Raw genomic sequence first — 114,519 nt, 5'->3', positions numbered from 1 at the left:
GCGAACTGTCGGGGACGTCAGACCGCCGGCACGAGTCTGCGTTTGTACGCGCGGGTGAGCAGCACCAGCGCCGGAAGCGTGAGCACCCAGACCACGACGATGACCGACAGAGCCGGTGGGATCGCGACGCGCACGTCGCGGCCTTCCACCCGCACCAGGTCGGGATCACTGCGGTTGTACTCCACGCGGATGCGCTCACCCGCGGTGAGGTTGGTCGGATACAGGACGCCGACCTTGGGATTATGTGTCTCGCCGTCGGGTGTGACGTACATGACCGCCGAGCGCAGCCGGCCCGCCGACAGCACCTCGGCGGTGGTGCTGCCTTTGTCGGAGCTGATCAGATAGTCGTTGCGCCACGCGGCCAGCACCAGCAGTCCGACCAGCACGCTGACCACCGTCGCTGCGGTCAGCACCCCGATCCTGGCCCGCCGCAGACGGATCGACCGCCGCGTGGACTCGCTGGTTTCCGACACCGCCACAGGCTACCGGCTGGACTACGGTGGCGGCCATGTCCCGAAAATTCCGCTTCACCGTGCCTTATACCGTCCCGGTCGAAGAGCTCCACCGGGCAATCACCACCGACGACGCTTGGCAGACGCGCTTCGCCGTGGCCGAGACGGCGACCCTCGATCTGTCGCATCCCGACGGCGCCGACTCCATTCGCATCCACATGACCGAAAAGGCCCCGGACGACAAGATTCCGGGCCTCGTGCGCAAGGTGCTCACGAGCGAGCTGACCTTCTCCCGCGTCGACAACTGGCAGCCGCTCGACGGCGCCGTGGCCAAGGGCACCTTCGAGATCACCACCGGCGGAATCAACACCGAGATGTCCGGGACCTACGAGATGCGTCCCACCGCAGAAGGTTCCGAGATCGAGGTGATCGGCAGCGTGCGGGTCAAAGTTGCTCTGGTCGGTAAAGCCATAGAGCCACTCGCCGAGAAACTGCACCGGAGGGTGCTGGCGGGCGAGTGCCACTCCATCGAGGAGTGGTTGGCCGCCCGGCCCGACGCCTGAGCGGCCCGAGACGCACCAGTCGCCCGCAACGGCCCGTCGGCGAAGCCGTACCGGATGCCTGCCACGCAGATCAGGCGAAGTCCCCCGGGGAGAACTCCTTCGGCTCCACCAGCACCAGCCAGTTCCCGGAGTTGTCCCGAATGATCGCCTCGATCCCGTAGGGCCGATCGGCGGGCGGCTGGATGAACTCCACTCCTTTGGCGGTGAGTTCCTCGAAGGTCTTCTGGCAGTTCTCGGTCCGCAGGCCGAGTGAGCCGTGCGTGCCGCTGGCCAGCGCGCGCCGAACCGCATCGGCGTAGTTCTCGTCCAGCGGCGGGCCGGGGAGCATCAGCGTGATCTCCAGCTCCGGGTGCGCGGGATGCGCGACGGCGACCCAGCGGAAGCCGTTGTCGCCCATCATGACATCGGCGGTCTCGACGAATCCGAGCTTGTCGATATACCACTGTTTGGCTGCGTTCTGATCCGTGACATACACCGTGACCAGGGAGACATTCGTAATTGTCGTCATGCGACCAGGCTAGGGCGGGCGCCGAAGCGCGGGCTTCTCCGAAATTGCGGTGTTGTGCCTCAGGCGGGGCGGTGCTGGCTCAGGTGGGGCGCTTGCGATCCGACAAGCCGTGCATGAACACGAAGCAGCCGGGAATCCGAGGGGCGCCGTCGGCGAACTTCGCCTGGTACTGCGAGGGAGTAACCCCGACCAGCTGCCGAAACTTGCTGCTGAATGAGCCGAGGCTGCTGTACCCGACCACCATGCACACTTCGGTGACGGTCAGGTTGGTCGCCCGCAGCAGATCCTGTGCGCGCTCGATGCGTCGCTCGGCCAGATACGCGGCGGGGGTCGATCCGTAGACCGCGGCGAAGGCGCGCAGGAAGTGGTATTTGGACACGCCGGCGGCCGCGGCCAGCTCGGTCAGGTTCAGTGGTTGCGCGTAATGGCGGTCGGCGAGGTCCTTGGCGCGGCGCAGGTGTGGAAGCAGCGACAGCGCCGGTCGGCCCGGCATCGATTGTCCGTCCGTCACACCCACCGCAACTCCTAGGCGAATGGCTGCAGTTCGTCGAAGCGCATGGACCCGCGTCCCGCGGTGCGCCAGGCCCGCGCGGTCAGGTCCACGTCCTCGTCGGTCACCAGGTTGCCCATCACGCGCACCGCCGTACGTTGCAGATACTTCGAGCGCATCACGGGGGGACCGGCCAGCGGAACAACCCGGGGGTGGGTGGCCAGGCCCGCGATTCTGCGGGCGACGGAGAAGCTGCGCCCGTAACGCGCCCGCAGCAACTGCGGCCAGATACTCGTGAAATCCGGCTCGTCCAGCAGTTCGGCCAGCATATGGCCACCTTCGAGGCCGTAATCGATGCCTTCACCGTTGAGCGGGTTCACGCAGCCCGCGGCGTCGCCGACCAGCACCCAGTTACGTCCGGCGACATGCGACACCGCGCCGCCCATGGGCAGCAGCGCCGACGCCACCGCACGCAGCGAGCCTTCGAAGTGCCACTCCGCTCGGCGCAGCGAGGTGTAGTGCTCGAGCAGCGGTTTCAGCGCGATGTGCGACGGTCGCTGCTCGGTCGCCAGCGACCCGACACCGATATTGACCTCGCCGTTGCCGAGTGGAAAGACCCAGCCGTATCCGGGGACCAGTCGACCGGCGGCGTCGCGCAATTCCAGATGCGAGCTGATCCACGGGTCGTCGCTGCGGCCGGACTTGATGTAGGCCCTGGCCGCGGTGCCGTAGGCGTACTGCCGGTGCCACGTCCGGCCGAGTAGCCGCCCGACCGGTGAGCGCACGCCATCGGCGACCACCAACATCCGACACGCGATCGTTCGCGCGCCGTCGGCCGTGCGTACCGTCACCCCGGTGACCCGGTCGTCCGCGCGGGTGACATCGACCACCTTTGTGCCGTCGAGCATCCGTGCGCCGGACTTCACCGCGGTCTCGCGTAGCTTGTCATCGAGTTCGGTTCGCGGAATGGCACTTCCGTACGTCGGAAAGGAACCGCCCGGCCAACGCAGCAGGGCCTCGCGGCCGAAACCGGTCATCCGCAGGCCGTGGTTGACGGTGTGTGCGCGCACCCAGTCGCCGAGGTCGAGATGCTCCAGTTCGGCGGTCGCGCGCGGGGTCAGGCCATCACCACAGGTCTTGTCCCTCGGGAAGACAGCCGAGTCGATGAGCAGTACGTCCCGACCCGCTCGAGCGGCCCAGGCTGCCGAGGCCGAACCGGCCGGGCCCGCACCGACGACCAGCACTTCGGCCCGGGTGGGCAACGCGCCCCGGTTGCCGCCTGCGGGAGTGACTTCCGGTGAACCCATGGGCTCAATACTCGCAGGGCAGTCTCGGCGGTGTCGACGGCGGTCGCACCTGGGCGATCGACGATCACGAACAACGCTGCGCGGAATCGTGGGATCGCCCGCAGAGTGACGGTGTTCATGGGCCATCGGACGGGGACACGCTAGGTTCTCTACCGTGGGGTCGGACGCATCGCTGGGAGAAGAAATGAGCACATCGGCCATGAGCGAGCGAAGCGAGCGAATCATGAACACAGCGCGCGGCAGGTACGACGGAGGCGAGCATCAGCGCGCCGGCGTCGGGAGCGACGTGAGCACGGTGGTGGCCGGGGTCGATCTAGGTGACATCGAGCTTGCCGCGACAGTGCGCGACGGCATGGGCAAAGTCGAGAAGCTCCTGGTCGACGAGCTGTCCGATGGCGAGGAGTTCCTGCAGGAAGCCGCCCTACATCTGGCCAAAGCGGGCGGCAAGCGGTTCCGGCCGCTATTCACGATCCTGACCGGACAACTCGGGCCGCGCCCCACCGATCCCGCATTGATCACGGCGGGCACCGTGGTCGAATTGGTACACCTGGCCACGCTCTACCACGACGACGTGATGGACGAGGCGTCGATGCGCCGCGGCGCATCGAGCGTGAACGCGCGCTGGGGCAATAACATTGCCATTCTGGCGGGGGATTACCTGTTCGCACACGCCTCCCGACTCACATCGACGCTCGGCCCGGACGCGGTGCGCATCATCGCCGAGACCTTCGCCGAACTGGTCACCGGTCAGATGCGTGAGACCATGGGCGCCCGCGAATCCCAGGACCCGGTCGAGCACTACCTGCGCGTGGTCTGGGAGAAGACGGGTTCGCTGATCGCCGCCGCCGGACGGTTCGGCGGCACCTTCTCCGGGGCCGACATCGAGCACATCGAGCGGCTGGCCCGCCTCGGTGACGCGGTCGGCACCGCCTTCCAGATCTCCGATGACATCATCGACATCTCCTCGGCCTCCGAGCAGTCCGGCAAGACCCCCGGCACCGACCTGCGCGAGGGCGTGCACACCCTGCCGGTGTTGTACGCGCTGCGCGACGAGGGCGGCGAGGGCGACCGCCTGCGCAAATTACTCGCCCACCCGCTGCAGACCGACGACGAGGTCGCGGAGGCGCTCGAGTTGCTCGCCCGCTCCCGCGGCATGGCGCTTGCCAAAGCCAAGCTGCAGGACTATGCCGATATCGCGTACGCCGCGCTGTCCGCGCTGCCCGCGGGACCGGCCAACACCGCGCTCGAGAAGCTGGTCCGCTACACCATCGAACGCGTCGGATAACGGCACAACTCACAGCGAACCCGCCCTGTGGTCAGGAACCTTGTTCGGTCTCCTGTCGTTGACCTGGTGTAGAGCAATTGACGAGACGCTGGCGCACAGAGAGTCGAGCCCAGGCTCGGCGCGACAACTGATTTCGTGAGCACATGGGTAACTCGTCGGGTACACGCGGAAGTCGACCAGGAATTCGACGTAGGACCTGTGACCAAGTTTCGCGGCGCCGACCTGTATGGCTGAAGACGCGGAGAGGCGGATAAGCATGCACGGGCACGCGTTGGGGAATGGACTGAAGACCTTCGGGCTGATGGTGGGGCTCTCGGCGTTGATCGTGTTCGCCGGTGCGATGTTCCGCAGCCCGACGATCCTGATCATCGCGATCCTGCTGGCTGTGGGTATGAACGCGTACGCGTACTTCAACAGCGACAAGATCGCGTTGAAGGCTATGCACGCACAGCCGGTCAGCGAGCTGGAGGCGCCGGTGATCTACCGAATCGTGCGCGAACTGGCTACCGCGGCGCGCCAGCCGATGCCGCGGCTCTACATCAGCCCGACCAACGCGCCCAACGCGTTCGCTACCGGCCGCAGCCCGCGTCACGCCGCGGTGTGCGTTACCAGCGGCATTCTGCAGATCCTCGACGAGCGAGAATTGCGCGCCGTGCTGGGCCACGAGCTCTCGCACGTCTACAACCGCGACATCCTGATCTCCTCGATCGCGGGTGCGCTCGCGGCCGTCATCTCCGGTCTGGCCAATCTGGCCTTCTTCGCGTCCATGTTCGGCGGTAACCGCAATGGCGAGGGTCCGAACATCCTGGGTGTGCTCCTGGTGTCGCTGCTCGGCCCGATTGCCGCGACCCTGATCAGGCTCGCCGTCTCCCGCTCGCGCGAGTATCAGGCCGACCGATCCGGCGCCGAACTCACCGGTGACCCGCTGGCTCTCGCCGCCGCCCTGCGCAAATTGGAGCGCGGCGTGCAGGCCGCTCCCTTGCCGCCGGAGCCACAGCTGACCGCGCAGTCGCACCTGATGATCGCCAACCCGTTTCGTGCGGGCGAGCGGGCGGCGCGGTGGTTCTCCACGCACCCGCCGATGGCCGAGCGCATCACCCGCCTGGAGGAAATGGCGGGTGGTCCGCACCGCTAGGTGAAATCCGCGGGTTCGGCGGTCAGCGGTAGTTGACGAACTGGAGCGCGATGCCGAAATCCTCGCCCTTCAGCAGTGCGATGATGGCCTGCAAATCGTCGCGCTTCTTACTGCTCACCCGCAGTTCGTCGCCTTGGATCTGTGCCTTGACGCCCTTGGGGCCTTCGTCGCGGATCTTCTTGGAGATCTTCTTCGCATGCTCGGCATCGATCCCCTGGACCAGCGAACCGGTGATCTTGTACACCTTGCCGGACGCGGCGGGGTCGCCCGCGTCGAACGCCTTCAGTGAGATGTCGCGGCGAATCAGCTTCTCTTTGAACACCTCCAGCGCGGCCTTTACGCGTTCCTCCGCCTCGGCGGTGAGCACGATCTTGTCCTCACCGGACCATTCGATCGTGGCGCCGGTGCCACGGAAGTCATAGCGGGTGTTCAGCTCCTTCTCCGCCTGATGCAGGGCGTTGTCGACCTCCTGTCGGTCGACCTTGCTCACAACATCGAAAGACGAATCAGCCACGCTGCGCTCCTGTCCTGACGGTCCGAACGGGTCACCACAACCGGATGCTTCCGGCCATCGTCAAGTTCTACCCGGAGAGCCGACGTTAGTCGCCCGGCATGGCCGATAGCCAGCCGGTTTGCATTAAGGGTGCCAGTTCGATGTATTCTGCTCAGCGCGCAGAACAAAGCGCAAAAGGCAGGTTGCCCGAGCGGCCAATGGGAGCAGACTGTAAATCTGTCGGCGAGAGCCTACGTAGGTTCGAATCCTACACCTGCCACTTCGTTCACTGGGTGAGCCCTGTACGCAGAAAGCGCGTACAGGGCTCACTTCGTCATTTCTTGTGGGGGTGCGACCCCCACGCCCCGCCCGGCGGGGCTTCGCCCCCCGGACCCCCTCCGCTGATTGCGTTGACGGCGGAAGTCAACACATGAATCGATCGGCGGGGAGTGCGAGCGGTGGCCATGGAGGTTCGTCACGCTTGTGCTCGCACTCGGGGTGGTCATCGGATGTTTGTCTGTGATCGGCACTGGTCGAGCGGTGGGATACCGGTTGCGCGCGGGATCGCCCGCTTTGCATGATCGCCCTCTTTGTGGGACCGACGCGCCTCGTGACGCAAAGTCTCACAACGCCCGCACGCCACAAACTCTCACATCGCGCGCACACCGCGAGTCTCACAACGCACACGAACACCACAACCTCGCCGAATGCACCTGCGCAACCCACCCGGCGCGAGTCTCACGGCGCGAACCCGCCGCGCCCGCGCGGCCGACCAGCACAACGCATTTGCCCTTCTGACCACGCGGTTTGGTGGTGAGACCGGTGAGTGTGTAATCTCGTCCAAGACTTCACCGCGCTGAGGTCGAGTGTTCGGGGCTCGGTGCGGATGTAGTCATGCCCCCTTAGCTCAGTCGGCAGAGCGTTTCCATGGTAAGGAAAAGGTCAACGGTTCGATTCCGTTAGGGGGCTCGCCGGATTGCCGGTGGTGACCGACTCGGCATCGCTCCCGTAGGTGCGGGGTTGGGCCGGGTTGGTCGTGGGACCACGGCAATGCGACGCCGTGGCGGTGTAGCTCAGTCGGTAGAGCAAACGACTCATAATCGTTGTGTCGCCGGTTCAAGTCCGGCCATCGCTACCACAACCGATTAAGCCCATCAGGTACCGGAAAGAAGGCATATCGTGGCCGCGAAGTCCACCGATGTCCGGCCAAAGATCACCTTGGCCTGCGAGCAGTGCAAGCACCGCAACTACATCACCAAGAAGAACCGGCGTAACGACCCGGATCGGCTGGAGCTGAAGAAGTTCTGCCCGAACTGTGGCACGCACCGGGCGCACCGCGAATCCCGCTAGTCCTCTACGCGTGAACTACCGCGTGGTGGAGTGCCGGGAGTCGCATCCCGGTTATCTCGGGCCGTGATATCGCGAGGGCCGGACATTAGTCCGGCCCTGACGCATTTTCACGGTGTGGGTGCGGTGGTGAGCGCTCCGCAGACTCCGGGCGACGGGGTCAGATAGGTACAGTCCTCCCGTGACAATCAACACCGGTACAGACGAAGCGGTCCAGACGGGCGAGGCGTTCGATCCAGCGGCCCACGCCGCGGCGATGGTCGGTCACCACTACCGCGTCGACGACTACTACGAGGTCGGCCGCGAGAAGGTGCGCGAATATGCCCGCGCCGTGCAGGACTACCACCCGGTGCACTGGGACGAGGACGTCGCGCAGGAGTACGGCTACGACAACCTGCTGGCACCGGTCACCTTCATCTCCCTGGTCGGGATTCTGGCCCAGCGCAAGCTGTTCGAACAGGTGGTCACCGGCTACGACCTCAGTCAAATTCTGCAGACCGACCAGATCCTCGAGCTGCACCGGCCGATCAAGGTCGGCGACCAGCTGACCTGTGATGTCTACCTGCACTCGTTCCGGCAGGCCTTCGGCGGCGACATCATCGTCACCAAGAACATCGTCACCGCGCAGAACGACGAACTGGTGCTCACCACCTACACCACGCTCGTCGGTCGCAGCGGCGGCGATATCGACCCCAACCTCAACGCGGCTGTCCGCAACGTACTCATGCACGGCATCGGTGAAGAGGCGCCGCAACACCACCCGCGCAGTACGCCGCCCGCCGCCGAGCCGCCCGTGCCGGTCACCACCGCCCCCGCGGTTGTGCCCACCAAGCGTGCGCTCCGCCTCGAGGACGTCTCGGTCGGCGACGAATTGCCTCCCCGGACGGTTCGTCTGACCCGCGGCGATCTGGTGAACTACGCGGGCGTCTCCGGCGACGCGAATCCGATCCACTGGAGCGATGAGGTCGTCAAGTTGGTCGACCTGGACGACGTCGTCGCACACGGCATGCTCACCATGGGGCTCGGCGGCGGTTTCGTCACCGCGTGGCTCGGCGATCCCGGTGCGGTGAAGGAATACAACGTCCGCTTCACCAGCCCGGTCTATGTGGGTGTCGACGAGGCTGCCGAGGTCGAGTACACCGGTAGGGTGAAGTCGGTTGATCCGGAGACCAAGACGGCGGTCGTCGCCATCGTGGCGAAGTCGGCCGGAAAGCGGATCTTCGGGCGCGCGACGGCGACGGTGCAACTGGCCTGACCTGGTCGGGCGACCCTGATTGGCTAATGCCGCGGCCGGTAACGTACACTCAGATTTCTGGGGTCACCAGCCGCTGCGCGCTGCTCTGTAGGGCTGGTTCCAGGCGGTCCGCGAGGATCGCCAACGGGGCCGGCAACTGCCGGAGTAGCGCGCGTGTTGTGTGACACCCGGACACAACTGAATATCGAACAGTGGTAGGACAGCAACACGGTCCGACCGAAGGGGCGTAGCTCAATTGGCAGAGCAGCGGTCTCCAAAACCGCAGGTTGCAGGTTCAAGTCCTGTCGCCCCTGCCCTGGATGCCAGCGACGAGAGAGGATCGACGTGAGCGAGCGTAGCGAGCGAGCTATTGGCACAGCGCGCATCACGCACGCCGACGACGAGCGCAGCGAGGAGAAGGCGTGAGCGACGAGCGGGACATTCGCCACGGCGCGCATGGCGCCGATGACGGCGATGGCACCGCCGCAGCGAACCGGCCGAGCGGCAAGCGGTCCGCCCGGCGGACCCGCTCTGCGTCGTCCTCACACACCGACACGGGTGTGCTCGCCACACTCGATCGTCCGTCCGGGAAAGCAACCAAGACAACCGATCGGGCCGAACGCAAGAAGTCGGGTAATCCGTTCAAGCGTTTGATCAGGTTCTTGCGTGAGGTCATCGCGGAACTGCGCAAGGTGATCTGGCCCAACCGGAAGCAGATGGTCACCTATACGAGCGTTGTTCTGGTGTTCGTGATTTTCATGGTCGCGTTCATCAGCGGGTTGGATCTGGCGTTCATCAAGGGTGTCAACTGGCTGTTCGGCTAGCTGAACGACGCCGATAGCCGATCCCGGGGCGGACACAGGCGGAAGGACTTTCGCCGCGCGCCCGGCCCGGCACGCAGAGGATGTACGTGACGACACAGGAAGCGAGTGCCCCAGTGAGCACCCCGGAGAACGACACACACGACGAGTTCCCGGTCGACGACGCGGTGGCCGAGTCCAGCGACGCCGTCGAGGAGTCTGTGGCCGACGAACCCGTGGTCGAGGAATCGGAGCCCGCTGAGCCCGTCGCCGCTCCGGTCGATGCGGAGCCGGCCGATCCCGTTGCCGAGATGAAGTCCGCGCTGCGACGCGCCCCCGGCGACTGGTACGTCATCCATTCCTACGCGGGCTACGAGAACAAGGTGAAGGCCAACCTCGAGACCCGGGTGCAGAACCTGGACCTCGAGGACTACATCTTCCAGGTCGAGGTGCCGACCGAAGAGGTCACCGAGATCAAGAACGGTCAGCGCAAGCACGTCAACCGCAAAGTGCTGCCCGGCTACATCCTGGTGCGGATGGAGCTCAACGACGAGTCATGGGGCGCGGTGCGCAACACCCCCGGCGTCACCGGATTCGTCGGCGCTACCTCGCGCCCCTCGCCGCTATCCATCGACGACGTGGTGAAGTTCCTGGTACCGGCCGCCCAGCAGCAGAAGAAGCCCGCGGTCGCCGCCGCTACCGGCGCCGAGACCGCTGGCGACATCGCGCCGAAGCCGACCATCGAGGTGGACTTCGAGGTCGGCGAGTCGGTGACCGTGATGGACGGTCCGTTCGCCACGCTGCCGGCCAGCATTTCCGAGGTCAACGCCGAGCAGCAGAAGCTCAAGGTGCTCGTATCGATCTTCGGTCGCGAGACCCCGGTCGAGCTGGCATTCACCCAGGTCGCGAAGATCTAGATCCGTTCTTTCACCGGCCGGGCGAGTCCGCCCGGTCGAAGATCGCCACACCACGACTTGCAAAGAGCAAGGACAACAAACACCTAGGAAAGAAAGATGCCCCCCAAGAAGAAGAAGCTCGCCGGGATCATCAAGCTCCAGATCCAGGCCGGCCAGGCGAACCCGGCCCCTCCGGTCGGTCCCGCGCTCGGTCAGCACGGCGTCAACATCATGGAGTTCTGCAAGGCGTACAACGCGGCGACCGAGTCGCAGCGTGGCACCGTCATCCCGGTCGAGATCTCGGTGTACGAGGACCGGTCCTTCGACTTCAAGTTGAAGACTCCGCCCGCCGCCAAGCTGCTGCTCAAGGCCGCCGGCGTGCAGAAGGGGTCGGCCGAGCCGCACCGCAACAAGGTCGCCAAGGTGACCATGGATCAGGTGCGCGAGATCGCCAAGACCAAGCAGGAAGATCTGAACGCCAACGACATCGAGCAGGCGGCCAAGATCATCGCGGGTACCGCGCGCTCGATGGGTATCACCGTCGAGGGCTGAGTTCCGCCACGGAACACGGCACGGGCCCCACAGCTCCGGTGGGAGGGTCGGCCAGACCCGATAACCACTTCTGAACCGATTGAACAGGACAGAGAATCATGGCAAAACGAAGCAAGGCGTATCTCGCCGCGGCCGAAAAGGTCGATCGCACGACGCTCTACTCCCCGCTGGCCGCCACGCGCCTGGCGAAGGAGACCGCCACCACCAAGACCGACGCGACCGTCGAGGTCGCCGTGCGTCTCGGTGTGGACCCGCGCAAGGCGGACCAGATGGTCCGCGGCACCGTGAACCTGCCGCACGGCACCGGTAAGACCGCCCGTGTGATCGTGTTCGCGGCCGGCGAGAAGGCCGCCGAGGCCGAGGCCGCCGGTGCGGACGCGGTCGGCGCCGAGGACCTGATCGAGCGGATCCAGGGTGGCTGGCTGGACTTCGACGCCGCGATCGCCACCCCGGACCAGATGGCCAAGGTCGGACGCATCGCGCGTGTCCTCGGCCCGCGTGGTCTGATGCCGAACCCGAAGACTGGCACGGTCACCAACGATGTGACCAAAGCCGTCAACGAGATCAAGGGCGGCAAGATCAACTTCCGGGTCGACAAGCAAGCCAACCTGCACTTCGTCATCGGCAAGGCGTCCTTCGACGACGCCAAACTGGTGGAGAACTATGGTGCCGCGCTGGATGAGATCCTGCGTGTCAAGCCGTCGACCGCCAAGGGCCGCTACGTCAAGAAGGTGACGGTCTCGACGAACACCGGACCGGGCATCCCGGTGGACCCGAACCGCACCCGCAACCTCCTCGACGAGGACGCGTAAGCAGCACTCGAGCATCACCGCAACGGCGGGAACGCGCATCGCGTTCCCGCCGTTGCGTGTTCGCGGACTAATCCCGCCGGCAGGTGGCAGACCTGCCTGCGGGTGGATTGCCCACCGACGCCCGGGTGCACCCGCGACGACTCCGCCAAGACCCGCGAGCTGCGCACCGGGCCCGGCCTGACCGGGGCCATCGCCCGCAAAAGCGTTTCCGCGCCGATCCAGCCCGGCATGCGATGGGTCGTCGTGCGCACGAACTCGTGGATGAACGAATTCGGCAAGTTCCGCCGCTGCACCGACCGCGACGGCGGCATCATCGACCTTTACGTTTACCTCGCCGCCGCCGCCATCATCACCGTGCGTCAACTCATCCAGCGTGCCTGCACCATCTACCGCTGGCCCACACGCCCGACCACACGCCGCCTCACATGATCCAAATGCCGGATCCTCTTACTTGGTCTGCCCTGTAGTAGCTTCGAAACCGAAAATCATGTCTGAGGGCGGAGTCGGTGCGCGGTTGACGGACACGGTTCGAATTCTCGACCACATCATCGAACGGCTGGCCACCGCGACCAAGCAGATTGGGTGGGGCCTACACCATGCCCTCACGTCGAACAAGCGCAAAATCTCCGGTGCGGCAACGGAGTTCAAGGGAGTCGACGCGGCCGGTGAACGATTGTTCGATCACAGGGAATCTGGCGGGGATTCGGCGGGCAAGCCCCGGCCCGCCGTCCCCGCAGAGCACCGCGAGCCCGACAGTTTCGGCCATCGCGAGCCGGATGACTCGATGCACCACGAACCCGGCCATGCCCGTGTCGACACCGGTGGCAGTTTGGATAAGCTCTTTGCCGACGCCCGCCGCGGCCGGCGACCACAGGAATCGGACCTGTCGTTCGCCCGAATCGCCGACGAGGTCTACCGTCCGCCGGCCCGCGACGGCGATCATGTCGTGATCGACGGTTTCCGGCGTGTCACCCCGAATGAGCTGCCCGCCGGGATAGGTGCGGAACTCGACAACCCCAAATCCGGCTTCACGTCCGCCGTCTACCGGCGTGACAACGCCGACGGCAGCCAGGATACGGTGCTTGCCTTCGCGGGCACCGCCGAGCGTAATTGGCGCGATATCTGGCGCGATGTGCAGACAAATATCACCCAAGGCATGGGTCTACGGGAACCGCAATATGAGCAGGCGGTCCGGCTTGCGAAACTGATGAAGGTGCACTCCGGCGGAAACCTTGCGGTGACCGGACATTCGCTCGGCGGCGGACTCGCCGATTTGGCCGCGCTGACCTCCGACGTGCCCGCGGTGACGTTCAATGCGGCCGGTCTCGCCGACCAGACCCTGGAACGATTCGGATTGGATCCGGCCGCGGCGCGCGCGTATGCCGATGGCGGCCTCATTCGCAGCTACGTCGTCGACGGCGAACCGGTCACAGCGTTCCATGACGACCTATCCAGACGGCGGTCCCTGATCGGCGGCGTCTTGGGCGGTGTCATGGGTTCCCCGGCGGGCGGCGCGACGGGTTGGGCGGTCGGACGGATGTTGGGGCCGTCTCGTGCCGGCTTGGGGGGACTATTGGGTGCCGGGCTGGCCGGGGTGACGACCGGGACGGCGGTCGCGCAGGGGATTGGCCGGGCGCGTCCCTCGCTCGGGTGCCGGATCGTGCTACCTGATCCGGCACCCCCGACGAATCCCGGCCTACGTACTCGCCTCGGTCACAGAATTGACCTGCACAGAATGAACGCGGTCATCGATTCTCTGGACCGGTCTCGCCCGTGGACCGCCCCGAACAGCGATCCCGGCAACTATGGACTGATGGCGTGATGCGGTGTCGGCGCAGAAGGAAGGTTCATCCAATGGCGGATTTCCCCGATTCGGCGGTCGGACGCGTCGCAGACGCGATCGCTCGCGACAGCCGCGTCGAGGTGGCGAGCCTGCTGCGCGAGGGCGCCGATCCCGGTGCGGTCGGCTCGGATGGCGCCAGCCTGCTCGAATGGGCCATATACCACCGGAGTCGGGGTTCGTTCGAGGTGCTCCTCGATGCCGGTGCCGACGTGCGGCACACCGATCACGCCGGCGACACTGTAATGCACTATGCCGCGATCGCTGACGACAGTGGGTATCTGACCGAACTCATCACCCGCGGCGCCGAGGTGGACATCGTCAATCGGAGAAACGGTCACACGCCCCTCATGGACGCGGTCATGCACCGACGGCATGCGAACATCCGCCTGCTGCTGGCGGCGGGAGTCGACCCGGACCGCACCGATCACGTCGGCGATACGCCCCTACACATGGCCGGTGAGATCAACGACTACCGCACCATCATGGACCTGCTCGACGCAGGTGCCGATCCGACCCTGAACAACCGGCAGGGCGCAACGTTCCAACGCTATATCTTCATGACCTCGGCGATGCTGCTGACCGAGCACGCCCGCGCCGAGCGCGACCAAATCATCGGCTGGCTGCGCGAGCACGACATTCCCGTGGAGTCACCGTGACCACCTGCGGCCGCAACAACCGCGCGGTTCAAGACACAATGCCGTCACTCCTGGTCGGGAAGAAATTGTCGGTTGCGCCAGTAGTCGAGAAGAGAAAGGTGATCTACGCCATAGCAGTTCGCGGGCCGAGTCGCCTCGATTTCGTTCACAGGGGGCCGTTTTGGCAGATGCGGACCGGTCCGGGTACACTGACCACCAGTTATCGACCAGTTCGATCGCTACCCAATCCGTTCTACCGAAGACCGTTGGTCGCCGTTCCCGCATGGGTTCGGTCGAAGGTCCGGCGACATTGCCGGCGGCCCACGCAGGCAGATCCGAGGCTGGGAATTGACCGGGGCAAGCCCCCGATCGGTTTTCTTTTGCGCCCCGGGACGCCTTGCGTCCGGGGCGTTTGTTTTGTCGCCGGCCACTGATCGGTAGTTCGCGTATACGAACCGACCATCAGAGAGGAGGCGAAGTATGGCAAAACCCGAGAAGATCACCGCGGTCGAGGAGATCGCGGAGCAGTTCAAGAGCTCGACGGCCACCGTCGTCACGGAATACCGTGGCCTGTCGGTCGGCAAGCTCACCGAGCTGCGGCGCGCGCTCGGCGCCGACGCCACGTACTCCGTCGCCAAGAACACCCTGGTCAAGCGTGCCGCCGCCGAGGCGGGCGTGGAAGGCCTCGACGACCTGTTCGTCGGACCGACCGCGATCACCTTCATTTCGGGTGAGCCGGTCAACGCGGCCAAGGCCCTGAAGACCTTCGCGAAGGACAACAAGGCGCTCATCATCAAGGGCGGCTACATGGACGGCGCTCCGCTGTCCGTGTCCGAGGTCGAGCGGATCGCCGACCTGGAAACCCGCGAGGTCCTGCTGGCCAAACTGGCCGGTGCGCTCAAAGGCAACCTCAGCAAGGCCGCCGGTCTGTTCAACGCTCCCGCCTCGCAGGTGGCCCGCTTGGCCGCCGCGCTGCAGGAGAAGAAGCAGGCTGAAGAAGGCGCGACGGCCGCCGAGTAATACCCGTGCGGGTGACTCGCCAGTGGCTCGCCCTCATAGACATCAACTACCGAAAGGAAAACAACAATGGCCAACGTTGACGAACTGCTCGAGACCTTCGGCAACATGACTCTGCTCGAGCTGTCGGACTTCGTGAAGAAGTTCGAGGAGAAGTTCGAGGTCACCGCGGCTGCTCCGGTCGCCGTCGCCGCTGTTGGTGGCGCCGCCGCTCCGGCTGAGGCCGCTGAGGAGCAGGACGAGTTCGACGTCGTCCTCGAGGGCGCCGGCGACAAGAAGATCCAGGTCATCAAGGTGGTCCGCGAGATCGTCTCCGGTCTGGGCCTGAAGGAAGCCAAGGACCTCGTCGAGAGCGCCCCGAAGCCGATCCTGGAGAAGGTTGCCAAGGAGGCCGCCGAGGCCGCCAAGGCGAAGCTGGAAGAGGCCGGCGCCAAGGTCTCGGTCAAGTAATTCCCGACCGAAACGCGCAAACGGGCGGTTCCCTGCGAAAGGGAGCCGCCCGTTTGCTCTTTCCGGCAACGTGGGCGGAATGGTGAATATCGAGAAGATTGCGGGGTTACTCTTCAGTCAGGTTGGCGTGTGCCCCGTCTCGCCGATGGGTTAGAGTGACCGAACCCACTGTGACGTGACGCATCGCGATGATCGGGCACGGGTGCGCCCGTGGGCAGCTCGCTGAGAAATGTGGAGGTTGGCGTGGGCGTCGAGGTCAGGACCGAAAGTGTCACCAAGTCCTTCGGTTCGCAGCGAATTTGGCAGGACGTTTCGCTGACATTGCCTTCCGGCGAGGTCAGCGCCCTGCTCGGCCCGTCGGGTACCGGTAAGTCGGTATTTCTGAAGTCGCTGATCGGCCTGCTGCGCCCGGAGCGCGGTTCGATCTTTATCGACGGCACCGATATCACGACCTGCTCCAACAAGGAGCTCTACGAAATTCGCAAGTTGTTCGGCGTGCTGTTCCAGGACGGCGCGTTGTTCGGGTCGATGAATCTGTTCGACAATGTCGCCTTCCCGCTTCGTGAGCACACGAAGAAGGGCGAGGGCGAGATCCGCAAGATCGTGATGGAGAAACTGGAGCTGACCGGTCTACTCGGAGCCGAGAACAAGCTGCCCGGCGAGATTTCCGGTGGTATGCGCAAGCGCGCCGGATTGGCTCGCGCCCTGGTGCTCGATCCGCAGATCATCCTGGTCGACGAGCCCGACTCGGGCCTCGACCCGGTGCGCACCTCCTACCTGAGCCAGCTGCTCATCGATATCAACGCCCAGATCGACGCCACGATCCTTATCGTCACGCACAACATCAACCTGGCCCGGACGGTGCCGGACAACATCGGCATGCTGTTCCGTCGCCAGTTGGTGATGTTCGGTCCGCGTGAGGTGCTGCTCACCTCGGAAGAACCGGTGGTCAAGCAGTTCCTCAACGGCCGCATGATCGGGCCGATCGGCATGTCCGAGGAGAAGGACGAGGCGCAGATGGCGCGCGAGCAGGCCCTGGTGGACGCCGGTCACCACCACGGTGGCGCCGAGGAGGTCGAAGGGATCATCCCGCAGATGCGCGCGACTCCGGGTATGCCGGTGCGGCAGGGCGTCATCCGCCGGAAGGAACGTGTTCGCGGGATCATGCACACGCTGCCGCCCGCCGCACAAGATGCGATTCGTGAATCACTTGCGGAGAACGACGACACCCAGGTAATGGCGTACAACGACCGCGACCTGGCAAAACATCACGGCGGCGGTTACGACACTAGCCTGCGACACAACACAACCAGCGGGTAACATATCCGATCGTGACTTCCTCCCCGGCGCGATTACGAGCTCCTCTGGAGTCGGGGTTTGCCCAGGCCGGCAACATCTTCGCGCTCTTCATCGACGTGATGCGCAAGACGTTCCGACGCCCGTTCGAGTGGCGGGAGTTCATCGAGCAGTCGTGGTTCATCGCCAGTGTCTCCATCCTGCCCAGCGCGCTGGTCGCGATTCCCTTCGGCGCGGTCGTCGCACTGCAGACCGGCTCGCTCATCAAGCAGCTCGGTGCGGAATCTTTCAGCGGCGCAACCAGTGTTCTCGCCACCGTCCAGCAGGCGGCTCCGGTGGTCACGGCACTGATCATCGCGGGCGCCGCCGGTTCGGCAGTGGCCGCCGATCTGGGCTCACGGACCATCCGTGAGGAGATCGACGCGCTGGAAGTGCTCGGTGTCGACCCGGTGCGAAAGCTGGTGGTACCGCGCGTGATCGGCATGATGCTGGTCGCGTTGCTGCTCAATGGCCTGGTGTCGGTCGTCGGCATCGCGGGCGGGTACTTCTTCAACGTGCTGCTGCAGGGCGGAACCCCTGGCGCCTATCTGGCCTCCTTCTCCGCCCTCGCCCAACTGCCGGACCTGTGGATCGGCGAGATCAAGGCGGCGGTGTTCGGCCTGCTCGCCGGCGTGATCGCCGCGTACAAGGGGTTGCATCCCAAAGGGGGTCCGAAAGGAGTCGGTGACGCGGTGAACCAATCCGTGGTGATCACGTTCTTGGTGCTGTTCTTCGTGAACCTCGTCCTGACCCTGGTGTATCTGCAGGTCGTCCCGGCAAAGGGCGCTTGATCCGATGGCCACCTCGTATCGAACCCCGGTCGCCAGATCAGTACGCCGGGTGGGGGACGCGCTACGCGCACCGCTGAACATCGTCGATCGCGCGGGCGATCAGATGTCGTTCTACTCGCGCACGATCGCTTGGATTCCGCGCACCGCCGTGCATTACCGCAAGGAAGTCATGCGGCTGCTCGCCGAGGTCACCTTCGGTACGGGTGCGCTCGCGGTGATCGGCGGCACCATCGGTGTCATCGTGTTCATGTCCGGCTCGGTCGGTGTCGTTGTCGGACTGCAGGGCTTCAAGGCCCTCGACGCACTGGGCAGTTCGGTGCTCACCGGCTTCCTCACCGCGTATATCAACACCCGTGAGATCGCGCCGCTGGTCGCCGCGCTCGCACTCTCGGCGACGGTCGGCTGTGGGTTCACCGCGCAGCTCGGCGCGATGCGGATTTCCGAGGAGATCGATGCGCTCGAGGTGATGGCGGTGCCTGGCGTGCCGTTTCTGGTCACCACGCGGGTGATTGCCGGATTCCTCGCGGTGATCCCGCTGTATGTCGTCGGCCTGCTCGGCACATTCTTGGCGTCCCGGATGGTCAGCATCTGGTTCAACGGACAATCCAGCGGGTCCTATGACCACTATTTCAGCCTGTTCCTGCCACCGGAGGACGTGCTGTATTCCTTCCTCAAGGTGCTGGTCTTCGCCTTCGTAATCATCATGGTGCATTGCTACTACGGTTTTCACGCCACCGGTGGCCCGGCCGGCGTCGGCGTCGCGGTCGGTCGCGCGGTCCGCGCCGCGATTGTGCTGGTGAACGTGCTCGACTTCTTTCTCAGTCTCGCGATCTGGGGCACCACGACCACGGTGCGGGTCGCCGGATGAGCGGCAGGGTGCAGGCCTGGCGTTCCACCGAGAAACTGCGGGTGCGGGTCCTGGGGATCGTGTTCTTCCTCGTGGTCGGGTTGTTCCTGTGGACGACGATCGCGATCTACAACAAGCAATTCGTGCGGACCGTCGATGTCGATCTGGTGACCGACAGTGTCGGCAACTCGCTGACTCGCAACGCGGACGTGAAGGTGCGCGGGATCCCGGTCGGCGAGGTGCGCTCCAGCCGCTCGGAGAGTGGCAAGGTGACACTGAGGCTGGCCATCGATCCGGACAAGGCGAACCAGATTCCGGTGAACGCGACCGCGCGGCTGCTGCCCAAGACGCTGTTCGGTGAGCGCTACGTTGCCCTGATGATTCCCGAGGACCGCAGTGCGCAGCACGTGACCGACGGTGTCACGCTGCATCAGGACGTCAGCGGAAACGCGATCGAGGTGAGCAAGCTGCTCGATGATGTGCTCCCGCTGCTGCAGGCGATTCCGCCGCAGGACCTCGCCGCCACCCTGGGGGCGCTGTCCCAGGCGCTGGCCGGACGGGGCTTCGAACTGGGTGCGAGCGTGGACAAGCTGGACAACATCTTCCGCCAGGTCAATGGCGTGTTGCCGGACCTGCGGGCGGATCTGCGCAGCTTCGCCCAGGTGGCCGACACCTACTCCGACGCCGCGCCGCAACTGATCCAGGCGCTGGACAACCTGCGCACCACCAACGCGACGATCGTGCAGCGACGTACCGATATCGATGCGCTCTACGCGACGCTGGCGCCGGCCTCGTTGAGCACCGCCGACTTCTTGATCGCCAACCGCGACAACATCATCGACTTGGCCGCCGACTCGCGCCCCGCGCTGGAACAGCTGGCCTACTACTCGCCGAACTACGCCTGTTCGCTGGCGAACTTCGCGAACATGAAGCCGCGCATCGACCAACTCTTCGGCAAGGGCACCGACCGACCCGGCTCGCGGGTGACACTCGAGCTGACCAACACGCGGGGCAGGTATCTCCCCAATCAGGACGAGCCGCGCTGGCTGGACACCCGCGGTCCGTGGTGCATCCCCGAGATGCCCGTCAACGTCGACCCCGGCCAGTACACCGGCGGGCCGAACAACGACGGCTCCTACGCTGTGCCCAGCCGCAACCCGGGCGACCAGGTGACCGGCAAGCTGCGACCACCGCAATTCGGCGTCTACCCGGCGAACACCGTGCCGACGATCGCCGGATCGCCGATGGAGCAGCAATCCCTCGGCGCGATCTACGGTGCGGCCAACGGCGTCGCGCCTGAGCAGGTGCCGGGTTGGGTGACCAGGGCAGGCGCGCCCGCATTCCGCGGGAGCGAGGTGAGTGTTCGATGAAGCAGTCCTTGCGCGGCCTGGGTGGGCCGCTGTCCAAGCTGATCGTCTTCATCGTCGTGACGTTGTTCGCGACCACCGTCCTCGCTTTGTCGATCGCCAACTACAGCGGCCGTGGAACGGGTTTCATGGCCCGGTTCACCGACGTCACCTCGCTCAACCCGGGTGACGAGGTGCGCATCGCCGGGGTCCGGGTCGGCAAGGTCACCGACGTATCGATCGTCGACAAACGCCTGGCCGAGGTGAAATTCGATCTCACCGACCGGAGCTGGCTCCCCGCCTCGACCACGGCCACCATCAAGTACCGCAACCTGGTCGGCCAGCGCTACATCGCGTTGGAACAGGGCACCGGGGAGCCGGGCCGCAAGCTGAACGAGGGCGGCACCATCCCGGTGGAGCACACCAGGCCCGCGCTGAACCTCACCACGCTGTTCAACGGCTTTCGCCCGCTGTTCCGCACGCTGACCGCCGACGACGTGAACCGGCTGTCCTTCGAGATCATCCAGGTCTTCCAGGGTGAACAGGGCACGATCCACGACTTGGTCGCGAGCACCGCGAATCTGACCAACAAGATTGCGGACAAGGACGCGGTGATCGGTGAGTTGACCCGCAACCTGACCGCGGTGCTGGACACGATCAACGCGCGCGACGACCAGTTCGACCAGCTCATCGTGAACACCGAGGCGCTGATCAGCGGCCTGTCCGCCGAGCGCGACACGATCGGGCGCTCGGTGACTTCGCTCGCCGATCTGACCGCGGCCACCTCCGACCTGCTCGTGCCGGTCCGGCCGACGCTGCAAGGGTCGATCGCGGGTCTGAGCCAGCTCACCGGCACCCTCGACGACCGCCGAGACGAAGTGAACGAAGCGCTGCGGAATCTCCCGATCAAGATGGAAAAGCTCGGTCGCGTCGGTAGTTACGGCTCGTGGTTCCAGTTCTATCTGTGCGGCATCGACATCGTCGTCGGCCCGGGTGCGGTCGACGCGCCGCAACTCAACCTGCCTGCCGGACTGCCGACGGTCAACCAGCCGCTATACACCAACGCCGCGCCGCGCTGCCACGGGAAGGCTCGCTGATGGACGACCGCATCCTGCTCGGCAAGCGCCACCCGGCGTTCTTGGGCGCGCTCGGCCTGGCCATGGTGCTGTTGGTGACGGTGTCGGCGTTCTTCTTCGACCGGCTGCCGATCATCGGCGCGGGGACCAAATACACCGCCGAGTTCTCCGAAGCGGCGGGCCTCAAGAAGGGCAACGAGGTCCGCGTCGCCGGCGTCAAGGTCGGCTCGGTCTCCGATGTCCGCCTCGATGGTGATCGGGTGCTCGTGGACTTCCGCACCAAGGACGCCTGGATCGGCAATGAGACCACCGCGTCCATCCAGATCAAGACGCTGCTCGGGCAGAAGTATCTCGCGCTGGATCCCAGAGGGTCGGCATCCGCCGATCCACATGACCGGATTCCGTTGTCTCGCACGGTGTCTCCGTACGACGTGGTGGACGCGTTCACCGACGCCGCGCGCAACATCGACCAGATCGACACCGCGCAGCTGGCCACCAGCATGCGCGTGCTGTCCGAAGCGTTCGCGACCACACCGCCGCAGATCCGCGGCTCCATCGACGGTGTCGCCCGGCTGTCGGAGACCCTGGCCAAGCGGGATGAGGAGCTGAAGAAGCTGTTCGCCGCGACCAGACAGACCACCCAGATCCTCGCCGACCGAAATGCCGAGTTCGAGCGGCTACTCGCCTCGGGCGGTCAGTTGCTCGCCGAGCTGAACATTCGACAGCAGTCCATCGCCAAGTTGCTGTCCGGCGCCCGAACGGTGTCGGCCGAACTGAGCGCGCTGGTGCACGACAACGAAGAGCAGATCGGACCGGCACTGCGGAACCTGCGCGCCTCCATCGACCTGCTCAATGCCAACCAGCGGAACATTTCCAAGACACTGGAGTTGGCGGCGCCCTTCTACGGTCTCTACGCGAACGTGCTCGGCACCGGCCGCTGGTTCGACGCGGTGATCGTCAACCTGTTGCCGCCCGCGTTGCCGGAGATTCCGGGCTACCGTCCGCCGGTGCGCACGCTGGGAGGTAACTGACGTGGCGTACACCTGGCGCAGAGATCTCATCGTCGCGGTGAAGTCCGCCAGCCGCGGCGCCATGGCGGGTGTCGCGCTGGTTTCGGTCGTGGCGGTGCTGGTGGCCGGGGTGCTGTGGTGGCAATACGACCGGCTGGCCACTACGAAGATCACCGCCTACTTCGATCGTTCGGTCGGTATCTACGAGGGCTCGGACGTTCGGATCCTCGGTGTGCCGGTCGGCTCGGTGGATTCGGTGCAGCCGCAGGGGGATCAGGTCAAGATCGTCATGAGCGTGGACCGTAAGTACGACATCCCCGCGAATGCCCGGGCCGCGCAGATCACGCCCTCGATCGTGTCGGACCGCTATATCCAGCTGACCCCGGTCTACATCGAAGGCCCGAAGATGGCCCGCACCGCGACCATTCCGCGCGACCGTACGGTGACGCCGGTCGAGGTCGACCAGCTGTACAAGAGCATCACCGAGTTGTCGGACGCGTTGGGCCCCAATGGAGCCAACGCCCAGGGAGCGGTGAACGAGCTGGTGCGGACCGGCGCGGCAAATCTGGCGGGCAACGGCCAAGCGCTGGCCGACAGTCTCACCCAGCTGTCCAGAGCGACGCGGTACCTGTCCGACGCGCGCGGCGACATCTTCGACACGATCAAGAACCTGCAGGCCTTCATCACCATGCTCGCCCAGAACGACCAGCAGGTGCGGCAGTTCAATGGACAGCTCGCCGACCTGTCGACCTTCCTGGCCGATGAACGGGAGAACCTCGGCGCCGCGCTGAATCTCTTGTCGGTCGCGCTCGGCGACGTGGCGCGGTTCATCGACGAGAACCGGGAACTGGTTGCCAGCAATGCCGAAGGGCTGGTCACGCTCACCAAGACACTGGCCGATCAGCGCGACGACCTGGCCGCCGCGCTGCCGGTGCTCCCGCTGGCATTGAGCAACCTGATCAATATTCACAACGCCGAATCAGGCACCCTCGACATCCGAACCAACCTCACCGATCTGCAGGATCCGTTCGGCGTCGCGTGCAGGCTGCTCGATCTGTCCAAGCTGATGCCGGGTGATCCCGAGTTCGAGGCGCTCGGCAGGCAGATGCGGCCGTTGCTGGAGCACTGCAAGGAGATCACCGATCAGATCACCGCCGGTGTACAGACCCCGACGCTGATCCTGCCGTTCGGCATTCTCAGCGGCGAGAACCAGCAGCGCGCTCCGGTCCCCGGCACGGTGCCGGGCACCCCGTCGGATCAGCTTCCGCCGTCGCAGGGAGGTGGCCGATGACCGCCCGAATCCGTTCTGCCGCACACGGTCTCGGTGCCGCGATGGTGCTGGGCCTGTCTGCCGCGCTGGTCACCTCGTGCGCCGCGGACGGTATCTACAGCATCCCGCTTCCGGGCGGCGCCGACGTCGGTGACCATCCGATACACATCGATATCCAATTCGACGACGTGCTCGATCTGGTGCCACAGTCCGCGGTCAAGGTCGAAGGCGTACCGGTGGGCCGGATCGAGGAGATCACCATAGGCAAGGACCAGTGGACGGCCACCGTGCGTGCCGTGGTGAACGCGTCGGTGGACCTGCCCGCGAATGCGCATGCCGAGGTCAGACAGTCGAATCTGCTCGGCGAGAAGTTCATCGAGCTGTCCGGGCCCGCCACGGACCCCGACTCGGCCAAGCTCGGCAACGGCTCGGTGATTCCGGTTGACCGCACCAGGCACGCCACCGAGGTCGAGCAGGTGCTCGGTGCGCTGTCGCTGCTGCTCAACGGCGGCGGTATCGCGCAATTGCAGCCGATCGTCACCGAACTGAACAATACTTTCGGCGGCCGCGAGGACCGGGTGCGCTCGCTGCTCGAGCAGGCGAACACACTGATCGACGGACTGAACAAACAGGTCGACGACATCACGCGAGCCTTGGACGGCCTCGATGTGCTCAGTAACAGAGTGAGCAGGCAGACCGAGCAGATCGGCAAGATCCTCGACGAGCTGCCGCAGGGCATCGCGATCCTCGCCGAACAGCGGCCGCAGCTGGTCGGCCTGCTCGCTCAGCTGGACCGGCTCGGGCAGGCCGGCTTGGACGTGCTGAACACCTCGAAGGACGACCTGATCCGCGACCTCACTTCGCTGCGTCCGACGCTACAGGAACTCGGCCGCTCAGCACCGGACCTGGTGACCGCGTTACCGCTGATCCCGACCTACCCGTTCCCCGACTCCGCGCTGGAGAGCACCTTCGGCGGACAGGTCAACACCTGGCTGTCGGTGGATTTGCAGATCGGCGCCACCTTGAGCAATCTCGGTGTGGGAAAACCGGATCCGGTGTACATTCCGCCGATCGGCCCGCCGGTGCCGGTGAATCCGGCCAACCCGTACTACAACGGCAACGGCCCGCGGCCGGGCTGGCCCACAGTGTCGATTCTGCCGCTGCCGCCGCTGATGGCCCCGTTACCCGCGCTCGGCGTACCGCCGAACCCGGTCGATGCGATCCTCGAGCAGCTCGGGGTCGGCGGCGGAACGCATCAGGAAACGGAGGGTGGTCCCCGATGACACGTCTGGTCAGGGGGCAACTGATCGCATTCGCGGTGATCGCGGTGCTCGGGGTGGTGTTCGTCGGCGCCAAATACATCCGGCTCGACCACATGTTCGGGTTCGGCGAATACACGGTGCATGTGCGGGCGGCGCAGACCGGCGGTCTCTACAAGGGCGCCGAGGTGACCTACCGCGGTGTTCCGGTCGGCCGGGTCGGTGAGCTAGAGCTCACCGACGACGGTGTGGTGCTGAACCTCGCTATCGACACCGGTTCACCGGCTATCCCGGCTTCGGCGAAAGCTGTGGTCGCCAACCGGTCCGCGATCGGCGAGCAGTACGTCGACCTGCAACCCGACTCGAGCGAGGGCCCTTACCTGCGGGATAACTCGGTGATCACCTCGGCGACCCTGCCGGTGCCGGTCGAGCAGCTGATCGCGAGTGTGGACGGTTTCACCCGATCGGTGGATCTGAGCGCGCTCAACACCACCGTTCGCGAACTCGGCCGGGCGCTCGACGGTAAAGGCGATGACCTGCAAGTGTTGGTCGACTCGCTGAACAAATTCACCGTGACGTTCGACGAGGCGCTGCCGCAGACGATCCAGCTGATCCGAGACAGCAGAGTCGCGCTCGGTACCCAGGCCGAGCAGTCCGACGCCATCCGCCGATTCAGCGACGGCCTGGACAAGCTCACCGCTCAACTGCGCTCCAGCGACCCGGACGTGCGCAGGCTGATCGGCACCGGGACCGACGCGGGTCTTCAGGTCGCCGCGCTGGTCCACGAAAGCGGCGGCGTGCTGACCGAGGACTTGGCCAATCTGCGGCTGGTGCTGCAGGCCATCTCGCCGAAGTTCTACGCGCTGCGACCGCTGCTGCAGATGCTTCCGCAGTTGTCCATCGGCGCCTCCTCCACCGCGCCCGGTGACGGTACCAGCCACTTCGGCGTGGTCCTGGAGACCAACAATCCGCCCGCCTGTACCGTGGGCTACGAGGGCACGTATCGAATTCTCGAGCAGATGAAGGCGCAGAACCCGGATTTCGACGACACGCGCGACGAATTCCCCTTCAACAAGGACGCGAAATGCCTCGTCCCGTTCGGTAACCCGACCGCAGTCCGCGGTGGTGAGCGTGCCGCTCTCGCCGATCCGAGCATCGTGCAGCCGTGGGACTCCAACCCCAAGACTGATCCGGACAAGCTGAACCTGAATCCGATCGCCGTACAGTTGGCCACCCTGCTGGGGGTCACGCCGAAGCGGTGACCAGGACCGACGACGTTAGGGTGTCTCGCGTGAGTGACTGGAACGAGCGAACCGTGGGCATGCGCCGCATGGGCGCGACGGAGCCGACCGACAGCCAGGCGCCGCGGTGAACCCGGATCTGCCCGAGCACGCCGACGCATCAGACACCGTGGCCTCGCCCGCTGATCCGGCCGACGCCGCCGCACCGGACGAGGATGTCGCCGGTGCGGCAGAGAGCGTCGCCGGCGCGCCGCAGCACTCCGGAGCAGCGTCGGCGTTCGGCGGATTCGCGCTGGTCGGCTCGGCCGCGCTGCTGGTGGTGGCCGTGATCGCCGCCGCGTGGTTCGGCACCGGCTGGGTTCGGACCGCGATGACCGACGGCCCGCGCGCCGATGCCCGTGACAACGCTCTGGACGCCGCCCGCCAGGCCGCACTGAATATGACCTCGATGAACCTCGACGACGTGCCCGGCTCGCTGGCCGTGGCCAGGTCGTCGATGACCGGTGCGCTGCTGGACTCGGCGACCAAGAACAAGGACCAGGCCGAGAAGCTGGCCGCGCAAACCGGTGTCGGGATGTCGTCGAAGGTACTCGGCGCCGCGCTCACCGCGCTGAATACCGAGCAGGACAAGGCGTCGGCGCTGGTCGTCCTCCAGGTGACGGAGACCGGCAAGAACAAACCGCCTGCCGAATACCGATACACCTGGAGCGTCGACGTGGCCAAGGGCGGCGACATCTGGAAGGCCGAGCAGATCTCCTCGCTCAGCCAGCCGGTGCTGTTGAGCGGTGGACCCGGCCAACCGCCGCCCGCACCATCCGCGGACCAGGCGCCTGCCGCGCCGAAGCCGGGATCGTAGGAGGACAGCCCATGACGTCGCCTCGTCGACCGGTCAATCGAGTCACGTCCAAGCGCCGTGCCGGTGCCCAGCAACCATCACGTCCGGCAACACCACGTACCGAGCGCCGTATGACGACCCGCGCCCAGCCGCGGGTGGCGGGCGCTGCCCAGCCCGGTACGACACGCGATACCGAGCGCCCCGACCAGGCTCCCGTCCGGACGCGCCTACGCAAGCTTCTCGTCCCGAGCGGTATCCGGCCACCGGGTCGCACGCGGTGGGTCCTGATCGCCGGCTGTCTGCTCGCCGCCGTAATGCTCGGCCTTTTCGCAGTGGTCGCCGCCCAGCGTCCAGGTGTCGACACCTCGAACCTAGCCTTCGTGAACAACGAGGCCACCCAGGAGGTGCGGGCGGCCGCCGACAACGCGTTGCGGACCGTCTACGCCTACGACGTGAAGAAGATCGACAGCTATCGAGATACCGCCAAGCAGGTGCTCACCGGAAAGATGCTCGCCGACCTGGACAAGTATGCCGACACCACCATCTCGGCGGTCAAGCAGGCGCAGACCAGTGCCGACGCCGAGGCAGATCCCATCGCGGTGACTTTGCTCACGGATGACCGCGCCGAGCTGCTCGTCAATCTGGTGGTGAGCGCCACCAAGGACGGTGTCGCGCAGCAGAGCGTCGCGGGTCCCGTCGTCCTGCATATGCAAAAGGTGGACGGTCGCTGGCTGGCCAGCGACATAGTCGACCAGTAAGTCCGCCGTACAAGCGGGGATAGCGCAGCGCGCCAGGCGATCTCGTCTGTGTCTCGGACGCGCCTGCCACTTGACGAGTTTCGCGCAAACCGTCACGCTATTCACAACAGCGGCAGCTGTCACAGTGGCTTCCAGCGCACCGCGGCTCACGACGCAGCCAGCGAATTCGGCCCGGCGCGCCAGCCATGCGGACGTTCGCACGGGTGGTACTTTGACACTCCCGTGTACATGGGTGTAGGTTTGGACGTTGCGCTGGCTGCCTCCTGTCCATTCCTCGATTAGCACACGTGAGTTCCACCCTTCCGGTGTTACTTCCGTTGGTGCCTGTTCGAGTTTCGTTCGGGTTGTAACCAGCGGAATTCGTAGCAGACAAGCGACGGTCGCGGACCACCACGCGACGCGCGTGAGGTGCTGGAAGGACGCATCTTGGCAGTCTCCACCCAGACCAAGGCAGTTGCCGGAATCCCCGGAGCCCCATTGAGGGTGTCTTTCGCGAAGATCCGTGAACCCTTGGAGGTGCCCGGACTTCTCGATCTACAAACGGAATCGTTCGCCTGGTTGATCGGTTCACCGGATTGGCGTGAGCGTGCCGCCGCGCGCGGCGACGTCGGCCTAGTCGGGGGACTCGAGGAGGTACTCGAAGAACTCTCTCCGATCGAGGACTTCTCCGGCTCCATGTCCCTGTCCTTCTCCGACCCACGCTTCGAAGAGGTCAAGGCCTCGATCGACGAGTGCAAAGACAAGGACATGACCTACGCGGCGCCGCTGTTCGTCACCGCGGAGTTCATCAACAACAACACCGGTGAGATCAAGAGCCAGACGGTCTTCATGGGTGACTTCCCGATGATGACCGACAAGGGCACGTTCATCATCAACGGCACCGAGCGTGTCGTCGTCTCGCAGCTGGTCCGCTCGCCGGGGGTCTATTTCGACCACTCCGTCGACAAGGGCACGGAGAAGGACCTGCACAGCGTGCGCGTCATCCCGAGCCGCGGCGCGTGGCTGGAGTTCGACGTCGACAAGCGCGACACCGTGGGTGTGCGTATCGACCGCAAGCGTCGTCAGCCGGTCACCGTGCTGCTGAAGGCGCTCGGCTGGACCACCGAGGAGATCGTCGAGCGGTTCGGCTTCTCCGAGATCATGATGTCGACCCTGGAGAAGGACAACACCGCCGGTCAGGACGAGGCGCTGCTGGACATCTACCGCAAACTGCGTCCGGGCGAGCCGCCGACCAAGGAGTCCGCGCAGACCCTGCTGGAGAACCTGTTCTTCAAGGAGAAGCGCTACGATCTGGCGCGCGTAGGCCGCTACAAGATCAACAAGAAGCTGGGTATCCACCTCGGCGAGCAGATCACCGGTTCGGTGCTCACCAAGGAAGACATCGTCACCACGATCGAGTACCTGGTGCGCCTGCACTCGGGTGACCGTGCCATGACCGCCCCCGGCGGCGAGGAGGTCCCGGTCGAGATCGACGACATCGACCACTTCGGCAACCGTCGTCTGCGTACCGTCGGCGAGCTGATCCAGAATCAGATCCGGGTCGGCCTGTCCCGGATGGAGCGCGTGGTCCGCGAGCGGATGACCACCCAGGACGTCGAGGCGATCACGCCGCAGACCCTGATCAACATCCGCCCGGTCGTGGCCGCGATCAAGGAGTTCTTCGGAACCTCACAGCTCTCGCAGTTCATGGACCAGAACAACCCGCTGTCGGGTCTGACCCACAAGCGCCGCCTCTCGGCGCTGGGCCCGGGTGGTCTGTCGCGTGAGCGCGCCGGTCTGGAAGTTCGTGACGTCCACCCGTCGCACTACGGCCGGATGTGCCCGATCGAGACTCCGGAAGGCCCGAACATCGGCCTGATCGGTTCGCTGTCGGTGTACGCGCGGGTCAACCCGTTCGGTTTCATCGAGACCCCCTACCGCAAGGTGGTCGACGGCCGGGTGACCGACGAGGTCCGCTACCTGACCGCCGACGAGGAGGACCGGCACGTCCGGGCCCAGGCGAACTCGCCGGTCGATGCCGAGGGCCGCTTCCTCGAGGACCGCGTGCTGTGCCGTCGCGGTAACGAGGAGAACGAGCTCGTCGCGGCCGCCGAGGTCGATTACATGGATGTCTCGCCGCGCCAAATGGTGTCGGTCGCGACCGCCATGATCCCGTTCCTCGAGCACGACGACGCCAACCGCGCCCTGATGGGTGCGAACATGCAGCGTCAGGCCGTGCCGCTGATCCGTTCCGAGGCGCCGATCGTCGGCACCGGTATGGAGCTGCGCGCCGCGGTGGACGCGGGCGACGTCGTGGTGAACGAGAAGGCCGGTGTGGTCGAGGAGGTCTCCGCCGACTACGTCACCGTGATGGCCGACGACGGTACGCGCAAGAGCTACCGGATGCGCAAGTTCAACCGGTCGAACCAGGGCACCTGCTCCAACCAGCGCCCGATCGTGGACGAGGGCCAGCGGGTCGAGTACGGCCAGGTCCTGGCCGACGGGCCGTGCACCGAGAACGGTGAGATGGCGCTCGGCAAGAACCTGCTCGTGGCGATCATGCCGTGGGAAGGCCACAACTACGAGGACGCGATCATCCTGTCGCAGCGCCTCGTGGAAGAGGACGTTCTCACCTCGATCCACATCGAAGAGCACGAGATCGACGCCCGCGACACCAAGCTGGGCGCCGAGGAGATCACTCGGGATATCCCGAATGTCTCCGACGAGGTGCTCGCAGACCTGGACGAGCGCGGCATCGTTCGTATCGGCGCCGAGGTCCGGGATGGCGACATCCTGGTCGGCAAGGTCACCCCGAAGGGTGAGACCGAGCTGACCCCGGAGGAGCGGCTGCTGCGGGCGATCTTCGGTGAGAAGGCGCGCGAGGTGCGCGACACCTCGCTGAAGGTGCCGCACGGCGAGTCCGGCAAGGTCATCGGCATCCGGGTGTTCTCTCGCGATGACGACGACGATCTGCCCCCTGGCGTCAACGAGCTGGTGCGCGTCTACGTCGCGCAGAAGCGCAAGATCCAGGACGGCGACAAGCTCGCCGGCCGGCACGGCAACAAGGGTGTCATCGGCAAGATCCTCCCCACCGAGGACATGCCGTTCCTCCCGGACGGCACCCCGGTCGACATCATCCTGAACACCCACGGTGTGCCACGTCGTATGAACATCGGCCAGATCCTGGAGACCCACCTGGGCTGGATCGGCAAGGCCGGCTGGAAGGTCGATGTCGCCACCGACGGCGCCCGCCCCGACTGGGCCACGGCGCTGCCGGAGGAGATGCTGGGCGCCCCGGCCGACTCCAACATCGCGACGCCGGTCTTCGACGGCGCGCGCGAGGAGGAGCTGACCGGTCTGCTGAGTTCGACGCTGCCCAACCGCGACGGCGAGCGCATGGTCAACGACGACGGCAAGGCGACACTGTTCGACGGACGTTCGGGCGAGCCTTTCCCGTACCCCGTCGCGGTCGGCTACATGTACATCCTGAAGCTGCACCACCTGGTCGACGACAAGATCCACGCCCGTTCGACCGGTCCGTACTCGATGATCACCCAGCAGCCGTTGGGTGGTAAGGCGCAGTTCGGTGGTCAGCGTTTCGGTGAGATGGAGTGCTGGGCCATGCAGGCCTACGGTGCGGCGTACACGCTGCAGGAACTGCTGACCATCAAGTCCGACGATGTGGTCGGTCGCGTGAAGGTCTACGAGGCGATCGTCAAGGGCGAGAACATCCCGGAGCCGGGCATTCCGGAGTCGTTCAAGGTGTTGCTCAAGGAGCTGCAGTCGCTGTGCCTCAATGTCGAGGTGCTGTCGTCCGATGGCGCCGCGATCGAGATGCGTGACGGCGACGATGAGGATCTGGAACGCGCGGCGGCCAACCTGGGCATCAACCTGTCGAGGAACGAAGCGGCCACCGTCGACGATTTGGCGAACTAGGCGGTCGGCCGGATGCCGCTGCTCGCGCACGGCATCCGGCCTCCCGCGCTTGACAAGAGTGCTCGGCCGAGCAAGATCTCGGCGGATATAGGGAGTGCTCGGCCGAGTGAAACCTCGGCAGACACCTACTAGTGAACTTTTGCTCGAATTCGACCCGCACAGGGGAAAGGAAGTTACGTGCTAGACGTCAACTTCTTCGATGAACTCCGGATCGGCCTTGCCACCGCCGAAGACATCCGCCAGTGGTCCTACGGTGAGGTGAAGAAGCCGGAGACCATCAACTACCGCACGCTCAAGCCGGAGAAGGACGGCTTGTTCTGCGAAAAGATCTTCGGTCCCACCCGGGACTGGGAATGCTACTGCGGCAAGTACAAGCGGGTGCGCTTCAAGGGCATCATCTGTGAGCGCTGTGGCGTCGAGGTGACTCGCGCCAAGGTGCGCCGTGAGCGGATGGGCCACATCGAACTGGCCGCTCCGGTCACCCACATCTGGTACTTCAAGGGCGTTCCGTCGCGCCTGGGCTACCTGCTCGACCTGGCGCCGAAGGATCTGGAAAAGATCATCTACTTCGCCGCCTACGTCATCGTGGCCGTCGACGACGAACTGCGGCACAACGAGCTCTCCACGCTCGAGGCCGAGATGGAGGTCGAGAAGAAGGCGGTCGCCGACCAGCGCGACGCCGATCTCGAGGCCCGCGCCCAGAAGCTCGAGGCCGACCTGGCGGAGTTGGAGGCCGAGGGCGCCAAGTCCGACGTGCGTCGCAAGGTCAAGGACGGCGGCGAGCGGGAGATGCGCCAGCTGCGTGACCGGTCCCAGCGTGAGTTGGACCGGCTGGAGGAGATCTGGACCACCTTCACCAAGCTGTCCCCCAAGCAGCTCATCGTGGACGAGGTGCTCTACCGCGAGCTGATCGACCGCTACGGCGAGTACTTCACCGGCGCCATGGGTGCGGAGTCCATCCAGAAGCTGATGGAGAACTTCGACATCGACGCCGAGGCCGAGTTGCTGCGCGAGACCATCCGCAGCGGCAAGGGCCAGAAGAAGCTGCGCGCGCTCAAGCGGCTCAAGGTCGTCGCCGCTTTCCAGGCCAACGGCAACTCGCCGATGGGCATGGTGCTCGACGCCGTTCCGGTGATCCCGCCGGAGCTGCGCCCGATGGTTCAGCTCGACGGTGGCCGCTTCGCCACCTCCGACCTGAACGACCTGTACCGGCGCGTGATCAACCGCAACAACCGCCTCAAGCGACTGATCGATCTCGGCGCGCCCGAGATCATCGTCAACAACGAGAAGCGGATGCTGCAGGAGTCCGTCGACGCGCTGTTCGACAACGGCCGTCGTGGCCGTCCGGTCACCGGACCGGGCAACCGTCCGCTCAAGTCGCTGTCCGACCTGCTCAAGGGCAAGCAGGGCCGCTTCCGTCAGAACCTGCTCGGTAAGCGTGTCGACTACTCGGGCCGTTCGGTCATTGTCGTCGGTCCGCAGCTGAAGCTGCACCAGTGCGGTCTGCCCAAGCTGATGGCGCTGGAGCTGTTCAAGCCGTTCGTGATGAAGCGCCTGGTCGACCTGAACCACGCGCAGAACATCAAGTCCGCCAAGCGCATGGTGGAGCGGCAGCGGCCGCAGGTGTGGGATGTCCTCGAAGAGGTCATCGCCGAACACCCGGTGCTGCTGAACCGCGCGCCGACCCTGCACCGCCTCGGTATCCAGGCCTTCGAGCCGCAGCTGGTGGAAGGCAAGGCCATCCAGCTGCACCCGCTGGTCTGTGAGGCGTTCAACGCCGACTTCGACGGTGACCAGATGGCCGTGCACCTGCCGCTGTCGGCGGAGGCGCAGGCCGAGGCGCGCATCCTGATGCTGTCGTCGAACAACATCCTGTCGCCCGCTTCGGGTCGGCCGCTGGCCATGCCGCGTCTGGACATGGTGACCGGCCTGTACTACCTGACCCGTCTGGAAGATGGCGCGCGGGGTTCCTACCAGCCGGCCACCAAGGACGCACCGGAGCAGGGCGTGTACTCCTCGCCGGCCGAGGCGCAGATGGCGGTCGACCGCGGTGAACTCACCGTGCGTTCGCTGATCAAGGTCCGGCTGACCGACCAGCGTCCGCCGAAGGACGTCGAGGTGGAGCGGTTCCCGGCGGGTTGGCGGCGCGGCGACGCGTGGACCACCGAGACCACGCTGGGCCGGGTGCTGTTCAACGAGTTGCTGCCCGCGGATTACGCGTTCATCAACGAGCAGATGCCGAAGAAGCGTCAGGCGACGATCATCAACGATCTCGCCGAGCGCTACCCGATGATCGTGGTCGCGCAGACCGTCGACAAGCTCAAGGACGCGGGCTTCTACTGGGCTACCCGCTCCGGTGTGACGGTCTCCATGTCCGACGTGCTGGTGCCGCCGGAGAAGGCCGAGATCATGGAGCGCTACGAGGCGCAGTCGGATCAGATCGAGAAGAAGTACCAGCGTGGTGCGCTCGATCACCAGGAGCGCAACAACGCCTTGGTCAAGATCTGGCAGGAGGCGACCGAGGAGGTCGGTAAGGCGCTGCGCGCGCACTACCCGGCCGACAACCCGATCATCACGATCGTCGACTCGGGCGCCACGGGTAACTTCACCCAGACTCGTACCCTCGCGGGTATGAAGGGCCTGGTGACGAACCCGAAGGGTGAGTTCATCCCGCGGCCGATCAAGTCCTCCTTCCGTGAGGGCCTGACGGTTCTGGAGTACTTCATCAACACCCACGGTGCCCGAAAGGGTCTGGCCGACACCGCGCTGCGCACCGCCGACTCGGGGTACCTGACCCGTCGTCTGGTGGACGTCTCGCAGGACGTCATCGTGCGCGAGCACGACTGTGGCACCGAGCGCGGCATCGTGGTGCCGATCGCGGAGAAGCAGCTCGACGGCTCGATCATCCGCGACGCGCACGTGGAGACCTCCACCTACGCCCGGACCCTCGCGTCCGACGCGGTGGACGCCGCGGGCAACGTGGTCGTCGCCAAGGGCGCCGACCTCGGCGACCCGGCCCTGGAGGCGCTGCTGGACGCCGGCATCACCGAGGTGAAGGTCCGCTCCGTGCTGACCTGCACCACCGGCACCGGTGTCTGCGCGACCTGCTACGGCCGCTCCATGGCGACCGGCAAGCTGGTCGACATCGGTGAGGCCGTCGGTATCGTCGCCGCGCAGTCCATCGGTGAGCCCGGTACCCAGCTGACCATGCGTACCTTCCACCAGGGTGGTGTCGCGGGTGATGACATCACCGGTGGTCTGCCGCGTGTGCAGGAGCTGTTCGAGGCTCGGGTGCCGAAGGGCAAGGCGCCGATCGCCGAGGTCTCCGGTCGCGTGCGACTCGAGGACGACGATCGCTTCTACAAGATCACCATCATCCCCGATGACGGTGGCGAAGAGGTTGTCTACGACAAGCTCTCGAAGCGTCAGCGTCTGCGTGTGTTCAAGCACGACGACGGCACCGAGCGTCTGCTCTCCGACGGTGACCACGTCGAGGTCGGCCAGCAGCTGCTGGAAGGCGCGGCGGATCCGCACGAGGTACTGCGCGTGATGGGCCCCCGTCAGGTGCAGGTCCACCTGGTCCACGAGGTCCAGGAGGTCTACCGCTCGCAGGGTGTGTCGATCCACGACAAACACATCGAGGTCATCGTGCGCCAGATGCTGCGTCGCGTGACGATCATCGATTCCGGTGCGACGGAGTTCCTGCCCGGCTCGCTCACCGAGCGCGCCGAGTTCGAGGCCGCCAACCGCCGCGTCGTCGCCGAAGGCGGCGAGCCCGCGTCGGGTCGCCCGGTGCTGATGGGTATCACGAAGGCGTCGCTGGCCACCGACTCGTGGCTGTCGGCGGCGTCGTTCCAGGAGACCACCCGAGTTCTGACGGACGCGGCGATCAACTGCCGCTCCGACAAGCTCATCGGCCTCAAGGAGAACGTGATCATCGGTAAGTTGATCCCGGCCGGTACCGGTATCAACCGCTACCGCAACATCCAGGTGCAGCCGACCGAAGAAGCCCGTGCCGCGGCGTACGCGGTGCCGTCCTACGACGACACCTACTACAGCCCGGACAGCTTCGGTCAGACCACGGGTGCCGCGGTGCCGCTGGACGACTACGGGTTCAGCGACTACCGGTAATTCGGTAGAGTACGACAGCATTCGGCCCCCGCTCATTCCTGAGCGGGGGCCGAATGCTGTCGCGGGCCGAGGCGGACGGGCATCCCCACTCCCGCGAGCCCCCTACCTGTGGGCGACCCGCACCGTGTGATCACAGGTCCAAATGGTGTGGTCGAGGGTGTCGTGTCGCTACGGGAGTGTCAGCAACTCAGGGCGGCACACGAGGAGCTTCGTCGCCTCCGTGGCCCGCAGGATAGGAACCACATCGCAGAGCAGTTGCGCGAAGGGAAGATGCAGTTCGCAGCCAACCCAGAGACTTCGTACTCTGACCCGTGAAGACCTGCTGAGGGAAGACATCTTTGAGCGGCGGGTCATCGCACGTTGGTCTCTACTCGACCTACTTGACGATCCATTGCTTTCTGCCAAGGGCGCCATAGAGTTTCGTGCCGGCCGGGACGAGTTACCGGATACTTGCGAGTGGGATCGCGGTGGGGCGACCATCTTCTACAACCTGCCGCGTCGTCGCCGAGGGTGACGCGCTGGCGGCGGGTCGCCTGGTGCTGTTCAGCGGTTGCGGGTTAGCGACGCCGTCCGCATGGTTATCGTCCGATCAACGCAATCCCTCACCGAAGCATTATCTTCCAGCTCATCAGCAAACCGTGGCCAGTGCTGCCGAACGCGATCGATGGTTTCCAGAGCCGTCGCCGACAGGGTCGCTGACGTGTGCAGTTTCCGGGCCAGACGATCGAACTGGTAGACGCGCATCGCATCGAAGCGCTTGTTACCCACGAACTTCAGGCCGAGGTCCTCGGGGCCATCGCCGATGCCGTAAGCCTCGGTCGACATGATGTCATAAGCCGGGGAGAGCGTTGGTACGCGCCGATCCCGGTAGATCAGCGACCAGTTCTTCAGGTGTGCGTCGCCGTTGCCGATGAGGACGAAGAACACCAGTCTGCGGACGAACTCGTGCAGGGCTGCGGTATCGCGGCCGCGGTAGGCAAGCGCGGCGACAGTCTCGAAGTTTCCCTCGTATTTGCTGATCGGATACACCGCACGAACCTGGGCGAAGTCTTCGATGTGGACCAGCCGACGATCGGTGGCGCGATCGAACCGTTTGACCGCATATGCAAACTCTTCGCCGCCGGGCCAGACGCCTGAGGGCACACCGTCGATGTCGTCGCGGTGCACCAGAGCGACCTCCGGAACATCGATTCCGACGGTACCCGCGAAACGCATCATGGTGTACTCGTTGGACGGCACGGCCGAGAATCGGGAGTCGGGCAGTTTGAGGATCCAGTCACCTCCCTCACCGGTGGCGGTACAGGTAAATCGCCTACCGTCACGCAGCGTCGAGAATTTCAGGCCGACGCCCGCGAGCGAAAACTTCCATGGTTGATGCTCGCGCGTTCGTGGATCCGGCGATACTTTCGCAGATTCCAGCACGGCCGCCACGTCGGGAACTGTGTGGAACTCCGCCGGGAGCACGCGTACCGCGCCAGGCAGATCATGGCCGACCTGTGCCAGGAGTTCCATCTCGCGCTCCGGCACTACATCGCGTTCGGCTGCGATCCACTCACGCATCACGCCTTCGGGAAGAAGATTCGAAAACCACTGTGGTAGTCGGAGATTTGCCGCAAATTTGGTGCGGGGACGCTCCTCGAACCGAAGTCCGAGGACGGGTCGATCCGGGTCGTCGAGGTAATCGTCTGTGAATTCGAACCAGGTGTAGTTGTTATGGTGGTAGAGCCAGCCGATTCGCTGGTCGTGTAACCAAACCGCGTGCCGGGCCGTCTCATTCATCGAGTTCCCAGTCTGCGTCGTCGAAGGTCCGGTCCTCGATCTCGAGGTCGTCGAGCACGAGATTGTCGAGTGATGGTGTGTCCTCGAACCCGATCTCCATTCGTTGTTGCAGAAAGTTTTTTACGACCTCGGCGAGGGTTTCCTCACGCCGTCTGACGAATTCACGTGCCTGACCATCGTTCAGCCGTGCCGGACCGTCGTTCAGCAGAGAGGCGACGTCGGGGGCGATGGCGTGCGACTCCAGAGTTCGTGCCCAGTCGGATTCGTTCACATCGATCGGCCGGTGCGCCAGGATCGCCGGGACTTCGGATGGTGCTGCCTCCAACCCAGGCACCAACAGCCACCGCGCCGCCGAGTCCTTCTTCAGAGCGGCCGCAACTCGTCGTGATACGACCGCGGTCAGAGCAGGCCTCGGCGTCTGGGCCTCGCCGAGTGCGTCGACGAGGTCGTTGCGATCGAGTCGTATTCCGTTACGTAACGACCGCGGATGCCGCTCCCACATAGCGCACGCGACAATCTTGCCGCTTGCATGGTTGGTACGGAATTGGTGCACATCGGGCCAGCTGATCCGCTCAGGGGGGATCGAATCGAGCAGCCCGGTGATCGTCGCGTCCAAGTCGTCGGGCACCACCTTCGCGCACAACGCTCGAGTAGTACCGGTCGAGCCGCCAGGAAACAGCGAGGTTCCGGCCGCGGCCGCCCGCCAATACCAGCGGCGCAATAATTGGGTCTGCCGATCGTCCAGCTCGGGGTGGTGGCCGAAGACCCTGTTCAGCACCACGAGCAGGTGTCGATACGGCAGGAACGCGAAATGCGGAGTGTCGGCGTGCCGCTGCAGGAACTCGATGGTGCGATCCAGGGCTTGTTGAGTCCTGTGGTAGGCCTCGTCGGCGTCTTCGCCGGGAAATTCCCCGGTCCGCCGGTCGTCGAACTCGGTGCGCATCTCACGCGTGACGTCCCGGCCCCGGCGGGCGAGGATCGCGCTGAATATGGTGTTGCCGTCGACGGTGCCGAAGCCGAGGTCGGTGCTGATATGTCCGATAATGTCCTCGATCGCGGTCGAGGTTTTTCGGCCGGAGTCGGCGGTAGTTGGATGCAGCGCTGTGAACACTTCGGCGCGGGTCAACCGCTTGCCGTAGCTGTTCAGGCGATCGAAGATATCGCGCAGGACGGATTCGTCTTGCGTCTCCACCACCGAGGCCGGAATCTTGAACTGGCGAATCTTCTTGGCCGCAGCGGTCGCCACATCGAAATAGTCCGTCGCTTCGGGCGAATCGCGGAACCAGCTCATCAGATGCTGCAGGTCGAACAGCGTGGGTAGCGGGATGGTGTGCGTTTTCGCGCCGGCTGTCGGAACTATCTGACCCGACATCGGGTCGAAGCTCAGTGCGAACCGGTCATCGTTCAGCGATTCCGAAGACAGTGCATTGGCCAGTGTCGCGACTCGCTGCTGACCGTCGACCACCCACAGTGCGTTATCCATCGCCGGTGCGTTTATCCGCAAGGCGCCGACAGTGATCGGGGCTTCGTCGGCGGGGCGCGACCACAAGAGCAGACTGCCGAGCGGATAGCCACGCATGATGCTGTCGAACAGCCGCCGAGCGTCCTCGATTCCCCATCGGAACGGACGCTGGAACTCCGGAATCCGGACCTTTCCATCGCGCACCATCGCGACGATATCCTCGACCTCGAACACGCGCGCCGTCGGTGTCGTGCCCAGACTGGTGCTCATCGCCAGTTTCTCCTTCGCCCCTGCAATCATTCGTCCCCGCACCTGATGTGGTGTATTCGAAGAAACTATCGGCACCGAGACAGGCACATACCAACGTATCAAGCGCGGGCCGAGAGCGTCCCGGGATAATCCGAGAGCGGAGCCGACTCGACCGCATCAGGTGTTCGGGGGTCTCTGTTCGTAGTCAGCCGCTGTGGCACCTTGCTGCGCAGAAACAGCACAGTGCAGGCCCGGTGCATCGAATTCGATGCCTGCATGATGGCGTCCGCGATCTGGTTGGACCTGGCTGCCATGCCGGTCAGCACTGCTTCGGTATGCATGCGCGGTTCCGGCAAGGTTGCCAGCAGCCTCCGCGTCATCCGGCCGCTGGATCGACCGACCGGTGCTGAGAAGCGCAATGTCCGTTTCACCAGCCGTTCCGTGATGTGGCCCTGCTCGGCCCAACGGGAGAACCCGGACATGTGTCGGCGTAAGGTTCCGCGTCGACGAAGACGTATGGAAGCAGACGGAGGCCGTAACGGTGGACCCATTGTTGGAGCGCTGTGGTGAACTCAAAGGACAGCTGGTCGATTTCGCAACCTCTGCCCGGTTCGACGTGGCACTGCGGGAACGTATCTTCGACGAGTTCCCGGACGGCGTCGTCGATGATGAGCTGACCTTCGGAACGGTTCTCGACGGCTTCGTGCACGGTCATCGACTCGTGAGCGGGACCTCGCTGATCGAGAGCTTCGTCGACAGTTGGCCCGATCTGTCCGACCGGGATCGCGCCATCGTGCTGAGCTGGCAAGACAGTGTGCAGGGCACGTTCGAAATCATGGAGATGGCCGGTGACGACGGCTTCGTAGCCTTCAATCACATCGATGAGCTGACCTACCGTGTGCGGTCGAACATGGGCGCCGACGGGATCTCGGGGTTGTCGCCCGGCGTGATCGTGGTCGGCCGTATCGTTCCGGTCTCGGACTTCTGGGTGATCAGTGGGCCGTTGGCGCGTTTCTCTGCCGACCAGGCCGACGCGGTGCTGGCGAGCGTGCCGCAGATGCAAGCGTCGAATCCGAAAGCGGTATTCCGCAATCCCGACAAACTGGCACAGGGCCGTCGAATGCAAGCAGAACAGCGTGACGATTTCATCGCGGTCCACGGCACCGACACGGTCGTCGTTCCCGGTTCGCGTGTTCGCGAGGTGCTGATGGCGGCCTACCAGCACACCTACCAGCGCAACGGCAGCGTCGACGGTCCGTGGACCGAGCCGGATCTCGACCTACCCTACTGGTGGACCGAGGCCGAGAGTATCGGATTGATCTATGACGAATTCGATGGGCTGGGGGTCTACGTCGACTACGCGTTGCTGGTCGAATTGTTCGGCAATCCCACGCTGCTCGCCCGGCGCAGATATCGCGAAACGCTGTCGGAGTATCTGCGCAACGTGGACATCGGACCGGTGCCCATCGCTCGGCTTGCCGCGGAGAACCCCGACAACGCGAGCCGATTGTTCGCGAGGCTGCTGAAGAAACCTCGATTCTCCTGGGACCGCGACGGTGCCGCGATGCTGCGCCGTCACAAGAAGGATTGGTACGACAACCCGCCGCTGCCGACGGTTGTGCCGGTGGACTCGCGAGTTGCGGCGCGCGTCGAATCGGCCGAGCAGTAACCGGCGGGCGTCGGCTTATCCACCGTCTACGCGGGCGCCCGCGCGATCACCGGCCCGCATCTGGCCAACTCTGGGCGTCGGCGGCGCTGGTCGGGTTCGTCACCAGCGTCGGCGAGGCGTTCTCGCTGGTGTTCCGGCCGCTCACCGGACCGTTGTCGGACCCCACCGGCCGGCAGTGGGCGCTGTCGATCACCGGGTACGCACTGACGGTGGTGTCGGTGCCGTTGCTGGCGTTGACCACCTGGTTACGCCGCGCCGTCCCTCGCCCGGCCGCCACCCCTTCTCATTTGTCTTTGACAGGACTCCGTGGATCGGTCCACCTGATGTGGTCCCCGGAGTTGGTCCGCTCGATGCGAGGCAGATAAGCAGGAATTACAGAAACGACGAGAGGCGACCTGTGGGAATCCACAGCGCCCCACTGTGTCTCACCAACGACGAATCCGAACGCTCGCTCGTCGGCGATGGCTGCCTTACTGCCGTAACCCTGGCGGCCGCTGGAACAGCGGCCGCCAGTGCGCCCAGTCGGAGGATCGGTCAGTCTGGATAGGCGATGTGTACGTCGTTCGGGGAGGCTGCGCCCTTGCCCTTCTCCAGCAGCGCCTTGAGGCTCATCATGTAACTGCCCCACTTGGTGGAGCAGTGGTGCATGAACTCCACTGGCTCGGCCCAGCCCGAGTGGGTGAAGAGCACGACTGTCCAGTCGCCGTCGCGGCGTAGTTGCCAGTCGACCGTCGTGCCGATCCATTCCTCGGGGCCGTCAACGACCTCCCAGGTCACCCGCTGGCCTGGCACGGCCTCGGTGACCAACATGTCGAAGCCGCCCGGCGGGAATCGGAAAGCGATGGTGCCGCCAGGGGTCGGATCGCCGGTGGTGTTCTCGGTCCACCACCCGGCAAGACCGTGGAGGGTTGTGAGCGCGTCATACACTTTCTTCGGGGCGGTGTCCTCGACCGCGATCCGGTGCAGGATGTCCACCATTTTGTCTCCTTCGATGTGTTACTTGTTCTTGGTCTGTTCGATGTGTTCGGCGAGGCGCTTGATGCGGCCGAGTCGGGCGTCCCAGGAGGCATCGACCTGCTGGAGTTGTGCGACTGCTCGGGCGAACTGCGTCTCATCGATCCGGTAGCGCCGCTCGCGCCCCCAGCTCGACGCCTCAAACGTGGCCTCGTCCCAGCCCATCTCGCGGAATCCGGTCTCGATGAACCGCAGCAGGGTCCCGCTCCCGGAAGCTGTCGGTGTGAAGGTTACGAACAGAGAGTTGCTTGCGGTCGGCTCGGTGCCGGCATCGTGGGTCCAGCGGAACGAGAAGGTCTTCGGCGGGTCGACCTTTAGGACCATCAAGGTGACGGCCTTCCCGCCGGGCGTGGGGTCGCCTCGATGTAGAGCTCCCGCTCGATGGCGCCGACGTCGGCGTTGTCCAGGTTCTTCATCTCCAACTCCTTATGCAACCATTGGTTGCGTAGGACCGTAGGCGACAAATCCTTCATCCGCAACCAGACGTTGCGTATGGAGGCCTGGCGGTCGGGCGCCTGGTGGGGCCGTTGACTGACACAGAAACACGAAGCTGGCGTAATTGCATGGTCATGCCACCAGCGAAGTCCATGACGGATGAGGCTGACGAGATAGCACACGGCCGGGTGGCGTCATATCGGTTAGTCTTCGCGTGGATTCCGAAACTCCACACCATCACCGCTGTCCGACTGGTGAAGTTCATTACCGGTGAGGCTCAGATGTGGGTGGGCGAGCATGATGCGGCGAGCGTCCACATGCGAGCCGCAATAGAGAGTTCATCGGCGTGGCCTCGGGAGCGTGCCGCGTGCAACTCAACCTTGGGCGCAACCTCGACGGTTCGGGTGATGTCGCCCAAGCGTGCTCACTGCTCGCGGACAACTGCGACATCATCAGTAGCCTCGCCTCCACCCGCCTGCATCAGCGAATCGACATGATTGCCCACACCATTCGCATTCCTGCCGTGGTAACGGAGGTGCGGGAGTTCTTGGCGAGATGCGCGGCGCGGGGCTAGCGACTCGGTACGCGGCCACTCCAAAACCAAAGCTGGGATACGCAATCTGCGCACTGCGCGAGTGCCTGATGGTTCACACCCATCCGCCGCACCGATTTCATATCGCCGACGTGGGCGGCGCCGAGCACTACCGATGACCGCGATCGGCCAGGCAGGTCAGTCTCCTGACTGACCGTGCTGGCAATTCACCATCGTGCTGCGACGGTTGAGAAGCGACGTTCACATGTCGGTGCGCTGACCCGGGATACGACATCAGGTGTCTGTGTCGGTGGTGGGTGCGATGATGCGCGGTGTACCCCGGCATCGAGGCAGAAGACGTCGAGGCTTCGCTCGTCTCCCTACCTCTTCGATCTGACCACCGGGCTCGTAGAACAATTCTGCTCCGTGAGTTCCAGCGACGAACATTTCAACGAAGTATTCGTTTTCGGCGATCGCCGATGTCACTGGAACCGTGACCTGCTGCGTGAGCCCGCGGCGCCGCAGTACCGCGCTGATGAGTCCGCGCCCGATGCGGCCCTCGGATGAAGAACTGCATCCACGCGCCTTTGGCGTCCTGCGAGCACGGTGACCTGGAGTGGTGCGGTGGACGCCGCGGTCCAGCTCGGAGAAAATGGTGTCGGGCTGAAGGCCGCTCGGTTTTCGGATCGATGTGGAGCAGACCGGAGCCCCGCGAAGAAGGCACGATCGCGATGTATCGGATCGCTCAGTGGCCAGCCCAATACAGCCCGACAAACGACGAAAACGACCCGAAGGTGCCTGCCAAAGCGACAGTCAGGCCCGTACCCACGTGGCGAGCCCGTCCGCCGATCACCATGAGTACGCCCGCTGCCAGCAATTCGCCTCCGTAGACGGAGGCAAGGGAGAATACCGTGAAGGGGACGACCAAAACCGGAAGTACGTTGATTATCAACGTCAATGCGGATGTCGCCAGCGACAATGGGCCGAACCACGCTGAGCCCGGTCGGCCTGATAAGGCGGTCTGTAGTTCTGCCAATGCCTCTCCTAGGTCGACAAGTGGTCCAGCAACGCGACAACGAACGTAGCGGCAGACCACAGAGCGCAGGCGGTGAATGCGCCGACTGCGATGGCATCGCCGACATCGGTGGACTTCCAGAGAAGAGAAGTCGCCGCGATCGCTCCGATGACACCCGTTGTGAGAAGGTATGCGCTCAAAGGGATATCGGCTGCGTCGGGGGCTATTACTCGTGTGGCAATGGCCAATACAACGACGCCGCAAACAAAGAAGGCCGAAGAACTGCAGGTTGCAATGCTCCACCGCCGGTTACGGTCGGCTTCCACACGCGGCATCAGATCGTTCCTTCAGGGAACGGCACGCGGGGTGGACTGCCGACCGAACGCCGCCGAGGGCTTAGGATACGGAGAACGCGGTACTGGAGTTCATCCATCGTCGTCGCCACCGCGCGCAGCTCTGGCGGGTCACTTTTCATTCTCGACTCCCCTCGGCAAGATCGAGAACAACATTATGGGGCTTGTGCTGCCTGTTCCAGTGCCGATTGCCTGGTTTCCGACCGTTGGTTCTCGGCCGGCAGCCTCGCTACCGGCGGCGACCTCACCGCTCGCTGTCGAGCATCGCCATTTGCGCGCTCGCGTAGCGCTCACCCGCGACCTGATCGGCGGGCGCCGCTGCCTCGATCGCCGACAACTCGTCCGCATCGAGTGAGATATTCAGGGCGCCAAGGGTTTCGGTCAAGCGTGTCCGCCGCCGCGCACCGATCACCAGCACGATGTCAGCACCCCGGGTGAGCGCCCATGCGATGGCCAATTGCGCCACCGTCGCGCCTTTATCCGCCGCAATCGCGGCGAGCGCGCGCACCAGCTCCAAATTCCGGTCGAGGTTGTCGCCTTGGAAGCGCGGGCTATGTGCGCGGAAATCATCGGCGGCGAAGTTTGTTCCGGGTTGGAATGAATCGCTGAGCAGGCCACGCGACAGCACGCCGTATGCGGTGATGCCGGTGCCGAGCTCGCGGCACACCGGAAGGATCTCCGTCTCGATGCCGCGCGAGATCAGCGAGTACTCGATCTGGAGGTCCGCGATCGGATGCACGGCCGCGGCGCGGCGAATGGTTTCGGCGCCGACTTCGGACAGGCCGACGTGGCGTACATATCCGGCTTCGATCAGTTCGGCGATGGCGCCGACGGTGTCCTCGATCGGCACGTCCGGATCGAGCCGGGCGGGCCGATAGATGTCGATGTAGTCGACGCCGAGTCGCCGCAGGCTGTAGGTGAGGAAGTTGCGCAGGGCGACCGGCCGATTGTCCACGCCGCCCCAGGCGCCGTCGGGCGCGCGCAGCCCGCCGAACTTCACGCTCAGCACCACGTCCTCGCGCGGTCGTTCGGCGATGGCCTTGCCGATCAGCAACTCATTGTGCCCTGCGCCGTAGAAGTCGCCGGTGTCGATGAGGTTCAGGCCGGAGTCCAGTGCCGCGTGCAGGGTGGCGGTCGATTCGACGTCGTCGGCCGCGCCGTACATGCCGGACATGCCCATCGCGCCGAGCCCGATGCGGCTGACTTCGGGTCCGGTTCGGCCGAGGCGCACTGTTTCGATCTTCGGAGTTGTCATAGGACCAGCCTGGCCCGTGCGGACTCATTTCGGGAGAGATCGCTGATCAGGGGAGTGGCGATCCCTGGCTGAGCCTGCCGTTTCCAGAGACAGTGGTGATATGGATCGCGCCCAGCTCGCCGACTTCCTGCGCCGCTGCCGCGAGCAGTTGACACCCGCCGATATCGGGCTGCCGCCGGGTGTCCGACGCCGCACGCCGGGACTGCGCCGCGACGAGGTCGCCATGCTCGCGGGAATGTCCACCGACTACTACACCCGCCTGGAGCAGTCGCGTGGTCCGCGACCGTCTACCACTGTGCTCGCCGCGCTGGCCCGCGCGCTGCGTTTCAGCAGTGACGAACGCGACTACCTCTACCATCTGTGTGACCACGCGCCGCCGGTCCGCGAGTTCACCGACAAGCATGTCGGCCCCGGCCTGATGCGTCTGTTGGCGAAGCTGGACGATACCGCGGCCATGGTCGTCACCGATCTCGGCGAGGAACTAGTCCAGAATCGGATGCACACTCTGCTCGTCGGCGATCACCGCGAACTGCGCGGCTGGGAGCGTTTCCATGCCTACCGCTGGTTCACCGATGTCGCCGCCCGCGCGATCTTTCCGGAGCAGGACTGGGATCGGCTGGCTCGCCAGCATGTCGCCGACCTGCGGCGACCGCCGCCCGTCGCGCGGGTGACGCCGATGTCGCCGCATTCATCACGAAATTGCGGTCGGTGAGCATGGAGTTCAATCGCCTCTGGAACGAACATGAAGTGGCGGTGCGGCTTTCGGACACCAAGCAATTCCTGCACCCGCAGGTCGGGTTGATCGACACCGTGTGCGAAACGCTGCTCACCCCTAACGCCGCGCAGCGCCTACTGGTCTTTCTGCCGCGGCCTGGTACCGACGCGGCCGAGAAGCTGGAGCTGCTGCGGGTGATCGGAACGCAGCGGCTGGCTCCCGCGGACCGTCTCGACTGAGTCGTAGCGGTCACGTCATCGAGCGCGGAGTAGCAGAGTAGCGGGCGGGTTGCCTCGCTCTGTCACCGAATCAGCCGGTGCAACCATCCCGGCGTCGGGCAGGTAATGACGTCGAGCGCCTCCCAGTAGGAATCCGCTGACCAGGCCGCGTTGATATTCCTGCCGACTGAGCGGTCGGTGCAGCCTTCGCGAGCCAGAGCCGTCAGCGCGGTCCGCGCGAGCCAGAGCGGTTGGCAGTCTCGGCCAGTCGGAGCCGTCAGCGCAGTCTCCGCGAGCCGGATTCGTCGGTGCAGTCTTCGTCGGTTGGAGCAGTCGTCTCGGCTCCGGCCCAGCGCCGCTACTACGCGCCGACCTCGCACAGTCTGCCGTTCGGCACTTGACGATCGCGCTCGCCCGCGCAATACTGAACTAGATGGTTCAGTATGACTTCCTTGATGCTTCCTTCGGGGCACTCGCGGATCCCACTCGACGCGGAATCCTGGAATGCCTCGGTCGTGCCCCGGCGACCGTCAGCGAGTTGGCCGAACGCTTCGAGATGACGCTGACCGGCGTGAAGAAGCACATCCAGTTGCTGGAGGCCGCGGGCATGGTCGTCACGGAGAAGCGCGGTCGGGTGCGCTACTGCACGCTCGGCGCGAACGTCTTCGATCGTGAAATGGCCTGGATGCAGGGCTATCGGCGGATGGTGGAAGCCCGAATGGACCGTCTCGGCGAATTCCTCGAGCGAACGGAGCAGGACACATGAGCACAACCACGAACGACGCCGTGGTCACCACAGACACCGATCGCGAGATCCATATCGAGCGGATCTTCGATGCTCCGCGTGAGCGGGTCTGGGCCGCTTACAGCCGGATCGAGTTGCTCACGCAATGGTGGGGGCGCGGCAATCGGCTCGACGTCGAGCGTTGGGAGTTCCGTGTGGGTGGGCACTGGCGGTTCGTCGAGCACGCCGACGGCGAAACCCATGGTTTCGAAGGCAGATTCCGGGAGATCACGCCGCAGGAGCGGATCGTGTACTCGTTCGAGTGGGACGGTATGCCCGCGCATGTCGCGATCGACAGTGTCAGTTTCATCGACCTCGGTGACGGCCGAACCAAAGCGGTCACCGACAGTCAGTTCCACACGCCGCAGGAGCGTGACGGCATGGTGCAGTCCGGCATGGAGATCGGGCTCAACGCGGGCTACCGAGCGTTGGACGCCTTGTTGGCCAGGAAATCCTGACCGGATACGGCCCCGTCGGCGCGGCGGGGCCGAAACATGCTGTGCCGCTCAGTCTCTGGCTGTGCCGATCCGGCGCTGACGTGGCTTGAGATGCAGTCCGGGCAGCGGCGGTGCGGGGATGCGCTGCTCGGGCGGGTGGCCCGCGATGTCCGCGAACCGTTCGACATCCCGGTTCTCCCAATCATTCCGGGCCCTGACGATCTCCTCATGGCTGCGGGCGACGAAGTTCCACCACATCACGAGTTCCTCGCCGAACGGCTCGCCGCCGATCAAGGCGAAATGCGCGCCGTTGGCGCTCGTAAGCGGCAATTCGTCGCGACCGGTGCCCAGATACAGCAGCGGTCCGGGGGCGAGTTCGGCACCCGCGACTGCCACCTCGCCGTCGATCACCAGAATCGCGTGTTCGAAGCGGGGATCGACCGGAACGGTGATGTCGGCGCCTGGCTCCATCCGCATATCGGCGCCGACCAGGGGCGTGTACGCGATCGCGGGTGAGGTGGCCCCGGCCAGCGAGCCGATCAGGACGGTAGCTCTGAGGCCGGGCGCTTCGACGACCGGAAGCTCCCGGTGCTGTTCGAAGTGCGGGTCGATGCCGGCGTGGTCGCCGGGCAACGCGATCCACAATTGCAGGCCGTGCCCCGCGGGTGCGCCCGGGACCACGTACTCGGAATGGGCGATGCCGCGGCCCGATGTCATCAGATTCAGCTGACCGGGCTCGATCCGTACGTCCGAACCGACCGAGTCGCGGTGCCGGATGCGGCCGTCGAACGGCCAGGTCACTGTTTGTAGGCCGATGTGCGGGTGCGGATCGATGTCGGGCGGCGCGCCGGTGTTGGTCACTGTCGGCGAGCCGAAGTGATCGAGAAAACACCACGCGCCGACCGTCGGGAGATCCCGTTGCGGCAGTACGCGTTCGACGTAGACGCCGCGCACGCCGCCGAGCGGCACCTCGCGCGCTGGGTACAGTTCGGCGACCGGGCCGGGACCCGGCGCGGGCTCGCAGAGCGTTTCCGCAGGCCGCGCGTCCATGTCACTCACCGGATGATGCCCTTTCCGATGACGTGCGCGTCGTGGTCGGGGTGCTTGTCCAGGTATGCCTTGATGAACGGGCACAGCGCCCGGATGACCCGCCCGCGCGTGATGGCGTCCTCGACCGCGCCTTTCGCCAGGACGGAACCGAGCCCTTTGCCGGAGAAAGCGCCGTCGATCTCGGTGTGGGTGAACACCGTCTCGTCGTCGCGCTCCTCGTACTCGGCGAAGCCGGCCAGCTCTCCGTTGTAGAGCACCTCGTAGCGCTGCTTCTCGTCGTTGCGGACGACCGTGGACGCCTGCGCCGATTCGGTCATTGCCTTCTCCTTCCGTGCGTGTACCGGGTGCTTGCTCAGGATCGACACGCGGTTGAACGCCCCGATCGTGGTCGCCACCCAGACGACGACAGCCAGCTGATCATCGGTCAAGTGGTTGCGAGCGAGCGCGTACTCACGCTCCATCGTGTCCTCGTCCGGAAGCGTCGCGGTGATCTCCGCGAGAGTGAGCACCGCCTGCTCGAACGGGGTGTACAGGGCGCTGCGTCGCCATGCGGGCAGCACCGCGATCTCCTGCTCGCGGACTCCAGCCGCGAGCGCGGCGCGGTAGTGCACGTCCAGGCAGTACGCGCAGCCATTGATCTGCGAGACGCGCAGGTTGATCAGTTCGATCATTCTGCGGTCGAGCCCGACCGCGGCGCCCGCGGCACGCACCTCACTCGCGACGCTGTTGAGCGCGCGGAATGCCGTGGGTGTCTGCTTGTCGATCCAGACACGGTCGTGTGCTGCCGAAGGCTTCATATCGATCGGATGTTAGCTGGCACGGGTTAACGCTCAGGCAATGGACTCCAAAAAACGGACTGCGGTCCGTGATGGTGTCCGTATCGCGGCGGCGGGTAAATGTTCCACTGACCTGCTCGAATGTCCGTGCTCGAACGGAGCCGTCCGGCGCCGCGTGCAGCGTCGGACGGCAACGAGTCCGCTTGCTACTCCCGGCCCGCCGAGGTGAACGTCATATCCGCATACCGGGTTCCGGCGACCTTGCCCGCGATCGGCTCCAGCGTGGCCAGCTCGTCGACGGTCAGCGCGATGGTCGCGGCGGCCACATTGTCGGCGAGCCGGACCCGGCTGCGCGTGCCGGGAATCGGGACCACCGCGAGGTCGTGGACGCGGGCCTGTGCGTGCACCCAGGCCAATGCGACCTGCGCCTGCGTGATGCCGCGGGTGTCCGCGATCGCCCGTAGCGGCGTGAGCAGCTCCGTGTTGTGGGCCACATTGTCGCCGGAGAAGCGTGGCATCGCGTCGCGGAAGTCCTCTCCGTCCGACGATTCGCCCGCACCGGTGTACGACCCGGTGAGGAAACCGCGGCCGAGCGGCGAATACGGCACGAATGTCACGCCCAGCTCCGCGGCGGCGGGCACCACGGTCTGTTCGACATCCCGAGAGAACAGCGACCATTCCGACTGCACGGCGGCGATCGGGTGCACCGCGTGCGCGGCACGAAGTTCGGCTCCGGTCACCTCGGACAGGCCCAGCGCGCGCACCTTCCCCTCCCGCACCAGTTCCGCCAGTACGCCGACGGTGTCCTCGATCGGCGTATCGGGACTCTTGCGGTGCATGTAGTACAGGTCGATGGTGTCGATCCGGAGCCTGCGCAGGCTGGCCTCCACCGCAGCGCGAATATAGGCGGGGGAATTGTCGATACCGCGGTAGGTCGGGTCGTCGGCTTTACGGACGATGCCGAACTTGGTGGCCAACACCACCCGGTCTCGATGGGCGCCGACGAAATCGCTGAGAAATTCCTCGTTGTGGCCGGAACCGTAGATGTCGGCGGTGTCGAAGAGCGTGACACCCAGTTCCAGCCCGCGGTCCAGCGTGGCCCGCGATTCGGTGAGGTCGCTCGCGCCGTAGAACTCGCTCATTCCCATGCAGCCCAGCCCCTGGGTCCCCACCTCGATGCCGTCGGCGCCCAGCGTGGTGGTGGGAAGCGCGGCGGTGGTGGGCCCACCCGTCGTCCGGCCGCCATCCTCCGTCGAATCACTGCGTGATACTGCGTTCATACCTTGACCCCTTCGCTGTCGTGCGCGATGACCACGGCCGGCCGGGACGCCTGGGCTTTGCCCTCATAGACGGCGATCTTGTAATCCAGCACGGCCAGGGTCTGACGAAGTTCATCGAGCTTGGCGAGTACCTCGGTGCGCGTGTTCTGGAACATTGCCAGGCGCTCCGGAAAGGTGGATTCTCCTTCCCGGACCAACTCGGCGTAGCGAACCATGTCCGCCACCGACATGCCGGTGGTGCGTAGGCGGCCGATCAGCGTGAGCCATTCCAGATCGCGATCACTGAACCGGCGCTTGCCGGTGTGGTCCCTACCGATGTAATCCATCAGCCCGATCCGCTCGTACCAGCGCAAGGTGTCCCGGCTCAGTCCCGACCGTTCTGCCGCGGCGCCGATCGAATGCCGCGGCAGCTCCCAGTCGCTCGCAGTGCCGTGCGATACGGTCTCGCTCATGACTGCGCCTCGCCGGCGCTCGGCTCCGTCACGCGCGCTGCGCGCTGTGCCGATGATTCGCTCACTGACTCGCCCTTCTCGTTGAACACCGACGACGCTAGTCACCTGGAGTGCACTCCAAGCAAGACCAATTCTGCCAAGCTTGCCCACAGTCCTCTCGTGTGGAGTGCGTACCGGAATGAGTGCGGGCGGCGCGGCATCGATCCGCGAGTTGTGGCGGCGAGAGGAGCTCATCCCGTGCGATCAGAGTGAGTTTGCGGCTCGTCCTCGCGAGGCGGCCAAGCGAGTGCGTGATGTGACTACCCTAGCGAGCAGGCGCTTTTGAAGGAGATGACGGACGCATGGGCACGGGGGGTACGCGATCTCGGCGAGTTCCAGTCGCAGGCCGAGGGCGTTCGTTGAGACCTCCGACACCCCGACCGAGCCGAGCCAGTCGATTGCTGCATTGGTCGGGGTGGACAAAAGTAGCGGCAATGGCAACGACAGTGGCCACGCTCGGCGCGACGCTCACTGCCGCCGGCGCCCTATGGTTCACCGCCCAGTCGCTACGCGCGACGAACAGCCAGCATTCCCTAGCGCAGCAAACCGCGGTGACCGACCGCTTTCGCCTGGCGGCAGAACAACTTGCCTCCGACAAAATCGATGTCCGCCTGTCGGGTATCTACCTACTCGAGCGTCTCGCCAAAGACTCTCCCGCCGATCACGCGACCGTCTTCGCAATGCTGTCAGCGTTCCTGCGCACCCACACGAACGCGGGCGAGTGCCGGACGCAGAGCCCGGTCCGGCCGATACCCACCGACATCCAGGCCGTTCTCACTGTTATCACACGTCGCGTCCTCGGTCCCGAGAGCCTCGCCGACAAACCGGACCTACGCTTGACCTGCCTGGCGGAGGGCGATCTCACCGACGTGATTCTCTCCCACGCGGACTTCACCCGCGCGAACCTCGCAACGGTAAATCTCACCCGCGCCTTCCTCCCGTACGCGAATCTCACCGACGCCGACCTCACCGGCGCGAACCTCACCGACACCGTTCTCGGCGCTGCGAACCTCACTGGCGCCAAACTCGTCGGGGCCGATCTCACCGGCGCGGATCTCAGGGACGCGAACCTCACCGGCGCCGCCTATGACCTCACTACGCGGTGGCCAGACGGTTTCACGCCGCCGTAGCCAGCGCCCGCATCGTGGTGTTCAGGGTTCGGACCGCGAATCGAGTGAAATTCTGCGTCGCGCGGGCACCCGACGCGCGGATGCCCGCGCCCGCGGTCAGCTGCTGTAATTCGGAAGTTGCTGGACGGCCCACTTGTTGCCGTCGGGGTCGGCGAAGAACGTGAACAGCCCCCAGCCGAGGTCCTGCACCGGAGTGGCCGCCACGCCGGCGGCGGTCAGCTGCTGGTAGGCCTCCTCGGCGCTGGCCACCACCATCTGCATGCCCTCGACGCTGCCCGGCGCCGCCTCGGTGAGGCCCTCACCGAGACAGATGGAACAGCCGGAACCGGGCGGGGTGAGCTGAACGAAGCGCAGGTTCTCGTTGACGCGGTGGTCGTGATCGGCATTGAAGCCGATCTTGGTGTAGAAGTCTTTGGCGCGGTCGACGTCGGTCACCGGAATGGCGACAAGCTCGATTTTCCAATCCATTCGGCGAGCATCCCACCGGGTACCGACAAAGTCTCGATTTCGCGCCTACGCTGGGGGCATGCCTGGAAAGGACATCGATCGGATCAGGGCTCGTTCGGCCTGGGCGACGGTCAAGGAAAGCCCGGTGATCACCGCCATCGCGGTCGCGCCGTTCGTGCTCGCGCTCGGCGTGGTGTGGTGGCTGTTCGGCGGGTTCGCCGCGTTCGTGCTGCTCGTCGTTCTCGGTGCGGTCGTTGTGGTCGGCGGCAAGTTGCTGCGCTGACCGCTCGCCGAACTGTGAGCGGTCAGCGCGGAATGTGAAAGTGTGTCAGTTCGCCGGTTCCTTGGTCGATGTCGGCCCACGGCCGGTCGAATCGCAGCACCGCCAGTGCCGAGGTGGGGAACTTCCTGCTGAGCTCGACCGCCGGTGTGCAGTCGCGGTTGTTCGCCAATTCCCATGCCGTCCATGGCATGCCGGGCGCATGCCCGATCAGCAGCAGCGTCGCCACGTCGACGTCGCTGAGTTGGATGAGTTCGATGAGCGATGCCGGGACCGCGTCGTAGATCCCGGCCTCGTAAACCACCGGCGCCGTGATTCCGGTGGCGGCGAGTGTCTGCCTGGTGCGTGTGGCGGTGGAGCACCGCACGGCGTCGATCGGTGGTTGGGTCTCGCGCAACCACTCGCCGGCCAGTCCGGCTTCACGGCGCCCCCGCGGCGCCAGTGGTCGTTCGTGATCGCCGACGCCATCCGGGTACGCCGACTTGCCGTGCCGCATGAGGATCAGAGTCCGCACCATGGGGATACCGTAAGCCCTCTGAAGGTGAGGTCTGGACCACACTCGAGGCAAACTGATAGCGGCACGACAGCAGGTTCGCCGCGAGAGTCCCTCGCGGTGGATGTGCCGGACGTCGCTTTTGTCCACCGCAACCCCATGGGTGGCCACAGCCCACGTACATTTCCGAGGATCAGCACAATATGGCCTACGTAATCACGCAGCGCTGTTGTAATGACGCCAGCTGCGTTTCCGAGTGCCCGGTCGATTGCATTCGTCCCACCCCGGATCAGCCGGAGTTCGCGACGACCGAGATGCTCTATATCGACCCCGACACGTGCATCGACTGCGGAGCCTGTGTGGACGCGTGTCCGGTGGAGGCCATCTACCCCGAGGACGACCTGATCGACTCGTTGGCCCGATTCCGTGATGTCAATGCCGCCTACTTCCAACGGCATCCGCTCGAGTCGAACTTCACTCCGATCGTCACGCCCGCGCGTCCGCCGAAAGAGCTGGGTACGCTGCGCGTCGCGATCGTCGGAGCCGGGCCGGCGGCCTGTTATGCGGCAGATGAACTGCTGCGCAGGGCCGATGTCGAGATCGAGATGTTCGACCGGCTGCCGACTCCGTGGGGTTTGGTGCGCGCGGGTGTCGCTCCGGATCATCCGGGCACCAAGACCGTCGCGAACATGTTCGAGTCGGCGTTCCGCCGCGAGACGCTGCAGTACTACCTCAACGTCGAGGTCGGCACGCATATCTCGCACGACGAACTGCTGCAGCACCACCATGCCGTGATCTACGCGGTCGGCGCCTCGACCGACCGCCGCCTCGAAGTGCCGGGCGAGGATCTACCGGGCAGCCATTCCGCCACCGAGTTCGTCGCCTGGTACAACGGCCACCCCGACTACGCGGACCGGACGTTCGACCTGTCCGGCGAGCGGGCCGTGATCGTCGGCAACGGCAACGTCGCCTTGGACGTGGCGCGGGTACTGACCGCCGACCCCGACGAACTGGCCAAGACCGACATCGCCGACTACGCGCTGGACGCGCTGCGGCAGAGCACCATTCGCGAGGTCGTCGTGCTGGGCAGGCGCGGCCCGCTGCAGGCGGCCTACACCTCGTCGGAGTTTCTCGCCCTCGCACACCTGAAAGGCGTCGATATCGTCATCGACGACGCCGACCTGGAACTCGACCAGGCGAGCCAGGCAGCGTTGGACGATCCGGAAATCGAGCCGTCACTGACGCTGAAGTACACCCTGGCCAAGGAGTACGCCGCCGGTCGCCGAGTCGACGGCAACAGGCGGATCGTGTTCCGCTACCTGGTCTCGCCGACCGTGCTCACCGGCGCCGACCGGGTCGAATCGGTCGAGTTCGTGCACAACGAGCTGGTCGACCGCGAGGGGCGGCAGGTGGCCGTGGCGACCGACCGAACCGGGAACATCGACGCCACGCTGGTGCTGCGATCTATCGGCTATCGGGGCGAACCGGTCGGCGACCTGCCGTTCGACGAGCAGCGCGGCATCGTGCCCAATGAACACGGTCGGGTGATCGGCGCCGACGGCGCCCCGGTCCCCGGCGTGTACGTCAGCGGCTGGATCAAGCGTGGTCCGCGGGGCGTCATCGGTTCGAACCGGACCGATTCCGAGGAGACCACCGAGCAGCTCATCGCCGACTTCACCATGGGCAGACTCGCTGTGCCGGAGGCCGGCCGCGCCGCACTCCAGACGCTGCTCGCGCAGCGCCGAGTCGACCTGGTCGACCGGGCGGGCTGGCGGGCGATCGATCAAGCGGAGAAAGCAGCCGGCAAGTCCGCGGGGCGTCCGCGGGTCAAGTTCACCAGTCGGGAAGACCTGCTCAAAGCCGCCCGCGGCTGACCGTGTCGGAAGCCGGTCGGGTCATCCGAGATCCGGCCGGCGCGCATGGCGGCAGCGTCCTACCAACCAGACATCTGATTCGTAAGGACATGGGTAACTCGCCGGGGCATTCTCGTAACTCGAGTGACACTCGACGCAGGGCCTGAACGCATATCCCGAGCCACCCACCAGTACGGCCTGAAACCCGGAGAGGCGGGACAGACTAAAGACCCGGAGAGGCGGGCTGCCCGGGCTGCCCGGGCAGCGGCATGATGCGGACCACGGTGGTGGTCGTCCCGCCGACGACGAACCACAACCGCAGCACTGGACTGCCGTTCCGATCGCTCGGCTCGTAGCGGCTGCGCACCGTCACATGCTGGCGCGCGAGCACCGGCGCCACGTATTCGATCACCGCGCGGTGCGGGCCCGCGAGCAACTTGGGGTACTCGACCAGGAACTGTTCGACTGCCTGCCAGTAACACGCGTTGTTGACGTGGTTGTACTGATCGATATCCGTCGCGCGCACCGGGAACGGCAGGTCGGTCTCGGACTCCGGCGGCGTGGCGTCGGTCAGGTACGGTCGCCAGCGCAGCCGGTGCTCGCTGGTCGTGCGACCCAGGTAGGCGAGGCCGTCGTCGCTGATCCGAGCGGGCATCCCGGTCGACTCACCGATATTGATCCAGAAGCCCTCCGTCTCGATCAAGCCGCCGTTGCCGCTGGTGATCCGTACGCGCATATTCGTCCATCGGGTGGACATCGCCGAGCACCAGCGCAGCAACTGCACTTCGTCCGGCCAGAGAATCGGTCGAATGACATCGATGACCGTTCGCCGGACGATCCAATTCGGGTCGCTCCGGTGAAAAAATGTCTTCTGCAGATTCTCCCAGGCAATATCCTGCAGGTAGCGGGCGACGGAATCGAACCGCAATCGGTCGTACGGATCCACATCACCAGCCCGCACGGGCCACGCCGAAGCAAAGCCCATGCCCTCCTGGGGAAGCGGGGCGAGTGGCTGATCGAGTGACACTGGTGCTCCTCGCGCTGCACGGTGTGCCGCGTTTCTTTCTGTGGTGCTTGTTGTGACACGACTTTACGGGGCGGACTTCATACCCTCGCGTCGAGCCGCCTGTACTCACCTATCATCCGCCAAGAACCGCTTGGACCAGGCAGAATGTCTTTTCTGCTCGGTTTCGGCCGGCTCGATCGGCGTCGATCGGCAACCCTGGTCGGCGCTGCCCGAGTTCGGTGCGTCATTCCGGCCCACTGCCGAGCGATCTGTAATGGTCGATTCGAGTACAGCACCTCGGTCATGATCTCGGCGGCCGCGTTCGAGATGCCACCGTTGCCCGGCGCCTGGTCAGGTGTTGAACGTGCAATCGACGATCTGCGGCGGATCTTTACACGGAGAGCTTGCCACTCGATTGCTGGTGCGTGCGTTTCGCTGCGATCGAAACACTCGCGGGCGTTCTGGACAGAAGCCCGTGGCGGCCGGTTAGGTTGGTTGTCGGCGGCGTCGGTGCCGGCGCACGCTGTCGCAAGAACAGAGAGGACAGCACATGCGTGCAGCTCAGGTCAGCAAGCTGGACGGGCCGGAGGCGATCCAGGTCGTGGATCTGCCGGAGCCCGCGTCCTACCCGGGCGGCGTCGTCATCGACGTGCACGCGGCGGGCGTCGCCTTCCCGGATGTGCTGATGACACGAGGGCTGTACCAGATGAAGCCCGAGTTGCCGTTCGTCGTCGGCAGTGAGGCCGCGGGCATCGTGCGGGAAGCGCCGGCGGAGGCGCACGTGCGGCCGGGCGATCGGGTAGTCGCGCTGACCCTGCTCGGCAATGCCATGGCAGAGGTGGCCGTCGCGCCCGCGCAGATGGTGTTCCGGCTGCCGGACAACGTCTCGCTGGCGGCGGGCGCCGGCATCGTGTTCAACGATCTGACCGTGCACTTCTGCTTGCGCAACCGCGGCAGGCTGGCCGAGGGGGAGACCGTTCTGGTGCACGGCGCCGCAGGCGGCATCGGGACCTCGACGCTGCGGATGGCCGCCGCGCTCGGCGCGGGCCGGGTGATCGCGGTGGTGAGTACCGAGGCGAAGGCCGAGGTGGCCCGCGCCAACGGCGCCACCGACGTGGTACTCGCCGACGGTTGGCTGGCGGCGGTGAAAGAGCTGACCGGTGGCCGTGGTGTGGACATCGTGCTCGACCCGGTCGGCGGCGACCGCTTCACCGACAGCATCCGATCACTCGCCTCGGCGGGCCGTTTGCTGGTGGTCGGTTTCACCGCGGGCGAGATCCCCACGGTCAAGGTGAACCGGTTGCTGTTGAAGAACGTCGAGGTGGTGGGCGCGGCCTGGGGTGAATGGGTGATGTCGCACCCGGGCTATCTCGCCGAGCAGTGGGCCGAGGTGGAGCCGCTGCTCGCTTCCGGGAAGATCGCGCCGCCGGACCCGGCGCTGTACCCGCTGGACAAGGCCGCCGACGCGGTCGCGGCACTGGACAACCGCACCGCAACGGGGAAGGTCGTGGTCACGCTGCGCTGACGCGCACCATTGCTGCGGCTCGTTGCGACTCTGTCGATCCAGGTAACCGAACCGGACCTGCTCACACCCGGTCAGCGGGAGCGTTTGCCGGTTCGGGGGGCCCGAGTTGTGCGATCGTCTCGCCGGCCTGCGGGTACGAAATTCGTCGCCGCTGTTGTCGGATCGTGCCGCCGCATAATGGATTTCGATCCGAGGATGGTTTCGGACGTGTCGACCGAGCGCGCGCTATTCGTTGGTCGACCGGTAGGCGGGCGCTTTGGTGGTACCGGCCGGACTCAGTGTGTGCAACAGCGGCAGGGTGCGCCGAGCGACCACCGTCGACAACATGATGACGCTGTGCGAGCGCGTCACCGACGAGGTCCGGTCGATACTCAGCAATACCGCCTGGAGCCCGGCGTGCGAGTCGGCCCCGATCCGGCACAGCACGTCGCTGGATCCGGTGGTGGCGTAGGCCTCGAGCACGCCGGGAATGGCGTCGAGTTCGGCCGCGACCGTCTCCAGCGCGCCCTGCGCGATCTCCAGCGTGACGAAAGCCTGCACGTCGAACCCCGCCGCGGTGACATCGATCTGCGGATCGTAGGAGGCGATCACGCCGGACTGCTCCATGCGCGCGATCCGGGATTGCACTGTCGCTCTCGCGACCCGGGTCCGGCGGGACAGCTCGAGAATGCCCGCCTTCTGGTGTTCGTGCATCGCCGTGAGGATGGCAAGATCGAGTTCGTCGAGTTTCGCCGGCGTGCGCGCCATGACTGCCTCCGTTCGGAGCACGGGCCAGGCTTCCTGCCTGTACTGCTGATGCTATTCAAATTGTCCAGCAATCCGCGACACTTCCTAGCCGAATTCGCCACACTGTCTATCGGTGATCGACGCTGTTGCCTACCAGGCGCCCCAGCGATTTCCTTGCTGCATGACCATCGAGCACCTGCCGACCGCTCCGTCCGGAGCCGTACCCAGCAACGGTGACCTGCGCACTCTCGTCGGGCTGGTCGACCATGACGACAGCCGCGATCCCTTTCCGGTGATCGGCTGGGACGCCCTCGTCTGGGTGGTGGGCAACGCCACGCAGACCGCGCATTTTCTGGAATCCGCCTTCGGGATGCGACTGGAGGCGTACGCCGGGCCGGAGACCGGAAACCGCGACCACAAGGCGTTCGTCCTACGCAGTGGCGCTGCGCGTTTCGTGATCACCGGGGCTGTCGATCCGGACAGTCCTCTGGTCGCCCATCACGATCGCCACGGCGACGGCGTGGTCGATATCGCGCTCGAGGTACCGGACGTGGATCGCTGCGTGGCGTGGGCGCGCACCCACGGCGCCACCATCCTGGTCGAACCGCACGACGACACCGACGACTGGGGCACCGTGCGCTCCGCCGCGCTGGCTACGTATGGCGAGACGCGGCACACTCTGGTCGACCGTTCCCGCTACCACGGGCCCTACCTGCCCGGTTATGTCGCCCGGCGCTCGACCTATCAGCGACGGGCCAGCGCACCCAACCGGCTTTTGCAGGCGATCGATCATGTGGTGGGCAACGTCGAACTCGGGCAGATGGACGAGTGGGTCGAGTTCTACCGGCGTGTCATGGGTTTCACGAACATGGCCGAGTTCGTCGGCGACGACATCGCCACCGAGTACTCGGCGCTGATGAGCAAGGTCGTCGCCAATGGAAACCACCGGGTGAAGTTCCCGCTCAACGAACCGGCCGTGGGCAAGAAGCGGTCGCAGATCGACGAATACCTCGATTTCTACCGCGGCCCCGGCGTGCAGCACATCGCGCTCGCCACCAACGACATCCTCACCTGCGTCGACGCACTACGCCGCGAGGGCGTCGAATTCCTCGAGACACCCGACACCTACTACGAGGATCCGGAACTGCGGGCTCGTATCGGCCAGGTCCGTGTCCCGGTCGAGGAATTACAACGCCGCGCCATCCTCGTCGACCGGGACGAAGATGGCTATCTGCTGCAGATTTTCACCAAGCCGCTCACCGACCGTCCGACCGTATTCTTCGAAATCATCGAGCGCCACGGGTCCCTCGGCTTCGGCAAGGGAAATTTCAAAGCGCTGTTTCAGGCGATCGAACGCGAACAAGCCGCCCGCGGCAATCTTTAGGCCCTCGACGGAGATTGCCCGTAGTCCGACTCGGTGCGGGAAGGATCTGTGCGCGGTCGCACCGTGCAACTGTTCGAGATATGCGCTCCAGACGGTGATTTGCGGTGTGGCCAGCGCGCGAAGCGGCGCGTGTCCGCCGCCGCACGGCGAGATCCACGGGCCGTCTCGTCGAGCCCGTTCGGTCGATGCATCGGTAGAGTCTCAAGCATGCGGATCACGTCGGCGATCGTCATGGGCACGGCCTTCGCTCTGCTGTTGGCTGCGTGCGGTTCGGGCGACGGCTCCGACGACACCGCCACCCCACTGCGTCCGCCTCCGAAGGTCGCCACGCTGGGCCCGTTTGTCGGCGAATGCGGACATGTCACCGACGATGAGGTGCGCGACCTGGCCGGTCTCGGTCAGATCTCTCAGGCCCTGAAGAATTCGGTGAGCTGCAATTGGCAGTCCGCCGGCGCCGGTTCGACCAGCGTTACCTTCGCCTCCTACCGCGGCAGCCCGATCGCCCGCGAGAAGGCATGGGTCACCACCCAGGGGCGCAATCCGGAGACGATCGACGTCGGCGGACGTGTCGGGTTCCAGGCGCTCGAGCCGACCGGCGAGGTCTGCGATCTCGCGGTGCAACTCGACGACGACTTCTTCGAGTGGTCGATGGCCTTCGATCGGTTCACGACCAGGGACAGCAACCCGTGTGACCGGGTCCGCAAACTGGCCGAGTTGACTGTCCAACGGCTGCAGTAACGGGAGGACGGCATGGATCTTCGGCGCGGCTGGACCCGTGGAATACTCTCCGCGGTCGCCTTGCTCACGATGGTGGTCGGCATCTGCGGCTGTGGGCGGACGATCAGTGGGTCGGCGTACCCGGCCGGCTCCGGCACCGGCGGCACCGTCAGTACGAACTTCGACAAGCTGCTGCGCGAGTGCGAAGTGGTCACGCTGAAGGATGTCGAGAAGGCGGTCGGTGAGGGGGCCTTCGTCCTGCCGTCGTTCTATGGCGCGGTCTGCATGTGGGATCTGGAGGGCGCGCCCGGCGGCAACGCCATGGTGACGCTCAATTGGTACGAGATCGGCTCGCTGAACAACGAGAAGACCGTCAACGACCGGCTCGGCTACACCACCACCAACATCACCGTCGAAGGTAGGCGCGCGCTGGAGACCCGTCGTCCCAACGATCCGGACTCCTGTGGCGTCAGCGCGGGCGCGGCGGACCAGGGCGTCATCGGATTCTGGGTCAACTATCGGCCCGGTTCGAGCCATCCCGATCCGTGCGGTGCGGCGAAGAAGCTGGTCGAACTGACCTTGAATTTGGCGCGATAGCGGCAATTCATCCGCACCCGCTTTGACCCTGTGTCATGGCCGCGGGTATCGTGGACCGCTGTGCCCGGAAGCATGCGGGCAAGTTCGTGCGTGACCATAGGCCAGCGAGAGCGGCTGACCCCTCCAGCGTGCCCGGAATCCGGGCCCTGCGGCGCGCGCGACACGCCCGACCTCGGGACGCGAGAAACGCGGCCGGACGTGCAAGTGAAAGCTCGAGGACAGCGACGTGAACGATGGGCCCGGAAGCGGAAGCTTGCGTGACCACGAAGGGCCCCGGGAACGTCGCCAACCGAACAGACATGAAGTCCAGACACCGCGTTAACTAATAAGGAAAGCCGGTCTATGCCAACCATCAACCAGCTGGTCCGCAAGGGTCGCCGCGACAAGGTCTCCAAGACGAAGACCGCGGCGCTGAAGGGCAGCCCGCAGCGTCGTGGCGTGTGCACCCGCGTGTACACCACGACCCCGAAGAAGCCGAACTCCGCGCTGCGTAAGGTCGCGCGTGTTCGCCTGACCAGCGCGGTCGAGGTCACGGCGTACATCCCGGGCGAGGGCCACAACCTGCAGGAGCACTCGATGGTGCTCGTGCGCGGCGGTCGTGTGAAGGACCTTCCCGGTGTCCGTTACAAGATCATCCGTGGCTCGCTCGACACCCAGGGTGTGAAGAACCGCAAGCAGGCCCGCAGCCGTTACGGCGCCAAGAAGGAGAAGAGCTGATATGCCACGCAAGGGCCCCGCACCCAAGCGTCCGCTGATCAACGACCCGGTCTACGGGTCCCCGCTGGTCACTCAGCTGGTCAACAAGATCCTGCTGGACGGCAAGAAGTCCACTGCCGAGCGCATCGTCTACGGGGCGCTGGAGCAGGCGCGCGAGAAGACCGGCACCGACCCGGTCGTCACCCTCAAGCGCGCGCTCGACAACGTCAAGCCTGCCCTCGAGGTGAAGCCCCGTCGTGTCGGTGGCGCCACCTACCAGGTGCCCGTCGAGGTGCGGCCGGGCCGCTCCAACACGCTGGCGCTGCGCTGGCTGGTCAACTACTCCCGCGCTCGTCGCGAGAAGACCATGGTCGAGCGTCTGGCCAACGAACTGCTCGATGCCAGCAACGGCCTCGGCGCCTCGGTCAAGCGTCGTGAAGACACCCACAAGATGGCCGAGTCCAACCGGGCCTTCGCGCACTACCGCTGGTGACGTCTGCCCGGCCCGTCGTCCGGGTCGGGAGGCACAGCCGGAACGCGGCACTTATCCGCCGCGTCCGGCGTTGACATAGAGGCGACCACAGGGTCGTCCCCGATAATCCCAACTAGCTACGAGCGGGGAAGATTTCCGTGGCACAGGACGTGCTCACCGACCTGAACAAGGTCCGCAACATCGGCATCATGGCCCACATTGATGCGGGCAAAACGACCACAACTGAACGCATCCTCTTCTACACCGGTATCACCTACAAGATCGGTGAGGTCCACGACGGCGCGGCCACGATGGACTGGATGGAGCAGGAGCAGGAGCGTGGTATCACCATCACCTCCGCGGCCACCACGTGCTTCTGGAAAGACAACCAGATCAACATCATCGACACCCCCGGGCACGTCGACTTCACCGTCGAGGTGGAGCGGTCGTTGCGCGTGCTCGACGGCGCCGTTGCGGTGTTCGACGGCAAGGAAGGCGTCGAGCCGCAGTCCGAGCAGGTGTGGCGTCAGGCCGACAAGTACGACGTGCCCCGGATCTGCTTCGTCAACAAGATGGACAAGCTCGGTGCGGACTTCTACTTCACCGTGAAGACCATCGTCGAGCGCCTCGGCGCCAAGCCGCTGGTCATTCAGCTGCCGATCGGCGCGGAAGACACCTTCGAAGGCATCGTCGACCTGGTCGAGAACAACGCCAAGGTGTGGCGTGGCGAGACCAAACTCGGCGAGCAGTACGAGGTCGTCGAGATCCCGGAGGACATGAAGGAGAAGGCCGAGCAGTACCGCCAGGAACTGCTGGAGACCGTCGCCGAGTCCGACGAGGCGCTGCTGGAGAAGTTCTTCGGCGGCGAGGAGCTCACGGTCGAGGAGATCAAGGGCGCCATCCGCAAGATGACGGTCAACTCCGAGCTCTACCCGATCCTGTGTGGCTCGGCGTTCAAGAACAAGGGCGTGCAGCCCATGCTCGACGCCGTGATCGACTACCTGCCGACGCCGCTGGACGACGGCGGTACGGACGGTCACGTCCCGGGCAAGGAAGAGGAGATCATCCACCGCGATGCCGCCGTCGCCGCGCCGTTCTCGGCGCTGGCGTTCAAGATCGCCGTGCACCCGTTCTTCGGCAAGCTGACCTACGTGCGCGTGTACTCGGGCAAGGTCGACTCCGGCGCCCAGGTCATCAACTCGACCAAGGGCAAGAAGGAGCGGCTGGGCAAGCTGTTCCAGATGCACTCCAACAAGGAGAACCCGGTCCCCGAGGCCCAGGCGGGCCACATCTACGCGGTGATCGGTCTGAAGGACACCACCACCGGTGACACCCTGTGCGATCCGCAGAACCAGATCGTGCTCGAGTCCATGACCTTCCCGGACCCGGTCATCGAGGTCTCCATCGAGCCGAAGACCAAGTCCGACCAGGAGAAGCTGGGCACCGCGATCCAGCGTCTCTCCGAAGAGGACCCGACCTTCTCGGTCAAGCTGGACCAGGAGACCGGCCAGACCGTCATCGGCGGTATGGGCGAACTCCACCTCGACATCCTGGTCGACCGGATGAAGCGCGAGTTCAAGGTCGAGGCGAACGTCGGCAAGCCGCAGGTGGCCTACCGCGAGACGATCACCAAGCCGGTCGAGAAGCTCGAGTTCACCCACAAGAAGCAGACGGGTGGCTCCGGCCAGTTCGCGAAGGTCATCATCGCAGTCGAACCATTCGTCGGCGAGGACGGCGCGACCTACGAGTTCGAGAACAAGGTTTCCGGCGGTCGCGTTCCGCGTGAGTACATCCCGTCGGTGGACGCCGGTGCGCAGGACGCCATGCAGTACGGTGTGCTCGCAGGCTACCCGCTGGTCAACCTGAAGGTCACCCTGCTCGACGGTGCCTACCACGACGTCGACTCGTCGGAAATGGCGTTCAAGATAGCCGGTTCGCAGGCCCTGAAGGAAGCGGCCCGCAAGGCCGGTCCGGTGATCCTCGAGCCGCTGATGGCGGTCGAGGTCATCACGCCCGAGGACTACATGGGCGAAGTGATCGGCGACCTGAACTCCCGCCGTGGTCAGATCCAGGCCATGGAGGAACGCAGTGGTGCCCGTGTCGTCAAGGCGCTGGTTCCGCTCTCGGAGATGTTCGGTTACATCGGTGACCTGCGGTCGAAGACCCAGGGCCGGGCGAACTACTCCATGGTGTTCGACTCGTACGCGGAGGTTCCGGCCAACGTGTCGAAGGAGATCATCGCCAAGGCGACCGGCGAGTAACAGCGTTCGGGGCGGATGCAACACTTGCCTCGACAGCCGGGCGTCAGTACGACCCCTTAATAACCGCACTGCTGCAACTGCACGCACCAACAAGTCCAGGAGGACAAAGAAGTGGCGAAGGCGAAGTTCGAGCGGACGAAGCCGCACGTCAACATCGGCACCATCGGTCACGTCGACCACGGCAAGACCACGCTGACCGCAGCGATCACCAAGGTGCTGTCTGACAAGTACCCGGATCTGAACGAGAGCTTCGCATTCGATCAGATCGACAAGGCGCCTGAGGAGAAGGCTCGTGGTATCACGATCAACATCTCCCACGTCGAGTACCAGACGGAAAAGCGTCACTACGCGCACGTAGACGCGCCCGGTCACGCCGACTACATCAAGAACATGATCACCGGTGCGGCGCAGATGGACGGCGCCATCCTGGTGGTTGCCGCTACCGACGGCCCGATGCCGCAGACCCGTGAGCACGTGCTGCTCGCCCGTCAGGTCGGCGTGCCCTACATCCTGGTCGCGCTGAACAAGGCCGACATGGTCGACGACGAGGAGATCCTCGAGCTCGTCGAGATGGAGGTCCGCGAGCTGCTGGGTTCGCAGGAGTTCGACGAGGACGCGCCGGTCGTGCGGGTCTCCGGTCTGAAGGCGCTCGAGGGCGACCCGAAGTGGGCCGAGTCGGTTCTGGAACTGATGGCCGCGGTCGACGAGTCCATCCCGGACCCGGTGCGCGAGACCGACAAGCCGTTCCTGATGCCGGTCGAGGACGTGTTCACGATCACCGGTCGTGGCACCGTCGTCACCGGTCGCGTCGAGCGTGGCGTGATCAACGTGAACGAGGAAGTCGAGATCGTCGGCATCCGTCCGGACAAGACCAAGACCACGGTCACCGGTATCGAGATGTTCCGCAAGCTGCTCGACCAGGGCCAGGCGGGCGACAACGTCGGTCTGCTGGTTCGTGGCATCAAGCGCGAGGACGTGGAGCGCGGCCAGGTGGTCGTGAAGCCGGGCACCACCACCCCGCACACCGAGTTCGAGGGCCAGGCGTACATCCTGTCGAAGGACGAGGGCGGCCGCCACACCCCGTTCTTCAACAACTACCGTCCGCAGTTCTACTTCCGTACGACTGACGTGACGGGCGTTGTGACCCTGCCCGAGGGCACCGAGATGGTCATGCCCGGTGACAACACCGAGATGTCCGTCAAGCTGATCCAGCCGGTCGCCATGGACGAGGGTCTGCGCTTCGCGATCCGCGAGGGTGGCCGCACCGTCGGCGCCGGTCGCGTCACGAAGATCATCAAGTGATTCGCTGAATCGCTGAGAACGGTGCCGCTCCTTCGGGAGCGGCACCGTTCGCGTTTTCGGGAGTGGCTTCGGAATCGCGGCGATCCATGTGCGTTCGGACCTATCGACAGCCGCGACGTGGCAAGTGCCCAACGCGCTCATGTGTCTGAGCTGCGCTGATCTTGCCCGCGCCTACTCCCCGAGGATCGCTTCGGTAGTCGAACCGGGTGAAAGCCCTTCGGCCTGAAGCGAAGTTGCCGCTTGGCGGACCGATATGCGCGTCCGGCGGTCGCGCTCGAATACCGGCATCACCTACCGTCTCGGTCATCCGAGGGCTGATCCCGGGCGGACTCGACTTCGCCATGTCCGCAGTTCAGGGCTGAACCAGTTCATAGGATGTGCAAGAAGGAACGCGCCGAAGCGTTCGTCCGCACCGCCGTACCGAGTCGAGCCCCTTCAGGACGGCGACTCCGCGCTCTCCCGTTCAGCAAGAAACTTGTCGAGCAGGTCGAACAAGACCTCGAGGACATGAGCTTCCTGCTCTGGAGTGAGATCCCGTCCACCGTCCCAATCCGAAAGCGCGATCTGCAAGATCTGGGCTTCCCAGACGAGGTTGCCGCCGACCTGATGGCTCGCCATCAACCATTCACGCCAACCGTCCAGGCCCGGCCCGCCAAACCGACGGGCGGCCTGGTCATAGCCCACCATGAAGGCTGTCACTCTGTCCAAGGTCGTGCGGCCGATGAACATACCGACCCGTTTCGCGAACTGCGCGAAGTACTCACGTTCACCCATGTCGGTCAGATTGGTCACGCACACATCTTGCCGTGCGTTCTGTCGTCTGTCGATCAGCGCGAAGCGACCTCTGGCCGCCCTCGAAATGCAGGTGGGGGCTCGAAAAGGTTCGCGATCTCCTGCCGCGTTGATTGCGCCGGTGGATCGAATCTATTCATAAGCGCCCTGCACCGAACTGTGTCCAAAGCCACGCAGATTGCGCCCACCGGAGGCGTTTCCATTCGAGCACAGTCACATGGTGGTCGTCAGGTGCAGAACAACGGCCATAACACTATGTTCGCCAATGCGGCGCTCAGCAGCTGTAGGCGCGGCCTACCGCGGGTTCGCGCTCGGACTCGGGGACTTCTGCCAGGCAGCCGAAGGGGACGATCCCGCTGTCGCTGATCTGTACCCCAGTGCGCTCGGTGGGATTCACGCAGGTGAGCCCGTTCGTTGCGAGGCGGCAGGTGTAGTTCTCGAAGGTCAGGGTGCTGTCGTAGGGTAAGGTTTGCCCCTTGCCGTTGATGAAAAGTCCTGGGTCGCCGCGGAATTGGCCGACGGTCAAGCGGTCGCCGGAGTAGGTGAGATAGCCGCCGAACCAGTTGCCGTAACCCTCGCCGGGCTGTGGCACCGGGTCCTTCAACTGGACCTCGCAGTCGAATCCTTCGATGCCGACGGCGACGCCGGTGATGCAACTGATCTTGCCGGTCGGGCTGACGAACGCGATGTCGGCGTGCAGATCGGTCACCGGTCCGTTGTCGATCCTGGCCGAGTGGTACGCGCCGAGATCGATGGTTTTTCCTGCCTGCACCCAGGCGATCCGATCCCGCAACGAACTCTCCCCGCCGGCCGCCGCCGAGGTCGAAGTGGCGGCTTGCGGCGAACCGTTCGCGACCCCCTGCGGCTTTCCCTCATTGGACTGCGAACAGGCGGTCAATACCAGAGCACAAACCACCAGCACCACACAACGCATCCCGCAACATTAGCCGTTTCGCTCTTCCCATTCGCCCTAGCGGCCGTTGAGTCCGACAAGCTCATGGGCGCGCTCCGCACCCGAGAGGGCCACCGCGCACCCAGCGCTATGCCCCCGGCTTGCTGCAGCCCGCCCGCACCCGGTTTGCGGTCCAGCATGGTCACCGTCCCGAATTCGGTATGCGGACCGATGACCCCGCGCGCTCTGCGAACCAGGGAGAGCCTGCACCGTATCCGGAGGAGGGAAAGGTATGCGAGATAAGTATGGTTCTCGGAAAAGCCGTGTGATCGGGGTAGTCGCCGGCTGCTCCACGACCTCGCCGGCGGTCGGCGTCGAGCGCCGTGGCTCTATTAGCGTCAACGCCACAGACGAACGACGGGCGATTCGGAGGGATCATGCGCAAGTGCGGATCGGTTACCGAACTGGAGGTCACGGAGGGTGTGCTGGAGCACGGGATGCCCTATCGCGCGATGGGTTCCGGTCGCCCCTTGGTGTTCTTGCGATGGTTCACGCCTGATCATGCGAATCCGCGTGGCTGGCTGCGGGATTCCGAGATCAAAGTGTTGGCGCCGTTGGCGCGGCAGCACCGCGTTTACGCGGTGAACCGTGCGCCTGGCATGGCCGAAGGCACCACGATGAGCGATATCGCCGCCGACCATGCGGACGCCCTGCGTGCCGAGTTCGGGGAGCCGGTCGACGTGCTCGGCATCTCCTCGGGTGGTTCGGTCGCGTTGCAGCTCGCCGCCGACCATCCCGATGTAGTGCGCCGCCTCGTCATCGCGTCGTCGGGGTATCGATTGGATCCGGTGGCCAAGGAAGGCCAGATGCGTTACGCGGAAGCGGTTTTGCGCGGCCGACGCGCGATGCATCACATGGCGTCCTGTTCTTTCGTTTCGCCGGGGGCCGCCCGCCTCGCCGCCATCGCCATGTGGCTGATCGATCCGCTGTCGCGCCCGAAGAATCCCGCGGACACGCATGCCTTTCTGCGCGCGGAGGACCAGTTCGACCTCGGCGGTCGGCTCCGCGACATCACGGCTCTCACTCTGGTCATCGGTGGTGAACGTGACGCCGCGTACAGCACCACGAATTTTCGCCGAACCGCCGACGGCATCCCGAACTCGCGGCTGATCATCTACCCTGGCACCGGGCACGTGGGCGCGGTCAAGCACCCCCGCTTCGCGGGTGACGTCAACAGCTTTCTCAGCCAGCCCAGCTGAATTTTCCCCGCTTGGTGGCCGGGCCGCCGTGTTGTGGACTGCGGCTGGTGGGTCAAGGTTGTGGTGTGGCGGTCCAGTGGCCGCAGCGGTGTCTTCGATCCGCCAACCGAGCAGCCGCGCGGAATCGGTGAGCCAGGCGAGTCGGGTCGGCCAGATCGTGCCAGGTCCATCGGAGGACCATCCAGCCGAGAGCGCGCAGTTGGTCTGCGCGTTTCGTTTCGTTGATCGCGATCTGTTCGGGACTTCGTGGGCCGGGGAGGGCGTTCTGGAACTCTCCGATCACGCCGAGATCGGGGAACAGGAACCCGACTCGGCCGATGCAGATTCCGTCATCGGAGAAGATGCGCGCATGCAGTTCGGGGGCGGGCAGGCCACTTCGGTGCAGCAGTATTCGGCTGCGCGATTCGCCGATGTTCGCGCTGCGGCCGTCCAGGAACCGGACGACCCGCATCGCTGCGCGGGATCCGGGGCGGTGGCGTGCCCTGTGTAGGTGCTCCTGAAGTTCGGCGGAGGTCGTCGCACCGTGGCGTAGCGCGGAGTCGCCGAGCGCGACGGACTGCTCGAAGCCTTCACAGCGGGCGACGTCGACGACCGTGCGGGCCGGGGTGGTCACCCGGATCCCGTGGACGACGGTGATCTCGTCGGGCTCCAGCTGTGCCGCGTGCACGATGACGCGCCCGCTCGTGCGTCCCCCGTTGATGCGGTCTCGGGTCAGATGGACGCGATCGAGCGGAATGTCCCAGGTCGACATCCCGTGCAGCACCGCGGCGGAACAGTGGCTGGTGATCGCGGAATCGGACGTCGTCTCGGCAGTGGCGATCGTCATCAGCCGATGTCGGAGCGAGGCATCGAGGTCGCGGCCAGGTGCGTCCAGATAGTGGCCGGCCCGCAGTCTCTGCCATCGTCCGCTGCGGCAGAGCCGGCGCAGGTCCTTGTCGGTCAGTCCGGCCGCCAGCGCCTGCTGCCGCGAGATGAGTTGCGGTGCTTCCATACCGTCGATCGTGGTCGAACGCCGACCGCGAAATACCCACTCGATCGGCGAATGTGGACAACACGCCTGCTGTGCATAACTGCCCTGTGCTTATCTCTGCTGTGCGTAACTCTGCTGCGCACAACCGAACCGCGGCGCTGGGCGCGATGCTCGTGGTAGGCGCGTTCAGCCGAGCTGGGTCATTCCTGCCGCGACCACCTGGGCGATATTCAGCACCTCGTCCGCGGTGGGCAACGAGACACCGTCCAGTGCGTGCAGGCGTTCCACGCTGGCAACGGCGAACATCGCCGAGACCCAGGCCGCCGCGCAGGCGCGCAGCGTACCGGGGCGGACCGGGCTCGGCGCGCTCGCCTGCAGCACCTTGGCGGTCGCTTCCAGCATCTGGTCGCGAAAATGGCGGAGCTGGCGGCGCACGTCGGGGTGGGTGTCGGCCTCCCGCCACATGATCACCCGAAGCACCGACGAATGGTGGTCGCGCAGATTCACGGCGGCGTCGAGATTGACCAGGCTCGCCGCCGGATCGCCGGGCGTTACCAGGGTGTGGATGTCGTCGATCGGTGGCGCGGGCATCCGTTCGGTCATCAGAGCGGTGAGAATCGAATCCTTGGTCGGAAAGTAATAGAAGACCAGTCCTTTCGGGACGCCTGCCGCGGTAGCGAGAGCCGCCGTCGCGGTCGCATCGAATCCCTGTGCCGCGAAGAGCCTTTCGGCAGCGTCCAGAATGAGTTGCCGGGCGTCGCCGTCGATTTTCGCGCTGCGGCGACGCCCGGCTCGCCGGGTGGTCGGTATCTGCATCAGTGATGCGTAGCCGTGCCGTGCAGACGCCCCGACACTGTCGGTAGCGCCGCGACGGCAACCACCGCCGTCACGATCCCGACTATCCACGCGGTCCAGGATGCGCCCCGGTACTCGGTGAAGTTCAAGACCCAAGGGGAAATGAACAGCAGCACACCGAACAGGCCCATCGCGTAGTCCGTCGCGGCCATGGCGGGGCGGTACATCTGGGCGAGGCCGGCGAGCGCGATCAGCAGGCCGAGCACGATCAGCGACCATCTGGCGTTGTCGGTGGTCTTCACCCAGATGGGTGACAGCGCGGCGAAGATTCCCAATATGACAGCTAGTAGATCTTGCGTGCGGCTTTCGGTGAACATAGAGGCCTCCTCGGGTTAGGAATATGTCCTGACCTCGGTCTAGTCCTGATTGACCGACCGATCAATATCGTTCCGGGCACGGTTGCGCGGCATTTCGCGCGCATGGACAGGTATTCGATTACGACGAGCTCACCACTGCGGAGACCAAGCAGACGTTAGGGTGACTGCGCGTCACCGTCAGTAACGGATGTCGAGCCGAACCGGCTGCCCGGTTCCAGGAAAGGTAGGCCGCATGACTGCGCCGATCGTGATCGTCGGAGCCGGCCTCGCGGGCTTGCGTACCGCGGAGGAGCTGCGCCGTGCGGGATATGCCGGCGAGTTGATCCTCCTCGGTGACGAGCCGCGCCTTCCGTATGACCGCCCGCCGCTGTCCAAACAGTTCGTGCGTGGCGAGACCGACGACACCACGCTGCGCCCGCGCGAGTTCTTCACCGACAAGCAGATCGATCTGAGACTGAATACCGCGGCCGTCGCCGTCGACACCGAAACCCGCAGCGTCCGCCTGGTCGATGACAGCACAGTGGACTACGACCAGCTGGTCATCGCCACCGGCCTGCGTCCGCGCCGCCTGCCCGGATTGCCCGATGCCCACGGTGTGCACGTGCTGCGCGGCCACGCCGACGCCGCCACGCTGCGCGCCGAATTGGCCGATGCCGGTACGGCGCTCGTGGTCGGCGCGGGCTTCATCGGCTGTGAACTGGCGGCGAGCTTCCGTGCCCGCGATATCGCCGTCGTGCTGATCGAGCCGCAACCGACGCCGCTGGCTTCGGTGCTGGGCGAACAGGTCGGCGCTCTGGTCGCCAGGATGCACCGCGAGGAAGGCGTCGACCTGCGGTGCGGCACCTGCCTGGACACCGTGCGCACCGACGACGCTGGGCGGGTGTGCGCCGCGAAACTCTCCGACGGCGCCGAGATCGTCGCCGACCTCATCGTGATCGGGGTCGGTTCCCGGCCGGTGACCGAGTGGCTGACCGACTCCGGCATAGCACTCGCCGATCCCTCGGTGGGCGGCGGGATCCTCGCCGACGAGGTCGGACGCACCTCGGCGGACGGCGTCTGGGCGGTCGGCGACGTGGCCGCATGGCGGCACGACACCGGCCTGTGCAAGCGGGTCGAGCACTGGACCAACGCGGGCGAACAGGCCAAACTGCTCGCGTGCGCGCTCCTGGGGGCCGAGCCGCCCACCGCCGCCCGCGTCCCGTACTTCTGGAGCGACCAGTACGACGTCAAGCTGCAAGCCCTCGGCACCCCGAACGCCGCCGACGACGTCCGGATCGTCTCCGACGATGGTCGCAAGTTCCTCGCCTACTACTCCCGCGGCGGCGCCCTCACCGGCGTTGTCGGCGCGGGCATGACCGCCCAGGTCATGAAGGCCCGCGCCAAAATCGCGGCCAGCGTCCCGGTCACGGATCTGCTGACTTCGGGCTGACCGCCCCGGACCGCAGGCGGAGCCGCTACCAGGTCGTGCGACTGTTCGAGGTACGGGCGACGATGTCGGAACCGGCGTGCGTGGTGTCGCGCGGCGCTGTAATACGGTGGTCGAGTGATCGTCGCGCTCATCGATTCGGGTCTCGGGTTGCTGCCCACCTCTGCTTGGGTGCGCAAGTTGCGGCCGGATGTGGATCTGCTGCTGCAACTGGATCCGGACGGCGCACCGTGGGGGCCGAAACCGGAGCAGTGGGTGGTCGACCGGGTGGTGCACGCCGCGCGGACGTCCCTGCGGTCGGGCGCGGAGGTGATCGTGCTGCCGTGCAACACCGCGAGCGTCACGGCGCTGGAGCATGTCCGGGCGGAGGTCGGCCCCGATATCCCGGTGATCGGCACCGTGCCCGCGATCAAGCCCGCGGCGGCCGTGTGCCGATCGGTGGCGGTCTGGGCTACCGCGGCGACTACGGCAAGCCGCTACCAGGCTGATCTGATCGCGAAATTCGGCGGCGACGCCGATGTGATCGGCGTCGCCTGCCACGGGCTGGCGGACGCGATCGACCGCGGTGATCTCGCGGCTGCGCACGCCGCGATCGCCAGCGCGGCCGAGCGGACTCCGCGTGATGCGCAGGGCGTGGTGCTCGGTTGCACGCACTACCCGTTGGTGATCGACGCGATCCTGGCCGCGCTTCCCGATGGTGTGCGCCTGTTCGACAGCGCGCAAGCCGTTGCCGCGCAGACCATTCGCCGGATGGACGCGCTCGGCCGCCCGAGCACCGGCAATGGCGAGGTCCGGGTGCTCATCGGCGGCGAGCCCGGTGAGCTGCCCGTAGGCGCGGCCGCGTTCGAGTCCGGCCGCGTATTGGGCGCGCGCGGGTGAGCCGTCCGTCGGTTCGTTCGATGACCGACGTCGCGCCGACTGTCGCGCAGGTCCAGGCGGCGCTGCGCGCACTCGCGAACCCGGCCGACGCGATCGGTCTGCAGCGGTTCTTCAAAACCGGTCCCGGTGAGTACGGCGAGGGCGACGTGTTCCTCGGCGTCCGGGTGCCCGCGATCCGGGGTGTCGCGAAACGCTTCGCGGCACTCCCGCTCGATCAGATCGACCAGTTGCTCGACAGCGCCGTGCACGAGGACCGGTTCACCGGGTTGGTCATGTTGAACGCCCAGTTCGCGGCGGCGTCCAAGCCGCGCACCTTCGACGACACGGCCCGCGCGGCGATGGTCGAGCTGTATCTGGCGGCGGTGCGTCGTGGCCGGGTGAACAACTGGGATCTGGTCGACGTGTCGGCCGAGCGCATCGTCGGCCCGTGGTTGCTGGACACATCGCGCGAGCTGCTTTTCGACCTGGCCCAGGCGGATTCGCTGTGGGAGCGGCGGGTTGCCCTGCTGTCGACGTTCGCGTTCATCAAGGCGGGCGACGCCTCGACCACGTTCGCGCTGGCCGAACTGCTGCTCGGCGACCGGCGTGATCTGATTCAGAAGGCACTGGGCTGGATGCTGCGCGAAGTCGGCAAGCGCATCGATGCGTCGCTGCTGACCGGCTTCCTCGACCAGCATGCCGCGGCCATGGGCCGCACTGCGTTGAGTTACGCGACCGAGCATCTCGAGCAGTCGGTGCGCGCCGAGTATCGCGCGCGCTGAGCATCCGCACCGCAGGAATGCCCGTCCCGGCGAAGCGGCCGGGACGAGCCTGATCAGAACTGGATCTTCAGGTGATCGGTCACCGGATGCGCCTGGCATCCGAGGATGTAGCCGTTCTCGATGTCCTCCGGATCCAGAATCTCGGCATTGTCCATCTCGACCTTGCCCTCCAGCACCGTGCACGCGCAGGAGCCGCATTCGCCTTCCTGGCAGGAATAGGGCACGTCCAAACCCTTGGCCAGCATGATGTCCACCAGTGTCTGCTTGCGCGGCCAGGTCAACTCGTGCACCTGGCCGTCGAGTTCGACCTCGACGGTCGCCGCGTCGGCGGCCTCCTCGTCGGAGACCTCGACCGGCGCCTGGTCGGCGAACGGGTCGCCGGCAAGCGAATTGAAGATTTCGGCATGGGTGCGCGACCGGGGTATGCCCAACTGCCCCAGTGCGTCGTGCACGCGGTCCATGAACGGCTTCGGCCCGCACATGAACGCCTCGAAGCTCTGGTAGGGCGCGACCAAAGTGGCCAGCGCGTCCGCCGTCGGCAGTCCCTGCAAGTACTCCAGCCAGTGGATCACCGTGAGCCGCTGCGGGTGCTTCTCCGTGAGTTCGCGCAGTTCGCCCGCGAAGATCACCGACTCGTGGTCGCGGTTGGCGTACACGAGCACGATGCGGCCGTTGCCACGCGCGAGCGCCGATTTGAGGATCGACATCACGGGTGTGATGCCGCTGCCCGCTCCGAACAGCAGCAGATCCTCGTCCAGGTCCTTGGGCGTGAAGGTGCCGGAGGGCGGCAGCACTTCGAGTTGGTCGCCCGCTGTGACGTTGTCGCACACCCAGTTCGACCCGTAGCCGCCCTCGGTTCGTTTGACGGTGACCTTGGGTCGATCGTCGGTGTGCGGCGAGCTGGCCAGCGAATAGCACCGCGCGACCGAGCCGGTTCGGTCGCTGGGAATCCGCAGTGTGAGGAACTGGCCGGGTTGATAGCGGAATTTCTCGGCCAGCTCGGTGGGGATGTCGAAGACCAGCGAACAGGTGTCGGCCGTCTCGGTGATGACGGCAGATACTCGCAGCACGACCGAGCGTGAGCCGTGCGGAACCTCGACAGTGGTCACGTCATCCTCTCGAAACCGGCATGGCCGCCCCGGGCCCAATCTAGAACGTGTTTCAGTTTCATCGTACGTCGGTCGTCGCCTGCCGGACAAGCTGGGCCTCGAGGCCCGCGATCAGCACGTCCATGCCGAAGTCGTAGGAGTATCGCCCGCGCAGGTCGGCGATGTATCGGGTGGCCCGCCCGACCACGTCGGGCAAGGTCACGTCGGCGGGTGCGGAGCGGTCTCTCGGGTTCACCCGGCTGCGGCCGAACAAGTAGGTGTGGATGGTCGCGTAGGCGGCGAGTACGTTGCGGTCGTCGAAGCCGGCGTCGGCCAGGATATCCATCACCGCGGCAATCAGGTCCAGCTGTTTGCCGAGCATCTGCTCGATCAGGATGTCGCCGAGGCCAGGGTGCTTGCGGAGTTTCTCGTCGATCTGGTCGACGAGGGCGCGCAGCCGGTGTTGCCACGGCCCGGATTCGTGCGGTGGCGTGCGAACTCCGGTCAGTGCCGCGGTCGCGACGAGGTCGAGTAGTTCCCGCTTGTCGGCGACGTAGTAGTACGGGGCCATGGGGGAGACGCCGAGTTCGCGGGACAGGCGTCGCATGGAGAGTTTTTCCACACCGTCTTGCCGGACCACCCGCAGCGCGGCCTCGACGATCTCGGACTCCGACAGTGTGTTGCCGCCCCCGTTCGCCTGCATTCGTCCGACTCCCATGCCACCTCTACCACTGTGGGCGTGCCTCGCCCGTCACGTTCCGTTCAGCTGCTTTCCCTCCGAAGTCTAGAGCGCTACGCCGCAGGCGGGGCGCCGTGCGTTGGTCTCCGCACGCGGAGGGATCGCCTGCCCGCTCATTATCGCGACCGGCGGAATTCGTCCGATCGCCGTCTCGTCGGGTGAAACATGTTCCATTTTGTCAGCTGATGACGTTATCGTGGGACCGCGGCCGCATCGGGTAGTCGCGCACACGGATCGTCCTCTCGGAGGTAGGCATGCCGGAAAACGGATCTATCGGACACGCCGATGTCGACACCACCGGACCGGTGGAGACCGCCGCCGCGCGGTCGGCCGACGAGGCGCCGCTGGTCGAGGAAACCCTCGTCGAAGAGGTGTCCATCGACGGTATGTGCGGCGTCTACTAGCCGGGCGGGTGACGACGATGCTCGATCTCGATGCCCGCTGGCAATTGCATTCCCGGGTAGCGCTGCGACCGGAGTCGTTCGGTGCGCTGCTCTACCACTTCGGCACACGCAAGCTCTCGTTCCTGAAAAGTCCGCGGATCGCGCGGATCGTGCGGTCGTTGCCGGAGCATGCCTCCGCCCGTGCTGCCCTGCGCGCGGCGGGAGTGTCCGACGAGGACCTCGGGCCGTATGTCAAAGCGCTGACGCAACTGGTCGATTCGGACATGATCGTCGGTGCGCCTGGTGGACCGGCGTCGCCGTCGACGATGAGCACGGCTTCATCACCTCCGACGGTGGGGGAGGTCCGGCCGACGCGGGGGGCGGTGCGCCTGGTGGATCGCTTCGAATCCGGTCTGGCCGCGCCGATCTGCCTCACCTGGGAGCTCACCTACGCCTGCAACCTGTCCTGCGTGCACTGCCTGTCCTCGTCTGGTCGCCGGGACCCGCGCGAACTGAGCACCGAGCAGTGCAAGGCGCTGATCGACGAGTTCGAGCGGATGCAGGTGTTCTACGTGAACATCGGCGGCGGTGAACCCACGGTGCGTCCGGATTTCTGGGAGCTGATCGAGTACGCGACCGCGCACCACGTGGGCGTGAAGTTCTCCACGAACGGTGTCCGGATTACGCCCGAGGTCGCGGTTCGCCTCGCGACCGCCGACTACGTCGACGTGCAGGTGTCGCTGGACGGGGCCGACGCCGCGGTCAATGACGCCGTGCGCGGACCCGGCTCCTACGACATGGCCATTCGTGCGTTGGAAAACCTTGCCACGGCGGGCTTCCGGGACGCCAAACTGTCGGTGGTGGCGACCAGGCACAATATCGGTCAGCTCGACGAGTTCCGCGCGATCGCCGAACGATACGGCGCTACCTTGCGTTTGACGAGGCTGCGGCCGTCGGGGCGCGGCGCCGACGTGTGGGACGAGCTGCATCCGACTCCTGACCAGCAGCGCGTGCTCTACGACTGGCTGCTGCGCAATGGCGAAGGCGTGCTCACCGGTGATTCGTTCTTCCACCTGTCCGCGTTCGGGCAGGCGCTGCCCGGACTGAATATGTGTGGCGCGGGTCGCGTGGTCTGTTTGGTCGACCCGGTCGGCGACGTGTACGCTTGCCCGTTCGCCATCCACGATCGGTTCCATGCCGGAAATGTGGTGGCGGACGGTGGGTTCGATGCCGTGTGGCGGACCTCGGAGCTGTTTGCTCAGCTCCGGGCGCCCAGCGGCGGCGGAGCGTGTGCGTCGTGCGGCCACTACGACGCCTGTCGAGGCGGTTGCATGGCGGCGAAGTTCTTCACCGGTCTCCCCGCCGACGGGCCCGATCCGGAATGTGTGCAGGGCTACGGCGAGGCGGCGCTCGCGAATGCCGGGCGGATGATTCCGCGTTCGTCGGTCGATCACTCTCGTCGGGTGTCGGTGCGGGGCGGCGCGCGCGGGACCGGACCCATCCCGTTGACGTTGAGCGCGACGCGCCCGGACGCGTATTCGCCTGAGCGTCGACCCTTCCGAGCTTGCGACGAGAGTCCGCTGGCGTGATGCCAGCGAGTTAGCTGAAAGTGTGCTGGCTGTTGAGAACTGGCTGCTGTTCGGTCTGCGACCGGGCGATTGCTCGTGCGTTGCCGGATGCTGGAACAAGATCACTAAAGCGGTGTCGGCAGCGGGCGAGTCGCGGATCGCCGTCGGTGGCGCGGTCGTTTCGGCCGGAATTCCTTCGCATTTTCGGGACTGTTGATGCCTGCGCGCGAAACTCCGCATAGCATGCCAGGAATGCGCCATGATCGCCTGCCCGATGGATTCGGGGTGCGGATCGATCCTCGGGTGCGCGCATACTCCGGTGGGCGGGTCCTGATTGGTGGTTCGCCTGCCCGGTTGCTGCGACTTGCCCCGGAGGCCGCCGAGATGATCGGCGACGGGTACCTCGAGGTGAACGGCCCGAAGTCCGCTGTCGTTGCCAGGCGGCTGCTCGACTCCGGCGTGGCCAATCCCCGTCCGCGGCTGCTGCCCTCGCCGGACGATGTCACCGTCATCGTGCCGCTGCACAACAACGCCGAAGGACTGGCCAGGTTGCTCGCCGCGCTGCGCGGTCACAATGTCATCGTCGTCGACGATGGATCAGACCAACCGGTTCGCATTCCGCGCAACCGTGGCACGCGATGCCGGGTGACGGTGCTGCGGCACGATCGCAAGCAGGGGCCCGCCGCCGCCCGAAATGCCGGATTGCGGGCGGCGACAACCGACTTCGTCGCCTTCCTCGACTCCGACGTGGTGCCGCGCAGCGGCTGGCTCGAGGTGATGCTCGGCCACTTCAGCGATCCCGAGGTGGCGCTGGTCGCCCCGCGGATCGTCGCGCTGGACCCGGAGTCCAACGCCCTGGCGCGCTACGAGCACACCCGTTCCTCACTCGATCTCGGCAGGCGCGAGGCGGCCGTGCAGTCGAAGGGGCTGGTGTCCTATGTGCCGAGCGCGGCGTTGCTGGTGCGGCGCAGGGCGCTGTTGGCCCAGGGCGGCTTCGACGAGTCGATGCGCGTCGCCGAGGACGTCGATCTGTGCTGGCGGCTGGAGCGCGCGGGCTGTCGGCTGCGCTACGAACCCGCCGCGCACGTGGCGCACGATCACCGGGTTTCCTTCCTCGCCTGGTTCGGCCGAAAGCTGTTCTACGGCACCGGCGCCGCCCCACTGGCCGAACGACACGCGGGAATGGTCTCGCCGCTGTCGGTGCCGTTCTGGACGGTGCTCGCCGCGCTGCTGTTCGCCACGCTGACGAAGTGGGGGCTACTCGGTGGGGTCGTCACCCTGATCACCGCCTTGATTCGACTCCGGCGGGTTTTCGCCGAGTTGGACAATCCGACCCGGATCGCCGCGATCTACCTGTCTCGTGGCTTCTTCGCCGGAATATGGCGGTTGGCTTCGGCCATGTGCCGCCATTATTGGCCGGTGACGCTGCTCGCCGTGCTCGCGTCGCGGCGTATTCGGCGCATCGCGTTGACCATGGCCGTCGCGGACGGTCTCGCCGACTGGTTCACCCACCGCGACGCCGGTGGTCTCGATCCGGTGCGCTACCTCGCCTACAAACGGCTCGACGACATCGCGTATGGCACCGGACTATGGCTCGGCGCCTTCCGTGCGCGCAGCGTGGAAGCGCTGAAACCCGACACGCCGGCACGCTGACCGACACCCGCGCGATGACCGGAATTCCGCCTGCCGCACCACACCGTCGCCGCACGGCGCCGTGTGTGGCCGCGAAACGCTGAACGGGTATGGTCCGGATGGTCGACACGCTGATCGTCGGAGGCGGCACCGCCGGGTGTGTTCTGGCGGCGCGGCTGAGCGAAGACCCCGCCCACCAGGTGCGGGTGCTGGAGGCGGGTCCGCTGTGGACTACTCCCGGCGCCATCCCCGCCGAGCTGCTCGACCCGACCACCATGCCGATCGGCCCGGACTCGCCGTGGCTGTGGCGATACGACGTCGCGCTGTCCGCCGATCCACCCGTGGCCGCACGCATCGTGCGCGGCCGGGTGATCGGCGGCTCGGGGTCGATCAACGGCGGCTACTTCGTCCGGGCCACCGCGGCGGATTTCGCAGCGTGGGCAAGAACGCTCGGCGCCTCGTCGGCCTGGTCGTTCGACGCCGTGCTGCCGATGTTCCGCCGCACCGAACGCGATGTGGACTTCGGCGACCAACCGTGGCACGGTTGTTCCGGTCCGATCCCGGTGCGCCGCACGACGAATCCGGCCCCGATCAGCGCGGCGTTCGCCGCGGCGTGTCTGGCTACCGGATTCCCCGAGATACCTGATCTCAACGCGCCGATCGGCGCCGACGGTGTCGGCGCGGTGCCGTGCAATCTCGACGAGAACGGCCGGATCGGATCGGCGCTCGGCTATCTGCTGCCCGCGCTGGCCCGCCCCAACCTGACGGTCGGCGGGGAATCGTATGCCACCCGCATCCGTTTCGATCGTTCGCGGGCGATCGGCGTCGACTGCCTGTGCGGGGGGCGGATCCACACCGAATGGGCGGACCGTATCGTGCTAAGCGCTGGTGCGATCGAGTCGGCCGCGCTGCTGTTGCGTTCGGGCATCGGCAGACCCGACCGACTTCGCGGACTCGGCATCCCTATCGTGTACGCCGCCGACGTCGGCGCCGGGTTCAGTGATCATCCCGAGATCGGGATCGACTATCTGCTCGAGACCGGCGACCAGGCCACTGTCCCGGTGGAATCCGTGCTCGAACTCGACGACGTAGAAATTCGCCCTTACACCATGTCGTTCACGCCCGGGGTACGCCGACTCGGCGTCGCGCTGATGCGCCCGGACTCGTCGGGTGTGCTCCGGCTGCGCTCGACCGACCCCACGGTCGCTCCACTGATCGAGCACCGATACCTGGCCGCGGAATCCGACCGGACTCGGCTGCGCGCCGGGGTCGCGATCGCCACCGAACTGCTGAAGCGGATGAAGGCGCACCAGATCGTCGAACCGATTCCGGCGCGCTCGGATCTCGCCGCCGCCTGGCTGCGCGGGAATCTGGCCACGTCGCAACATCTGTCCGGAACGTGTCGAATGGGACGGGAAGATGATGAGGCGGCAGTGGTCGACGAGTCGTGTCGAGTGCGCGGCGTGACCGGACTGTTCATTGTGGATCTGTCCATCGCGCCCGTGCCGCTGAGCCGTGGTCCGCAGGCCACGACGATGATGATCGCGGAGCGGGCGGCCGGGTACCTCGGCTCGTGAAGTGGCGGGCGATGACCCGGTTCGGTCCTCGACCCGCTGCCTTGCTCGGTCGCACCAGGTCGCCGTGACAAAATTTTTAGAGGAAATAGTTTCTTTTTATTAAAGAAGCGCCTAGCATTCGCACTGCACGTGAACCACTTCGCGTGATGTTGCTGACCTAGCCGCGGCGCCTACTCCACGGCAGTGACGTTGGAGGAACGATCAAACGCTAGGCATACCGTCTGCGGGCGCGACGCTCGCCACGGCGGTGACCTCGGGTCACCGATTTCACCCGAATCTGTCGGATTCCGCGCGAGTGCGGTGTACTCCGCTCGCGCCTTCGCCGAATCGCACGTGGTAGTTCGCCATGCGCCAGCCGACCAGTCCCGCGGCAGCGGTGTGTTCGTGCTGCCCGAGGCGCTCGGCCTGAAGTGGTTTTGCCGAACGTAGGAGGCTCTGGTGCACCGTACCGAGTTGGGTGGGTGCAGCGCGCTGTCGCCCGCCCGATGGGGCGCGCATCGCACTGCCGCCGAACCGCGGCGCGTGATCGACGAGTTCGACCACACGGCAGCCCATTTCGTGCCATTGATGTCCGTGGCCTACCGCGTCGACCGGGCGGTCGTGCGCCGGACCTCGCTGCGCTCGGCGTTCGCCGCTTTCGCGGCCCTCCCCGCCGCGCTTGCCCGGCGTCTGCGGGTGCTGCCCAGTTCTCGCTCGCGCACTGTGTATGGTCCGACGGAGGCGGCCGATAACGTCGCCTTTCGCGAAGTGAGCCGCACCGATGCTCTGTCGGTGTCGACCGGCGCCTCGATGTTGCCGATCCGGCTCTGCGTGCTCGACTCGCGGCTGTGGCCGGTATCGGTCAAGGCTCCGGGTGAGCTGTATCTGTCGGGGGTACAGCTCGCCCGAGGCTCTGCCGCACGCCCCTCGTCGCCAGCGACGTTGTTCGGGGCTGACTGTGGTCCGGATGGTCGCTCGGTGGGGGACCGGAGGTGCCGCACTCGCCGCCCGGCGCGCCGGACTGCACATGATGGTCGCGAAAACGTCAGGAGCGTCGACTTCCCGATCCTGCTGGGTGGCCTGCGGATCGAGCGAGCCGAGATCGAGGCCGTCCTCGCAACGGTCGACTCGGTGGCCCGCGGCGTGGTCGTGCCGAGATACGACGACGCGGGGGACGGCGAGCGGTTGGTCGCCGAAGTGCTCGACCACCGGCGGATCAGGCTGGGCCACGACTTCTGCACACTCGACGGCAAGGGATCGGTGGCGACTCGGATCGCCGACCGACTCGATGCCGGGCTGAACTGCCCCCTCGGAGTTCGCGAGTCGCGCACCGCTAGCACGGTGGGCGAACTCGCTGAACTCGGCGAGCGGGTAGGTGGATCCGGCGGCGCGTCCTTGGTCGCGCAGCTGCGGGCGCGGCCAAGGCCGCCGCTGGTTCCACTTTCTCCTACGCAGCAGCGCGGGTGGTTCCATAACCGGTTCGAGCGAACCAGCCCGAGTGCCGACATGTTCGCGGAGGTCGCGCCGGACAAGGTGTTTGCGCACGTGCTCGCCCATGCTGCGATGACCGTCTATCGGGCGCGGCTCGGCGTCGACGATGCCGAGGCAATCGCTGTCGAACTGCCCGAACTGTCGGTAGCCACCAGTACCCTGGACACCGGAGTGCCCAAGTTCGATCTCCAGCTCACGGTCGCCGAGAACCACGCGGCCGCCGAGCATCGCACGGTCACCACGAGCTCTGCCGGTGCCGGACTCGGGGAAGGTCCGGCACCAGCAGGGATCTCGGCACAGCCGACCCACGCCACAGATTTCCTCGACGAGTCGGCTACCGCGGACCAGCCGCGCAGACCGACCCATGTCCTCGACCCGATCACCGGGGACCGCGGCACGACGGTGCTCGATCTTCGCCTACCGGTGGGTGGCGGAAGCGGGGGTATCGCAACAGACTTCGGTCACCGTCCACCTGTCGGCGTGGGAGTACTTCCGGCTCTCGCCGATCGGCACATGCTCGGCGCCTGCGCGGCGGGACCGACACCGCGATCCCGGCTGTCCGTCGACTCGCGCGACCGGCACCGACCGAGCAGCACGAAACGCTGCGCGCCGGGCGCCCGATCTCCGAGGCGCCGCCGGCACGGCGCTGGTGGAGCCGGTCGGCGTCGGATCCTCGCAACCCTGATCCGACTCGGAAGAAAAACAGAATGAACAACCCCTTCGACGATGACGCCGCCAAGTTCTACGTCCTCATCAACGCGGAGGGCGAACACTCCCTGTGGCCGGTGTTCGCGTCCGTCCCGGATGGCTGGACCATCGCCTTCGGCGCCGCCCCCCGCAAGTCCTGTCTGCGGTACGTGGAAACCCACTGGGTGGACCTGCGCCCCGTGTCGCTCATCGAGACAATGCCCGACGAAGCGAACTGACCGAGACCACCTGAATGCGCGGGGCGCGCCGGTCAGATCCCCCTGCCTGGCGGCGCGCCCCGACCGCGCCACCCGGTCACACCGTGGCGCCGGCCGATGCGATCACCGTGTGCGCCTGCTGGCGCCACTCCGCGACGGCTCTGGTGCGCAGACCCCCGAGTGCCGAATCGAACTGCTTGGCGCGCTTGGTGACCGTCAGGCCGACGTAGGTGCGCGAGTTCGTGATCGCCTTGGTCGCGATCGAACATGCCTCGTCGACCTCCCCGGCGGCCAGCAATGCCGTGGCGTGCTCGAAACGGACCAGGGCAGGTTCCATCGTCTCCGACGGGTCGTACAGTGCGATCGCGCGCGTCGCCGCCTCGGCGGTCTCCTCGGCCCGGCCGAGGCGGGAAAAACCGATCGCCTGATAAAAGGCGAGCTTTTCCGGGCGAAAGGAAAAAATGCCGACCGGAAGGTCTTCTGGTCCGACGTTTTCCAATGCGGCGGCGGATCGTGCGATACAACGTGCGAACTCGCTCGCTTGGCCGAGGCTGGCGTGTGCGCGCGCCGCCATTCCCCATAGCCAGGCGGCGGCAGGGCCGTAGGACGGATTTTCGGCAAGGCGGCCGTCCAGCAGTTGCAACACTTCCTTCGGCTTATCGCTATAAGTCGGCAGATAGGCGAGACCGGCCAAAGCGATGTCTTCCGAGAAACGGTCTCCGATGTCCTGTGCGGCATGGATCGCGGTGGCGTACCACATCCGCGCCGGGCCGAAATATCCTTCGTTGAACAGGATCTCGCCGACGACATTGGCCAGCCTGCCGGCCGTGCGGACAAGCCGTACCTGCTGATGGGTGGCCTGCCGTTCACTGAGGCAGCCACGGACCATGCGGAACTGTTCGAGGCCGGCCTGGAGCAATTCATGCGGCGGCACCTGAACCACCCGTGTGCCCAGTACCTCGGCCGACTGCTCCAGAAATCCGAGCCGTCGTGCGCTGATCGATCCCGCGTCCAGGGTGGCCAGCATCTTCTCCGGTTCGCTCGCCACCAGGTCGACCGCCTGGCCGGCCAGGCCCGCGCCGAGACAGGCCAGCAGTTCTCGCCTTCTCACGTCGTCATCCTCGACTTCCTTGTCGAGCCCGATTTCCCTACCGAGCTGGATGTGCGTATCGGACGCCGGATCGGCGCCTTCGCTGTCGACGGTCGATGCCCGGCCCGCGGCGATGGCCCGTTCGAATCGCGCGAGGACGATCGCATCGGCGTCCGACACAACCCGGTCCAGCAGACGCCGGCTTGCTGCGTGCATCCGGGTTGTCCGGCCGTTCTCCCACAGGACCACGGTGCGCGGGGTGACGCCCACCAGACGCGCGAATTCATACCGGCTTCGCTTCATTGCCGTGCGGAGCGCTACTACGGCTTCGCCCGTCCAGTCGACGTCAACCATAGGGCTCTCTTCCCCGCATAAAACCGATACAACCGGAAAGTACTCGTAATTACCACATTCGGGACTGTTATCCACCTAATCGCAACGCGCACTGTTGATTAGCACCCGGCGCCGGGGTCCGCCCAAACCCTGTCGAAGGCGCCCGCTCTCCGAGATCCGCCGCGCGGCGGGACACGGTCCGATGATTCGGGTCGAGCGCGGTTCCGGTAGCGCCTTTTCGGTGCCGGGTGCACTGCTCTAGTGGAGGTGAGAGATGAATGTGTTGCCCTCGGATGTTCGGGATTTGTGGCTGGTGCACAGCCGCGATTGCGCTCAGGAACCGATCGGTCTGAACTATGCGCGCGCCCGGTTCATCTGCACCGTCCACGGTGGGCACGGCGCGAACTGCCGCCAGTACTCCGCCGCTTCGGCGTACTGCGTGCAGTCGAGCTTCGACAGCTGAGCGGCCGTGGATTCGATGCTGACCGTGCTCAGCTGGTGTGTTCTGTTGGTATCGGCGATCGCCGCCGTCGGCTTCTGGTTGCCGAACTGCGCCGCCGAGGACCCGCACCGCGCGCCGGATCAACCGTTCACCACCGAACAGGCACATCAGGTGATGCAGGGACATCGTTCCTGCCGCGCGGATGCTTGTCCACGCAAGCGGGCGGCGTTTTGTACCTTGGTCGCGACTGGACGAGTTGTGCCCGATAACCGGGCCGAGGGTTATTCGCGCTGATCAGGCGGCGATCGGCCGAGTAGCGCCACCGCATCACAGGCTCTCGTCGAAGAACCCGACGGCCTGGTCGTCGGCGCGCTGCTGGACTCCCGCCGGGGGACGGATTTCCGTGCGTGGGACAGCTTGTCAGTGGGTTGCTCGAAGCTTCGGTGCGACTTTCGCGGTCGGAGTCGACCGGCGGCGCGCCGAACAGACGGGGAGGGGCAGTCACACCCGCACCGACCTGGTCGCCAGACATATCGGCGGCGGCATTCCTCATCACCCAAGACACAGAGGCACCCGCCGGTGCGGGATGCCCCTGCGCCTTATGTGCGTTGTCCGAAAGATCGGCGGCGGGCCGTGCGCTGATCAGCCAGCGGCCGACAGTGCGTCGAACTCCTTGTCGGTCAGCGTGATTCGCGCGGCGGCGATGTTCTCCTCGACGTGCGCGACGCTGGAGGTGCCCGGGATAGGCAGCATGACGGGCGAACGGCGCAGCAGCCAGGCGAGCGCGAGCTGTGCCGGCGAAGCGTCGTGCGCGGTGGCGATCGCGTCGAGTCGGCCGCCCGGCTTGGCGAGCTCGCCGGTCGCGATGGGGAACCACGGGATGAAGGCGATGTTCTCCCGCTCGGCGTAGTCCAACACATCCTCGTCGGTCCGATTGACCAGGTTGTACAGGTTTTGTACCGACACGATGGTGGCGATGTCGCCCGCCTGGCGCAACTGCTCGACGGTGACCTGCGAGAGGCCGATGTGGCGGATCTTGCCTTCTTGCTGGAGCAGGACGAGTTCCCCGAGCTGATCGGCCAACGGCACTTGCGGATCGATGCGGTGCAGCTGATAGAGGTCGATCTGGTCGACGCCGAGATGGCGGAGGCTGAGCATGGCCTGCTGGCGGAGATACTCGGGCCGGCCGAGCGGTCGCCAGTCGTCCGGGCCGCCCCTGGCAAACCCACCCTTGGTGGCGATCACCAGGTCGTCGGGGTACGGGTGTAGGGCTTTGCGGACCAACTGTTCGGCGACGATCGGCCCGTACGAGTCGGCGGTGTCGATGAAGTTCACCCCGAGTTCGACGGCACGGCGCAGGACCCGCACCGCGGCATCGGGATCCTTCGGATCGCCCCAGACACCCGGGCCGGTCAGTTGCATCGTGCCGTAGCCGAGCCGGTGCACCGGAAGATCGCCGTTGAGGGCGAAGGTTCCGGAGGCTTCTGCGAGGTGGGCGTGCAGGTTTGTGCTCATGGAATCGGTTCCTTCCCACGTGACGGAACTGCGCGAATGCGGGTGAGCTGTACGCCCGCGTAGGCACATCACCGCGGCGCGGAACGCCGGCTCTCTTTCAGCAACATCGTGGCCGTGACGTGGATTCCCGATGTCGGACTCGCCGGTCGTCGGCGGGTCCATCCGCGTGGCGGCGTCGGCGGATGACCGCGCTCACCGCGGCGGGTCCGCCTCCGCGCGGCCGAACAGCACCGCCTGCATCAGGTGGACGACCCGCGGCCGCGAGCACACCGGATCCTCGGAGCCGAATCGCTGACCCAGATCGACCACCAACGCCAGCGCCGCGTGCACCAGTAGCCGCGCCTGGACCGCCGACAGTTCGGGGCGGACGCCGACCAATAACCTGGCCCACTCGTCGATGGTGAGTCGCTGGATGTTGCGTAGTACGGTGCGTTCGTCCGGTGGCACGTTGCCGATCTCGGCGTAGTAGACGAAGGTCAGCTCGCGTTCGGCGAAAGCACTCGCGACATACAGCTCGATCAGCGTGTTCAGCGCCTGCTCGGGGGTGTCGGCGGCGGCGATGGCGGGCCCGATGGCGGCCGACACCCGATCCGCCGCCCGGCGAAACGCGGCGGCGAGGATATCGCCTTTGCTGCGGTAGAACCGATATACCGCCGAGGACGCGGGCAGTCCCGCGGCGGTGGCGATGTCCTCCACACTGACATTCGGATAGCCGCGCTGATGGAACAGCTCGATCGCACGGACGAGCAGCAGTTCGTGTTTGAAAGTCAGTGGGATCTCGGTCACCGCGAGGGTGTCGGCGCCGCCGGGCGGGGGCAGCGCGCAGTGCGCGACCGCGTGACAGGCGGTGCCGAGTAGAGCGGCGAGCGCGCGTACCGGCATCGACACATGATGATCGCCGATGCTGCTCAGGACGCTCAGCAGCGCGGCGGCGAGGACGGCGCGATCGCCGGTGCTCGGCGTGGGCTCGGTCTCGGCGAGTAGCGACATGAGCACCGCATTCACGGTCGACAGCTGCTCGGCCAGGACGGCCGCGTCGGCGTCCTCGAGGTAACGCCGCTGCCAGCGCAGCACCGCGGCGCTGCGCCGATTGGCGATCGACCCGGCGATCAAGGCATCGAGCACCTGCTCGAGCCTGCGCTCGGCGGGCAGGTCGCCAGCGGCGTCCGGCAACCGAACCGCCTGCTCGCTGAGGCTACCGAGGCGGAGCGCCTCCGCGCGGAACAGTGCGTACTTGCTCGGATAGTGGCGGTAGAGCGCGGTGGAGGTGATGTCGAGCCGGGACGCGATGTCCTCCATACTCACGCCGTGGTACCCCAGCGCGCCGAAGGCCTCCGCCGACACTGCCGCGATTTGGGCTCGTCGATTCCGCGGCCGTTTTCGGATCACCCGCGGCGGTGTCGCGCCAACCGCCTTGTCCACAACACGGCTTTCCTGGACGCCCATTCCGCGATGGTAGTCCAACCGGCTGTTGGTTAAAGCCGCCTTTCCCTAGGCTGCAACGAAATTGAATGCTCGGTCACAACGGTGTGTGTAGTAAGTCTGTTTTGTCAGCAAATGCCACAATGTGACTCGGAATAACAGCTAACATAAGCGACCGTTTGGTACCGGTTATGCGCGCGTCGGCGACCGCTCCGTGCTGCCGAACAGGACCTGCCGCATCAGCAGCCGTACGCGGTCCTGCGCGGCTATCGGCTCGTTGCCGAAGGATCGGCCCAGATCGACCACCACCGCGAAGCCCGCGTGGATGAGGAACCTCGCCTCGGCAGGGGTGAGGTCGGGTCGCACGTCGCGCAGCAGCCGGGCCCACTCTTCGACACTGAGCCGCTGGATGTTTCGCAGCATGGCGCGGTCCTCGGCCGGAACATGTTGGAACTCGGTGTAATACACGAACGCCAGATCGCGCTCGGTGAACGATCCCGCGACGTATTGCGTGATCAATGTGGTGAGTGCGTCCGCGGAGTCGGCGGCCGCCGTGACCGCAGGTCCGATGGCGCCGGAGACCTGTTCTGCGGCGCGGCGGAACGCGGCGGTGAGGATATCGCTCTTGCCGCGGTAGAACCGGTACACCGCCGAGGCGGCCGACAGACCGGCGGCCGCGGCGATGTCTTCCACGCTGACGTTCGGATACCCGCGCTCATGGAAGAGCTCCACCGCTTTGCGGAGCAGGAGTTCGTGTTTGAACGAGTTCGGGATCTCCACCACGGTGACCGGCTCGACAGCGCGCTGCTCGGGCAGGTTCGTGTGCACGATCGACCAGGCGGCCGAACGCAACAGGCGGGCAATCGATTTCACCGGAAGGTTGGCGTGGTGATCGGCGATGCTCGTGATGGTGCTCAGCAGTGCGCCGCGCAGTACCCGCTGATCGTCGTCGGCCAGTTCCGGCCGCAGCGCGGACAATTGGGTGCCCAGTGCGTCGAGAACCGCGGCCTGCTGCTCGTTGCGCGTGGTCTGGTCCTCGGGGTCGAGGTATCTACCCTCCCAGCGCACCAGGGTGACGGTGGGGCGGTTCTCGATCGTCACCGCGATGAGCGCGTCGATCACATGCCGCAGTCGCTGTTCGGGCGGCCAGTCCGCGGCCTCCTCGGGCAACTCGATCGATCCGGTCATCGCCCGGCCGACTCGCAACAGCTCTTCCCGGAACAGCGCGTATTTACTCGGATAATGGCGGTAGAGCGCCGCCGAGCTGACTCCGAGCCCGCCCGCGATGTCCTCCATGCTCACACCGTGATAACCGAGCGCGCCGAACGCGGCAGCCGATGCCGCCGCGATCTGGGCACGGCGATTTTTCGGCCTCCGCCGGATCTCCCCAGGTGCCCAGGCGCCGCTGCTCGCCTTCCGCGCCGTACGGCGATTGTCGACACTCATGACAAACATCGTAACTACCTGGTCGTATGCCGGGACGCGGAGTTGAGTGTCCGGTAGAGGATCTGTTATCCGGTGATCCACGGCGGCACTGCGCAACAGCCGCAAGATGTCCTGCCTCGGCACCGTGCCGGTGGCGGCCGCACGGATGTGCTCTCGGCGGTCTCGCTCTGGATCCCGTGCCGAACACACTGTCGGTTCATCGGCGATCGTGCGGACGCGGCGGTAAGGCCGGGGTACGCGCCGAGAGGTTCGAATTGGCTGGTCAGGACGGTCGAGAAGGCAGCGAAGTCGGTGTTCGGGATCGGGGCGGCGTCGCGGCGTCATACCTGCTAGGTTCGCGGGCATGCCCGCGCGTGATGAGAAGACTGTCGGTCTGGTGCTGGTGACCTACCAAAGCGCCGAGGATCTCCCTCCGTTCTTGGCATCGCTACCGGCGGCAGTCGACCCGCTGAAGCTCGACGTGATCGGTGTCGACAACACCTCGAGCGATCGCAGTGCCGATATCGTCGCCGAGTTCGGCGGCAAGGTCATCCGCAACAGCAAGAACGTGGGTCTGGCGGCCGCGATCAATCAAGGCGCGGCGGAGACGAATGCCGAGTGGATCCTGGTCGCCAACCCGGATACGCACCTCGCGCCCGGTTCGATAGCCGCGCTGGTGGAGACCGCTATGACCGACGAGACGATCGGCATGATCGGTCCGCAGGTGGCCCGACTGGATGGCACGCCCTATCCGACCGGGCGGCGCTTTCCGTCGCTCGCAGTGGGAATCGCGCACGCGTTGCTCGGTGGTGTGTGGCCCGCCAATCCCGCGACCCGCGCGTATTTCGGCGATCCCGTGGCCACGGCCAGCGACGTCGACTGGATCTCCGGCTGCTGCATGTTGTTCCGGCGCAGCGCGTTCGACGCCGTCGGCGGGTTCGACGCCCGGTACTTCCTCTATTTCGAGGAAACCAAGATGGCGCTCGATATGCACCGCGGTGGGTGGCGGGTCGTGTTGGACCCCCGTGTCCAGATCCGTCACCGCGAGGGCGGCAGCATGCGATCGGCGCCGTTCCGCAAGATCCGGAGCCACCACCGCAGCGCCTTGCGGTTCTACTGCGACTACCACCAAGGCTCGCCCTGGCTGCTGTTCGCACCACTGGTCGCGGCGGGGCTGGTGGTACGGGGCTCGGCGGCAGCCTTGCGGACCGCCATCGCACAACGCTTGCGGCGCTGAACGAATGGCGGTTTCCCAACCGCGGGCCGCCCTTTCCCGGTTGTTCAACTCCCGGCGGCCGCCGGGTCGTCAGCAGCCGCGCGCATCCGGTCGAGGATGAGTTTCCGGTCGGCACGTTCGAGGATCAGAGCAACCTGCGGCGCTGTCAGACCGGCTTGCGCCATCGGGGGCGGCGTCTCGAGCCAGTGGTGGTCCGGCGGCACGCTCAGGTCGTCCTTGAAGCCGAAGTGCCGATGCATGGCCTCGGCCACGGTGCCGATCGTTGTGATCGAGTAGATGTCGATGTCGCCCAGAAATTCCAGGCCCTGACGCATCAGGTGACTGCCGACCTTGTGGCCCTGGTACTCGGGCAACACATGCCAGGCAATCAGCTGGCCCGTGCGGTCCGGCCGGTAGATGGGCTGGATGTATCCGGCGACATCGCCGTCCACTCGGGCAATGAAAATCGCTGTGCTGCCATCGGAGAGAAGCTTCCGATAGTCCGGGGGCTTTCGTGATGCCATGTCGGCGATCAGACGCTCCACGCCACCGGTTTCGGCGCCGGGGAGATTCGCGTAGGCATTTCGGGAGGCGGCCAGAAGCGCGCGGACAATGTCATGCTCGTCCGTCGGGGTGGCTCGAACAATCTCAGGTGCACGCTTGATGATCGCGCCACCCGCCGAAAAGCTTGCTGTCATCGGAGACTCGGAGCTCATCGACCAAGTGTGACACCGTCACGTCCGGTTCGGAGCCGCCACCCGCGGAACCCGTGCAGCGACCTCCACACCACCCGGCGCCCTATGTCGGACGCGGTCCTGTCCGCCCACGACGTGCGCTGGACTCGGTCGACCACACGGTCGAAGGATGCAGCCGGCCGATCAGCGACGGGCGCGTTTCAGCGACCGCGCACGGGTCGCGCGATGCGTACCCGCTGGTCGTCGGGCGTATTCTCGATATCGTCGAGTTGCGTGATGATCGTGCTGCGCAGGTCGTCGTAATCATCGAACGAGTAGTCGTTGAACAACGTGTAACCCGTCCACATCAGGTTGGCGCACACACGCGCAGGCACGTTGCCGGTTTCGGCGCCCATGCCGACCAACGCCACCGATGCGATGCTGCCTGGTGCGTCGTTGTTCTGCCGGTGGATCGCTTGGAACCCGGCGGCACACGCCAAGGCCACATTCAGGGTCTCGCTGACGTTCTGTACGGACGTCTCCATGGTCGGCGTGGAGATCAGGTACCGCGGGTTGGTTGCCCCGGACGGAACGCATACCGCGCTGCCCACCGGAAGTCTCCCCGCGCACTGATCACGGATCGCCCGCTGCACTCGCAGTTGGATTCCCGCCCCGAGGTGCTGCTTGATGACCGCGTCGAGCCCGCCGTCCATCCGACCCCGAGAGTTGGTCGGGGTGACCCAGGCATCGACGTGCTCATCCAAGATCGAACCGTGGTGGATCTCGATCTCGGGGTTGTCGGCGAATGCCGCCCGCCACGCCACCACCACGTCCGGGTTGATGTCGGTCAACACCACCCGCAGCGGCGCCTGCTTACGGTTCATGCTCATGATCCACTCCCATAGCGATGCGGTTTCTTCGTCGTGCGCGACGCTACCGGTCCGCACCGACATGGCCGCTGTCCGAAGATATTTCATGACCTATAGTGCCGCTGGTGAGCATGAACGATCCGCTGGCCCTTGCCGAATTGTTCAACGGCGGCGGTGAAGCGTGGCTTCCCGTGCTGAAGCCGGTCATCGAGGCACAGCCGAACGCCGCCATGTTCATGGGCCCCGGCCGTGGTCCGCACGTCGTTCCGGTGCGGGAACTGACCTTCCAAGCGCTCAAGCCCAATCCACCGCACAAGTGGAAGGTCGTCATCTTCGGCCAGAACCCGTACCCGCGGCCGGAGAGCGCCACCGGTATCGCCATGTTCGACAACACCTTCCATCACTGGAAGGACAGCCAGTTCGGCAGGGTCGTCAGCATCCGCTGCATTATCAAGGCAGCTGCGATGTGGAAGTACGGCATACCCAAGAAGACCCCGATTGCCGACATCCGCGCACTGTTGCACGAGCGGGACGTCGTTCAGCCCCCGGAATGGTTCCAGGCGATGCTCACCCAGGGTGTGCTGCTGCTGAACGCGGCGCTCACCGCCAGTAGCGACGGGGCGATGGGAATCGACCAGCACACTGCGTTCTGGCGTCCCGTCGCCGAGCGGATCATCGAAGAGATCCTCGAGGCCAAGCAGAACGCCGCCGAGGCCGACCGCGGTGTCGTCTTCGCGTGGTGGGGATCGCACGCGCGCAGTGTGAAAAAAGTCGTCCTGCAACTCCAGAAGAAGTACCCCCAGGTCGACGTTCGGCATGTCGACCACCCCAATCCTGCCGCGCAGGGCGACATCTTCTGCGACGGCGACCATTTCGCCACAGTGAATGCAGCCCTCGCGGCATTGGGCGCCGACGAGATCGATTGGCTTCCGAGTACCGGCTGGAACAAGCTGGCGGCGGAAGCCGGCGGGACAGATCCCGACATCGCCGAACGCATGGGCGCGTTCATCGCCTCCACCATGGAACTACACCAGCTGTACCTCGAACGGCTGGCCGGGGTCAAGGACGAGGGGCTCGTCCTTCCCGCCATCACCGGTGTGTTCGACACCCCGCTCATGGATTTCCACGATGCCATCGCTCCCGTCGCCGAACTGCTATCCGGTCTCGATCAGCACGCCGAACTCTCGCACGAGTTCAGCAAGCGGCGGGCGGACCAGGCGACCGATGGGTTGCCCGCCGCCGCGATCGCCGCACTGCACCTCTACACCTACGAGTCCGCGTTCTATCGGGAGATCAACACCGTCCTGCGCGCCTCGGACCGGGCGAAACTCACCCCATACCTACCGTACCTGCGACTGCTGTTCTCGGCGGTCGCACAGCTTCCCGCCCGTAGCGAGCCGTTGTGGCGCGGGGTCTCGCTGGACCTGCGTGCGCAATACTCGCCAGGTCGGACCGTGACCTGGTGGGGAGTGTCCTCCTGCACGTCCGAGCCCCGCGTGGCGCGGGCATTCCTCGGTAGTCGCGGTAAGCGAACACTCTTCGAGGTGCTGCCCACCCGGGCCGTGAGCATCCGCGATTTCTCCGCGTTCACCGAAGAAGAGGAATTCATCCTCCTGCCGGGCACACAGTTCGAGGTGACGGACGTCAAGGCCGAGCGCGGCGGGCTGTACATCGTGAAGTTGACCGAGTCGGACGAACAGCCTCTCGTATCCTGAGCGTCGAGCGCTACCGAGTACCGGTCCGCGATTCGCGCAGCTGTGCGGCAGGAGAACCGAGGGCCTGGGTTCGCCCTGATATCAGTTGCTCCCGCTCGGGCGGATCGCGCCGTACCAGTCCAGCAGATCGGGGTTGTCGACCGCGCTGCGCTCGACCACGCGGTCCGGGTCCGCGCCCTGGAACAGTTTCTTGATCGGTACCTCGAGTTTCTTGCCGGTGCGGGTGTGCGGGATGCCGGGAGCCGAAATGATCTCGTCCGGGACATGCCGCGGCGACACCTCGGTGCGAATGGTGCTGTTGATGCGCGATTTCAGGTCTTCGGTCAGTTCGGCGCCTGGGGCGAGGACCACGAACAGCGGCATCCAGTACCCGCCGTCGGGCTGTTCGGCGCCGATCACCAGGGCCTCGGCGACTTCGGGTAGCCGCTCGACGGACTGGTAGATATCCGCGCTGCCCATCCGGATGCCGTGCCGATTCAGCGTGGAGTCGGAGCGCCCGTGCACGATGACGCTGTGGTGGTCGGTGATGGTGATCCAGTCGCCGTGCCGCCAGACGCCGGGATAAGTGTCGAAATACGCTTCGTGATAGCGCTTTCCGTCCTCGTCACGCCAGAAGCGGACCGGCATGGACGGCATCGGTGCGGTGACGACGAGTTCGCCGACTTCCCCGCGCACCGGCTGCCCCGTCTGATCGAAGGCATCCAGCGCGACGCCGAGGTATGGCGCCGACAGTTCACCCGGCCATACCGGCACGGTGCGGACGCCGCCGATGAACGCGGACACTACGTCGGTCCCGCCACTGATCGAGGAGACCTGGACGCGCTCGCCGACGTTCTCGCCGAGCCACAGCGCCGAAGAGGTGGGCAGCGAGGAACCGGTGATGCCGACCGCGCGCAGCGCGGACAGGTCGTGGTCGGCGCGCGGCACCGCGCCCGCCTTGATGCAGGCGAGCACGTAACCGGGGCTGGTGCCGAGCACGGTGGCGCCGACCTCGGCGGCGATGCGCCACAACGAGTCCGGTGTCGGATAGGTGGGACTGCCGTCGTAGCAGACAATGGTCGCCCCGACCAACAGGCCCGCAACCTGGAAGTTCCACATCATCCAGCTCGGACTGGTGTACCAGAAGAAGGTGTCCTCGGGGCCGATGTCGGACTGCAGCGCCAGGGCTTTGAGGTGTTCGAGCAGTACCCCGCCGTGCCCGTGCACGATGCCCTTGGGTAGCCCGGTGGTGCCGGAGGAGAACACGATCCACAACGGGTGATCGAAATCCACTGCTTCCGTGGTGATCACCGCGGGTATCGCCTCGGCGTCGCGGACCGCTTCGCGCCATGAGGTCGCGTCCGGGACGTCGAGCCCCAACTGGGACACCGCGACGGTGGCGCGAAGCGTGCCGAGACCGGCTTGTAGTGCCGCGATGTCCGCGCGCTTGTCGTGCGCCTTGCCGCCGAAGCGGTAGCCGTCGGCGGTGACCAGCACGGTCGGCTCGAGCTGCCCGAGCCGATCCAGCGCTGCCTTCGGCGAATAGTCCTGACCGCAGGCGCTCCAGACCGCGCCGATGCTCGCGGTCGCCAGAAACGCGACGACCGCCTCGGGAATATTCGGCAGATAGCCGGCCACCCGATCGCCGGCCCGCACGCCGAGCGAACGCAACGTGCGAGCGAAAGCGGCCGTGCTGTCGATCAACTCGGCCCAGGACACCGCACGCACCACACCGTCCTCGCTGACCGCCTTGATCGCGGGGCGGTCGCTGCGCAGCTGACGGATCACCTGATCCACGTAGTTCAACCGGGTACCGGGAAACCATTGCGCACCAGGCATTTCAGCGCTGCTCAGCACCGCGCCTGCCACGTCGCCCAGTGCGAAGTAATCCCACAGCGTGCGCCAGAACCCGGCCAGGTCGTCGACCGACCATTGCCACAGCGCACGGTAGTCCGGGACCGGCACCCCGGTGCGCTCCGCGACAAACGTCGCGAAGTCGGTGATGCGCGCGTGCGCGATGTCTGCTTCGGTGGGCACCCATTGTGGTTGCATCGCAGTCCTCCTGACTGTACGAACTAAGTGGTCAGGCGTGCCCGGCGCGTCGCACGATCTGCTCGGCATGCCGGAACACGGGGGCATCGACCATCCTGCCCCCGAAGGTGAAGACTCCGCGGTGCTTGGGCGCTTCGTCGAGGACCCCACGCGCCCAGACGATCTCGTCCTCGGAGGGTGCGTACGCAGCCCGGAGCACCGGGATCTGGCTCGGATGGATCGCGACCTTCGCGTCGAAGCCGATCGCGACCGCGTCCAGAACCTCCGCGCGTAGGCCGTCCAGATCGCGAATATCCAGGTACACCGAATCCAACGCGAACTTCCCGTACGCCTTGGCAGCCAGCAGCGTGCTGGACCGGACATGGCGCGCCACATCACGGTAGCCGCCGTCGGCCTGCCTGCTCGCAGTTCCGCCGAGCCCGGCGATCAGGTCCTCGGCACCCCACATGACACCGATCGCGTTGCGGGCCAGCACGGCCCGCTCCACCGCGAGCGCGCCGAGCGGTGATTCGATCAGCGCGATCACCTCGTAGTCCGGCAGCGCCGTGATGTGTTCGGCGGACTCGCATTTCGGCAGCATGATCCGTCGGTATTCGGTCTCGGCCAGTGCCGCGAGATCGAGCGCGTGCTCGTCGGTATCCGCGGCGTTGACTCGGACCACGGTGGTCTCCGGGTCCAGCGCCGTGTCGATCAGTGCCGCGCGCGCCGCCGCCTTGTCGTTCGCGGCGACCCCGTCCTCCAGATCGAGGATCACCACATCGGCCACCGCAGCGGCCTTCTGATAGCGATCCGGCCGATCGGCCGGACAGAAGAGCCAGGCCGGACCGGCCATCTGCCAGGTCATGCTGTGTCCTTTCGAGCATGAGCGGGGCCCTTCGTGGTTACGCGGGGCTGCCGTCTTCGGGCCTGACCGTTCATGCTGTGTCCTTTCGAGCATGAGCGGGGCCCTTCGTGGTTACGCGGGGCTGCCGTCTTCGGGCCTGACCGCTCATGCCTGCCCCGGGGACTTGCGGACCAGCGTCTTGCGGATCGCGGTGGCGACGATGTCGCCGTGCTGGTTGCGTGCGGTATGCGCGAAGGTGACGATGCCCTCGCCGGGGCGGCTCTTCGATTCGCGCTTGTCGCTGACCACCGTTTCGGCGTACATGGTGTCGCCGTGGAACAGTGGCTTGGGGAAGGCGATCTCGGAGAAACCCAGGTTGGCGACGATGGTGCCCTGGGTCAGCTGCGCGACCGAGAGGCCGACCAGTGTGGACAGCGTGAACATCGAATTGACCAGCCGCTGGTTGAACGGGGGCAGTTGCTCGCTGAACGCCGCGTCCAGGTGCAGCGCCTGGGTGTTCATGGTCAGCGTGGTGAACAGGACGTTGTCCGCCTCGGTGATGGTGCGGCCGGGCCGGTGTTCGTACACCACCTCGGTGTCGAACTCCTCGAACCACAGCCCGCGTTGCACCACCGCGCGCCGCGGCGTCACAGTCCCAGCTCCCGCGCGATCAGCATCAGCTGCACCTCCGTTGTTCCCTCGCCGATTTCCAGGATCTTGCTGTCCCGATAGTGCCTGGCGACCGCGTATTCGTTCATGAACCCGTACCCGCCGAAGATCTGCGTCGCGTCCCGGGCGTTATCCATGGCGGCCTCGCTGGCCACGAGTTTCGCGATGGACGCCTGCTTCTTGAACGGCTTGCCCGCCAGCATCGAAGCCGCGGCGTCGTAGTAGGCGGCGCGGGCGGCATGGGCCCGCGCTTCCATCCTGGCAATCTTGAAGGCGATGGCCTGGTTGCGCCCGATCGCCTGGCCGAAAGCTTCGCGGTCCTGGGCGTAGCGCACGCTCTCATCCACACAACCCTGCGCGGCGCCGACCGAGAGCGCGGCGATCGCGATCCGGCCCTCGTCCAGGATGCGCAGGAAGTTGGCGTAGCCGCGGCCGCGTTCGCCGAGCAGGTTCTCCTCCGGTACGCGCACGTCGGTGAAACTGAGCGGATGGGTGTCGGAGGCATTCCAGCCGACCTTGTTGTACGCGGGCTCGGCGACGAAGCCAGGTGTATCGGTTGGCACCAGGATGGTCGAGATCTCCTTTTTGCCGCCGTTTTGCCCCGTCACGGCGGTTACCGTGACGAGCGCTGTGATGTCGGTGCCGGAATTGGTGATGAACTGCTTGCTGCCGTTGATGATCCATTCACCGCTGTCGGCGACCGCGGTGGTCCTGGTTCCGCCCGCGTCGCTGCCCGCGCCTGGCTCGGTGAGCCCGAATGCGGCGAGATTGCGGCCGCTGGTCAGCCGCGGCAACCATTCCCGCTTCTGCTTGTCGTCACCGAACCGATAGATCGGCATGATGCCGAGCGAGACGCCCGCCTCGAGGGTGATCGCGACACTCTGGTCGACCTTGCCCAGTTCCTCCAACGCCAGGCACAGTGCGAAGTAGTCGCCGCCCATGCCGCCGTACTCCTCGGGGAAAGGCAGTCCGAACAGCCCCATCTCGGCCATACCGGCGACCACCTCGTAGGGGAACGTGTGCTTCGCGTCGTGCTCGGCGGCCACGGGGGCGACCACCGACCGCGCGAAGTCGCGCACGGTCAGTGCGAGATCGCGGTACTCCTGCGGCAGCGTGCCGGTCGACAAGTAGTCGGTCATGCCATCTCCTTTCTCGCATGAGTGGAGCTCTTCGTGGTGATGCTTCGCTGCCGCCTCCGGGCTCGACCACTCATGCTGTGTCTTTTTCCGCATGAGTGGAGCCCTTCGTGGTGACGCTTCGCTGCCGCCTCCGGGCTCGACCACTCATGCGGGGATCCCTTCGTGTTCGGCGGGCTGCGGTTCGGTGGGTGCGGCGACAATGCGTGCCAACATCTGGTCGAGACGCACCTGGGCGCCGGGTTCGACCAGCAGTTCGACGGTTCCGGCGACCGGCGCGGTGAGCGTGTGCTCCATCTTCATCGCCTCCACGACGACGATCGCGGCGCCCGCGGCCACCGTCGCGCCCGCGTCGACCGGTACCGCGATCACCGAACCCGGCATAGGGCTGCGGATTTCGGCGTCGCCGACGTGGTCGCTGTCGCCGCGCACGCTGACCTCGGCGACTTCGCGCAGCATGGCGATGCCGGCGGGGCCGGCCACCCACAGCAGTCCATCCTGCTCGGCGACCCGGTATTCGCGGCGCAGGCCGCCTCTGGTGAGGGTGAGCACTCCGGCGTACGGCTCGTCGCCGCCGGTGAAGGTCGCGGTGAGCGGCGATGATTCGCCGTCACCGATGCGCACCGCACCGTCGGCTGGCGTGCCGGAGAGGTAGACGTGCTCGATCCGATCACCGCACGCGAGGCGGATCGGCGTCGGCGCGTCGGCCCCGATCCGCCACCCGGATGGGACCGCCCAGGGATCTCCCTGCGTCGTCGGCCAGCGCCGCAGCCAGTGGCAGGCGGCGGCGGCGGCGAACTCGTCGTCACTGACAACCGCGGGAGCGAAGTCGACGACCCGCCGGTCCAGCAGGCCGGTGTCCAGCCGTCCTTCGGCGACGTCGGGGTCGGCCAAGAGAAAGCGCAGGAACTCGATATTGGTGGTGACGCCGAGTAGCACCGTATCGGCCAGCGCCCGATCGAGTTTCGCGAGCGCGGCGGTACGGTCGCCGGCGTGTGCGATGACCTTGGACAGCATCGGGTCGTAATCGCTGCCGACCAGCGTGCCGACCCGCAGACCCGAATCGACGCGTACCCCGTCACCTTCCGGTTCAGCGAGTTCCAGCACCGTGCCGCCGGTGGGCAGGAATCCGCGGGCTGGATCCTCGGCGTACACCCTGGCCTCGATCGCGTGCCCGACCATCCGCAGCTCGTCCTGCGCTACCGCGAGTTTCTGCCCGGCCGCCACGCGAACCTGGCATTCCACCAGGTCGACGCCGGTGACCAGCTCGGTCACCGGGTGCTCGACCTGGAGGCGGGTGTTCATCTCCATGAAGAAGAACTCGTCGGGCCGGTCGGCGGAGACGATGAACTCCACGGTGCCCGCGCCGACGTAATCCACGCTGCGCGCGGTGTTGCAGGCCGCGGCGCCGATCCTGGCCCTGGTGTCGGCGTCCAACAGCGGCGAGGGCGCCTCCTCGATCACCTTCTGATGGCGGCGCTGCAGGCTGCATTCGCGTTCACCCAGGTGTAGTACGGCGCCGAACCGATCGGCGAGGATCTGCACTTCGATGTGCCGGGGCCGAGCGACGAAGCGTTCCAGGAACAGGGTGTCGTCACCGAACGCGGCCGCGGCCTCGCGACGCGCGCTGACCAGCGCGTCCGGCAGCAGATCCGGATCATCCACCCGGCGCATGCCTTTGCCTCCGCCGCCCGCGGAGGGCTTGACCAGCACCGGATAGCCGACCTCGGCCGCCGCGGCGATCAGCTCGTCATCGGTCAGTCCGGGTTTCGCGATGCCGGGCACCACGGGGACGCCGAATGCGGCGACGGTGTTCTTCGCGGCGATCTTGTCACCCATGACCTCGATGGCCCGGGCCGATGGCCCGAGGAAGACAACGCCCGCCTCGGCCAGTGCGGCGGCGAACGCGGCATTCTCGGAGAGGAAACCGTAGCCGGGATGCACCGCTTGCGCCCCGGTGCGCACGGCGGCCGCCACGACCTTGTCGATCGCGAGGTAACTCGCCCGCGCGGCCGCGGGGCCCAGGCGTACCGCGGTATCGGCCTCGTGCACGTGCCTGGCGTCGGCGTCGGCGTCGCTGTAGACGGCTACCGAGCGAATGCCCATGGCCCGCAACGTGCGGATCACGCGCACCGCGATCTCGCCGCGGTTGGCGACGAGTACCGTGTCGAATTCGACCGGAACGGAGTGGTTCAGCATCGCGATCACATCCGGAAGACGCCGTAGGAGATGGGTTCGAGCGGCGCCTGCGCACACACCGAAAGGGCAAGTCCGAGCACGGTTCTGGTGTCGGCGGGGTCGATCACGCCGTCGTCCCAGAGGCGGGCGGTCGAGTAGTAGGGATTGCCTTGGCTCTCGTACTGTTCCCGGATCGGGGCCTTGAACGCTTCCTCTTGCTCGATCGACCACGGCTGCCCGCTGCTGTCGAGCTGGTCGCCGCGCACCGTGGCCAGCACCGAGGCCGCCTGCTCGCCCCCCATCACCGAGATCCTGGCATTGGGCCACATCCACAGAAACCGCGGGGAATACGCGCGCCCACACATCGAGTAGTTGCCCGCGCCATAGGAGCCGCCGATCACCACGGTCAGCTTCGGCACCCGCGCGCACGCCACGGCGGTGACCATCTTGGCGCCGTGCTTGGCGATGCCGCCGGCTTCGTAGTCGCGGCCGACCATGAACCCGGTGATGTTCTGCAGGAACAGCAGCGGGATCTTGCGCTTGTCGCACAGCTCGATGAAATGCGCACCCTTCATGGCGGATTCGCTGAACAGCACGCCGTTGTTGGCGACGATGCCCACCGGGTGGCCGTGGATGCGCGCGAATCCGGTGACCAGGGTCTTGCCGTACTCGGCCTTGAACTCGTGGAAGCCGCTCGCGCCGCTCCCATCGCCATCCACCAAGCGATGGATGACCTCGCGCGCGTCGTAGGGTGTGCGCAGGTCGACCGGGACCACGTCGTACAGCTCCGATTCCGGCGCAGCGGGTGCGACGGTGGGCAGCACCTCCCACGGGCTCGGCTCGCGCGGGCCGAGCGTGGCCACGATGCGGCGCACGATGCGCAGCGCGTCCTGGTCGTCTTCGGCCAAGTGGTCGGTGACCCCCGACGTGCGCGAGTGCAGTTCGCCGCCGCCGAGCTCCTCGGCCGTGACCACCTCGCCGGTCGCGGCCTTCACCAGCGGAGGTCCACCGAGGAAGATGGTGCCCTGGTCGCGCACGATCACAGCCTCGTCGCTCATCGCCGGCACGTAGGCGCCGCCGGCGGTGCACGAGCCGAGCACCGCGGCGATCTGCGGGATTGCTTCGGCGCTCATGGTCGCCTGGTTGTAGAAGATGCGCCCGAAGTGCTCCCGGTCGGGGAATACCTCGTCCTGGCGCGGCAAGTACGCACCGCCGGAGTCGACCAGGTACAGGCAGGGCAGCCGGTTCTGCAGGGCGATCTCCTGCGCGCGCAGATGCTTCTTCACCGTCATGGGGTAATAGGTGCCGCCTTTGACCGTGGCGTCGTTGGCCACGATCACGCATTCGCGCCCGGACACCCGACCGATGCCGGTGATGATCCCCGCGCCGGGAGACTCGTCGTCGTACATCCCGGTCGCGGCAAGCGGCGAGAGCTCGAGGAACGGGCTGCCCGGGTCGAGCAGCTGGTCTACTCGCTGCCGCGGCAGCAGCTTGCCGCGCGCGACGTGACGATCACGCGCCTTCGCGGGGCCGCCCAACGCCGCGGCGGCCAGCCGGGCACGCAGGTCGTCGACGAGCGCCGCGTGCGCGGCGCGGTTGCCGACGGCCTCTTCGGTAACGGTCATCACGCCATCCTGTCGTCCAGTTAGTCGACGATAACTGGAATTCAGGTTAGTCTTGGTTAACCGAACTGTCCACATCGGGGGAAAGGAGCGGGGGTGACCAGCGTAGAAACCGTCACGCTCACTCGCCGTGAGCGGTTGAAAGCGGAACGTCGAGTGCAGTTGCTGGAGGCGGGAGCCCGGCTGATCGCCGACCGTGGGTACCTCGGCATGCGTCTCGACGATCTCGGCGCCGCCGTCGGAATCAGCGGCCCCGCGGTCTACCGCCACTTCCCGAACAAAGAGGCGTTGCTGGTCGAGTTGCTCGTCGGCGTAAGTCAGCGGCTGCTCGACGGCGGCAAGGCGGTGGTGGCGACGACGACCTCCGCGCGGGAGGCGCTGGCCGGGCTGGTCGACCACCACCTGGACTTCGCGCTCGGCGAGCCGGAGCTGATCCGCATCCAGGACCGCGACCTGGACAACGTGCCCGCCGCGGCTCGCCGCGAGATCCGCCGCACCCAGCGCCACTACGTGGAGATCTGGGTGGCGGTGCTGTGCGAGTTGCATCCGGAGTTACCCGAGGAGGCGGCGCGGGTGCAGGCACACGCCGTCTTCGGTCTGATCAACTCCACCCCGCACAGCGCGACCACGGCGACCGCGGTCCGGGCCAGGCCCGTGCTGCGCGACATGGCGCTGGCCGCCCTCGGCTGAGCACGCCCTCATCGCGCGCTCCAGCCGCCGTCCATGGTGTAGGACGCGCCGGTGACCATGCCCGCGTTCGGCGACGCTAGCCAGCCCACCAGTGCGGCGACCTCCGCCGGCTCGACGAGACGCTTGATCGCGCTCTCGGTGAGCAGGATCTTCTCGACCACCTCCTGCTCAGCGATGCCGTGCGCGATCGCCTGGTCGGCGATCTGCTTGTCCACCAGTGCGGTGCGGACATAGCCGGGGTTGACGCAGTTGCTCGTCACGCCGTGGCGGCCGCCTTCGAGCGCGGTGACCTTCGACAGGCCCTCCAGCCCATGCTTGGCCGTCACGTAGGCGACCTTGTACTCCGAGGCGCGTAGGCCGTGCACCGAGGAGATATTGATGATGCGTCCGAAGCCCTGCCGGTACATGTGCGGCAGGGCCGCGCGCACCAGCAGGAACGGCGCCTCGACCATCAGCCGGAGTAGCTCGCGGAACCGTGCCGGCGCGAAGTCCTCGATCGGGCTGATGTGTTGCACCCCGGCGTTGTTGACCAGGATGTCGGTCGACAGCTCCAGTGATTCCAGCGCCTCGACGTCGAGCAGGTCCACCGCCCAGGACTTTCCGCCCAGTTCACGAGCCAGCGTCTCGGCGGCGACGGCATCGAGGTCGGCGATGGTGACCTGGGCGCCGCGGGCGGCCAACTCCCAAGCGCACGCCGCGCCGATCCCGCTCGCGCCGCCGGTGACCAGGGCGGAACGTCCGTCGAGGTCGCTCATCGCACCGCCACTTTCGCGGTTGACGCGCCGAGGCTTTCGGCGTCCGCGAGATCGACGCTCTCCAAGGTCAGTCCCTTCGTCTCGGTGGCCGCGAGCACCGCGATCACGGTGATCGCCGCCGCGCCCGCCAGGTACCAGGCGATCGGCACCGCGGAGTGGTAGGTGTTGAGCAGCCGGACCGCGATGATCGGGGCCAGCGACCCGGCCACGATCGAGGTGACCTGGTAGCCGAGCGACACTCCGGAATAGCGCATCCGGGTGGGGAACATCTCCGCCATGATCGCGGGCTGTCCGGCGTACATCAGCGCGTGGAAGATCAGGCCGATGATGATGGCCGACATGATGACCAGGTTGTGGCCGCTGTCCATCATCGGGAAGGCGAAGAAGCCCCAGGTGCCCGCGGTCAGCGCCCCGACCAGGTAGACCGGCCGCCTGCCGAAGCGATCGGACAGGCTGCCCACGAGCGGGATCATCACGAAGTGCACCGCGTGCGCGGCGAGCAGCCACCACAGGATCACCGTGGTGTCGACGTGCACCTGCACCTTGAGGTAGGTGATGGTGAAGGTGACCACCAGGTAGTACATGACGTTCTCGCCGAATCGCAACCCCATGGCGACGAGCACACCGCGCGGGTAGCGGCGCAGCACCTCGACGACGCTGAGCGAGGTCGCCTTGATCTGTTCGGCTTCCTTCTGCGCCGCGACGAAAATCGGCGCGTCGGTGATCTTCGTGCGGATGTAGTAGCCGATCAGCACCACCACCGCGGACAGCCAGAAGGCCACCCGCCAACCCCAGCTGAGGAACGCGGCGTCCGACAGCGAGGAAGTGAGCACGAGCAGCGCCACGGTCGCCAGCAGGTTGCCCGCGGGTACGCCCGCCTGCGGCCAGCTCGCCCAGAAGCCGCGGGCGCGGCTCGGGCTGTGTTCGGCGACGAGCAGGACCGCGCCGCCCCACTCGCCACCGACCGCGAATCCCTGGATGAAGCGGAGCACGACAAGTAGCGCGGGCGCCCAATATCCGATCTGCGCGAAGGTCGGTAGACAGCCCATCAGGAAGGTCGCGGCGCCGACCAGCACCAGGCTGAACTGCAGCAGTTTCTTCCGGCCGTACTTGTCGCCGAAGTGCCCGAAGACGATGCCGCCGAGCGGACGCGCCGCGAAGCCGACCGCGTAGGTGATGAATGCGGCCAGGATCGCGTCCAGATCGCTGGTGCCTTGGGCGAAGAACACCTTGCTGAACACGAGGGTGGCGGCGGTGCCGTAGAGAAAGAATTCGTACCACTCGACGACCGTGCCCGCCATCGACGCGGCCACTACTCGCCTCAGACCGGTCGGTGCCCTGCCCGGGCCGCCGCCCGTGGGCCGCGATGTACTGCGCACGCTCATCGAACACTCCTTTGTGCCGGGGGCCACCGTCGACAGGTGATGTGATGGCCCCCACAATCCGTTGGCTGCACCGAAGTATTCGTGCAGGTCTTCCGCCTCCGCAATGACCAGATCCGCACGATATGTCTGCGAGAATGCAGATATGAGCGCGGTGTCACCAGGATCTGCGCGTCGACCCAGCGCGGATGATCTGCTGGTTCTGCTGGCGGTCGGCCGTTCCGGCCGGTTCGTCTCGGCGGCCGAGGAGCTCGGCATCAACCACACCACGATCTCCCGCCGCATCGCCGCGCTGGAGCAAACCCTGGGTGGACGGGTGCTGACGCGGGTGGCGGGCGGCTGGGAACTCACCGACCTCGGACGCGAGGCGTTGGCCGCGGCCGAAGCCGTGGAATCGGCGGTGAAATCACTCGCCGCCGACGCCACCGGAAACCGTGTACTGCGCGGAGTCGTCCGGGTCTCGGCCACTGATGGATTCAGCGCGTACCTTGCCGCGCCCGCGGCAGCCGAGGTGCGGCGACGGCATCCGAAGATCGCCGTCGAGATCGTGGCGACGACCCGGCGCGCGTCCCAACAGCGCTCCGGACTGGATATCGAAGTGGTGGTCGGCGAACCACAAGTCCACCGTGCGACGGCCTTCCGTCTGGCCGATTACTGCCTCGGCCTCTACGGCTCCCGAGACTTCCTACGGGAATACGGAACTCCGCGCAGGATCGACGACCTGGCACGATATCCGCTGGTCTACTTCATCGAGTCCATGCTCCAAGTCGACGACCTCGACTTGGCCTCCAGTTTCGTTCCCACCATGCGTGAATCGGTGACGTCCACCAACGTTTTCGTCCACGTCGAGGCCACCCGCGCTGCCGCGGGCCTCGGCCTGCTGCCCTGCTTCATGGCCGACCGGCACTCCGACCTCGTCCGGGTCCTCGCCGACGAGGTCACCGTGACATTGGCGTATTGGCTTGTCGCCCGGGCGGAAACGCTGCGTAGACCCGAGGTCGCGGCATTTGTCGACGCGATTCGCGCCAGAGTGCACGACCAGCGCCAGGCGTTGCTGGGCCTCCCACACTGATTCCGCAGCGTTCGTCTGCGAGGCCGCGCGGCATGGACCGATGGGAGATCGCAAAGCGTCGCAGGGTATTCGCCTCTCGCGGACGGGACGGCGACCGTGCCGATCACCGCGATCATGCCGGTGTCGTCGGCCTGGGTCGGGCAGTGGGCGCAGCGGCACGGTGCACGCCTACCGATGACGATCGGGCTGTTACTCGTCGCCGCCGGATCGGTGCTGCTGGCCCGGATCGACGCGCACGGTTCGTATTCGATCGGGGTGCTGCCCGGCGTCGTTCTGTTCGGTGCGGGCATGGCGGTGTTCGTTGCGGACCGCGGGCCGCGATCCGGAAGTCCTCGCGACATACCTAGTCGGTGGCCGCCGCGACAGCGAAGACGACCTAGGGTGGGCGGATGGCCTCACTTGTGGATCCCGATGTGCGCGAGTTCCTCAGCCACGGCACCCGGACGGGCAAGGTGGCGTTCGTCACCGCCGACGGAAGGCCGATGGTGACGCCGGTGTGGTTCATCGTCGACGGCGACGAACTGGTCTTCAATACGGGTAAGTCTTCGAGTAAAGGCAAGGCGTTCGCCAGGGACGGGCGCGTCGCGGTGTGCGTCGACGCGGAGGGACCGCCGTACCCGTCGGTCCAAGTGCAGGGCAGCGTGACGCTCTCGGAGGACCCGGACGAACTGCTGCGGATCGCCACCGAGATCGCCGGACGGTATGTGGGTGCGGATCGGGCCGAGGAATTCGGAAAGCGCAATGGAGTGCCTGGGGAACTGGTGGTCCGATTGCGGCCTTCGAAGGTGATCGCCCACTTCGACGCGATCGGTTGATCCGTCCGCGCCGACGCTCGCCCGTCGGCGCGCTGCCCGGGGCGCGCTCTGCCCGCGCGGCGCCCCCGCTGTGATGACCCTTGGGGTGGTCCGTCGGTGTGTGCGGCGGTCGTCGCGGACGAGCGGTCGGGGAGCGGGACGGGCATAGACTCGCGAGTATGACCGTGCATTTCATCGGGGCCGGACCGGGCGCGGCCGACCTGCTGACAGTGCGTGCGGTCGAGTTGTTGCGCACCGCGCCTGTGTGTTTGTTCGCCGGCACCTACCTGGATCCGGATGTGCTGGCGTATTGCGCGCCCGAGGCCGAACTGATCGACACCCAGCACCTCGACCTCGACCAGATCACGGACCACTTGGTGCGTGCGGACACGGCAGGTGACGATGTGGCCCGGTTGTGCTCAGGGGATCCGTCGCTGTATTCGGCGCTGGCCGAGCAGACCCGCAGGCTCGACGCGTACGGCATCTCCTGGGACGTCACGCCCGGAGTGCCCGCCTACGCCGCCGCGGCAGCGTTGCTCGGCGCCGAGTTGACCGTGCCGGAACTAGTGCAGTCGGTCGTGCTCACCCGCACCCAGGCCCGTTCGACCGCCATGCCCGAGCGCGAGGCCCTGGCGAATTTCGCGACCACCGGCGCCACCCTGGTGCTGCATTTGGCCATCACCCGAGTGCGCGCGCTTGCCGCCGAACTCACCGCCGACTACGGCCCGGACTGCCCGGTCGCCGTTGTCTATCGCGCCAGCCAACCCGGGCAACTGGTCCTGCGCGGTACCCTGGCCGACATCGCCGACCAGGTCGAAGACGTGGGGTTGCGGCAGGCCGCGGTGATCATGGTGGGGCGTGCGCTGTCGTCCACCCAGTCCTGCGCCGGATCCCACCTCTACGATCCGGCTCGCCTGCGTCGATCCTGACCGCCGGATGCCACGCCGGTCCGCGATGTGAGAACGACAACAGGGCCACCACAACGCCGCTGCCTGTGGTGATGTCTATCAGCTATGGCGGTTGGTTGGTCGGGCGCCTACCGCGACGGTAGATTGATCCGGTGATTCGCAATGACAGTCCCGGCAGAGCCGGTCGGAGGGCGTTGGGCACGGTCGAGCTCATGTAACGAGGTCGGCCTTGAACAGATAGTTCGAATGAACATTTTTTGCCTGATTGATATGAGAATTGAACCCGGAGATGCAGGCGCCACGCTTGGATAGGTGAGCGTCCCCTCCGGGTGTCGTCGGGGAGCGCTTGCGTGGTGTTCCGGAAGCGAGGTTACGGTTGGACCGGCTGGATTTCGGCGGAAACGGCGAAACTGGTGGCGAACGGGCACACGCGGGTACTGGGGCGGAACCCGGCCTGCTGCCGCCCGGAACCTTCCCGTTGTCTCCTGCCCAGCTGGGCATCTGGTATGCGCAGCATGTCGACCCGCAGGTGCCGGTCAACATCGCGCAGTACGTCGACCTGCGCGGCGAGCTCGATGTAGAGCTGCTGTCGCGCGCCAGCGTCGACGCGTCGCACGAGATGGGCTCCGGGTTCCTGCGCATCATCGAGCACGACGGGCAGCCGTTGCAGTTCGTCGACCACAGCATCGGCGCCTACGACGGCGTCGAGTATGTCGACCTGCGTGACAACGATGATCCGGAAGCGGCCGCGCAGGGGTGGATGCGCGCGGAGTACAGCCGCCCCCTCGATCTGACCACCGACCGACTGGTCAAATCCGCGGCGCTGCGGCTGTCCGACGATCACTGGTACTGGTATTCGCGGGCGCACCACATCGCCTTCGACGGCTTCGGCTCCATGACCTTCGTCAACCGGATCGCTGAGCTGTACACGGCGTACGTCGGTGGCGTCGAGCCGGACGCGGCAAAGTCCACCGACCTGCACACACTCTACGAGCAAGAGATCGCCTACCGCGGCAGCGCCCGTTTCGCTTCCGACCGGGAATACTGGGCCGAGCGGGTCGCGGGGCTGGAGGAAGGCACCAGCCTGACCGGTCGCTCCGCGCCGCCCGCGGCGATCAACGGCATCGCCAGCGCCGCATTGTCCGACGAACAGAACGCGCTGCTGGAGGCGGCTGTCGCGCGGCACGATTCGTCGCCGGCGGGATTGCTGCTCGCGGGATTCGCGGCATATCTGGCGCAGTGGAACGGCGTCCAAGACGTCATCCTCAGTCTGCCGGTGACCGCACGTACCACCGCCGCGATGCGCCGCTCCGGCGGCGTGTCGTCGAACATCGTGCCGCTGCGGCTGCACGTGGGCCACGAGACCACAGTGACCGAGTTGCTCGGGCAGGTCCAGGTCGAGGTGTCCGGCGCGCTGCGCCACCAGCGGTACCGGCACGAGGACATCCGCCGGGACGCGGCTGGCGACGGTGTGGTGACCACCCAGTTCTTCGGGCCGTGGGTCAACATCATGTTGTTCCACGACCAGCTGGCGCTCGGGCCGATCGTCGGCCAACTCAGCGTGCTGTCCACCGGCAGCATCGAGGACCTCGGCGTCAACTTCTACCGCTCGGTCGGGGGCACCCGTTCGCATATCGACTTCGAGACCAACCCGAATCTCTACACCGAGGACGAGGCACACCGGCAGCACGGCCGCTTCCTCGAGTTCTTCGATCGCTTCCTCGCCGCCGACCCGGATTCGGCGGTGTGGGGTCTGCAGGTCACCACCTCCGACGAGCGCGATCGGACGCTGCTGGAGTGGAACGACTCCGAGCAGGAGGTACCGGATACCACGCTCGCGGCGCTGCTCGATGCGCAGATACCGCTCACCCCGGACAACGTCGCGCTCGATTTCGAGGGCGCGACGCTGACCTACGCGGAGTTCGACGCGCGGGTCAACCGGCTGGCCCGGTTTCTGATCGCCGATGGCGTCGGCCCGGAGTCGCTGGTCGCGCTGGGTCTGCGCCGCTCGCTGGAGCTGGTGATCGGTATGCACGCGGTACTGAAGGCCGGTGGCGCGTATGTGCCGATCGATCCGGATCATCCGGCCGATCGCACCGCCTACATCCTCGACAGTGCCGCTCCGGTGTGCGTGCTGACGCTGTCCTCGGATGATCTGGAGTTGCCCGACACGGTGCGCCGGGTGGAGATCGACACGCTGGACGTGTCGGAATACTCGCACGCCCCGATCGCTGACACCGACCGACTCGCTCCGCTACTGCCGGGCAACACCGCCTACGTCATCTACACCTCGGGTTCGACCGGTCGGCCCAAGGGCGTCGCGGTCACCCACCACGCGATCGTCAACCAGCAGCTGTGGATGCTCGACGAGTACCGGCTGACCGCCGAGGACGTCTACCTGCAGAAAACCGCGACCACGTTCGACGTGTCGCTGTGGGGTTATTTCCTTCCGCTGATGGTGGGCGCCGCGCTGATCATCGCGTCGCCGGACGGCCATCGCGACCCGCTGTACGTCGCGGACATGATCGAACGGCACGGGGTCACCGTGACCGACTTCGTTCCCTCCATGCTCACGGTATTCGTCGAGCACGCCACCCCGGCCCAATGCGCCACGCTGCGCGCGGTTTTCGTGATCGGTGAGGCGCTGCCGCCGGAGACGGCCGCGAAGTTCAGGGCGATCACCGCCGATGGTCGCGCCGCGGGTTGCGCGCCGGCCGGGTTGCACAACCTGTACGGCCCGACCGAGGCCGCGGTCTCGGTGACCTACTGGGAGGCGACCGCCGCCGACACGGTGACCGTGCCGATCGGCATCCCGGAGTGGAATGTCGAGGTCTATGTGCTGGATTCGCGGCTGCGTCCGGCCGCGATCGGCGCGCCGGGGGAGCTGTACCTCGGCGGACGCCAACTGGCCCGCGGCTACCGCGGCCGCCCGGACCTGACCTCGGATCGGTTCGTCGCCAACCCGCTGTCCTCGACGGGCGAGCGGATGTATCGCACCGGCGACCTGGTGCGCTGGAACGACGCGGGAACGCTGGAATACATCGGCCGCACCGACTTCCAGGTGAAATTCCGCGGCCAGCGCATCGAGCTCGGTGAGATCGAGACCGATCTGCTCGCCCATCCCGCCGTCAGTCAGGCGGTGGTGTTGGTCGTGGACACGGCCACCGGCCAGCAGCTGGTCGCCTACGTCGTCGCGGCGCCCGGCCGGGCCGTCGATCCGGTGGAGCTGAGCAGGTTCGCGGCGGAGCAACTGCCGAGCTACATGGTGCCCGCGTCCATCATGGTGCTGGACGCCTTCCCGCTCAACACCAGCGGCAAACTGGACCGTAAGGCCCTGCCGGAGCCGGTGTTCAGTGCCGACGCGGGCGGATTCCGGGCGGCACGCACCCAGGCCGAGCAGATCGTGGCAGGCATCTTCGCCGATGTGCTGAGCCAGGACCGGATCGGCATCGACGACAACTTCTTCGACCTCGGCGGTAACTCGCTGGTCGCGACCCAAGTGGTGGCACGGATCGGCGCGGCCTTCGGCACCCAGATCGGGGTGCGCGCGCTGTTCGAGACCCCGACCGTCGCCGGCATCGCGGCGCGTGCGGAGAATGCCGCCCCCACCGACGCCGCCCGCCCGCCGCTGGTGGCCCAGCAGCTGCCGGAACGGGTTCCGCTGTCGCTCGCGCAGCAGCGCATGTGGTTCATCAACCAGTTCGACCCGACCGTGCCGACCTACAACCTGCCGTTCGTGGTGCGGTTGCGCGGCACCGTGGATGCGGAGGCATTGCAGGCCGCGCTGCTCGACGTGGTCGAGCGCCAGCAGTCGCTGCGCACGATTTTCCCGGAGTCCGGCGACGGTGGGTATCAGCAGGTGCTGCCGGTCGATCAAGTGCACCTCGGCATCGAGGTGCAGCCGATCGACGAAGCTGTACTGCCCGGTGCGCTGGCCGAATTCGCCGCGCGCGGGTTCGACGTGTCGCGCGAGTTGCCGATCAGGGTTCGGATCTTCGCGGTCTCCGGTGCGCGCGGCGACGGGGTGGCCGACTACGCGGTCGCGTTCGTGGTGCACCACATCGCGGCCGACGGTTTCTCGTTCGGCCCGCTGGCGCGCGACGTGGCCTCGGCCTACCTGGCCCGCGCCGCGGGCGAGGCGCCGAGCTGGGCCCCGCTACCGGTGCAGTACCAGGACTTCAGCGTCTGGCAGCGCGAGCTGCTCGGCGCCGAGTCCGATCCCGCCTCCATGGCCGCCCGCGAAATCGCCTATTGGCGGCGGGCTTTGGCGGGTCTACCGGATCAGCTCGACCTGCCCGCGGATCGCCCACGCCCCTCGGTGCAGAGCTTCCACGGCAGTCGAGTGAGCTTCGAGGTCGACGTCGCGCTGCACGAACGACTGGTCGCGCTGGCCCGCGCCCAGGGCGTCAGTCTGTTCATGGTCATGCACGCCTCGCTGGCGGTGCTGCTGGCGCGGTTGTCCGGCACCGGCGACATTGCCATCGGAACCCCGGTGGCCGGGCGTGGCGAGCAGGCGCTCGATGACGTGATCGGCATGTTCGTCAACACCCTGGTGCTGCGCTCGGAGGTGGACGGCAGCGAGCGGTTCGCCGACTTCCTCACCAGGACACGGGAAACCGATCTCGCCGCGTTCGCCTTCTCGGACGTGCCGTTCGAGCGACTGGTCGAGGTGCTCAACCCGACCCGCTCGCAGGCGCGCCACCCGTTGTTCCAGGTGATGCTGTCGTTCCAGGAGATGTCGCACGCGGCCCTGGAACTGCCGGGGTTCTCGGCCACCGCCGACGAGCTCGAGGTCGACATCGCCAAGTTCGACCTGCAGTGGACCGTCACCGAGGAGCGCGGCGCGCGAGGTGAACCCGCCGGCATGGCGGCCGTGATCTCGTTCGCCACCGACCTGTTCGACGCTGCGACGGTCACCGAATTCGGGCGGCGCTATCTGCGCGTACTCGAAGCCGCCGTCTCCGCACCGGATGTCACGGTTCGCGACATCGAGATTCTCGACGACGCCGAACGCGCCATGGTGCTGACCGAATGGAATCGCACCGGCTACGAGGTGCCCGCGACCAGCGTGCTCGAACTGTTCGAGCAGCAGGTGCGGTCGCGACCCGACGATATCGCCGTGGTGTTCGACGGCGCAGGGCGCGCCGCAGCCGTGCTCGGTCCGCAGACCACGCTGACCTACGCCGAGTTCGCGGCGCGCGTGAATCGCCTGGCGCGCAAGCTGATCGCCGAGGGCGTCGGTCCGGAGTCGCTGGTCGCCGTCGGTATCCGCCGGTCGGTGGACATGCTGGTCGCCCTCTACGCCACCATGACCGCGGGCGGCGGATACGTGCCGATCGACCCGGACCACCCGGCCGAGCGCACGGACTACGTGCTGGCCAGCTCGGCACCGGTCTGTGTGCTGACCACCACCGCGGACAACGTCACCGCCGCCGATGTGCCGGTGCTCGCCTTGGACACTCTGGAACTGGGTGAGTTCGGCGACGAACCGGTTACCGATGCCGAGCGCCGCGCGCCGCTGCGCCCGGCGAACACGGCCTACGTGCTCTACACCTCCGGGTCCACCGGGCGCCCCAAGGGCGTCGCGGTGAGCCATGCCAGCGTGGTCAATCAGATCGCCTGGATCACCGCGGAGTACCGGATCAACCCGGCCGACGTGATCCTGCAGAAGACGCCGGTCACGTTCGACGTGTCGGTGTGGGAGCTGTTCGGCACCCTGGCCGTCGGCGCGCGCATGGTGATCGCCGCCCCCGACGGCCACCGCGACCCGATGTATCTCTCGGAGATCATCGGACGGCACCGGGTCACCATGACCTCGTTCGTGCCCTCGATGCTCTCGGTGTTCGCGGGCGCCGCGTCGTCGGCCGAATGCGCGTCGCTGCGTGCGGTTCTCGTCGCCGGTGAGGCGCTGCCGCCCGCCACGGTCACCGCGTTCCGGCAGTTCTCCACCGCCGCGGTGCACAACCTGTACGGACCCACCGAGTTCACCGTGCACGCCACCGCCTGGCATCTCAACGAAGTCGCACCCAGCACGGTGCCGATCGGGCGCCCGGTGTGGAACGCGCAGACCTACGTCTTGGACGAGGGCCTGAACCCGGTTCCGGTCGGCGTGCCCGGCGAGCTGTATCTGGGCGGTGCGCAGACCGCCCGCGGCTACTACGGTCGCGCCGACCTGTCCGCGGAACGGTTTGTCGCCGACCCGTTCGGTG

At 66.1% G+C, this 114,519-nt stretch carries 103 protein-coding genes, 4 tRNA genes and 4 pseudogenes (1 of these 111 running past the window's edge); 68 read left to right on the top strand and 43 right to left on the bottom strand.

What is annotated here, in order from left to right:
• Window positions 1-17 precede the first annotated feature (17 nt).
• The gene (locus tag AB0B25_RS03465) at window positions 18-473 is read right to left on the bottom strand and encodes a DUF3592 domain-containing protein (protein ID WP_357173996.1); all 456 of its coding nucleotides are present in this window, start codon (window positions 471-473) and stop codon (window positions 18-20) included.
• 35 nt (window positions 474-508) lie between these two features.
• Here AB0B25_RS03465 and AB0B25_RS03460 point away from each other — a divergent pair, with 35 nt between their 5' ends.
• Complete coding sequence (locus AB0B25_RS03460; protein WP_357173993.1) at window positions 509-1,015, top strand: DUF2505 domain-containing protein; 507 nt, start codon at window positions 509-511, stop codon at window positions 1,013-1,015.
• Window positions 1,016-1,085: 70 nt separating this feature from the next.
• Here AB0B25_RS03460 and AB0B25_RS03455 read toward each other — a convergent pair whose 3' ends face one another.
• The 3 genes from AB0B25_RS03455 to AB0B25_RS03445 form a co-directional block, all read right to left on the bottom strand.
• On the bottom strand, window positions 1,086-1,523 hold the full coding sequence (locus tag AB0B25_RS03455; RefSeq protein WP_357173990.1) for a VOC family protein: 438 nt from the start codon (window positions 1,521-1,523) through the stop codon (window positions 1,086-1,088).
• A 79-nt stretch (window positions 1,524-1,602) separates the two neighbouring features.
• Entirely contained in the window at window positions 1,603-2,016 is a 414-nt protein-coding gene (locus tag AB0B25_RS03450; protein WP_357174170.1) for an AraC family transcriptional regulator, read from the bottom strand.
• Between the two features lie 32 nt (window positions 2,017-2,048).
• A complete protein-coding gene (locus tag AB0B25_RS03445) occupies window positions 2,049-3,320 on the bottom strand; it encodes a geranylgeranyl reductase family protein (RefSeq protein ID WP_357173987.1) in 1,272 nt (423 codons plus the stop codon).
• Window positions 3,321-3,519: 199 nt separating this feature from the next.
• Here AB0B25_RS03445 and AB0B25_RS03440 point away from each other — a divergent pair, with 199 nt between their 5' ends.
• Complete coding sequence (locus AB0B25_RS03440) at window positions 3,520-4,605, top strand: polyprenyl synthetase family protein (protein WP_357173984.1); 1,086 nt, start codon at window positions 3,520-3,522, stop codon at window positions 4,603-4,605.
• Between the two features lie 256 nt (window positions 4,606-4,861).
• Complete coding sequence (gene htpX, locus AB0B25_RS03435) at window positions 4,862-5,740, top strand: zinc metalloprotease HtpX (protein ID WP_357173981.1); 879 nt, start codon at window positions 4,862-4,864, stop codon at window positions 5,738-5,740.
• A gap of 22 nt (window positions 5,741-5,762) precedes the next feature.
• Here the strand turns inward: htpX and AB0B25_RS03430 are convergent, their stop codons facing one another.
• Window positions 5,763-6,254: a YajQ family cyclic di-GMP-binding protein gene (locus AB0B25_RS03430; RefSeq protein ID WP_357173980.1), complete on the bottom strand. Its 492-nt coding sequence runs from the start codon at window positions 6,252-6,254 to the stop codon at window positions 5,763-5,765.
• Window positions 6,255-6,430: 176 nt separating this feature from the next.
• On the opposite strand from AB0B25_RS03430, the gene AB0B25_RS03425 reads away from it, so the two are divergent.
• The 28 genes and pseudogenes from AB0B25_RS03425 to AB0B25_RS03290 all read left to right on the top strand — a co-directional run bounded on the left by AB0B25_RS03425 (window position 6,431) and on the right by AB0B25_RS03290 (window position 35,633).
• Window positions 6,431-6,513: transfer RNA gene (locus AB0B25_RS03425), tRNA-Tyr, on the top strand.
• Between the two features lie 616 nt (window positions 6,514-7,129).
• Window positions 7,130-7,202 (top strand) — tRNA-Thr (locus AB0B25_RS03420).
• A gap of 93 nt (window positions 7,203-7,295) precedes the next feature.
• Window positions 7,296-7,371 (top strand) — tRNA-Met (locus tag AB0B25_RS03415).
• Between the two features lie 41 nt (window positions 7,372-7,412).
• Window positions 7,413-7,583, top strand: a complete 171-nt coding sequence (gene rpmG, locus AB0B25_RS03410) for a 50S ribosomal protein L33 (protein WP_011211653.1) — start codon at window positions 7,413-7,415, stop codon at window positions 7,581-7,583.
• A 184-nt stretch (window positions 7,584-7,767) separates the two neighbouring features.
• Entirely contained in the window at window positions 7,768-8,835 is a 1,068-nt protein-coding gene (locus AB0B25_RS03405; protein WP_357174169.1) for a fused (3R)-hydroxyacyl-ACP dehydratase subunits HadA/HadB, read from the top strand.
• A gap of 220 nt (window positions 8,836-9,055) precedes the next feature.
• Window positions 9,056-9,128: transfer RNA gene (locus AB0B25_RS03400), tRNA-Trp, on the top strand.
• Window positions 9,129-9,236: 108 nt separating this feature from the next.
• Complete coding sequence (secE, locus tag AB0B25_RS03395) at window positions 9,237-9,638, top strand: preprotein translocase subunit SecE (RefSeq protein ID WP_357173977.1); 402 nt, start codon at window positions 9,237-9,239, stop codon at window positions 9,636-9,638.
• 113 nt (window positions 9,639-9,751) lie between these two features.
• Complete coding sequence (gene nusG, locus AB0B25_RS03390; protein WP_357174166.1) at window positions 9,752-10,531, top strand: transcription termination/antitermination protein NusG; 780 nt, start codon at window positions 9,752-9,754, stop codon at window positions 10,529-10,531.
• Window positions 10,532-10,627: 96 nt separating this feature from the next.
• Window positions 10,628-11,062 carry a 50S ribosomal protein L11 gene (gene rplK / locus AB0B25_RS03385; RefSeq protein WP_357080423.1) on the top strand — a complete coding sequence of 145 codons (435 nt, stop codon included), beginning with the start codon at window positions 10,628-10,630 and terminating at the stop codon, window positions 11,060-11,062.
• Window positions 11,063-11,160: 98 nt separating this feature from the next.
• Entirely contained in the window at window positions 11,161-11,874 is a 714-nt protein-coding gene (gene rplA, locus AB0B25_RS03380; protein WP_357080420.1) for a 50S ribosomal protein L1, read from the top strand.
• Window positions 11,875-12,048: 174 nt separating this feature from the next.
• A pseudogene (locus AB0B25_RS03375) lies at window positions 12,049-12,303 on the top strand (IS5/IS1182 family transposase); the annotation flags it as partial.
• Window positions 12,304-12,388: 85 nt separating this feature from the next.
• Entirely contained in the window at window positions 12,389-13,696 is a 1,308-nt protein-coding gene (locus AB0B25_RS03370) for a hypothetical protein (protein ID WP_357173975.1), read from the top strand.
• Between the two features lie 32 nt (window positions 13,697-13,728).
• Window positions 13,729-14,373 (top strand): ankyrin repeat domain-containing protein, encoded by a 645-nt coding sequence (locus AB0B25_RS03365; protein ID WP_357173972.1) that lies wholly within the window; start codon window positions 13,729-13,731, stop codon window positions 14,371-14,373.
• A 459-nt stretch (window positions 14,374-14,832) separates the two neighbouring features.
• Complete coding sequence (gene rplJ / locus AB0B25_RS03360; RefSeq protein ID WP_357173969.1) at window positions 14,833-15,372, top strand: 50S ribosomal protein L10; 540 nt, start codon at window positions 14,833-14,835, stop codon at window positions 15,370-15,372.
• Between the two features lie 66 nt (window positions 15,373-15,438).
• Window positions 15,439-15,819: a 50S ribosomal protein L7/L12 gene (gene rplL, locus AB0B25_RS03355; RefSeq protein WP_043733084.1), complete on the top strand. Its 381-nt coding sequence runs from the start codon at window positions 15,439-15,441 to the stop codon at window positions 15,817-15,819.
• A gap of 243 nt (window positions 15,820-16,062) precedes the next feature.
• Window positions 16,063-17,139: an ABC transporter ATP-binding protein gene (locus AB0B25_RS03350; RefSeq protein ID WP_357173966.1), complete on the top strand. Its 1,077-nt coding sequence runs from the start codon at window positions 16,063-16,065 to the stop codon at window positions 17,137-17,139.
• Window positions 17,140-17,237: 98 nt separating this feature from the next.
• The gene (locus AB0B25_RS03345; protein ID WP_357080431.1) at window positions 17,238-17,945 is read left to right on the top strand and encodes an ABC transporter permease; all 708 of its coding nucleotides are present in this window, start codon (window positions 17,238-17,240) and stop codon (window positions 17,943-17,945) included.
• A 4-nt stretch (window positions 17,946-17,949) separates the two neighbouring features.
• Window positions 17,950-18,813 (top strand): ABC transporter permease, encoded by an 864-nt coding sequence (locus tag AB0B25_RS03340; protein ID WP_357173964.1) that lies wholly within the window; start codon window positions 17,950-17,952, stop codon window positions 18,811-18,813.
• The gene (locus AB0B25_RS03335; RefSeq protein ID WP_357173961.1) at window positions 18,810-20,162 is read left to right on the top strand and encodes an MCE family protein; all 1,353 of its coding nucleotides are present in this window, start codon (window positions 18,810-18,812) and stop codon (window positions 20,160-20,162) included. The genes AB0B25_RS03340 and AB0B25_RS03335 overlap by 4 nt, the downstream gene beginning before the upstream one ends.
• Complete coding sequence (locus AB0B25_RS03330) at window positions 20,159-21,235, top strand: MCE family protein (protein ID WP_357173958.1); 1,077 nt, start codon at window positions 20,159-20,161, stop codon at window positions 21,233-21,235. The genes AB0B25_RS03335 and AB0B25_RS03330 overlap by 4 nt, the downstream gene beginning before the upstream one ends.
• A complete protein-coding gene (locus AB0B25_RS03325; protein ID WP_357173955.1) occupies window positions 21,235-22,245 on the top strand; it encodes an MCE family protein in 1,011 nt (336 codons plus the stop codon). The genes AB0B25_RS03330 and AB0B25_RS03325 overlap by 1 nt, the downstream gene beginning before the upstream one ends.
• Before the next feature lie 61 nt (window positions 22,246-22,306).
• Entirely contained in the window at window positions 22,307-23,515 is a 1,209-nt protein-coding gene (locus AB0B25_RS03320; protein WP_357174163.1) for an MCE family protein, read from the top strand.
• A 41-nt stretch (window positions 23,516-23,556) separates the two neighbouring features.
• On the top strand, window positions 23,557-24,777 hold the full coding sequence (locus tag AB0B25_RS03315; protein WP_357174160.1) for an MCE family protein: 1,221 nt from the start codon (window positions 23,557-23,559) through the stop codon (window positions 24,775-24,777).
• On the top strand, window positions 24,774-26,015 hold the full coding sequence (locus AB0B25_RS03310) for an MlaD family protein (protein ID WP_357173953.1): 1,242 nt from the start codon (window positions 24,774-24,776) through the stop codon (window positions 26,013-26,015). The genes AB0B25_RS03315 and AB0B25_RS03310 overlap by 4 nt, the downstream gene beginning before the upstream one ends.
• Window positions 26,016-26,121: 106 nt before the next feature.
• Window positions 26,122-26,850 (top strand): hypothetical protein, encoded by a 729-nt coding sequence (locus tag AB0B25_RS03305; protein WP_357173950.1) that lies wholly within the window; start codon window positions 26,122-26,124, stop codon window positions 26,848-26,850.
• 110 nt (window positions 26,851-26,960) lie between these two features.
• The gene (locus tag AB0B25_RS03300) at window positions 26,961-27,587 is read left to right on the top strand and encodes a hypothetical protein (RefSeq protein WP_357173947.1); all 627 of its coding nucleotides are present in this window, start codon (window positions 26,961-26,963) and stop codon (window positions 27,585-27,587) included.
• 408 nt (window positions 27,588-27,995) lie between these two features.
• Window positions 27,996-31,502 carry a DNA-directed RNA polymerase subunit beta gene (gene rpoB / locus AB0B25_RS03295; RefSeq protein ID WP_357173944.1) on the top strand — a complete coding sequence of 1,169 codons (3,507 nt, stop codon included), beginning with the start codon at window positions 27,996-27,998 and terminating at the stop codon, window positions 31,500-31,502.
• 177 nt (window positions 31,503-31,679) lie between these two features.
• On the top strand, window positions 31,680-35,633 hold the full coding sequence (locus tag AB0B25_RS03290; protein ID WP_357173942.1) for a DNA-directed RNA polymerase subunit beta': 3,954 nt from the start codon (window positions 31,680-31,682) through the stop codon (window positions 35,631-35,633).
• 543 nt (window positions 35,634-36,176) lie between these two features.
• On the opposite strand, the gene AB0B25_RS03285 is transcribed toward AB0B25_RS03290, so the two are convergent.
• Window positions 36,177-37,064 (bottom strand): HipA domain-containing protein, encoded by an 888-nt coding sequence (locus AB0B25_RS03285; RefSeq protein WP_357174157.1) that lies wholly within the window; start codon window positions 37,062-37,064, stop codon window positions 36,177-36,179.
• A gap of 12 nt (window positions 37,065-37,076) precedes the next feature.
• On the opposite strand from AB0B25_RS03285, the gene AB0B25_RS03280 reads away from it, so the two are divergent.
• Window positions 37,077-37,232, top strand: a complete 156-nt coding sequence (locus tag AB0B25_RS03280) for a hypothetical protein (RefSeq protein WP_357174177.1) — start codon at window positions 37,077-37,079, stop codon at window positions 37,230-37,232.
• On the opposite strand, the pseudogene AB0B25_RS03275 reads toward AB0B25_RS03280, so the two are convergent.
• From AB0B25_RS03275 to AB0B25_RS03265, 3 genes and pseudogenes are all read right to left on the bottom strand, one after another.
• A pseudogene (locus tag AB0B25_RS03275) lies at window positions 37,155-37,412 on the bottom strand (HipA N-terminal domain-containing protein); the annotation flags it as partial. The gene AB0B25_RS03280 and the pseudogene AB0B25_RS03275 overlap by 78 nt on opposite strands.
• Window positions 37,405-39,144 carry a DUF262 domain-containing protein gene (locus AB0B25_RS03270; protein ID WP_357173939.1) on the bottom strand — a complete coding sequence of 580 codons (1,740 nt, stop codon included), beginning with the start codon at window positions 39,142-39,144 and terminating at the stop codon, window positions 37,405-37,407. The gene AB0B25_RS03270 and the pseudogene AB0B25_RS03275, both read right to left, overlap by 8 nt.
• 98 nt (window positions 39,145-39,242) lie before the next feature.
• Window positions 39,243-39,464, bottom strand: coding sequence for a hypothetical protein (locus tag AB0B25_RS03265; RefSeq protein WP_357173937.1), 222 nt, complete (start codon window positions 39,462-39,464; stop codon window positions 39,243-39,245).
• 200 nt (window positions 39,465-39,664) lie between these two features.
• Here AB0B25_RS03265 and AB0B25_RS03260 point away from each other — a divergent pair, with 200 nt between their 5' ends.
• Window positions 39,665-40,792 carry a hypothetical protein gene (locus AB0B25_RS03260; protein WP_357173935.1) on the top strand — a complete coding sequence of 376 codons (1,128 nt, stop codon included), beginning with the start codon at window positions 39,665-39,667 and terminating at the stop codon, window positions 40,790-40,792.
• Window positions 40,793-40,838: 46 nt separating this feature from the next.
• On the opposite strand, the gene AB0B25_RS03255 is transcribed toward AB0B25_RS03260, so the two are convergent.
• The 3 genes from AB0B25_RS03255 to AB0B25_RS03245 all read right to left on the bottom strand — a co-directional run bounded on the left by AB0B25_RS03255 (window position 40,839) and on the right by AB0B25_RS03245 (window position 42,130).
• A complete protein-coding gene (locus AB0B25_RS03255) occupies window positions 40,839-41,069 on the bottom strand; it encodes a hypothetical protein (RefSeq protein WP_357173932.1) in 231 nt (76 codons plus the stop codon).
• A gap of 257 nt (window positions 41,070-41,326) precedes the next feature.
• Window positions 41,327-41,770 (bottom strand): SRPBCC domain-containing protein, encoded by a 444-nt coding sequence (locus AB0B25_RS03250; RefSeq protein ID WP_357173930.1) that lies wholly within the window; start codon window positions 41,768-41,770, stop codon window positions 41,327-41,329.
• 18 nt (window positions 41,771-41,788) lie between these two features.
• On the bottom strand, window positions 41,789-42,130 hold the full coding sequence (locus tag AB0B25_RS03245; protein WP_357174155.1) for a hypothetical protein: 342 nt from the start codon (window positions 42,128-42,130) through the stop codon (window positions 41,789-41,791).
• 478 nt (window positions 42,131-42,608) lie between these two features.
• Here AB0B25_RS03245 and AB0B25_RS03240 point away from each other — a divergent pair, with 478 nt between their 5' ends.
• Together AB0B25_RS03240 and AB0B25_RS03235 are read left to right on the top strand one after the other, a co-directional pair.
• The gene (locus tag AB0B25_RS03240) at window positions 42,609-42,815 is read left to right on the top strand and encodes a hypothetical protein (protein ID WP_357173927.1); all 207 of its coding nucleotides are present in this window, start codon (window positions 42,609-42,611) and stop codon (window positions 42,813-42,815) included.
• A 384-nt stretch (window positions 42,816-43,199) separates the two neighbouring features.
• Window positions 43,200-43,340, top strand: a complete 141-nt coding sequence (locus AB0B25_RS03235; protein ID WP_357173924.1) for a hypothetical protein — start codon at window positions 43,200-43,202, stop codon at window positions 43,338-43,340.
• Window positions 43,341-43,817: 477 nt separating this feature from the next.
• Here the strand turns inward: AB0B25_RS03235 and AB0B25_RS03230 are convergent, their stop codons facing one another.
• Both AB0B25_RS03230 and AB0B25_RS03225 read right to left on the bottom strand, forming a co-directional pair.
• The gene (locus tag AB0B25_RS03230) at window positions 43,818-44,123 is read right to left on the bottom strand and encodes a hypothetical protein (RefSeq protein WP_357173921.1); all 306 of its coding nucleotides are present in this window, start codon (window positions 44,121-44,123) and stop codon (window positions 43,818-43,820) included.
• A gap of 262 nt (window positions 44,124-44,385) precedes the next feature.
• Entirely contained in the window at window positions 44,386-45,396 is a 1,011-nt protein-coding gene (locus tag AB0B25_RS03225; RefSeq protein WP_357173918.1) for an aldo/keto reductase, read from the bottom strand.
• Window positions 45,397-45,496: 100 nt separating this feature from the next.
• Between AB0B25_RS03225 and AB0B25_RS03220 the strand changes: the two are divergent.
• The 3 genes and pseudogenes from AB0B25_RS03220 (at window position 45,497) to AB0B25_RS03210 (ending at window position 47,571) form a co-directional block, all read left to right on the top strand.
• Window positions 45,497-46,350 (top strand): annotated as a pseudogene (locus AB0B25_RS03220) (helix-turn-helix transcriptional regulator).
• Between the two features lie 412 nt (window positions 46,351-46,762).
• Window positions 46,763-47,095 (top strand): metalloregulator ArsR/SmtB family transcription factor, encoded by a 333-nt coding sequence (locus AB0B25_RS03215; RefSeq protein WP_357173915.1) that lies wholly within the window; start codon window positions 46,763-46,765, stop codon window positions 47,093-47,095.
• On the top strand, window positions 47,092-47,571 hold the full coding sequence (locus AB0B25_RS03210) for an SRPBCC family protein (RefSeq protein WP_357173912.1): 480 nt from the start codon (window positions 47,092-47,094) through the stop codon (window positions 47,569-47,571). The genes AB0B25_RS03215 and AB0B25_RS03210 overlap by 4 nt, the downstream gene beginning before the upstream one ends.
• Window positions 47,572-47,619: 48 nt before the next feature.
• On the opposite strand, the gene AB0B25_RS03205 is transcribed toward AB0B25_RS03210, so the two are convergent.
• The 4 genes from AB0B25_RS03205 to AB0B25_RS03190 form a co-directional block, all read right to left on the bottom strand.
• Window positions 47,620-48,609 carry a pirin family protein gene (locus tag AB0B25_RS03205; RefSeq protein WP_357173910.1) on the bottom strand — a complete coding sequence of 330 codons (990 nt, stop codon included), beginning with the start codon at window positions 48,607-48,609 and terminating at the stop codon, window positions 47,620-47,622.
• The gene (locus AB0B25_RS03200; protein ID WP_357173907.1) at window positions 48,606-49,397 is read right to left on the bottom strand and encodes a GNAT family N-acetyltransferase; all 792 of its coding nucleotides are present in this window, start codon (window positions 49,395-49,397) and stop codon (window positions 48,606-48,608) included. The genes AB0B25_RS03205 and AB0B25_RS03200 overlap by 4 nt, the downstream gene beginning before the upstream one ends.
• Before the next feature lie 185 nt (window positions 49,398-49,582).
• Complete coding sequence (locus AB0B25_RS03195) at window positions 49,583-50,656, bottom strand: aldo/keto reductase (protein WP_357173904.1); 1,074 nt, start codon at window positions 50,654-50,656, stop codon at window positions 49,583-49,585.
• Window positions 50,653-51,108 (bottom strand): MerR family transcriptional regulator, encoded by a 456-nt coding sequence (locus tag AB0B25_RS03190; protein ID WP_357173901.1) that lies wholly within the window; start codon window positions 51,106-51,108, stop codon window positions 50,653-50,655. The genes AB0B25_RS03195 and AB0B25_RS03190 overlap by 4 nt, the downstream gene beginning before the upstream one ends.
• Window positions 51,109-51,581: 473 nt before the next feature.
• Here AB0B25_RS03190 and AB0B25_RS03185 point away from each other — a divergent pair, with 473 nt between their 5' ends.
• Entirely contained in the window at window positions 51,582-52,277 is a 696-nt protein-coding gene (locus AB0B25_RS03185) for a pentapeptide repeat-containing protein (protein ID WP_357173898.1), read from the top strand.
• 96 nt (window positions 52,278-52,373) lie between these two features.
• On the opposite strand, the gene AB0B25_RS03180 is transcribed toward AB0B25_RS03185, so the two are convergent.
• Window positions 52,374-52,745, bottom strand: a complete 372-nt coding sequence (locus AB0B25_RS03180; RefSeq protein WP_357173895.1) for a glyoxalase superfamily protein — start codon at window positions 52,743-52,745, stop codon at window positions 52,374-52,376.
• Window positions 52,746-52,803: 58 nt separating this feature from the next.
• On the opposite strand from AB0B25_RS03180, the gene AB0B25_RS03175 reads away from it, so the two are divergent.
• Window positions 52,804-53,007, top strand: a complete 204-nt coding sequence (locus AB0B25_RS03175; RefSeq protein WP_357173893.1) for a hypothetical protein — start codon at window positions 52,804-52,806, stop codon at window positions 53,005-53,007.
• Window positions 53,008-53,029: 22 nt separating this feature from the next.
• Here AB0B25_RS03175 and AB0B25_RS03170 read toward each other — a convergent pair whose 3' ends face one another.
• Window positions 53,030-53,521: a histidine phosphatase family protein gene (locus tag AB0B25_RS03170; protein ID WP_357173890.1), complete on the bottom strand. Its 492-nt coding sequence runs from the start codon at window positions 53,519-53,521 to the stop codon at window positions 53,030-53,032.
• Window positions 53,522-53,700: 179 nt separating this feature from the next.
• On the opposite strand from AB0B25_RS03170, the gene AB0B25_RS03165 reads away from it, so the two are divergent.
• Entirely contained in the window at window positions 53,701-55,371 is a 1,671-nt protein-coding gene (locus tag AB0B25_RS03165; RefSeq protein ID WP_357173887.1) for an FAD-dependent oxidoreductase, read from the top strand.
• Window positions 55,372-55,573: 202 nt separating this feature from the next.
• On the opposite strand, the gene AB0B25_RS03160 is transcribed toward AB0B25_RS03165, so the two are convergent.
• Entirely contained in the window at window positions 55,574-56,377 is an 804-nt protein-coding gene (locus AB0B25_RS03160; protein ID WP_357173885.1) for an acyl-ACP thioesterase domain-containing protein, read from the bottom strand.
• Window positions 56,378-56,906: 529 nt separating this feature from the next.
• Between AB0B25_RS03160 and AB0B25_RS03155 the strand changes: the two genes are divergently transcribed.
• Window positions 56,907-57,881: an NADPH:quinone oxidoreductase family protein gene (locus tag AB0B25_RS03155; RefSeq protein ID WP_357173883.1), complete on the top strand. Its 975-nt coding sequence runs from the start codon at window positions 56,907-56,909 to the stop codon at window positions 57,879-57,881.
• Window positions 57,882-58,106: 225 nt separating this feature from the next.
• Here the strand turns inward: AB0B25_RS03155 and AB0B25_RS03150 are convergent, their stop codons facing one another.
• On the bottom strand, window positions 58,107-58,628 hold the full coding sequence (locus AB0B25_RS03150) for an Lrp/AsnC ligand binding domain-containing protein (protein WP_357173881.1): 522 nt from the start codon (window positions 58,626-58,628) through the stop codon (window positions 58,107-58,109).
• A 160-nt stretch (window positions 58,629-58,788) separates the two neighbouring features.
• Here AB0B25_RS03150 and hppD point away from each other — a divergent pair, with 160 nt between their 5' ends.
• From hppD to tuf, 7 genes are all read left to right on the top strand, one after another.
• Complete coding sequence (gene hppD / locus AB0B25_RS03145; protein ID WP_357173879.1) at window positions 58,789-59,991, top strand: 4-hydroxyphenylpyruvate dioxygenase; 1,203 nt, start codon at window positions 58,789-58,791, stop codon at window positions 59,989-59,991.
• A gap of 207 nt (window positions 59,992-60,198) precedes the next feature.
• Window positions 60,199-60,729 carry a DUF3558 domain-containing protein gene (locus tag AB0B25_RS03140; protein ID WP_357173877.1) on the top strand — a complete coding sequence of 177 codons (531 nt, stop codon included), beginning with the start codon at window positions 60,199-60,201 and terminating at the stop codon, window positions 60,727-60,729.
• Between the two features lie 12 nt (window positions 60,730-60,741).
• Window positions 60,742-61,305: a DUF3558 domain-containing protein gene (locus AB0B25_RS03135; protein ID WP_357173875.1), complete on the top strand. Its 564-nt coding sequence runs from the start codon at window positions 60,742-60,744 to the stop codon at window positions 61,303-61,305.
• A gap of 342 nt (window positions 61,306-61,647) precedes the next feature.
• A complete protein-coding gene (rpsL, locus tag AB0B25_RS03130) occupies window positions 61,648-62,022 on the top strand; it encodes a 30S ribosomal protein S12 (RefSeq protein WP_019049359.1) in 375 nt (124 codons plus the stop codon).
• 1 nt (window position 62,023) lies between these two features.
• Entirely contained in the window at window positions 62,024-62,494 is a 471-nt protein-coding gene (rpsG, locus tag AB0B25_RS03125; protein ID WP_040739280.1) for a 30S ribosomal protein S7, read from the top strand.
• Between the two features lie 137 nt (window positions 62,495-62,631).
• A complete protein-coding gene (gene fusA, locus AB0B25_RS03120) occupies window positions 62,632-64,734 on the top strand; it encodes an elongation factor G (protein WP_357173873.1) in 2,103 nt (700 codons plus the stop codon).
• Window positions 64,735-64,845: 111 nt separating this feature from the next.
• Entirely contained in the window at window positions 64,846-66,036 is a 1,191-nt protein-coding gene (tuf, locus tag AB0B25_RS03115) for an elongation factor Tu (RefSeq protein WP_357173870.1), read from the top strand.
• Between the two features lie 435 nt (window positions 66,037-66,471).
• On the opposite strand, the gene AB0B25_RS03110 is transcribed toward tuf, so the two are convergent.
• Both AB0B25_RS03110 and AB0B25_RS03105 read right to left on the bottom strand, forming a co-directional pair.
• Window positions 66,472-66,828 (bottom strand): hypothetical protein, encoded by a 357-nt coding sequence (locus AB0B25_RS03110; RefSeq protein ID WP_357173867.1) that lies wholly within the window; start codon window positions 66,826-66,828, stop codon window positions 66,472-66,474.
• Between the two features lie 274 nt (window positions 66,829-67,102).
• Window positions 67,103-67,762 carry a hypothetical protein gene (locus AB0B25_RS03105; RefSeq protein ID WP_357173865.1) on the bottom strand — a complete coding sequence of 220 codons (660 nt, stop codon included), beginning with the start codon at window positions 67,760-67,762 and terminating at the stop codon, window positions 67,103-67,105.
• A gap of 395 nt (window positions 67,763-68,157) precedes the next feature.
• On the opposite strand from AB0B25_RS03105, the gene AB0B25_RS03100 reads away from it, so the two are divergent.
• Complete coding sequence (locus AB0B25_RS03100) at window positions 68,158-68,979, top strand: alpha/beta hydrolase (RefSeq protein WP_357173862.1); 822 nt, start codon at window positions 68,158-68,160, stop codon at window positions 68,977-68,979.
• Between the two features lie 52 nt (window positions 68,980-69,031).
• Here AB0B25_RS03100 and AB0B25_RS03095 read toward each other — a convergent pair whose 3' ends face one another.
• From AB0B25_RS03095 to AB0B25_RS03085, 3 genes are all read right to left on the bottom strand, one after another.
• Window positions 69,032-69,970, bottom strand: coding sequence for a type IV toxin-antitoxin system AbiEi family antitoxin domain-containing protein (locus tag AB0B25_RS03095; RefSeq protein WP_357173859.1), 939 nt, complete (start codon window positions 69,968-69,970; stop codon window positions 69,032-69,034).
• Window positions 69,971-70,135: 165 nt separating this feature from the next.
• Window positions 70,136-70,765, bottom strand: coding sequence for a TetR/AcrR family transcriptional regulator (locus AB0B25_RS03090; RefSeq protein ID WP_357173856.1), 630 nt, complete (start codon window positions 70,763-70,765; stop codon window positions 70,136-70,138).
• Window positions 70,765-71,121: an SPW repeat protein gene (locus AB0B25_RS03085; protein ID WP_357173853.1), complete on the bottom strand. Its 357-nt coding sequence runs from the start codon at window positions 71,119-71,121 to the stop codon at window positions 70,765-70,767. The genes AB0B25_RS03090 and AB0B25_RS03085 overlap by 1 nt, the downstream gene beginning before the upstream one ends.
• 232 nt (window positions 71,122-71,353) lie before the next feature.
• On the opposite strand from AB0B25_RS03085, the gene AB0B25_RS03080 reads away from it, so the two are divergent.
• From AB0B25_RS03080 to AB0B25_RS03070, 3 genes are all read left to right on the top strand, one after another.
• Window positions 71,354-72,550, top strand: coding sequence for an FAD-dependent oxidoreductase (locus AB0B25_RS03080; RefSeq protein ID WP_357173850.1), 1,197 nt, complete (start codon window positions 71,354-71,356; stop codon window positions 72,548-72,550).
• Window positions 72,551-72,664: 114 nt separating this feature from the next.
• Window positions 72,665-73,426 carry an aspartate/glutamate racemase family protein gene (locus tag AB0B25_RS03075; RefSeq protein ID WP_357173847.1) on the top strand — a complete coding sequence of 254 codons (762 nt, stop codon included), beginning with the start codon at window positions 72,665-72,667 and terminating at the stop codon, window positions 73,424-73,426.
• 20 nt (window positions 73,427-73,446) lie between these two features.
• The gene (locus AB0B25_RS03070) at window positions 73,447-74,187 is read left to right on the top strand and encodes a DNA alkylation repair protein (protein WP_357173844.1); all 741 of its coding nucleotides are present in this window, start codon (window positions 73,447-73,449) and stop codon (window positions 74,185-74,187) included.
• A 53-nt stretch (window positions 74,188-74,240) separates the two neighbouring features.
• On the opposite strand, the gene AB0B25_RS03065 is transcribed toward AB0B25_RS03070, so the two are convergent.
• Together AB0B25_RS03065 and mftR2 are read right to left on the bottom strand one after the other, a co-directional pair.
• Window positions 74,241-75,296, bottom strand: coding sequence for a ferredoxin--NADP reductase (locus AB0B25_RS03065; RefSeq protein WP_357173841.1), 1,056 nt, complete (start codon window positions 75,294-75,296; stop codon window positions 74,241-74,243).
• Between the two features lie 58 nt (window positions 75,297-75,354).
• Complete coding sequence (gene mftR2 / locus AB0B25_RS03060; RefSeq protein ID WP_357173838.1) at window positions 75,355-75,993, bottom strand: mycofactocin system transcriptional regulator MftR2; 639 nt, start codon at window positions 75,991-75,993, stop codon at window positions 75,355-75,357.
• Between the two features lie 326 nt (window positions 75,994-76,319).
• Here mftR2 and mftA point away from each other — a divergent pair, with 326 nt between their 5' ends.
• From mftA to AB0B25_RS03025, 7 genes and pseudogenes are all read left to right on the top strand, one after another.
• Window positions 76,320-76,418: a mycofactocin precursor MftA gene (gene mftA / locus AB0B25_RS03055; RefSeq protein ID WP_357174152.1), complete on the top strand. Its 99-nt coding sequence runs from the start codon at window positions 76,320-76,322 to the stop codon at window positions 76,416-76,418.
• Between the two features lie 17 nt (window positions 76,419-76,435).
• A pseudogene (gene mftB / locus AB0B25_RS03050) lies at window positions 76,436-76,678 on the top strand (mycofactocin biosynthesis chaperone MftB); the annotation flags it as partial.
• 45 nt (window positions 76,679-76,723) lie between these two features.
• Window positions 76,724-77,986, top strand: a complete 1,263-nt coding sequence (gene mftC, locus AB0B25_RS03045) for a mycofactocin radical SAM maturase (protein WP_357174149.1) — start codon at window positions 76,724-76,726, stop codon at window positions 77,984-77,986.
• A gap of 231 nt (window positions 77,987-78,217) precedes the next feature.
• Window positions 78,218-79,618 carry a mycofactocin biosynthesis glycosyltransferase MftF gene (gene mftF / locus AB0B25_RS03040; RefSeq protein WP_357173835.1) on the top strand — a complete coding sequence of 467 codons (1,401 nt, stop codon included), beginning with the start codon at window positions 78,218-78,220 and terminating at the stop codon, window positions 79,616-79,618.
• An 89-nt stretch (window positions 79,619-79,707) separates the two neighbouring features.
• Window positions 79,708-81,174: a mycofactocin system GMC family oxidoreductase MftG gene (gene mftG, locus AB0B25_RS03035; RefSeq protein ID WP_357173832.1), complete on the top strand. Its 1,467-nt coding sequence runs from the start codon at window positions 79,708-79,710 to the stop codon at window positions 81,172-81,174.
• A 438-nt stretch (window positions 81,175-81,612) separates the two neighbouring features.
• On the top strand, window positions 81,613-83,355 hold the full coding sequence (locus AB0B25_RS03030) for an AMP-binding protein (RefSeq protein ID WP_357173830.1): 1,743 nt from the start codon (window positions 81,613-81,615) through the stop codon (window positions 83,353-83,355).
• Entirely contained in the window at window positions 83,352-83,570 is a 219-nt protein-coding gene (locus AB0B25_RS03025) for an MbtH family protein (protein WP_357173827.1), read from the top strand. The genes AB0B25_RS03030 and AB0B25_RS03025 overlap by 4 nt, the downstream gene beginning before the upstream one ends.
• Before the next feature lie 76 nt (window positions 83,571-83,646).
• Here AB0B25_RS03025 and AB0B25_RS03020 read toward each other — a convergent pair whose 3' ends face one another.
• Window positions 83,647-84,993, bottom strand: a complete 1,347-nt coding sequence (locus AB0B25_RS03020) for a hypothetical protein (protein ID WP_357173824.1) — start codon at window positions 84,991-84,993, stop codon at window positions 83,647-83,649.
• A gap of 253 nt (window positions 84,994-85,246) precedes the next feature.
• Between AB0B25_RS03020 and AB0B25_RS03015 the strand changes: the two genes are divergently transcribed.
• Window positions 85,247-85,435, top strand: coding sequence for a hypothetical protein (locus AB0B25_RS03015; protein WP_357173821.1), 189 nt, complete (start codon window positions 85,247-85,249; stop codon window positions 85,433-85,435).
• Window positions 85,436-86,056: 621 nt separating this feature from the next.
• On the opposite strand, the gene AB0B25_RS03010 is transcribed toward AB0B25_RS03015, so the two are convergent.
• The 3 genes from AB0B25_RS03010 to AB0B25_RS03000 all read right to left on the bottom strand — a co-directional run bounded on the left by AB0B25_RS03010 (window position 86,057) and on the right by AB0B25_RS03000 (window position 89,797).
• Complete coding sequence (locus AB0B25_RS03010) at window positions 86,057-86,929, bottom strand: aldo/keto reductase (protein WP_357173819.1); 873 nt, start codon at window positions 86,927-86,929, stop codon at window positions 86,057-86,059.
• Between the two features lie 192 nt (window positions 86,930-87,121).
• Window positions 87,122-88,375 (bottom strand): TetR/AcrR family transcriptional regulator, encoded by a 1,254-nt coding sequence (locus tag AB0B25_RS03005; RefSeq protein WP_357173816.1) that lies wholly within the window; start codon window positions 88,373-88,375, stop codon window positions 87,122-87,124.
• A 165-nt stretch (window positions 88,376-88,540) separates the two neighbouring features.
• Complete coding sequence (locus tag AB0B25_RS03000; protein WP_357173813.1) at window positions 88,541-89,797, bottom strand: TetR family transcriptional regulator; 1,257 nt, start codon at window positions 89,795-89,797, stop codon at window positions 88,541-88,543.
• 343 nt (window positions 89,798-90,140) lie between these two features.
• Here AB0B25_RS03000 and AB0B25_RS02995 point away from each other — a divergent pair, with 343 nt between their 5' ends.
• Window positions 90,141-91,013, top strand: coding sequence for a glycosyltransferase family 2 protein (locus AB0B25_RS02995; RefSeq protein WP_357173810.1), 873 nt, complete (start codon window positions 90,141-90,143; stop codon window positions 91,011-91,013).
• 44 nt (window positions 91,014-91,057) lie between these two features.
• On the opposite strand, the gene AB0B25_RS02990 is transcribed toward AB0B25_RS02995, so the two are convergent.
• Both AB0B25_RS02990 and AB0B25_RS02985 read right to left on the bottom strand, forming a co-directional pair.
• On the bottom strand, window positions 91,058-91,537 hold the full coding sequence (locus AB0B25_RS02990) for a GNAT family N-acetyltransferase (protein WP_357173807.1): 480 nt from the start codon (window positions 91,535-91,537) through the stop codon (window positions 91,058-91,060).
• A gap of 350 nt (window positions 91,538-91,887) precedes the next feature.
• On the bottom strand, window positions 91,888-92,556 hold the full coding sequence (locus tag AB0B25_RS02985) for a macro domain-containing protein (protein WP_357173804.1): 669 nt from the start codon (window positions 92,554-92,556) through the stop codon (window positions 91,888-91,890).
• A 110-nt stretch (window positions 92,557-92,666) separates the two neighbouring features.
• On the opposite strand from AB0B25_RS02985, the gene AB0B25_RS02980 reads away from it, so the two are divergent.
• On the top strand, window positions 92,667-94,250 hold the full coding sequence (locus AB0B25_RS02980; protein WP_357174146.1) for an ADP-ribosyltransferase domain-containing protein: 1,584 nt from the start codon (window positions 92,667-92,669) through the stop codon (window positions 94,248-94,250).
• Between the two features lie 81 nt (window positions 94,251-94,331).
• Here AB0B25_RS02980 and AB0B25_RS02975 read toward each other — a convergent pair whose 3' ends face one another.
• From AB0B25_RS02975 to AB0B25_RS02950, 6 genes are all read right to left on the bottom strand, one after another.
• Window positions 94,332-96,281, bottom strand: a complete 1,950-nt coding sequence (locus AB0B25_RS02975; RefSeq protein ID WP_357173801.1) for an acetoacetate--CoA ligase — start codon at window positions 96,279-96,281, stop codon at window positions 94,332-94,334.
• 31 nt (window positions 96,282-96,312) lie between these two features.
• Complete coding sequence (locus AB0B25_RS02970; protein ID WP_357173798.1) at window positions 96,313-97,125, bottom strand: CoA ester lyase; 813 nt, start codon at window positions 97,123-97,125, stop codon at window positions 96,313-96,315.
• Window positions 97,126-97,269: 144 nt separating this feature from the next.
• Window positions 97,270-97,755 carry a MaoC family dehydratase gene (locus tag AB0B25_RS02965; protein WP_357173795.1) on the bottom strand — a complete coding sequence of 162 codons (486 nt, stop codon included), beginning with the start codon at window positions 97,753-97,755 and terminating at the stop codon, window positions 97,270-97,272.
• The gene (locus AB0B25_RS02960; RefSeq protein ID WP_357173792.1) at window positions 97,752-98,912 is read right to left on the bottom strand and encodes an acyl-CoA dehydrogenase family protein; all 1,161 of its coding nucleotides are present in this window, start codon (window positions 98,910-98,912) and stop codon (window positions 97,752-97,754) included. The genes AB0B25_RS02965 and AB0B25_RS02960 overlap by 4 nt, the downstream gene beginning before the upstream one ends.
• A 144-nt stretch (window positions 98,913-99,056) precedes the next feature.
• On the bottom strand, window positions 99,057-101,108 hold the full coding sequence (locus AB0B25_RS02955) for a biotin carboxylase N-terminal domain-containing protein (RefSeq protein ID WP_357173789.1): 2,052 nt from the start codon (window positions 101,106-101,108) through the stop codon (window positions 99,057-99,059).
• A gap of 5 nt (window positions 101,109-101,113) precedes the next feature.
• Entirely contained in the window at window positions 101,114-102,712 is a 1,599-nt protein-coding gene (locus AB0B25_RS02950; protein ID WP_357173786.1) for a carboxyl transferase domain-containing protein, read from the bottom strand.
• 93 nt (window positions 102,713-102,805) lie between these two features.
• Between AB0B25_RS02950 and AB0B25_RS02945 the strand changes: the two genes are divergently transcribed.
• Window positions 102,806-103,399: a TetR/AcrR family transcriptional regulator gene (locus tag AB0B25_RS02945; protein ID WP_357173783.1), complete on the top strand. Its 594-nt coding sequence runs from the start codon at window positions 102,806-102,808 to the stop codon at window positions 103,397-103,399.
• Between the two features lie 8 nt (window positions 103,400-103,407).
• Here the strand turns inward: AB0B25_RS02945 and AB0B25_RS02940 are convergent, their stop codons facing one another.
• Together AB0B25_RS02940 and AB0B25_RS02935 are read right to left on the bottom strand one after the other, a co-directional pair.
• Window positions 103,408-104,154 carry a 3-hydroxybutyrate dehydrogenase gene (locus AB0B25_RS02940; RefSeq protein WP_357173781.1) on the bottom strand — a complete coding sequence of 249 codons (747 nt, stop codon included), beginning with the start codon at window positions 104,152-104,154 and terminating at the stop codon, window positions 103,408-103,410.
• Window positions 104,151-105,539: an MFS transporter gene (locus AB0B25_RS02935; RefSeq protein WP_357173779.1), complete on the bottom strand. Its 1,389-nt coding sequence runs from the start codon at window positions 105,537-105,539 to the stop codon at window positions 104,151-104,153. The genes AB0B25_RS02940 and AB0B25_RS02935 overlap by 4 nt, the downstream gene beginning before the upstream one ends.
• 142 nt (window positions 105,540-105,681) lie before the next feature.
• On the opposite strand from AB0B25_RS02935, the gene AB0B25_RS02930 reads away from it, so the two are divergent.
• From AB0B25_RS02930 to AB0B25_RS02915, 4 genes are all read left to right on the top strand, one after another.
• Entirely contained in the window at window positions 105,682-106,608 is a 927-nt protein-coding gene (locus AB0B25_RS02930; RefSeq protein ID WP_357173776.1) for a LysR family transcriptional regulator, read from the top strand.
• A 389-nt stretch (window positions 106,609-106,997) separates the two neighbouring features.
• Window positions 106,998-107,423, top strand: coding sequence for a PPOX class F420-dependent oxidoreductase (locus AB0B25_RS02925; RefSeq protein ID WP_357173773.1), 426 nt, complete (start codon window positions 106,998-107,000; stop codon window positions 107,421-107,423).
• Between the two features lie 158 nt (window positions 107,424-107,581).
• The gene (cobM, locus tag AB0B25_RS02920; RefSeq protein ID WP_357173770.1) at window positions 107,582-108,331 is read left to right on the top strand and encodes a precorrin-4 C(11)-methyltransferase; all 750 of its coding nucleotides are present in this window, start codon (window positions 107,582-107,584) and stop codon (window positions 108,329-108,331) included.
• Between the two features lie 355 nt (window positions 108,332-108,686).
• Window positions 108,687-114,519, top strand: partial view of a non-ribosomal peptide synthase/polyketide synthase gene (locus AB0B25_RS02915; protein WP_357173767.1) — the beginning only. Its footprint extends 38,507 nt past the window's final position; only the first 5,833 of its 44,340 coding nucleotides appear in the window; it begins with the start codon at window positions 108,687-108,689; its stop codon lies beyond the right edge, outside the window.

The sequence above is a fragment of the Nocardia sp. NPDC049190 genome, assembly GCF_040648115.1.
Taxonomy (GTDB): Bacteria; Actinomycetota; Actinomycetes; order Mycobacteriales; family Mycobacteriaceae; genus Nocardia.
The sequence above is the reverse complement of the archived record's forward strand: the minus strand, read 5'-3'. Positions and strand labels throughout refer to the sequence as shown.

Excerpts from the sequence above, each read along its gene's own strand:
- AB0B25_RS03365 (WP_357173972.1), top strand. The coding sequence starts at position 13,729 with ATGGCGGATTTCCCCGATTCGGCGGTCGGACGCGTCGCAGACGCGATC.
- AB0B25_RS02955 (WP_357173789.1), bottom strand. The coding sequence starts at position 101,108 with ATGCTGAACCACTCCGTTCCGGTCGAATTCGACACGGTACTCGTCGCC.
- AB0B25_RS03300 (WP_357173947.1), top strand. The coding sequence starts at position 26,961 with ATGACGACCCGCGCCCAGCCGCGGGTGGCGGGCGCTGCCCAGCCCGGT.
- rplK (WP_357080423.1), top strand. The coding sequence starts at position 10,628 with ATGCCCCCCAAGAAGAAGAAGCTCGCCGGGATCATCAAGCTCCAGATC.
- AB0B25_RS03100 (WP_357173862.1), top strand. The coding sequence starts at position 68,158 with ATGCGCAAGTGCGGATCGGTTACCGAACTGGAGGTCACGGAGGGTGTG.
- AB0B25_RS03315 (WP_357174160.1), top strand. The coding sequence starts at position 23,557 with ATGGTGCTGGGCCTGTCTGCCGCGCTGGTCACCTCGTGCGCCGCGGAC.
- AB0B25_RS02935 (WP_357173779.1), bottom strand. The coding sequence starts at position 105,539 with ATGAGCGTGCGCAGTACATCGCGGCCCACGGGCGGCGGCCCGGGCAGG.
- AB0B25_RS03250 (WP_357173930.1), bottom strand. The coding sequence starts at position 41,770 with ATGGTGGACATCCTGCACCGGATCGCGGTCGAGGACACCGCCCCGAAG.
- AB0B25_RS03140 (WP_357173877.1), top strand. The coding sequence starts at position 60,199 with ATGCGGATCACGTCGGCGATCGTCATGGGCACGGCCTTCGCTCTGCTG.
- AB0B25_RS03335 (WP_357173961.1), top strand. The coding sequence starts at position 18,810 with ATGAGCGGCAGGGTGCAGGCCTGGCGTTCCACCGAGAAACTGCGGGTG.
- AB0B25_RS03000 (WP_357173813.1), bottom strand. The coding sequence starts at position 89,797 with ATGAGTGTCGACAATCGCCGTACGGCGCGGAAGGCGAGCAGCGGCGCC.
- AB0B25_RS03225 (WP_357173918.1), bottom strand. The coding sequence starts at position 45,396 with ATGACAACTCCGAAGATCGAAACAGTGCGCCTCGGCCGAACCGGACCC.
- AB0B25_RS03085 (WP_357173853.1), bottom strand. The coding sequence starts at position 71,121 with ATGTTCACCGAAAGCCGCACGCAAGATCTACTAGCTGTCATATTGGGA.
- AB0B25_RS03095 (WP_357173859.1), bottom strand. The coding sequence starts at position 69,970 with ATGGAAGCACCGCAACTCATCTCGCGGCAGCAGGCGCTGGCGGCCGGA.
- AB0B25_RS03185 (WP_357173898.1), top strand. The coding sequence starts at position 51,582 with ATGGCAACGACAGTGGCCACGCTCGGCGCGACGCTCACTGCCGCCGGC.
- AB0B25_RS03195 (WP_357173904.1), bottom strand. The coding sequence starts at position 50,656 with ATGAACGCAGTATCACGCAGTGATTCGACGGAGGATGGCGGCCGGACG.
- rplL (WP_043733084.1), top strand. The coding sequence starts at position 15,439 with ATGGCCAACGTTGACGAACTGCTCGAGACCTTCGGCAACATGACTCTG.
- htpX (WP_357173981.1), top strand. The coding sequence starts at position 4,862 with ATGCACGGGCACGCGTTGGGGAATGGACTGAAGACCTTCGGGCTGATG.
- AB0B25_RS03215 (WP_357173915.1), top strand. The coding sequence starts at position 46,763 with ATGGTTCAGTATGACTTCCTTGATGCTTCCTTCGGGGCACTCGCGGAT.
- AB0B25_RS03265 (WP_357173937.1), bottom strand. The coding sequence starts at position 39,464 with ATGCATACCGAAGCAGTGCTGACCGGCATGGCAGCCAGGTCCAACCAG.
- AB0B25_RS03005 (WP_357173816.1), bottom strand. The coding sequence starts at position 88,375 with ATGGGCGTCCAGGAAAGCCGTGTTGTGGACAAGGCGGTTGGCGCGACA.
- AB0B25_RS03325 (WP_357173955.1), top strand. The coding sequence starts at position 21,235 with ATGGACGACCGCATCCTGCTCGGCAAGCGCCACCCGGCGTTCTTGGGC.
- AB0B25_RS03200 (WP_357173907.1), bottom strand. The coding sequence starts at position 49,397 with ATGAAGCCTTCGGCAGCACACGACCGTGTCTGGATCGACAAGCAGACA.
- hppD (WP_357173879.1), top strand. The coding sequence starts at position 58,789 with ATGACCATCGAGCACCTGCCGACCGCTCCGTCCGGAGCCGTACCCAGC.
- rplA (WP_357080420.1), top strand. The coding sequence starts at position 11,161 with ATGGCAAAACGAAGCAAGGCGTATCTCGCCGCGGCCGAAAAGGTCGAT.
- AB0B25_RS03455 (WP_357173990.1), bottom strand. The coding sequence starts at position 1,523 with ATGACGACAATTACGAATGTCTCCCTGGTCACGGTGTATGTCACGGAT.
- AB0B25_RS03080 (WP_357173850.1), top strand. The coding sequence starts at position 71,354 with ATGACTGCGCCGATCGTGATCGTCGGAGCCGGCCTCGCGGGCTTGCGT.
- rpsL (WP_019049359.1), top strand. The coding sequence starts at position 61,648 with ATGCCAACCATCAACCAGCTGGTCCGCAAGGGTCGCCGCGACAAGGTC.
- AB0B25_RS02980 (WP_357174146.1), top strand. The coding sequence starts at position 92,667 with ATGAACGATCCGCTGGCCCTTGCCGAATTGTTCAACGGCGGCGGTGAA.
- AB0B25_RS02950 (WP_357173786.1), bottom strand. The coding sequence starts at position 102,712 with ATGACCGTTACCGAAGAGGCCGTCGGCAACCGCGCCGCGCACGCGGCG.
- AB0B25_RS03155 (WP_357173883.1), top strand. The coding sequence starts at position 56,907 with ATGCGTGCAGCTCAGGTCAGCAAGCTGGACGGGCCGGAGGCGATCCAG.
- AB0B25_RS03105 (WP_357173865.1), bottom strand. The coding sequence starts at position 67,762 with ATGCGTTGTGTGGTGCTGGTGGTTTGTGCTCTGGTATTGACCGCCTGT.
- AB0B25_RS03230 (WP_357173921.1), bottom strand. The coding sequence starts at position 44,123 with ATGCCGCGTGTGGAAGCCGACCGTAACCGGCGGTGGAGCATTGCAACC.
- AB0B25_RS02970 (WP_357173798.1), bottom strand. The coding sequence starts at position 97,125 with ATGACCTGGCAGATGGCCGGTCCGGCCTGGCTCTTCTGTCCGGCCGAT.
- AB0B25_RS02940 (WP_357173781.1), bottom strand. The coding sequence starts at position 104,154 with ATGAGCGACCTCGACGGACGTTCCGCCCTGGTCACCGGCGGCGCGAGC.
- AB0B25_RS03190 (WP_357173901.1), bottom strand. The coding sequence starts at position 51,108 with ATGAGCGAGACCGTATCGCACGGCACTGCGAGCGACTGGGAGCTGCCG.
- mftR2 (WP_357173838.1), bottom strand. The coding sequence starts at position 75,993 with ATGGGAGTCGGACGAATGCAGGCGAACGGGGGCGGCAACACACTGTCG.
- AB0B25_RS03070 (WP_357173844.1), top strand. The coding sequence starts at position 73,447 with ATGACCGACGTCGCGCCGACTGTCGCGCAGGTCCAGGCGGCGCTGCGC.
- AB0B25_RS02960 (WP_357173792.1), bottom strand. The coding sequence starts at position 98,912 with ATGACCGACTACTTGTCGACCGGCACGCTGCCGCAGGAGTACCGCGAT.
- AB0B25_RS03015 (WP_357173821.1), top strand. The coding sequence starts at position 85,247 with ATGAATGTGTTGCCCTCGGATGTTCGGGATTTGTGGCTGGTGCACAGC.
- AB0B25_RS03180 (WP_357173895.1), bottom strand. The coding sequence starts at position 52,745 with ATGGATTGGAAAATCGAGCTTGTCGCCATTCCGGTGACCGACGTCGAC.
- AB0B25_RS03440 (WP_357173984.1), top strand. The coding sequence starts at position 3,520 with ATGAGCGAGCGAAGCGAGCGAATCATGAACACAGCGCGCGGCAGGTAC.
- AB0B25_RS03270 (WP_357173939.1), bottom strand. The coding sequence starts at position 39,144 with ATGAGCACCAGTCTGGGCACGACACCGACGGCGCGCGTGTTCGAGGTC.
- AB0B25_RS03340 (WP_357173964.1), top strand. The coding sequence starts at position 17,950 with ATGGCCACCTCGTATCGAACCCCGGTCGCCAGATCAGTACGCCGGGTG.
- AB0B25_RS02985 (WP_357173804.1), bottom strand. The coding sequence starts at position 92,556 with ATGAGCATGAACCGTAAGCAGGCGCCGCTGCGGGTGGTGTTGACCGAC.
- AB0B25_RS03150 (WP_357173881.1), bottom strand. The coding sequence starts at position 58,628 with ATGGCGCGCACGCCGGCGAAACTCGACGAACTCGATCTTGCCATCCTC.
- rpsG (WP_040739280.1), top strand. The coding sequence starts at position 62,024 with ATGCCACGCAAGGGCCCCGCACCCAAGCGTCCGCTGATCAACGACCCG.
- rplJ (WP_357173969.1), top strand. The coding sequence starts at position 14,833 with ATGGCAAAACCCGAGAAGATCACCGCGGTCGAGGAGATCGCGGAGCAG.
- AB0B25_RS03345 (WP_357080431.1), top strand. The coding sequence starts at position 17,238 with ATGCGCAAGACGTTCCGACGCCCGTTCGAGTGGCGGGAGTTCATCGAG.
- AB0B25_RS03310 (WP_357173953.1), top strand. The coding sequence starts at position 24,774 with ATGACACGTCTGGTCAGGGGGCAACTGATCGCATTCGCGGTGATCGCG.
- AB0B25_RS03170 (WP_357173890.1), bottom strand. The coding sequence starts at position 53,521 with ATGGTGCGGACTCTGATCCTCATGCGGCACGGCAAGTCGGCGTACCCG.
- AB0B25_RS03090 (WP_357173856.1), bottom strand. The coding sequence starts at position 70,765 with ATGCAGATACCGACCACCCGGCGAGCCGGGCGTCGCCGCAGCGCGAAA.
- AB0B25_RS03210 (WP_357173912.1), top strand. The coding sequence starts at position 47,092 with ATGAGCACAACCACGAACGACGCCGTGGTCACCACAGACACCGATCGC.
- AB0B25_RS03020 (WP_357173824.1), bottom strand. The coding sequence starts at position 84,993 with ATGGTTGACGTCGACTGGACGGGCGAAGCCGTAGTAGCGCTCCGCACG.
- AB0B25_RS03175 (WP_357173893.1), top strand. The coding sequence starts at position 52,804 with ATGCCTGGAAAGGACATCGATCGGATCAGGGCTCGTTCGGCCTGGGCG.
- AB0B25_RS02925 (WP_357173773.1), top strand. The coding sequence starts at position 106,998 with ATGGCCTCACTTGTGGATCCCGATGTGCGCGAGTTCCTCAGCCACGGC.
- cobM (WP_357173770.1), top strand. The coding sequence starts at position 107,582 with ATGACCGTGCATTTCATCGGGGCCGGACCGGGCGCGGCCGACCTGCTG.
- mftF (WP_357173835.1), top strand. The coding sequence starts at position 78,218 with ATGCGCCATGATCGCCTGCCCGATGGATTCGGGGTGCGGATCGATCCT.
- AB0B25_RS02930 (WP_357173776.1), top strand. The coding sequence starts at position 105,682 with ATGAGCGCGGTGTCACCAGGATCTGCGCGTCGACCCAGCGCGGATGAT.
- AB0B25_RS02975 (WP_357173801.1), bottom strand. The coding sequence starts at position 96,281 with ATGCAACCACAATGGGTGCCCACCGAAGCAGACATCGCGCACGCGCGC.
- AB0B25_RS03330 (WP_357173958.1), top strand. The coding sequence starts at position 20,159 with ATGAAGCAGTCCTTGCGCGGCCTGGGTGGGCCGCTGTCCAAGCTGATC.
- AB0B25_RS03460 (WP_357173993.1), top strand. The coding sequence starts at position 509 with ATGTCCCGAAAATTCCGCTTCACCGTGCCTTATACCGTCCCGGTCGAA.
- AB0B25_RS03320 (WP_357174163.1), top strand. The coding sequence starts at position 22,307 with ATGGCGGGTGTCGCGCTGGTTTCGGTCGTGGCGGTGCTGGTGGCCGGG.
- AB0B25_RS03010 (WP_357173819.1), bottom strand. The coding sequence starts at position 86,929 with ATGAGCACAAACCTGCACGCCCACCTCGCAGAAGCCTCCGGAACCTTC.
- mftC (WP_357174149.1), top strand. The coding sequence starts at position 76,724 with ATGAGCACGGCTTCATCACCTCCGACGGTGGGGGAGGTCCGGCCGACG.
- AB0B25_RS03445 (WP_357173987.1), bottom strand. The coding sequence starts at position 3,320 with ATGGGTTCACCGGAAGTCACTCCCGCAGGCGGCAACCGGGGCGCGTTG.
- AB0B25_RS03135 (WP_357173875.1), top strand. The coding sequence starts at position 60,742 with ATGGATCTTCGGCGCGGCTGGACCCGTGGAATACTCTCCGCGGTCGCC.
- mftG (WP_357173832.1), top strand. The coding sequence starts at position 79,708 with ATGGTCCGGATGGTCGACACGCTGATCGTCGGAGGCGGCACCGCCGGG.
- AB0B25_RS03165 (WP_357173887.1), top strand. The coding sequence starts at position 53,701 with ATGGCCTACGTAATCACGCAGCGCTGTTGTAATGACGCCAGCTGCGTT.
- AB0B25_RS03025 (WP_357173827.1), top strand. The coding sequence starts at position 83,352 with ATGAACAACCCCTTCGACGATGACGCCGCCAAGTTCTACGTCCTCATC.
- AB0B25_RS03245 (WP_357174155.1), bottom strand. The coding sequence starts at position 42,130 with ATGGTCCTAAAGGTCGACCCGCCGAAGACCTTCTCGTTCCGCTGGACC.
- AB0B25_RS02995 (WP_357173810.1), top strand. The coding sequence starts at position 90,141 with ATGCCCGCGCGTGATGAGAAGACTGTCGGTCTGGTGCTGGTGACCTAC.
- AB0B25_RS03450 (WP_357174170.1), bottom strand. The coding sequence starts at position 2,016 with ATGCCGGGCCGACCGGCGCTGTCGCTGCTTCCACACCTGCGCCGCGCC.